The 111,566-nt window shown below is 67.4% G+C and carries 109 protein-coding genes (1 of these 109 running past the window's edge); 55 read left to right on the plus strand and 54 right to left on the minus strand.

The features are described 5' to 3' along the window. Window positions 1–383, minus strand: a 383-nt coding sequence (locus EA796_RS18125; RefSeq protein WP_305956003.1) for a serine dehydratase beta chain, incomplete at its 3' end; no start/stop codon positions are given. Window positions 384–1,188: 805 nt separating this feature from the next. Continuing rightward, window positions 1,189–1,488 (minus strand): hypothetical protein, encoded by a 300-nt coding sequence (locus EA796_RS18130; protein WP_122109618.1) that lies wholly within the window; start codon window positions 1,486–1,488, stop codon window positions 1,189–1,191. Between the two features lie 230 nt (window positions 1,489–1,718). Between EA796_RS18130 and EA796_RS18135 the strand changes: the two genes are divergently transcribed. After that, window positions 1,719–2,759: a low specificity L-threonine aldolase gene (locus EA796_RS18135; RefSeq protein WP_122109619.1), complete on the plus strand. Its 1,041-nt coding sequence runs from the start codon at window positions 1,719–1,721 to the stop codon at window positions 2,757–2,759. Between the two features lie 103 nt (window positions 2,760–2,862). On the opposite strand, the gene EA796_RS18140 is transcribed toward EA796_RS18135, so the two are convergent. Further along, on the minus strand, window positions 2,863–7,086 hold the full coding sequence (locus EA796_RS18140; protein WP_147459061.1) for an autotransporter-associated beta strand repeat-containing protein: 4,224 nt from the start codon (window positions 7,084–7,086) through the stop codon (window positions 2,863–2,865). A gap of 260 nt (window positions 7,087–7,346) precedes the next feature. Then, window positions 7,347–8,450: a glycine-betaine demethylase subunit GbcB gene (gbcB, locus tag EA796_RS18145; RefSeq protein ID WP_122109621.1), complete on the minus strand. Its 1,104-nt coding sequence runs from the start codon at window positions 8,448–8,450 to the stop codon at window positions 7,347–7,349. 324 nt (window positions 8,451–8,774) lie between these two features. Between gbcB and gbcA the strand changes: the two genes are divergently transcribed. Beyond that, a complete protein-coding gene (gbcA, locus tag EA796_RS18155) occupies window positions 8,775–10,064 on the plus strand; it encodes a glycine-betaine demethylase subunit GbcA (RefSeq protein WP_021443787.1) in 1,290 nt (429 codons plus the stop codon). Window positions 10,065–10,414: 350 nt separating this feature from the next. Here the strand turns inward: gbcA and typA are convergent, their stop codons facing one another. Both typA and thiI read right to left on the minus strand, forming a co-directional pair. Further along, window positions 10,415–12,238: a translational GTPase TypA gene (typA, locus tag EA796_RS18160; protein ID WP_021443786.1), complete on the minus strand. Its 1,824-nt coding sequence runs from the start codon at window positions 12,236–12,238 to the stop codon at window positions 10,415–10,417. Window positions 12,239–12,367: 129 nt separating this feature from the next. Further along, window positions 12,368–13,822: a tRNA uracil 4-sulfurtransferase ThiI gene (gene thiI, locus EA796_RS18165; RefSeq protein WP_122109622.1), complete on the minus strand. Its 1,455-nt coding sequence runs from the start codon at window positions 13,820–13,822 to the stop codon at window positions 12,368–12,370. 329 nt (window positions 13,823–14,151) lie between these two features. On the opposite strand from thiI, the gene glnA reads away from it, so the two are divergent. The 5 genes from glnA (at window position 14,152) to ntrC (ending at window position 19,692) form a co-directional block, all read left to right on the plus strand. Further along, window positions 14,152–15,558: a glutamate--ammonia ligase gene (glnA, locus tag EA796_RS18170; RefSeq protein WP_122109623.1), complete on the plus strand. Its 1,407-nt coding sequence runs from the start codon at window positions 14,152–14,154 to the stop codon at window positions 15,556–15,558. Between the two features lie 239 nt (window positions 15,559–15,797). Next, the gene (locus EA796_RS18175; protein ID WP_122109624.1) at window positions 15,798–16,364 is read left to right on the plus strand and encodes a DUF4124 domain-containing protein; all 567 of its coding nucleotides are present in this window, start codon (window positions 15,798–15,800) and stop codon (window positions 16,362–16,364) included. Between the two features lie 3 nt (window positions 16,365–16,367). After that, the gene (locus EA796_RS18180; RefSeq protein ID WP_122109625.1) at window positions 16,368–16,985 is read left to right on the plus strand and encodes a DUF4124 domain-containing protein; all 618 of its coding nucleotides are present in this window, start codon (window positions 16,368–16,370) and stop codon (window positions 16,983–16,985) included. A 188-nt stretch (window positions 16,986–17,173) separates the two neighbouring features. Further along, the gene (gene glnL / locus EA796_RS18185; RefSeq protein WP_021443781.1) at window positions 17,174–18,262 is read left to right on the plus strand and encodes a nitrogen regulation protein NR(II); all 1,089 of its coding nucleotides are present in this window, start codon (window positions 17,174–17,176) and stop codon (window positions 18,260–18,262) included. Continuing rightward, window positions 18,259–19,692, plus strand: coding sequence for a nitrogen regulation protein NR(I) (ntrC, locus tag EA796_RS18190; protein WP_122109626.1), 1,434 nt, complete (start codon window positions 18,259–18,261; stop codon window positions 19,690–19,692). The genes glnL and ntrC overlap by 4 nt, the downstream gene beginning before the upstream one ends. 73 nt (window positions 19,693–19,765) lie before the next feature. On the opposite strand, the gene EA796_RS18195 is transcribed toward ntrC, so the two are convergent. Then, window positions 19,766–20,164: a TM2 domain-containing protein gene (locus tag EA796_RS18195; RefSeq protein WP_122109627.1), complete on the minus strand. Its 399-nt coding sequence runs from the start codon at window positions 20,162–20,164 to the stop codon at window positions 19,766–19,768. A gap of 136 nt (window positions 20,165–20,300) precedes the next feature. Here EA796_RS18195 and EA796_RS18200 point away from each other — a divergent pair, with 136 nt between their 5' ends. Together EA796_RS18200 and EA796_RS18205 are read left to right on the plus strand one after the other, a co-directional pair. After that, complete coding sequence (locus EA796_RS18200) at window positions 20,301–21,512, plus strand: putative DNA modification/repair radical SAM protein (RefSeq protein ID WP_122109628.1); 1,212 nt, start codon at window positions 20,301–20,303, stop codon at window positions 21,510–21,512. Beyond that, on the plus strand, window positions 21,512–22,399 hold the full coding sequence (locus EA796_RS18205) for a TIGR03915 family putative DNA repair protein (RefSeq protein WP_122109629.1): 888 nt from the start codon (window positions 21,512–21,514) through the stop codon (window positions 22,397–22,399). Before EA796_RS18200 ends, EA796_RS18205 begins: the two co-directional genes overlap by 1 nt. Here the strand turns inward: EA796_RS18205 and EA796_RS18210 are convergent. Beyond that, entirely contained in the window at window positions 22,365–23,510 is a 1,146-nt protein-coding gene (locus EA796_RS18210; protein WP_021443776.1) for a PilT/PilU family type 4a pilus ATPase, read from the minus strand. The two genes, EA796_RS18205 and EA796_RS18210, sit on opposite strands and share 35 nt — an antisense overlap. 127 nt (window positions 23,511–23,637) lie before the next feature. After that, window positions 23,638–24,672: a type IV pilus twitching motility protein PilT gene (gene pilT / locus EA796_RS18215; RefSeq protein ID WP_021443775.1), complete on the minus strand. Its 1,035-nt coding sequence runs from the start codon at window positions 24,670–24,672 to the stop codon at window positions 23,638–23,640. Window positions 24,673–24,746: 74 nt separating this feature from the next. Here pilT and EA796_RS18220 point away from each other — a divergent pair, with 74 nt between their 5' ends. The 11 genes from EA796_RS18220 to EA796_RS18270 all read left to right on the plus strand — a co-directional run bounded on the left by EA796_RS18220 (window position 24,747) and on the right by EA796_RS18270 (window position 33,934). Next, entirely contained in the window at window positions 24,747–25,442 is a 696-nt protein-coding gene (locus EA796_RS18220; protein WP_122109630.1) for a YggS family pyridoxal phosphate-dependent enzyme, read from the plus strand. An 18-nt stretch (window positions 25,443–25,460) separates the two neighbouring features. Beyond that, window positions 25,461–26,279: a pyrroline-5-carboxylate reductase gene (proC, locus tag EA796_RS18225; RefSeq protein ID WP_122109631.1), complete on the plus strand. Its 819-nt coding sequence runs from the start codon at window positions 25,461–25,463 to the stop codon at window positions 26,277–26,279. A gap of 9 nt (window positions 26,280–26,288) precedes the next feature. Continuing rightward, entirely contained in the window at window positions 26,289–26,882 is a 594-nt protein-coding gene (locus EA796_RS18230; protein WP_021443772.1) for a YggT family protein, read from the plus strand. 1 nt (window position 26,883) lies between these two features. Then, a complete protein-coding gene (locus tag EA796_RS18235; RefSeq protein ID WP_122109632.1) occupies window positions 26,884–27,183 on the plus strand; it encodes a DUF167 domain-containing protein in 300 nt (99 codons plus the stop codon). 223 nt (window positions 27,184–27,406) lie between these two features. Continuing rightward, window positions 27,407–29,389 (plus strand): dynamin-like GTPase family protein, encoded by a 1,983-nt coding sequence (locus EA796_RS18240; RefSeq protein WP_021442012.1) that lies wholly within the window; start codon window positions 27,407–27,409, stop codon window positions 29,387–29,389. 96 nt (window positions 29,390–29,485) lie between these two features. Continuing rightward, on the plus strand, window positions 29,486–30,625 hold the full coding sequence (locus tag EA796_RS18245; protein ID WP_021442011.1) for a homoserine O-acetyltransferase: 1,140 nt from the start codon (window positions 29,486–29,488) through the stop codon (window positions 30,623–30,625). Between the two features lie 2 nt (window positions 30,626–30,627). Beyond that, a complete protein-coding gene (gene metW, locus EA796_RS18250; protein ID WP_122109633.1) occupies window positions 30,628–31,224 on the plus strand; it encodes a methionine biosynthesis protein MetW in 597 nt (198 codons plus the stop codon). A 27-nt stretch (window positions 31,225–31,251) separates the two neighbouring features. Further along, entirely contained in the window at window positions 31,252–31,668 is a 417-nt protein-coding gene (locus EA796_RS18255) for a DUF4426 domain-containing protein (protein ID WP_021442009.1), read from the plus strand. Continuing rightward, the gene (gene rdgB / locus EA796_RS18260; protein WP_021442008.1) at window positions 31,665–32,261 is read left to right on the plus strand and encodes an RdgB/HAM1 family non-canonical purine NTP pyrophosphatase; all 597 of its coding nucleotides are present in this window, start codon (window positions 31,665–31,667) and stop codon (window positions 32,259–32,261) included. The genes EA796_RS18255 and rdgB overlap by 4 nt, the downstream gene beginning before the upstream one ends. Continuing rightward, complete coding sequence (gene hemW / locus EA796_RS18265; RefSeq protein WP_122109634.1) at window positions 32,258–33,442, plus strand: radical SAM family heme chaperone HemW; 1,185 nt, start codon at window positions 32,258–32,260, stop codon at window positions 33,440–33,442. Before rdgB ends, hemW begins: the two co-directional genes overlap by 4 nt. Before the next feature lie 168 nt (window positions 33,443–33,610). Then, window positions 33,611–33,934, plus strand: a complete 324-nt coding sequence (locus EA796_RS18270; RefSeq protein ID WP_021442006.1) for a DUF3392 domain-containing protein — start codon at window positions 33,611–33,613, stop codon at window positions 33,932–33,934. A gap of 123 nt (window positions 33,935–34,057) precedes the next feature. On the opposite strand, the gene EA796_RS18275 is transcribed toward EA796_RS18270, so the two are convergent. The 5 genes from EA796_RS18275 to EA796_RS18295 form a co-directional block, all read right to left on the minus strand. Then, window positions 34,058–35,401 (minus strand): DUF1329 domain-containing protein, encoded by a 1,344-nt coding sequence (locus EA796_RS18275; protein WP_122109635.1) that lies wholly within the window; start codon window positions 35,399–35,401, stop codon window positions 34,058–34,060. Window positions 35,402–35,574: 173 nt separating this feature from the next. Beyond that, entirely contained in the window at window positions 35,575–36,291 is a 717-nt protein-coding gene (trmB, locus tag EA796_RS18280; protein ID WP_021442004.1) for a tRNA (guanosine(46)-N7)-methyltransferase TrmB, read from the minus strand. 10 nt (window positions 36,292–36,301) lie between these two features. Next, window positions 36,302–37,096: a thiazole synthase gene (locus tag EA796_RS18285; protein WP_122109636.1), complete on the minus strand. Its 795-nt coding sequence runs from the start codon at window positions 37,094–37,096 to the stop codon at window positions 36,302–36,304. Between the two features lie 20 nt (window positions 37,097–37,116). Further along, entirely contained in the window at window positions 37,117–37,317 is a 201-nt protein-coding gene (gene thiS, locus EA796_RS18290) for a sulfur carrier protein ThiS (protein WP_021442002.1), read from the minus strand. A 102-nt stretch (window positions 37,318–37,419) separates the two neighbouring features. Beyond that, the gene (locus EA796_RS18295; protein ID WP_122109637.1) at window positions 37,420–37,791 is read right to left on the minus strand and encodes a DUF423 domain-containing protein; all 372 of its coding nucleotides are present in this window, start codon (window positions 37,789–37,791) and stop codon (window positions 37,420–37,422) included. A gap of 232 nt (window positions 37,792–38,023) precedes the next feature. On the opposite strand from EA796_RS18295, the gene mtgA reads away from it, so the two are divergent. Continuing rightward, complete coding sequence (mtgA, locus tag EA796_RS18300; protein ID WP_122109638.1) at window positions 38,024–38,752, plus strand: monofunctional biosynthetic peptidoglycan transglycosylase; 729 nt, start codon at window positions 38,024–38,026, stop codon at window positions 38,750–38,752. 39 nt (window positions 38,753–38,791) lie between these two features. Here mtgA and EA796_RS18305 read toward each other — a convergent pair whose 3' ends face one another. The 5 genes from EA796_RS18305 to ftsY all read right to left on the minus strand — a co-directional run bounded on the left by EA796_RS18305 (window position 38,792) and on the right by ftsY (window position 43,584). Next, the gene (locus EA796_RS18305) at window positions 38,792–39,403 is read right to left on the minus strand and encodes a hypothetical protein (protein WP_122109639.1); all 612 of its coding nucleotides are present in this window, start codon (window positions 39,401–39,403) and stop codon (window positions 38,792–38,794) included. A 61-nt stretch (window positions 39,404–39,464) separates the two neighbouring features. After that, window positions 39,465–40,319, minus strand: coding sequence for an RNA polymerase sigma factor RpoH (gene rpoH, locus EA796_RS18310; protein ID WP_031303194.1), 855 nt, complete (start codon window positions 40,317–40,319; stop codon window positions 39,465–39,467). Window positions 40,320–40,430: 111 nt separating this feature from the next. Continuing rightward, window positions 40,431–41,450 (minus strand): permease-like cell division protein FtsX, encoded by a 1,020-nt coding sequence (gene ftsX, locus EA796_RS18315; RefSeq protein WP_122109640.1) that lies wholly within the window; start codon window positions 41,448–41,450, stop codon window positions 40,431–40,433. Continuing rightward, a complete protein-coding gene (gene ftsE, locus EA796_RS18320) occupies window positions 41,450–42,118 on the minus strand; it encodes a cell division ATP-binding protein FtsE (protein WP_021444353.1) in 669 nt (222 codons plus the stop codon). Before ftsE ends, ftsX begins: the two co-directional genes overlap by 1 nt. Continuing rightward, on the minus strand, window positions 42,115–43,584 hold the full coding sequence (ftsY, locus tag EA796_RS18325; protein WP_122109641.1) for a signal recognition particle-docking protein FtsY: 1,470 nt from the start codon (window positions 43,582–43,584) through the stop codon (window positions 42,115–42,117). Before ftsY ends, ftsE begins: the two co-directional genes overlap by 4 nt. Before the next feature lie 142 nt (window positions 43,585–43,726). Between ftsY and EA796_RS18330 the strand changes: the two genes are divergently transcribed. The 4 genes from EA796_RS18330 to EA796_RS18345 all read left to right on the plus strand — a co-directional run bounded on the left by EA796_RS18330 (window position 43,727) and on the right by EA796_RS18345 (window position 48,318). Next, complete coding sequence (locus EA796_RS18330; RefSeq protein WP_122109642.1) at window positions 43,727–45,100, plus strand: pitrilysin family protein; 1,374 nt, start codon at window positions 43,727–43,729, stop codon at window positions 45,098–45,100. Then, window positions 45,090–46,565 carry a pitrilysin family protein gene (locus EA796_RS18335; protein WP_122109643.1) on the plus strand — a complete coding sequence of 492 codons (1,476 nt, stop codon included), beginning with the start codon at window positions 45,090–45,092 and terminating at the stop codon, window positions 46,563–46,565. Before EA796_RS18330 ends, EA796_RS18335 begins: the two co-directional genes overlap by 11 nt. Further along, window positions 46,565–47,176 (plus strand): 16S rRNA (guanine(966)-N(2))-methyltransferase RsmD, encoded by a 612-nt coding sequence (gene rsmD / locus EA796_RS18340; protein WP_122109644.1) that lies wholly within the window; start codon window positions 46,565–46,567, stop codon window positions 47,174–47,176. Before EA796_RS18335 ends, rsmD begins: the two co-directional genes overlap by 1 nt. 155 nt (window positions 47,177–47,331) lie before the next feature. After that, window positions 47,332–48,318 carry a hydrolase gene (locus EA796_RS18345; protein ID WP_122109645.1) on the plus strand — a complete coding sequence of 329 codons (987 nt, stop codon included), beginning with the start codon at window positions 47,332–47,334 and terminating at the stop codon, window positions 48,316–48,318. 55 nt (window positions 48,319–48,373) lie between these two features. Here the strand turns inward: EA796_RS18345 and EA796_RS18350 are convergent, their stop codons facing one another. Further along, entirely contained in the window at window positions 48,374–49,033 is a 660-nt protein-coding gene (locus tag EA796_RS18350) for a TetR/AcrR family transcriptional regulator (RefSeq protein WP_122109646.1), read from the minus strand. A 224-nt stretch (window positions 49,034–49,257) separates the two neighbouring features. Here EA796_RS18350 and EA796_RS18355 point away from each other — a divergent pair, with 224 nt between their 5' ends. The 7 genes from EA796_RS18355 to ggt all read left to right on the plus strand — a co-directional run bounded on the left by EA796_RS18355 (window position 49,258) and on the right by ggt (window position 56,138). Next, window positions 49,258–50,688: a coniferyl aldehyde dehydrogenase gene (locus EA796_RS18355; protein WP_122109647.1), complete on the plus strand. Its 1,431-nt coding sequence runs from the start codon at window positions 49,258–49,260 to the stop codon at window positions 50,686–50,688. A 42-nt stretch (window positions 50,689–50,730) separates the two neighbouring features. Beyond that, a complete protein-coding gene (locus tag EA796_RS18360; protein ID WP_122109648.1) occupies window positions 50,731–51,276 on the plus strand; it encodes a twin-arginine translocation pathway signal protein in 546 nt (181 codons plus the stop codon). Between the two features lie 129 nt (window positions 51,277–51,405). After that, window positions 51,406–52,998 (plus strand): GMC family oxidoreductase, encoded by a 1,593-nt coding sequence (locus EA796_RS18365; protein ID WP_122109649.1) that lies wholly within the window; start codon window positions 51,406–51,408, stop codon window positions 52,996–52,998. Between the two features lies 1 nt (window position 52,999). Continuing rightward, the gene (locus EA796_RS18370; protein WP_122109650.1) at window positions 53,000–53,371 is read left to right on the plus strand and encodes a phosphopantetheine adenylyltransferase; all 372 of its coding nucleotides are present in this window, start codon (window positions 53,000–53,002) and stop codon (window positions 53,369–53,371) included. A gap of 75 nt (window positions 53,372–53,446) precedes the next feature. Further along, window positions 53,447–53,929 (plus strand): pantetheine-phosphate adenylyltransferase, encoded by a 483-nt coding sequence (gene coaD, locus EA796_RS18375; protein WP_122109651.1) that lies wholly within the window; start codon window positions 53,447–53,449, stop codon window positions 53,927–53,929. 189 nt (window positions 53,930–54,118) lie between these two features. Beyond that, window positions 54,119–54,370: a YfhL family 4Fe-4S dicluster ferredoxin gene (locus tag EA796_RS18380; RefSeq protein WP_004373873.1), complete on the plus strand. Its 252-nt coding sequence runs from the start codon at window positions 54,119–54,121 to the stop codon at window positions 54,368–54,370. Between the two features lie 109 nt (window positions 54,371–54,479). Continuing rightward, on the plus strand, window positions 54,480–56,138 hold the full coding sequence (ggt, locus tag EA796_RS18385; protein ID WP_122109652.1) for a gamma-glutamyltransferase: 1,659 nt from the start codon (window positions 54,480–54,482) through the stop codon (window positions 56,136–56,138). An 81-nt stretch (window positions 56,139–56,219) separates the two neighbouring features. Here the strand turns inward: ggt and EA796_RS18390 are convergent, their stop codons facing one another. The 5 genes from EA796_RS18390 to EA796_RS18410 all read right to left on the minus strand — a co-directional run bounded on the left by EA796_RS18390 (window position 56,220) and on the right by EA796_RS18410 (window position 60,863). Next, window positions 56,220–58,058, minus strand: coding sequence for a Na/Pi cotransporter family protein (locus EA796_RS18390; RefSeq protein ID WP_122109653.1), 1,839 nt, complete (start codon window positions 58,056–58,058; stop codon window positions 56,220–56,222). 75 nt (window positions 58,059–58,133) lie between these two features. Further along, window positions 58,134–58,472, minus strand: coding sequence for a hypothetical protein (locus EA796_RS18395; protein ID WP_021445665.1), 339 nt, complete (start codon window positions 58,470–58,472; stop codon window positions 58,134–58,136). Between the two features lie 76 nt (window positions 58,473–58,548). Further along, complete coding sequence (locus EA796_RS18400; protein ID WP_021445664.1) at window positions 58,549–59,127, minus strand: lysophospholipid acyltransferase family protein; 579 nt, start codon at window positions 59,125–59,127, stop codon at window positions 58,549–58,551. 44 nt (window positions 59,128–59,171) lie between these two features. Then, entirely contained in the window at window positions 59,172–59,984 is an 813-nt protein-coding gene (gene mutM, locus EA796_RS18405) for a bifunctional DNA-formamidopyrimidine glycosylase/DNA-(apurinic or apyrimidinic site) lyase (protein ID WP_122109654.1), read from the minus strand. Window positions 59,985–60,050: 66 nt separating this feature from the next. Continuing rightward, window positions 60,051–60,863: an HDOD domain-containing protein gene (locus EA796_RS18410; RefSeq protein WP_178082578.1), complete on the minus strand. Its 813-nt coding sequence runs from the start codon at window positions 60,861–60,863 to the stop codon at window positions 60,051–60,053. A 185-nt stretch (window positions 60,864–61,048) separates the two neighbouring features. On the opposite strand from EA796_RS18410, the gene EA796_RS18415 reads away from it, so the two are divergent. From EA796_RS18415 to EA796_RS18445, 7 genes are all read left to right on the plus strand, one after another. After that, entirely contained in the window at window positions 61,049–62,245 is a 1,197-nt protein-coding gene (locus tag EA796_RS18415) for a class I SAM-dependent rRNA methyltransferase (RefSeq protein WP_122109656.1), read from the plus strand. A gap of 482 nt (window positions 62,246–62,727) precedes the next feature. Next, window positions 62,728–63,846, plus strand: a complete 1,119-nt coding sequence (locus tag EA796_RS18420) for an ABC transporter ATP-binding protein (protein WP_021445660.1) — start codon at window positions 62,728–62,730, stop codon at window positions 63,844–63,846. 34 nt (window positions 63,847–63,880) lie between these two features. Continuing rightward, window positions 63,881–64,954 carry an ABC transporter substrate-binding protein gene (locus tag EA796_RS18425; RefSeq protein ID WP_122109657.1) on the plus strand — a complete coding sequence of 358 codons (1,074 nt, stop codon included), beginning with the start codon at window positions 63,881–63,883 and terminating at the stop codon, window positions 64,952–64,954. A gap of 54 nt (window positions 64,955–65,008) precedes the next feature. Next, window positions 65,009–66,244: an ABC transporter permease gene (locus EA796_RS18430; RefSeq protein WP_122109658.1), complete on the plus strand. Its 1,236-nt coding sequence runs from the start codon at window positions 65,009–65,011 to the stop codon at window positions 66,242–66,244. Window positions 66,245–66,251: 7 nt separating this feature from the next. Next, the gene (locus EA796_RS18435) at window positions 66,252–67,106 is read left to right on the plus strand and encodes an ABC transporter permease (protein WP_122109659.1); all 855 of its coding nucleotides are present in this window, start codon (window positions 66,252–66,254) and stop codon (window positions 67,104–67,106) included. A 237-nt stretch (window positions 67,107–67,343) separates the two neighbouring features. Further along, window positions 67,344–69,182, plus strand: a complete 1,839-nt coding sequence (gene ilvD / locus EA796_RS18440) for a dihydroxy-acid dehydratase (RefSeq protein WP_122109660.1) — start codon at window positions 67,344–67,346, stop codon at window positions 69,180–69,182. Between the two features lie 98 nt (window positions 69,183–69,280). After that, on the plus strand, window positions 69,281–69,739 hold the full coding sequence (locus EA796_RS18445; protein ID WP_122109661.1) for a metallophosphoesterase family protein: 459 nt from the start codon (window positions 69,281–69,283) through the stop codon (window positions 69,737–69,739). A gap of 21 nt (window positions 69,740–69,760) precedes the next feature. On the opposite strand, the gene EA796_RS18450 is transcribed toward EA796_RS18445, so the two are convergent. After that, the gene (locus tag EA796_RS18450) at window positions 69,761–70,294 is read right to left on the minus strand and encodes a dihydrofolate reductase (RefSeq protein WP_122109662.1); all 534 of its coding nucleotides are present in this window, start codon (window positions 70,292–70,294) and stop codon (window positions 69,761–69,763) included. A 144-nt stretch (window positions 70,295–70,438) separates the two neighbouring features. Here EA796_RS18450 and EA796_RS18455 point away from each other — a divergent pair, with 144 nt between their 5' ends. The 3 genes from EA796_RS18455 to EA796_RS18465 all read left to right on the plus strand — a co-directional run bounded on the left by EA796_RS18455 (window position 70,439) and on the right by EA796_RS18465 (window position 74,583). Next, window positions 70,439–71,590 (plus strand): glycerophosphodiester phosphodiesterase, encoded by a 1,152-nt coding sequence (locus EA796_RS18455; RefSeq protein ID WP_122109663.1) that lies wholly within the window; start codon window positions 70,439–70,441, stop codon window positions 71,588–71,590. A gap of 104 nt (window positions 71,591–71,694) precedes the next feature. Further along, window positions 71,695–73,089, plus strand: a complete 1,395-nt coding sequence (locus EA796_RS18460; protein ID WP_122109664.1) for a DUF2868 domain-containing protein — start codon at window positions 71,695–71,697, stop codon at window positions 73,087–73,089. A gap of 111 nt (window positions 73,090–73,200) precedes the next feature. Then, on the plus strand, window positions 73,201–74,583 hold the full coding sequence (locus EA796_RS18465; protein WP_122109665.1) for a GTPase/DUF3482 domain-containing protein: 1,383 nt from the start codon (window positions 73,201–73,203) through the stop codon (window positions 74,581–74,583). Window positions 74,584–74,627: 44 nt separating this feature from the next. Here the strand turns inward: EA796_RS18465 and EA796_RS18470 are convergent, their stop codons facing one another. The 3 genes from EA796_RS18470 to EA796_RS18480 are packed head-to-tail and all read right to left on the minus strand — an operon-like array spanning window position 74,628 to window position 77,015. Then, window positions 74,628–75,422, minus strand: coding sequence for a thymidylate synthase (locus EA796_RS18470; RefSeq protein ID WP_122109666.1), 795 nt, complete (start codon window positions 75,420–75,422; stop codon window positions 74,628–74,630). Next, on the minus strand, window positions 75,419–76,222 hold the full coding sequence (gene lgt / locus EA796_RS18475) for a prolipoprotein diacylglyceryl transferase (protein ID WP_122109667.1): 804 nt from the start codon (window positions 76,220–76,222) through the stop codon (window positions 75,419–75,421). The genes EA796_RS18470 and lgt overlap by 4 nt, the downstream gene beginning before the upstream one ends. A gap of 10 nt (window positions 76,223–76,232) precedes the next feature. Then, window positions 76,233–77,015: a sulfite exporter TauE/SafE family protein gene (locus EA796_RS18480; RefSeq protein WP_031303056.1), complete on the minus strand. Its 783-nt coding sequence runs from the start codon at window positions 77,013–77,015 to the stop codon at window positions 76,233–76,235. Between the two features lie 150 nt (window positions 77,016–77,165). Here EA796_RS18480 and EA796_RS18485 point away from each other — a divergent pair, with 150 nt between their 5' ends. Next, on the plus strand, window positions 77,166–77,912 hold the full coding sequence (locus tag EA796_RS18485; protein ID WP_122109668.1) for an NRDE family protein: 747 nt from the start codon (window positions 77,166–77,168) through the stop codon (window positions 77,910–77,912). 66 nt (window positions 77,913–77,978) lie between these two features. Here EA796_RS18485 and ptsP read toward each other — a convergent pair whose 3' ends face one another. After that, window positions 77,979–80,258 (minus strand): phosphoenolpyruvate--protein phosphotransferase, encoded by a 2,280-nt coding sequence (gene ptsP / locus EA796_RS18490; protein ID WP_122109669.1) that lies wholly within the window; start codon window positions 80,256–80,258, stop codon window positions 77,979–77,981. 19 nt (window positions 80,259–80,277) lie between these two features. Beyond that, a complete protein-coding gene (locus tag EA796_RS18495) occupies window positions 80,278–80,757 on the minus strand; it encodes an RNA pyrophosphohydrolase (protein WP_122109670.1) in 480 nt (159 codons plus the stop codon). 143 nt (window positions 80,758–80,900) lie between these two features. Between EA796_RS18495 and EA796_RS18500 the strand changes: the two genes are divergently transcribed. Continuing rightward, a complete protein-coding gene (locus EA796_RS18500; protein WP_122109671.1) occupies window positions 80,901–81,554 on the plus strand; it encodes an HAD family phosphatase in 654 nt (217 codons plus the stop codon). A gap of 147 nt (window positions 81,555–81,701) precedes the next feature. Here EA796_RS18500 and EA796_RS18505 read toward each other — a convergent pair whose 3' ends face one another. Together EA796_RS18505 and ilvA are read right to left on the minus strand one after the other, a co-directional pair. After that, entirely contained in the window at window positions 81,702–82,142 is a 441-nt protein-coding gene (locus EA796_RS18505; protein ID WP_122109672.1) for a DUF2269 family protein, read from the minus strand. A 13-nt stretch (window positions 82,143–82,155) separates the two neighbouring features. Continuing rightward, window positions 82,156–83,670 carry a threonine ammonia-lyase, biosynthetic gene (gene ilvA, locus EA796_RS18510; protein WP_021442585.1) on the minus strand — a complete coding sequence of 505 codons (1,515 nt, stop codon included), beginning with the start codon at window positions 83,668–83,670 and terminating at the stop codon, window positions 82,156–82,158. Between the two features lie 148 nt (window positions 83,671–83,818). Here ilvA and rpiA point away from each other — a divergent pair, with 148 nt between their 5' ends. Beyond that, window positions 83,819–84,490, plus strand: a complete 672-nt coding sequence (gene rpiA, locus EA796_RS18515) for a ribose-5-phosphate isomerase RpiA (RefSeq protein ID WP_122109673.1) — start codon at window positions 83,819–83,821, stop codon at window positions 84,488–84,490. A 62-nt stretch (window positions 84,491–84,552) separates the two neighbouring features. Further along, window positions 84,553–84,888: a YegP family protein gene (locus EA796_RS18520; RefSeq protein ID WP_122109674.1), complete on the plus strand. Its 336-nt coding sequence runs from the start codon at window positions 84,553–84,555 to the stop codon at window positions 84,886–84,888. Here the strand turns inward: EA796_RS18520 and EA796_RS18525 are convergent. The 5 genes from EA796_RS18525 to EA796_RS18545 all read right to left on the minus strand — a co-directional run bounded on the left by EA796_RS18525 (window position 84,885) and on the right by EA796_RS18545 (window position 89,483). Continuing rightward, the gene (locus EA796_RS18525) at window positions 84,885–85,799 is read right to left on the minus strand and encodes an SdiA-regulated domain-containing protein (RefSeq protein ID WP_122109675.1); all 915 of its coding nucleotides are present in this window, start codon (window positions 85,797–85,799) and stop codon (window positions 84,885–84,887) included. The two genes, EA796_RS18520 and EA796_RS18525, sit on opposite strands and share 4 nt — an antisense overlap. Before the next feature lie 73 nt (window positions 85,800–85,872). Next, the gene (locus EA796_RS18530; RefSeq protein WP_122109676.1) at window positions 85,873–86,220 is read right to left on the minus strand and encodes a NirD/YgiW/YdeI family stress tolerance protein; all 348 of its coding nucleotides are present in this window, start codon (window positions 86,218–86,220) and stop codon (window positions 85,873–85,875) included. A gap of 92 nt (window positions 86,221–86,312) precedes the next feature. Continuing rightward, the gene (locus EA796_RS18535) at window positions 86,313–87,230 is read right to left on the minus strand and encodes an SdiA-regulated domain-containing protein (RefSeq protein ID WP_021442580.1); all 918 of its coding nucleotides are present in this window, start codon (window positions 87,228–87,230) and stop codon (window positions 86,313–86,315) included. Between the two features lie 83 nt (window positions 87,231–87,313). After that, a complete protein-coding gene (locus EA796_RS18540) occupies window positions 87,314–87,979 on the minus strand; it encodes a fumarylacetoacetate hydrolase family protein (protein WP_122109678.1) in 666 nt (221 codons plus the stop codon). Between the two features lie 112 nt (window positions 87,980–88,091). After that, entirely contained in the window at window positions 88,092–89,483 is a 1,392-nt protein-coding gene (locus EA796_RS18545) for an FAD-binding oxidoreductase (RefSeq protein ID WP_122109679.1), read from the minus strand. 181 nt (window positions 89,484–89,664) lie between these two features. On the opposite strand from EA796_RS18545, the gene serA reads away from it, so the two are divergent. Continuing rightward, window positions 89,665–90,894: a phosphoglycerate dehydrogenase gene (gene serA, locus EA796_RS18550; protein ID WP_122109680.1), complete on the plus strand. Its 1,230-nt coding sequence runs from the start codon at window positions 89,665–89,667 to the stop codon at window positions 90,892–90,894. Window positions 90,895–90,966: 72 nt separating this feature from the next. Here serA and EA796_RS18555 read toward each other — a convergent pair whose 3' ends face one another. After that, the gene (locus EA796_RS18555; RefSeq protein WP_122109681.1) at window positions 90,967–91,461 is read right to left on the minus strand and encodes a DUF523 domain-containing protein; all 495 of its coding nucleotides are present in this window, start codon (window positions 91,459–91,461) and stop codon (window positions 90,967–90,969) included. Between the two features lie 199 nt (window positions 91,462–91,660). Here EA796_RS18555 and EA796_RS18560 point away from each other — a divergent pair, with 199 nt between their 5' ends. Next, on the plus strand, window positions 91,661–92,197 hold the full coding sequence (locus tag EA796_RS18560) for a DUF6160 family protein (protein WP_122109682.1): 537 nt from the start codon (window positions 91,661–91,663) through the stop codon (window positions 92,195–92,197). 13 nt (window positions 92,198–92,210) lie between these two features. Here the strand turns inward: EA796_RS18560 and EA796_RS18565 are convergent, their stop codons facing one another. Then, window positions 92,211–92,834: a 2OG-Fe(II) oxygenase gene (locus tag EA796_RS18565; RefSeq protein WP_122109683.1), complete on the minus strand. Its 624-nt coding sequence runs from the start codon at window positions 92,832–92,834 to the stop codon at window positions 92,211–92,213. Between the two features lie 114 nt (window positions 92,835–92,948). Here EA796_RS18565 and EA796_RS18570 point away from each other — a divergent pair, with 114 nt between their 5' ends. Continuing rightward, complete coding sequence (locus EA796_RS18570) at window positions 92,949–93,716, plus strand: hypothetical protein (protein WP_122109684.1); 768 nt, start codon at window positions 92,949–92,951, stop codon at window positions 93,714–93,716. Between the two features lie 174 nt (window positions 93,717–93,890). Here the strand turns inward: EA796_RS18570 and EA796_RS18575 are convergent, their stop codons facing one another. Continuing rightward, window positions 93,891–94,832, minus strand: coding sequence for an alpha/beta hydrolase (locus EA796_RS18575; protein ID WP_122109685.1), 942 nt, complete (start codon window positions 94,830–94,832; stop codon window positions 93,891–93,893). Window positions 94,833–94,943: 111 nt separating this feature from the next. On the opposite strand from EA796_RS18575, the gene EA796_RS18580 reads away from it, so the two are divergent. Next, complete coding sequence (locus tag EA796_RS18580; RefSeq protein WP_122109686.1) at window positions 94,944–95,540, plus strand: DUF6436 domain-containing protein; 597 nt, start codon at window positions 94,944–94,946, stop codon at window positions 95,538–95,540. Between the two features lie 169 nt (window positions 95,541–95,709). On the opposite strand, the gene EA796_RS18585 is transcribed toward EA796_RS18580, so the two are convergent. Continuing rightward, complete coding sequence (locus tag EA796_RS18585) at window positions 95,710–96,750, minus strand: AraC family transcriptional regulator ligand-binding domain-containing protein (RefSeq protein WP_122109687.1); 1,041 nt, start codon at window positions 96,748–96,750, stop codon at window positions 95,710–95,712. Window positions 96,751–96,866: 116 nt separating this feature from the next. Here EA796_RS18585 and EA796_RS18590 point away from each other — a divergent pair, with 116 nt between their 5' ends. After that, window positions 96,867–99,245, plus strand: coding sequence for a penicillin acylase family protein (locus EA796_RS18590; protein WP_122109688.1), 2,379 nt, complete (start codon window positions 96,867–96,869; stop codon window positions 99,243–99,245). 283 nt (window positions 99,246–99,528) lie between these two features. On the opposite strand, the gene EA796_RS18595 is transcribed toward EA796_RS18590, so the two are convergent. After that, window positions 99,529–99,972: a hypothetical protein gene (locus tag EA796_RS18595; protein ID WP_021442802.1), complete on the minus strand. Its 444-nt coding sequence runs from the start codon at window positions 99,970–99,972 to the stop codon at window positions 99,529–99,531. On the opposite strand from EA796_RS18595, the gene trmL reads away from it, so the two are divergent. Next, window positions 99,971–100,438, plus strand: coding sequence for a tRNA (uridine(34)/cytosine(34)/5-carboxymethylaminomethyluridine(34)-2'-O)-methyltransferase TrmL (trmL, locus tag EA796_RS18600; RefSeq protein ID WP_021442801.1), 468 nt, complete (start codon window positions 99,971–99,973; stop codon window positions 100,436–100,438). The genes EA796_RS18595 and trmL overlap by 2 nt on opposite strands. Window positions 100,439–100,537: 99 nt before the next feature. On the opposite strand, the gene secB is transcribed toward trmL, so the two are convergent. The 3 genes from secB to EA796_RS18615 are packed head-to-tail and all read right to left on the minus strand — an operon-like array spanning window position 100,538 to window position 101,730. Beyond that, window positions 100,538–101,029, minus strand: coding sequence for a protein-export chaperone SecB (gene secB, locus EA796_RS18605; protein WP_122109689.1), 492 nt, complete (start codon window positions 101,027–101,029; stop codon window positions 100,538–100,540). A 25-nt stretch (window positions 101,030–101,054) separates the two neighbouring features. After that, the gene (grxC, locus tag EA796_RS18610; protein ID WP_021442799.1) at window positions 101,055–101,315 is read right to left on the minus strand and encodes a glutaredoxin 3; all 261 of its coding nucleotides are present in this window, start codon (window positions 101,313–101,315) and stop codon (window positions 101,055–101,057) included. A 1-nt stretch (window position 101,316) separates the two neighbouring features. After that, entirely contained in the window at window positions 101,317–101,730 is a 414-nt protein-coding gene (locus tag EA796_RS18615; RefSeq protein ID WP_021442798.1) for a rhodanese-like domain-containing protein, read from the minus strand. A gap of 146 nt (window positions 101,731–101,876) precedes the next feature. On the opposite strand from EA796_RS18615, the gene gpmI reads away from it, so the two are divergent. From gpmI to EA796_RS18630, 3 genes are all read left to right on the plus strand, one after another. Then, on the plus strand, window positions 101,877–103,409 hold the full coding sequence (gpmI, locus tag EA796_RS18620; protein WP_122109690.1) for a 2,3-bisphosphoglycerate-independent phosphoglycerate mutase: 1,533 nt from the start codon (window positions 101,877–101,879) through the stop codon (window positions 103,407–103,409). A 108-nt stretch (window positions 103,410–103,517) separates the two neighbouring features. Beyond that, window positions 103,518–104,759 (plus strand): murein hydrolase activator EnvC, encoded by a 1,242-nt coding sequence (locus EA796_RS18625; RefSeq protein WP_122109691.1) that lies wholly within the window; start codon window positions 103,518–103,520, stop codon window positions 104,757–104,759. A gap of 30 nt (window positions 104,760–104,789) precedes the next feature. Next, a complete protein-coding gene (locus EA796_RS18630) occupies window positions 104,790–106,094 on the plus strand; it encodes a S41 family peptidase (RefSeq protein WP_122109692.1) in 1,305 nt (434 codons plus the stop codon). A gap of 127 nt (window positions 106,095–106,221) precedes the next feature. Here the strand turns inward: EA796_RS18630 and EA796_RS18635 are convergent, their stop codons facing one another. The 8 genes from EA796_RS18635 to hisB form a co-directional block, all read right to left on the minus strand. After that, a complete protein-coding gene (locus EA796_RS18635) occupies window positions 106,222–106,977 on the minus strand; it encodes an ABC transporter substrate-binding protein (RefSeq protein ID WP_021443395.1) in 756 nt (251 codons plus the stop codon). A 129-nt stretch (window positions 106,978–107,106) separates the two neighbouring features. Then, window positions 107,107–107,862, minus strand: a complete 756-nt coding sequence (locus EA796_RS18640; RefSeq protein ID WP_122109693.1) for an ABC transporter substrate-binding protein — start codon at window positions 107,860–107,862, stop codon at window positions 107,107–107,109. A gap of 95 nt (window positions 107,863–107,957) precedes the next feature. Next, window positions 107,958–108,692, minus strand: a complete 735-nt coding sequence (locus EA796_RS18645) for an ABC transporter substrate-binding protein (RefSeq protein ID WP_021443393.1) — start codon at window positions 108,690–108,692, stop codon at window positions 107,958–107,960. A 160-nt stretch (window positions 108,693–108,852) separates the two neighbouring features. Then, the gene (gene hisF, locus EA796_RS18650) at window positions 108,853–109,623 is read right to left on the minus strand and encodes an imidazole glycerol phosphate synthase subunit HisF (RefSeq protein ID WP_004374000.1); all 771 of its coding nucleotides are present in this window, start codon (window positions 109,621–109,623) and stop codon (window positions 108,853–108,855) included. 76 nt (window positions 109,624–109,699) lie between these two features. Beyond that, window positions 109,700–110,437 (minus strand): 1-(5-phosphoribosyl)-5-[(5-phosphoribosylamino)methylideneamino]imidazole-4-carboxamide isomerase, encoded by a 738-nt coding sequence (gene hisA, locus EA796_RS18655; protein WP_122109694.1) that lies wholly within the window; start codon window positions 110,435–110,437, stop codon window positions 109,700–109,702. A gap of 37 nt (window positions 110,438–110,474) precedes the next feature. Continuing rightward, on the minus strand, window positions 110,475–110,729 hold the full coding sequence (locus tag EA796_RS18660) for a DUF2164 domain-containing protein (RefSeq protein ID WP_021443391.1): 255 nt from the start codon (window positions 110,727–110,729) through the stop codon (window positions 110,475–110,477). Next, complete coding sequence (gene hisH / locus EA796_RS18665) at window positions 110,729–111,367, minus strand: imidazole glycerol phosphate synthase subunit HisH (RefSeq protein ID WP_122109695.1); 639 nt, start codon at window positions 111,365–111,367, stop codon at window positions 110,729–110,731. Before hisH ends, EA796_RS18660 begins: the two co-directional genes overlap by 1 nt. Beyond that, window positions 111,368–111,566, minus strand: partial view of an imidazoleglycerol-phosphate dehydratase HisB gene (gene hisB / locus EA796_RS18670; RefSeq protein WP_122109708.1) — the end only. The gene runs 395 nt beyond the window's last position; only the last 199 of its 594 coding nucleotides appear in the window; the start codon falls outside the window, past its right edge; its stop codon occupies window positions 111,368–111,370.

The raw sequence follows: 111,566 nt of genomic DNA on the forward strand, positions 1-111,566 counted from the left end.
GTCATGGCGTTGGGGTGGTAGGGCAGGTTCTCCTCCAGCAGGCGCATGTCGCGCCCCCAGTCGAAGGCGATCGGCAGGCGGCCGTCGAGCAGCAGCTCGCCGCGCTCGAGCAGCGTGGCGATGCGCGGGGCGATCTGCGCCGGGTCGATGCGATCCGGCCACTCGCCCATCAGGCCCATGATCACCGCACGGTCGCTGCCGTGGCCGACGCCGGTGGCCGACAGCGAGCCATACAGGCGCACCTCGATACGCCGCACCCGCGCCAGCAGCTGGCGCTCGCGCAACGCCTCGACGAACAGCGCGGCGGCGCGCATCGGCCCCACGGTGTGCGAGCTGGACGGCCCGATGCCGATCTTGAACAGGTCGAATACGCTGATGGCCACGAGAGGACTCCTTAGCTCGGATGCGCCACGGGGCGCAGTGCGGCAGATTGTCCGATGTCGCTAGGCAGCAAATTTGCTCAACTTCGACGCGAAAGTGTTCAGAGTCGCCCCCCCTGCCGCTATGCACAGGATGGGTGGATCAAGCTGTGGATAAGCCGTGCGCAGAAGCCGCCGGGCCAGGCCCATCAAGGCCTGCCGTGAATCGTGTATTTATTGAACGATATCAAGCAGTTAATAGATCCGACCATGCACAGATACTGTGCACCAGGCTGTGCATAAGCTGTGATCAGTCGGCGCCAGCCCCTGCCGGCACTGGACTTGCCGCGGCTGGCCGAGAAACAGCCAGGCGCGGTGGCGCGGCGACTTATCCACCCGCGACAGCCGGCGCCAGGCTGCGGCGCGGTGGACTATGCACAGATGCTGTGGAGCAAACTGTGCATAGGCTGTTCGGCCCAGGCTGCAGCCCAGGCCGCGCAAGGCCTTCCGGCAATCGAGCAAAAATCGATCAGAATCAATTAGATAGAAGATGCTTGTGCACAAATGCTGTGCGCCGTTCTGTGCACAGCCTGTGGGCAGGCGGCGCCAGGCCAGGCCCTGCGGGGCCTGGGCCCGGGCGCGCGTTATTTGCTCAATCAAGCGGCAGAACCTGGAGCAGCCGCGGGGATGCCTGGCTCCTGCCGGCAACCGCGGCACAGGCTCGCCGGCACGCCGGCTCCTCCAGGGCCAATAACGCCGCACCACCGTCAGCGCACCAGGCCACCCCGCAGGGTATCGCCAGCCGTGCGCTTTGGCTTAGGGCATTGATCTAGGGCTTGAGCTTGCCGGCGCAGCTGCCGGTGGCTTCGACCAGACGCTGCTGCAGCGCCGCATCGGGCGGCGACTGGCGACTGATCGCCTGCACTTCGGCCTCGCTGAACTCCCGACTGACCTTGTCGGCGGCGCAGTCGCAATAGGCCTGCAGCTGCGGCTGCTCGTAGCCGGCCGGCGCGCCGTTGATGCAGTGCTGGACGAATTCGGTTTTCGCCTGTGCCGTCCACTCGGCCGCGGACAACGGCAGGGCAACGGCCAGCGGCAGGGCGAAGGCGAGCAGGTGGCGATGGTTCATAAGGCACTCCTTTTCGATGACAGGCGGCAAACCGCCGCCCTGGGGTTGTGAACCCTCGGCGTCGCCATGAGTTCCGCCGAATGGTCGAACGGTGGTCCGGATAGCGACCCTGCAGTACGCATGAACACAACAAGTTGTCGCCCTGGCGGGCCCAGGCCAGGGCCCGCGCGGAGTAAAGTAGCGCCATCCGCCGGTGCTCCCTGCCGGCCCCGCTCGAGAAGGAACGCCCCATGCCCGACAACGCCCAGCAATTTGCCAGCGACAACTATTCCGGCATCTGCCCCGAGGCCTGGGCCGCCATGGCCGAGGCCAACCAGGGCCACCAGCGCGCCTATGGCGACGACGAATGGACGGCGCGCGCCGCCGACCACTTCCGCCGCCTGTTCGAGACCGACTGCGAGGTGTTCTTCGCCTTCAACGGCACCGCAGCCAACTCCCTGGCCCTGGCCTCGCTGTGCCAGAGCTACCACAGCGTGATCTGCTCGGAGACCGCCCACGTCGAGACCGACGAATGCGGCGCCCCGGAATTCTTCTCCAACGGTTCCAAGCTGCTGCTGGCGCGCACCGAGAACGGCAAGCTGACGCCCGCGGCGATCCGCGAAGTGGCGCTCAAGCGCCAGGATATTCACTACCCCAAGCCGCGCGTGGTGACCCTGACCCAGGCCACCGAGGTCGGCACCGTGTACCGACCGGAAGAAGTCCGCGCGATCAGCCAGACCTGTAAGGAGCTGGGGCTGAACCTGCACATGGACGGCGCGCGCTTCTCCAACGCCTGCGCCTCCCTCGGCTGCAGCCCGGCCGAGCTGACCTGGAAGGCCGGCGTCGACGTGCTGTGCTTCGGCGGCACCAAGAACGGCATGGCGGTGGGCGAGGCCATCCTGTTCTTCAACAAGGCCCTGGCCGAGGACTTCGACTACCGCTGCAAGCAGGCCGGCCAGCTGGCCTCGAAGATGCGTTACCTGTCGGCGCCCTGGGTCGGCATCCTGCAGGACGACGCCTGGCTGCGCTACGCCGGCCACGCCAACCGCTGCGCCCAGTTGCTGGCCGCGCAGGTCGAAGACGTGCCCGGCGTCAGCCTGATGTTCCCGGTTGAGGCCAACGGCGTGTTCCTGCAACTGTCGGAACCGGCGCTCGCCGCCCTCACCGCCCGCGGCTGGCGCTTCTACACCTTCATCGGCGCCGGCGGCGCGCGCTTCATGTGCAGCTGGGACACCGACGAGGCGCGGGTGCGCCAGCTGGCGGCCGATATCCGCGAGGTGATGAGCGCCTGAGTGCAGGCCCCCTCCACCTGGGCGCTTAAGGCTGGCGCCGCGGCGCGACGCCAGTAAGGCCGGTACGCGCGGCGCCCCTGCGGAGCGGCCGCGGCGCACCGGCCTACATCTTCCAGCGCAGGTTGAAGGCGATATTGTTGGCTTCGCTGCTGTCGCTGAACACGCCGTTGTAATCGACGTCGAGGACGATGTTCGGGGTGATCGAGTAGTCGAGGTTGAGCTCGACCAGGAAGCTGTTGCGCGGCAACTCGGTACCCAACACGCGAAACTTGTCGCCGCCCTCCAGTTGCAGGTCCAGTTCCGGGCGCAGGTCGCCGTTGATCTGCCGCCAGGTGAACGAGCCGTTGAGCAGCAGATCGCGCTCGGCCAGCTGGAACAGCTGCTGGCCGCGCACACCGAGGCTGGTGCTGAGCAGCTCGTTGCGCTGGCTGTCCGCAGACAGTGCGGCGGCCCCGCCCTGCTCGCTGAAGCTGTCGCTGCGCTGGTCGATCAGCAGCAGGCCGACGAAGGGCTCGACATAGGCCGGCTCGTCGAACTTCAGGTGCCAGGCCAGCTCGCCGAAGCCCTGCGCGGTGTTGACGTCGTACTGGCGGGTCAGGCGCTCCGGGCCGTCGATCAGGCGCACGTCGCGCTGGCTGTCGATCTGGTGCTGGCTGTAGCCGCCGCCGCCGAACAGCTTGAGCGTACCGCGCGACAGTTCGACATCGCGGCCGCCGTACAGCGCGTAGCGGTAGCTGTCGGAGTCGGCCTTGGCGTCACGCGAATCGACATCCAGCTGCTCCTGGCCGTAGCCGAAGGCGCCACCCAGGCGCCAGTCGCCGTATACCGGCCAGTCGCCACCGAACAGCATGCTCTCGTGATCCTGGATGATCTCGCCGGCGTTGCCGTCGTCGTCGATGCGCTGGCGCCCGCCGCCCACCTGCACCCAGTAGGGCAGCGCGCGCTCGGGCGAGGCGAGGTTGCGGCGCAGGTTGCCCAGCGGCGCACGCGACAGGTTGAGGTCGTCGAACATCACCGCCGAGGCGATGCTGGCATGGGCGTCGCCGGACAGCTTGTTGAAGGTGTCGGCTACCTCGTCCTCGCCCAGGTCGAGCAGGGTGCGGTAGACCTCGTTGTCTTCGTCCAGGCTCTCGGCCGCTTGAGCGAAAGCCACCTGGTTGGGGGTACGCGCCAGGCTGGAGAAGCTGGTGTCGTTGCGCGTCAGGGTCAGGGTCACGGCGTTGCCGGCGTAGCTCAGGCTGGGGTCGAGAAAGGCCAGGTTGGAGCTGACGCTGTCGAACTGGCCGCTCAACTGCCCGGCGCTGAGGATGCCGTAGCTGGTGGCCGGCGCGTAGGTGCCGTTTTCCGCCAGCACCTGCACGGTGCCGGCCAGGCTGGCCAGGCCGCTGACCATCACCTGATCGGCATTGCCGGCGGCATCGGTCTCCACCTGGTAGACCGAGCCGGGGCTGAAGATCAGGTCACCGGCGACGTTCAGCGTGCCGATGGAGTTGCCCGGCGCCAGAGTGCCACCGCTGTTGATCTGTACGTTACCGACGCTGCCGGCACCACCCAGGGTGCCACCGCTCTGCACCTGGATAGCGGAAAGCAGCGAGCCGTTAACAACCAGGGTGCCGCCGCGGACTTCGGTGATGCCCGCGATGCCGTGGCTGCCGCCGAGGTCGAGCGTACCGGGGCCATCCTTGACGAAGGCACCCGAACCGAGGATGGCGCCGGCGAAGCTGGTATCGCTCGCCTGATCGACCGTCAGCGTCGCACCACTCAGCGCCACCTGCCCGCCGGCGCCCGCCAGTGCACTCATGCTCAGGTCGAAACCGCCGAGATCCAGCACTCCGCCGCCCAGCTCATAGGCCCCACCGGACACCAGGCCGCCGGCCGAATCCTGGCGCAAGGTGCCAGCCTCCACCCGCGTAACACCGCTGTAGCTGTTGTTGCCGGACAGCGTCAACGTCCCGCCGCCCTGCTTGATCAGGCCGCCGCTGCCGCTGATGACGCCGAGGAAGCTGCCGTCGACGGCCTGCACCAGGGTCAGGTCGGCGCTGCCCAGCGCCACCTCGCCGCCGTTGCCGGACAGCGAGCCCATGCTCAGGGCGAAGTCGTTGAGGTCGAGCACGCCGCCATCGATGACGTAGTCGCCACCCGAGACGAATGCCCCGGGACTGCCCTGCAGCAGGGTGCCGCCGCGCAGTTTCGTGGCGCCGCTGTAACTGCTGTCGCCAGACAACATCAACAAGCCGTCGCCCTGCTTGATCAGGCTGCCGCTGCCGCTGATCGAACCGGAAAAGTTGCCGCTCGACTCCATGGCCAGGGTCAGGTCTGCGGAACCCAGCGCCACTTCGCCTCCGCCACCGGTCAGCGCGCTCATGCTCAGGTCGAAACCGTTGAGATCGAGGACGCCGAACTCGACCACATAGACCCCGCCATCGACGAATGCGCCGGCACTGCCCTGGCGCAGCGTGCCACCGGTGACCTGGGTTACGCCGCCATAGCTGTTGGCGCCGGCCAGCACCAGCGTCCCGTCGCCAGACTTGCGCAATCCGCCGCTGCCGCCGATCACCCCGGAGAAGGTGCCGTCCACCGTCTGATCGATGCCCAGGTTGGCGGCGCCCAGCGCCACTTCGCCGCCGCTGCCGGACAGCGAGCCCATGTCCAGGTCGAAGCCATTGAGGTCGAGTACCCCGGCGTTGATGGCGTAGTCGCCTCCGGCCAAGGCGCCGGCCGCGCCCTGGCGCAAGGTACCGCCGTCGATCCGGGTGGTGCCGCTGTAACTGTTGGCGCCGGATAGCAGCAACAGCCCATCGCCCTGCTTGATCAGGCCGCCGCTGCCGCTGATCACGCCGGAAAAACTGCTGTCCGACGTCTGCACCAGGGTCAGGTCGGCGCCGCCCAGTGCCACCTCGCCGCCGCTGCCGGACAGCGAGCCCATGCTCAGATCGAAGCCGTTGAGATCGAGCACGCCGCCACTGACCAGGTAGCTGCCGCCGGCGACGAAGGCCCCCGCACCGCCCTGACGCAGCGTGCCGTCGCTCACCTGGGTGAGGCCGCTGTAGTCGTTCTCGCCCTCGAGCAGCAACAGTCCTGCCCCCAGCTTGGATAGGCCGCCGCTGCCGCTGATAGCGCCCGCGTAGCTGGTATCGAGGGCCTGATCAACCACCAGATCGGCGCTACCCAGCAACACCTGACCGCCGCTGCCGGACAGCGACCCCATGCTCAGGCCGACACTGTTGAGGTCGAGCGCGCCGCCATCGATGACATAGGCGCCGTTCTGCACGAAGCCCCCACTGCTGCCCTGACGCAGGGTGCCGGCCTGGACGATGGTGGCGCCGCTGTAGCTGGCCGGCCCCAGCAGGTCGAGCAGGCCCGCGCCGGTTTTAGTCAGCGAGCCACTGCCAACGATGGCGCTACTCAGCAGTACATCGTTGCCATTGGTATCGAACACCCCGCCATTGGGCCCCAGTGGCGCGAGCCGATCGGAGATGTCGAAGCCGTTGTCCACCGCCCACTGCAAGCCGCCGCCGTTGAGCGTCAGCGAGCCGCTGCCCAGGCTGCTGGGGTCGCCGAAGTTGACCAGCCCCTGCTCGACGATCAGCTCGCCGGTGAAGCTGGAGTTGAAGCCACTGAGCGTCAGCACCCCGCTGCCGCGCTTGATCAGCGCCGAGTCCACGCCACCCATGATCGAGCCCGACACCTCGGTGGACAGGTTGTTGCCGCCGACGCCGAGTCGTACCGAGCCCAGATCGAAGACGCCATCGCCTTCGATGGAACCGGCCGAGAGAATGCCGTCGTCGTTCGGCCCACCGCCAGTGAAGGAGAAGAAGCCGCCGCTCTCGCTGATCAGGCGGGCATTGCCTGCGGTGCTGCGCTCGGCGAAGACCGCCACGCTGTTGGCACCGATCACTCGGATCTCGGCGTCGCCGGCGCTGCTCTGGCCGGCGAACAGGATGCTGCCGAATCCGACGCTGAGTCTGGCGTTGCCAGCCGTGCTCTGGCCGAGAAACTGCACATCGCCGTCGATGGTCGAGTTGGCGGCGCTGCTGCGCCCGTCGAAGATGGTCAGGCCGCCATCGCTGTTGCTGATGCTGGCGGAGCCGGCGTTGCTGTCGTCGAGGAAAAAGGTGGCGAAACTGTCGCTGGGGTTGCTGATGCTGGCGCTGCCGGCGCTGCTGCTGTCGCGAAAGTTGATGTCCTGCTCCAGAGCGCCGCTGTCGAGCGTGCCCGAGGCCGTGTCATTGCCGGTGAAATCCAGGGCCCAGGCTGTCGCCGAGGCCAGCGCCGCGACTACAAGCAAAGCGCGACGCGCAACGCGTCCTGGCGTAACGGAATCCATTGCCGCTCCTCCCCTTGCCAAATCGGGCAAATGGCTCACGCAGGGTGAGCCGGGTTCTCAGGAGCGAACTGCAACCAGACTCGTGCGCGGGCACGGCGGCCGGCGCACGGTTGGTAACGTCCTGACAGTTGCAGCAAGACTAGCCAAACCCTGGCCAACCGCCAGCAAACTGGGGCGCTCGGAACACGGAAATCCGAGCGCTCTGGCGGGCGCGTCTGCCTACCGGCGAGCCGATGGCCGCTGGAGACGCGGGAGGCGACTCAATAATCGATCACCACGTCACCCTTGGGCACGCTGCAGCAGGACAGGATGTAGCCTTCGGCAACGTCCTCGTCGGTGATCCCGCCGTTGTGCTCCATGTCCACCTCGCCGGCGGTCTTCATCACCTTGCAGGTGCCGCAGATGCCCATGCCGCACGCCTTGGGGATGTGCAGGCCGAGCTTGGCGGCGGCGGCGTGCACGGTTTCGCCGGGGGCGACGCGGATGCTCTTGCCGGTGCTGACGAACTCCACCTGGTTGAGGTCGGCCGCCGGTATCTCCGGCGCGTCGGCGGCCTCGGCGGCGTGCTCCAGGGCATCGGCCTTGGCCTCGGGCGGCGTCGCGCCGAAGGATTCCTCGTGGTAACGACGCATGTCGAAGCCGTTGGCCTCGAGCAGGCGCTTGACCGCACTCATATAGGGCGTCGGGCCGCAGCAGAACACCTCACGCTCCATGAAGTCAGGGGCGATCAGCTCCAGCATCTTCTGGTTGAGGTAGCCGCGGTAGCCGGACCAGGTTTCGCCGATCTCGTACTTCTCGCAGATTAGGTGCAGCTTGAAGTTGTTGATGCGCGAGGCCATGTGGCGCAATTCGCGGTGGTAGATGATGTCCTTGGGCGTGCGCGCGCTGTGCACGAAGCACATGTCCACCGCACCGTTGGTGTCGAAGAACCAGCGCGCCATCGACATCACCGGGGTGATGCCGACGCCGCCGGACAGCAGCAGCACCTTGTCGGAGGGGAAATCGATGGCGTTGAACAGCCCCACCGGGCCGTGCACCGGCAGTTGGTCGCCCTCGTTGAGGTTGTCGTGCAGCCAGTTCGACACCTTGCCGCCCGGCACCCGCTTGACGGTGATGGAGAAGCTGTAGGGCACCGACGGCGAGCTGGAGATGGTGTAGGAGCGCATGATCGGCGCACCCTCGATCTCCAGTTCGAGGGTGACGAACTGTCCCGGCTTGAAGAAGAACAGTACCGGCTGATCGGCCATGAAACAGAAGGTGCGCACGTCCCAGGTTTCCTGGATCACCTTGACGCAACGCACCAGGTGGCGGCCGTTGCTCCAGGTCTGGGTGGTAACCGGGTTGAGGAAGGCGTTGGTGGTCATGAACGGCTCTCCACGCGGCCGGACATCGGCCTATATGGCATCGATTGTGCGAAACGCCGCGGGCCCTCATTTATCTGCCAGCGACATCGGCATGCTCATCGCGACCTGCCGCTTGGCACGGGGCCTGGCGCGTCGGAAACGCATTCGGCCATGTCGCCCATGGATAAGGTTTCGCGGCGCGGCGAATCCACACTCAGCCTCAGAGCAAACCCGACAACGCGCGGCCGCCGAACCGCTCGCAGCAGCCGCCACAACGCCTTGCGTCACCACCGTATCAGCCACTTTTGCGGCTGCCGCCCCCGCGCCAGCCATGAGGAGTCACCGATGGACTGCACCCACACCCTGAGCCTGGGCGACCCGCTGGAGCCCGCACGCAAGGCCACCGCCGGCATGCTGCGCGAGCGCGAGCGCACCTTTTCGCTGCCGCAACCCTTCTACAACGACGAGCGGCTGTTCCAGATCGACATGCAGGAGATCTTCCACAAGGAGTGGTTGATCGCCGGCATGACCTGCGAAATCCCGGCCAAGGGCAACTTCCTCACCCTGCAGCTCGGCGACAACCCGATTCTCGTGGTCCGCGGCGCCGAGGGGCAGATCCATGCCTTCCACAACGTCTGCCGCCACCGCGGCTCGCGCCTGTGCGTGAGCGACAAGGGCAAGGTGGCCAAGCTGGTCTGCCCCTACCACCAGTGGACCTACGAGCTGGACGGCCGCCTGCTGTTCGCCGGCACCGAGATGGGCGCCGACTTCGACCTCAAGGACTACAGCCTCAAGCCGGTGCACTGCAAGAGCGCCGGTGGCTTCATCTTCATCAGCCTGGCGGAAAACCCGCCGGCGATCGACGAGTTCCTCGCCACCCTGGCTCACTACATGGAGCCGTACGACATGGAGAACACCAAGGTCGCGGTGCAGAGCACCATGAAGGAGAAAGCCAACTGGAAGCTGGTGATCGAGAACAACCGCGAGTGCTACCACTGCAACGGCTCGCACCCGGAGCTGCTCAACACCCTGCTGGAGTGGGACGACACCAACGACCCCCGCGCGACCCAGGAATTCAAGGATCACGTCGCCGAATGCGCCGCCGCCTGGGACGCGGAGAAGATTCCCTACGCGCATGCCGGCTTCGGCCTGCGTAACCGCATCGTACGCATGCCGCTGCTCAAGGGCACCGTGTCCATGACCATGGACGGCAAGCAGGGCTGCAAGAAGCTGATGGGGCGGATCAAGAACCCGGACCTGGGCTCCATGCGCATCCTCCACCTGCCCCATTCGTGGAACCACTGCATGGGCGACCACCTGATCAACTTCACCGTGTGGCCGATCAGCGCCCAGGAAACGGTGGTGATCACCAAGTGGCTGGTGCACAAGGACGCGGTGGAAGGCGTCGACTACGACGTCGAGCGCCTGCGCCAGGTGTGGGACGCCACCAACGACCAGGACCGTCGCCTCGGCGAGGAAAACCAGCGCGGCATCAACTCCACCGCCTACCAGCCCGGCCCCTACTCGAAGACCTACGAGTTCGGCGTGGTCAACTTCATCGACTGGTACAGCGAGCGCATGCTCAACAACCTCGGCGAAGCCCCCGCGCAGTTGCGCCAGGTGGCCGGCGAGTGATGACGCTGAGCCTGCTGCTGGTGATCGGCTTGGCGGCCTACGGGCTGCTGGCCTGTCGTCCACGGCGCGGCTGATTCAGCCTGCAGGCCCCGGCATCCTGGCGGATGCCGGGGTTTTCTATTGGCGGCGCCACACCCAACCCTAGGAGCGGCGCGCGGCGAACCGATTTAGTCGCGAGAATCCCTGCCCCCTACAAAACAGGAAGAGCGGGAGACCAAGGCCGCGCAGGAGCTTCGCGGCCGCAGCCGCTCCGACAGGGGCCCAACGACTAACGGTGCCCCCAACAAAAAGCCCCGCCAGATCGCTCTGGCGGGGCTTTTTATTTACCGCTCGAGGCTAGCCGCTATGCGTCAGGCCTTGTTGGCTTTCTTGGCAGCGCGGGTGCGCTCGCCTTCGTCGAGGATCTTCTTGCGCAGACGGATCGACTTCGGCGTCACTTCGCACAGCTCGTCGTCCTGGATGAATTCCAGGGCCTGTTCCAGGGTGAAGCGCACCGGCGGCACCAGGGCAATGGTTTCGTCCTTGCCCGAAGCGCGCATGTTGTCGAGCTTCTTGCCCTTGGTGGGGTTGACGCCCAGGTCGTTGTCGCGGCTGTTCAGACCGACGATCTGACCGTTGTAAATTTCCTGGCCGTGCTCGACGAACAGCTTGCCGCGCGCCTGCAGGGTTTCCAGGGAGTAGGTCAGCGCCTTGCCGGTATCGATCGACACCAGGACGCCGTTCTGACGGCCAGACATGCTGCCCGGCTTGACGGTGTCATAACGGTCGAAGATCGAGGTCAGGATGCCCGCGCCGTTGGTCAGGGTCAGGAACTGGTTACGGAAGCCGATCAGACCGCGCGCCGGGATGTTGTATTCCAGACGCACGCGACCTTTGCCGTCCGGCGACATGTTGGTCAGGTCGCCCTTACGCAGGCCCATTTCTTCCATGACCTTGCCCTGGGATTCTTCAGGGATGTCGATGGTGACGTTCTCGAACGGCTCCTGCTTGACGCCGTTGACTTCGCGGATGATCACTTCCGGACGGCCAACGCCCATTTCGAAGCCTTCGCGGCGCATGGTTTCGATCAGCACCGAGAGGTGCAGCTCGCCACGGCCGGAGACCTTGAACTTGTCGGCGCTGTCGCCTTCTTCGACGCGCAGGGCCACGTTGTACAGCAGCTCCTTGTCCAGACGCTCCTTGATGTTGCGGCTGGTGACGAACTTGCCTTCCTTGCCGCAGAACGGCGAGTCGTTGACCTGGAAGGTCATGGAGACGGTCGGCTCGTCGACGGTCAGCGGCTTCATCGCTTCGACGTGGTTGATGTCGCACAGGGTGTCGGAGATGAACAGCTGATCCATGCCGCTGACGCAGACGATGTCACCGGCGGTGGCTTCTTCGACGTCCACGCGGTGCAGGCCGTGGTGGCCCATCAGCTTGAGGATACGGCCGTTACGCTTCTTGCCGTCGACGTCGATGGCGGTCACCGGGGTGTTCGGCTTGATCTTGCCACGGGCAATACGGCCAACGCCGATGATGCCGAGGAAGCTGTTGTAGTCCAGCGCGGAGATCTGCATCTGGAACGGGCCGTCGAGGTCGACGTTCGGCGCCGGGACGTGGTCGACGATGGCCTGGTACAGCGGGGTCAGGTCTTCGGCCATGGCGGTGTGGTCGAGACCGGCGATGCCGTTCAGGGCGCTGGCGTAGACGACCTGGAAGTCGAGCTGCTCATCGGTGGCGCCGAGGTTGTCGAACAGGTCGAAGATCTGGTCCATGACCCAATCCGGACGCGCGCCCGGACGGTCGATCTTGTTGATCACGACGATCGGCTTGAGACCGGCCTCGAAGGCCTTCTTGGTCACGAAGCGGGTTTGCGGCATCGGGCCGTCCTGGGCGTCGACCACCAGCAGCACCGAGTCGACCATCGACATCACGCGCTCGACTTCGCCGCCGAAGTCGGCGTGGCCGGGGGTGTCGACGATGTTGATGCGGTAGTCGTTCCACTTGATGGCGGTGTTCTTGGCCAGAATGGTGATACCGCGCTCTTTTTCCTGGTCGTTGCTGTCCATCACGCGCTCGTCGTTGAGCTCGTTGCGTTCCAGGGTGCCGGACTGACGCAGCAGGGCGTCGACGAGGGTGGTTTTGCCATGGTCGACGTGGGCGATGATGGCGATGTTGCGCAGATTTTCGATCACTGTGTGTATCTCGATCAGAGGATGCGGTGTGTCGCCCAGTGTGGACGACGAATATGAAGAAAACGGGATCAGCAGACAGAGCGGTCGGGAGGGCGGTGGCGGATACTGCCGCCGTTCAGCCCGGGCGTCTTATGCCGGACGATAAACGCGCACATTGGCATGCCCCTCGCTCAGCAGGTGGTGGGCATGCAGGCGGCTCATCACGCCCTTGTCGCAATACAGCAGGTACTGGCGGTTCTCATCCAGTTCCTTGAACTTGTTGTTCAGCGCGTAGAACGGCAGCGCCTGCACCTCGATGCCGGGCAGCTCGAGCGGCTCGTCCTCGGCGACATCGGGGTGGCGGATATCGATGACGATCTGCCCGGCCAGCGCCTCGCGCACCTCCTCGACCTGCACGTCCTTGCCCAGCTCGTCGATCACCCGGTCGATGGGCAGCAGGGTAGCGCGCTCCAGGGCACGCTCGAGGATGGCCATGTCGAACTGCGCTTCTTCGCGCTCGATGCGATAACCGCGGGCCTTGGTGGTCGGGTTGACCGAAATCACCCCGCAATACTCGGGCATGTGCTTGGCGAACTCGGCAGTGCCGATGCGCGTGGCGGTGTCGATGATGTCCTGCTTGTGGCTGGCGATCAGCGGGCGCATCACCAGCATGTCGGTGGCCGCGTCGATCACCGCCAGGTTGGTCAGGGTCTGGCTGGAGACCTGGCTGATCGCCTCGCCGGTGACCAGCGCCTCGATCTCCAGGCGCTCGGCCATGCGGGTGGCGGCGCGCAGCATCATGCGCTTGAGGATCACGCCCATCTGGCTGTTGTCGACCTTGCCGAGGATCTCGCCGACCACTTCCTCGAACGGCACGCTGATAAACAGCACGCGCTGCGAACGGCCGAACTTCTGCCACAGGTAGTGGGCCACTTCCATCACGCCCAGCTCGTGGGCGCGACCGCCGAGGTTGAAGAAGCAGAAGTGGCTGACCAGGCCGCGGCGCATCATCTGGTAGGCCGCCACGGTGGAGTCGAAGCCGCCGCTCATCAGCACCAGGGTCTGCTCCAGCGAGCCCAGCGGGTAGCCGCCGAGGCCTTCGTGGCGGTGATGGACGACGAACAGACGCTGGTCGCGAATCTCCATGCGCACTTCGACTTCCGGCCTCTTCAGGTCGATGCCAGCCGCATTGCACTCCTGGCGCAGGCGCGAGCCGACGTGGCGCTCGACGTCGATGGAGCTGAAGGCGTGCTTGCCGCCGCGCTTGCAGCGCACGGCGAAGATCTTGCCCGGCAGCTGGTCGGCGTAGTGGCGCTTGCAGTGCTCGGTGATGTCGTCCAGATCGCCCAGCGGGTACTCGTTGACCTCGAGGAACAGGCCGATGCCCGGCGTGCAGCGCAGGCGCTCGGTCATCTCGGCCAGCAGGCGCGGATCGTCCAGGTCGGTCTCGACCTCCAGGTTGTCCCACACACCGGTGACCTTCAACTCGGGGTCGAGGTCGCGCAGCACGGTGCGGATGTTCTTCCCCAACTGGCGGATGAACTGCTTGCGCACCGGGCGGCTCTTGATGGTGATTTCCGGGAAAACTTTGACGATCAGCTTCATGAATTGGGCGCCTGCTGGGGCGACGGAAAAACAGGGGCGCGGATTATAGCGGAAATTGCTCAAGCTTTGACCAAAAATACTGCATACCTCACCAAGCGCACCAAAATAGAACATTGCGATATTTTGTAGCCCTCAAATGGTGCAAATATTTCTGCGCATGCCCCATGCAGGCCGCGCAGCGCCTGAGTTTTCGGGCCTCCGTCCATTCCGGGGCACTGGCATGCAATTTGCTCCCTTGTGAGGCAGGTTGCCCTGGAGGACTATCCCGCCGGGCTTCACCGCACATATCGGGGCTCCACGAAGCGAGCCTTTTCCACCTGGAGGACAACATGTCTAAGGCTGTTCAACTGATCAAAGAACACGACGTGAAGTGGGTAGACCTGCGCTTCACCGATACCAAGGGCAAGCAGCACCACGTGACCATGCCGGCTCGCGACGCCCTGGACGACGATTTCTTCGAACACGGCAAGATGTTCGACGGCTCCTCCATTCATGGCTGGAAAGGCATCGAAGCCTCCGACATGATCCTGATGCCGGTCGACGACACCGCCGTGCTCGACCCCTTCACCGAAGAGCCGACCCTGATCCTGGTCTGCGACATCATCGAGCCGAGCACCATGCAAGGCTACGATCGCGACCCGCGTTCGATCGCCAAGCGCGCCGAGGAATTCCTCAAGACCACCGGCATCGGCGACACCGTGTTCGTCGGCCCGGAGCCCGAGTTCTTCATCTTCGACGAAGTGAAGTTCAAATCCGACATCTCCGGCTCGATGTTCAAGATCTACTCCGAGCAAGGCTCCTGGATGACCGACCAGGACGTCGAAGGCGGCAACAAGGGCCACCGCCCGGCCGTCAAGGGCGGTTACTTCCCGGTTCCGCCGTGCGACCACGACCACGAAATCCGTACTGCCATGTGCAACGCCATGGAAGAAATGGGCCTGGTCGTCGAAGTGCACCACCACGAAGTGGCCACTGCCGGTCAGAACGAAATCGGCGTGAAGTTCAACACCCTGGTCGCCAAGGCTGACGAAGTTCAGACCCTGAAGTACTGCGTGCACAACGTCGCCGACGCCTACGGCAAGACCGCAACCTTCATGCCGAAGCCGCTGTACGGCGACAACGGCTCGGGCATGCACGTGCACATGTCGATCTCCAAGGACGGCAAGAACACCTTCGCTGGCGAAGGCTATGCCGGTCTGTCCGAGACCGCCCTGTACTTCATCGGCGGCATCATCAAGCACGGTAAGGCCCTGAACGGCTTCACCAACCCGTCGACCAACTCCTACAAGCGTCTGGTTCCGGGCTTCGAAGCTCCGGTCATGCTGGCCTACTCGGCCCGTAACCGCTCCGCCTCGATCCGTATTCCTTACGTATCCAGCCCGAAAGCCCGCCGCATCGAAGCGCGCTTCCCGGACCCGGCGGCCAACCCCTACCTGTGCTTCGCCGCGCTGCTGATGGCCGGCCTGGACGGCATCCAGAACAAGATCCACCCCGGCGATGCCGCCGACAAGAACCTGTACGATCTGCCGCCGGAAGAAGGCAAGCTGATCCCGCAGGTGTGCGGCAGCCTGAAGGAAGCCCTGGAAGAGCTGGACAAGGGCCGCGCGTTCCTGACCAAGGGCGGCGTGTTCTCCGACGACTTCATCGATGCCTATATCGAGCTGAAGAGCGAAGAAGAAATCAAGGTGCGCACCTTCGTGCACCCGCTGGAATACGACCTGTACTACAGCGTCTAAGCCAGACTCGCGCCGCCCTGTGCGGCGCACTCGAAAGCCCCGCCCGGCCCTGCCTGGCGGGGCTTTTTTGCGCCTGCACCGTGCACACCAAAATACCCGCCCCCGTTTTCGGATCCTCGGTGCCCCCGGCGCACCCTGCCCCGCTTTCATCTTATGCATCACAACGCCACAGCGAGGCACTTGCCAGGGCGCCTTGCCGGTGCAAGGCTTAGCCGCATCACCCAGGGAGGAAATGGCCCATGCGCCCGTTGCTCGCTTGCCTGCTGCTCGGCCTGGCCCTGCCGGCCGCCGCGCAGATCTACAAGTACACCGATGCCAACGGCAACACGGTGTTCACCAACCAGCCGCCGGACGGCACCGCCGCCGAGAGCGTCAGCCTGCCGCCGACCAACACGGTGGAAATGCAGGTGCCCAGCGCGCCGGCCGTCAGCAGCGAACCGACCGCGCAGGCCGAGGCGCCCTACTCGGTGCTGAGCCTGACCGACATCCCCGACGACGAGGCCATGCGCGCCAACAACGGCACCTTCAGCGTCGGCGTCGACATCCAGCCGCGCCTGGCCGCCGGCCACCGTCTGCGCCTGCTGCTGGACGGCCAGCCGCACGGCCAGGCGAGCAACGTGCCGCGCCTGCAACTGGTCAACGTCGACCGCGGCGAACACAGCCTGGCAGTCGAGGTGCTCAGCGGCGATCGGGCGATCCAGCAGAGCGCCAGCGTCACCTTCACCGTACAGCGGGTCAACACCAGCAGCCCAGCGCTGCGGCCGCCACCCCCACCGCCCAAACCCACTCCGAAACCGGCGAACTGACCCATGCGTCCACTGCTTCTCTGCCTGCTACTGATCGCCCAGGGCGCCCTGGCGCAGGTCTACACCTACATCGACGCCGAGGGTAACCGGGTGTTCACCGACAAGCCGCGCAGCAGCAGCGCGCAGCCGGTGATCCTCGCCCCCTCCAACAGCGTGCAGCTCAGCCAGCCCGGCAGCGCAGCGGCGCCCGCGGCCCCCGCCGCGGTGAGCACGATGGCCATCCACTACCAGCTGCTGCGCATCCTGGTGCCCGAGCCGGACGCCTCGGTGCACAACGCCTCGGGCGACCTGATCGTCACCGCCACCAGCGAACCCGGCCTGCTGCCCGGGCACAGCTACCGCCTGCTGCTCGACGGCCAGGTGCAGGGCGAACCGAGCCGCAGCCCGGTGTTTCCGCTGCAGCACGTCGACCGCGGCACCCACCTGCTGGCCGTGGAGATCATCGACGCCGCCGGCCTGACCGTGGAGCGCACCCCGCCCCAGCCCTTCCACATGCACCGCATGTCGCTGGCACAGAAGCGCAAGGTCAACCCCTGCCAGAAGGACGACTACGGCGTGCGCCCCGAGTGCCCGCTGAAGGACAAGCCCAAGGAAGAAGTCAGCATCCTGCCCTTCCTCTGAACGCCATTGCACCTCTGTGGTGCAATGGCGCGCACCACCTCCTAAGCTGTCCCCATTTTGGGTCGTAATTGCCCGCCCCGCTGCGCCGCAACCCCGCGAAAACCCGCCAGGGCGCAGAGAACATGCGTCTTTTCGGGGCTTTGGTTTGCTTCTTGCATTTTCCTGCCCATTGCCGGAACGCGCTGCCTATGACCATCAACGACGCTCTGCACCGCCTGCTACTCGACAACCTGACCACCGCCACCCTGCTGCTCGACAGCCAGCTGCGCCTCGAGTACATGAACCCGGCGGCGGAAATGCTCCTGGCCGTCAGCGGCCAGCGCAGCCATGGCCAGTTCATCAGCGAGCTGTTCACCGAATCGCCCGAGGCGCTGTCGTCGCTGCGCCAGGCGGTGGAACAGGCGCACCCGTTCAACAAGCGCGAGGCGGTGCTGACCTCGGTCACCGGCCAGACCCTGACCGTCGACTATGCCGTCACCCCGCTGTTCAACCGCGGCCAGACCCTGCTGCTGCTGGAAGTGCACCCGCGCGACCGCCTGCTGCGCATCACCAAGGAGGAGGCGCAGCTGTCCAAGCAGGAGACCACCAAGCTGCTGGTGCGCGGCCTGGCCCACGAGATCAAGAATCCGCTCGGCGGCATCCGCGGCGCGGCCCAGCTGCTGGCGCGCGAGCTGCCGGAAGAGCACCTGAAGGACTACACCAACGTCATCATCGAGGAAGCCGACCGGCTGAGAAATCTCGTGGACCGTATGCTCGGCTCGAACAAGCTGCCGTCGCTGGCGATGACCAATATCCACGAGGTGCTGGAGCGGGTCGCCAACCTGATCGAGGCGGAGAGCCAGGGCGGCATCACTTTGGTGCGCGACTACGACCCGAGCATCCCCGACCTGCTGATCGACCGCGAGCAGCTGATCCAGGCGGTGCTCAACATAGTGCGCAACGCCATGCAGGCCATCGCCGGGCAGAAACACGACATGGGCCTGGGCCGCATCAGCCTGCGCACCCGCACCCTGCGCCAGTTCACCATCGGCCACACCCGCCACCGCCTGGTGGTCAAGGTGGAGATCATCGACAACGGCCCGGGCATCCCCGCCGAGCTGCAGGAAACCATCTTCTACCCCATGGTCAGCGGGCGGGCCGACGGCACCGGCCTGGGCCTGGCCATCACCCAGAACATCATCAGTCAGCACCAGGGCCTGATCGAATGCGAGAGCCACCCCGGCCACACCGTGTTCTCGATCTTCCTGCCGCTGGAACAAGGAGCAACCTCGCCATGAGCCGCAGTGAAACCGTCTGGATTGTCGACGACGATCGTTCCATCCGCTGGGTGCTGGAAAAGGCGCTGCAGCAGGAAGGCATGACCACCCAGAGCTTCGACAGTGCCGACGGTGTACTCAGCCGCCTGACCCGCCAGCAACCGGACGTGATCATCTCCGACATTCGCATGCCCGGCGCCAGCGGCCTCGACCTGCTGGCACGGATCCGCGAGCTGTACCCGCGCCTGCCGGTGATCATCATGACCGCACATTCCGACCTGGACAGCGCGGTAGCCAGCTACCAGGGCGGCGCCTTCGAGTACCTGCCCAAGCCGTTCGACGTCGACGAGGCGGTGTCCCTGGTCAAGCGCGCCTTCCAGCACGCCCAGGAGCAGCAGAGCCTGGCCGCTCCGGCCGCCCAGGCGCGCACCCCGGAAATCATCGGCGAGGCGCCGGCGATGCAGGAGGTGTTCCGCGCCATCGGCCGCCTCAGCCACTCCAATATCACCGTGCTGATCAACGGCGAATCCGGTACCGGCAAGGAGCTGGTGGCCCACGCCCTGCACCGCCACAGCCCGCGCGCGGCATCGCCCTTCATCGCGCTGAACATGGCGGCCATCCCCAAGGACCTGATGGAATCGGAGCTGTTCGGCCACGAGAAGGGTGCCTTCACCGGCGCCGCCAACCAGCGCCGCGGCCGCTTCGAGCAGGCCGACGGCGGCACCCTGTTCCTCGACGAGATCGGCGACATGCCGGCCGATACCCAGACGCGCCTGCTGCGCGTGCTGGCCGACGGCGAGTTCTACCGGGTCGGCGGGCATACCCCGGTCAAGGTGGACGTGCGCATCATCGCCGCCACCCACCAGAACCTGGAAACCCTGGTGCAGGCTGGCAAGTTCCGCGAAGACCTATTCCACCGCCTCAACGTCATCCGCATCCATATCCCGCGCCTGGCCGACCGCCGCGAGGACATCCCCACCCTGGCCCACCACTTCCTCGCCCGCGCCGCGCAGGAACTGGCGGTCGAGCCCAAGCTGCTCAAGAGCGAGACCGAGGACTACCTCAAGCACCTGCCCTGGCCGGGCAACGTGCGCCAGCTGGAGAACACCTGCCGCTGGATCACGGTGATGGCCTCGGGCCGCGAAGTGCACGTCGACGACCTGCCGCCGGAGCTGCTCAGCCAGCCGCAGGACGCCGCGCCGGTGACCAACTGGGAACAGGCCCTGCGCCTGTGGGCCGACCAGGCCCTGGCGCGCGGCCAATCCAACCTGCTCGACAGCGCCGTGCCAGCGTTCGAGCGGATCATGATCGAGACCGCGCTCAAGCACACCGCCGGCCGCCGCCGCGACGCCGCCCTGCTGCTGGGCTGGGGCCGCAACACCCTGACACGCAAGGTCAAGGAACTGGGCATGAAGGTCGACGGCGCCGACGAGGACGACGGCGACGATTGATCCGCGAGCACAACAAAAAAGGGCATCCCGCGGGATGCCCTTTTTCGTAGGGTGCGCCGTGCGCACCACGCGATCAACCGCGCTGCGCGTTCTTGATCGAGATCTGCGTATTCAGCGTCCAGAAGTCGTAGAGCACGCCGAGCAGGAACAGGCCGCCGGTCAGCAGATAGAGGATTCCGGTGAGCCACTTGCCCTGGTACATGCGGTGCACACCGAAGATGCCGAGGAAGGTCAGCAGGATCCAGGCGACGTTGTAGTCGGTATCGCCGGCGGTAAAGCGCAGGTCGGCTTCACGGTCCATCGAAGGGATCAGGAACAGGTCGATTATCCAGCCGATGAACAGCAGGCCGAGGGTGAAGAACCAGATGGTGCCGGTCACCGGCCTGCCGTAGTAGAAACGGTGCGAACCGAGGAAGCCGAAAATCCACAGCAGGTAGCCGATCAGCTTGCTGTGGGTGTCCTGTCGTTGCATGGCAATCTCCTTGTGCGATGGACAGTGTCAGACGCCCCACTCTACGCAAGGTTTCCCCCGCCCGCCCAGCGCCAATGACTTGATAGGGCTGCGACGCCCATATACTGTATATAAAAACAGTATTCGAGCGCCCGCCATGCAACTGATCGAGAAGCTCACCATCCTCGCCGACGCCGCCAAGTACGACGCCTCCTGCGCCAGCAGCGGCGCGCCCAAGCGCAGCTCCAAGGGCCAGGACGGCATCGGTTCGACCAACGGCATGGGCATCTGCCACAGCTACACGCCGGACGGCCGCTGCGTGGCGCTGCTGAAGATACTGCTGACCAACTTCTGCCTGTACGACTGCCAGTACTGCATCAACCGCCGCTCCAGCGACGTGCCGCGCGCCCGTTTCAACCCCGAGGAAGTGGTCAGGCTGACCCTGGATTTCTACAAGCGCAACTGCATCAGCGGCCTGTTCCTCAGCTCCGGCATCATCCGCTCGGCCGACTACACCATGGAGCAGCTGATCCGCGTCGCCCGCCTGCTGCGCCAGGAGCACCAGTTCCGCGGTTACATTCATCTGAAGACCATCCCCGATGCCGCACCGGAGCTAATCGCCGAGGCCGGCCTGTATGCCGACCGCCTCAGCGTCAATATCGAGCTGCCCAGCGAAACCAGCCTGATCCGCCTGGCGCCGGAAAAGAACGTCGCCAGCATCCACCAGGCCATGCACAGCATTCATCTCGGCGAGCGCGAGGCCCAGGAGGAACGCCGCGCGCCGCGCTTCGCCCCGGCCGGGCAGAGCACGCAGATGATAGTCGGCGCCGACGCCACCGACGACAGCACCATCCTGCACAACGCCCAGAGCCTGTATCACGACTACCGCCTGCGGCGCGTCTACTACTCGGCCTTCAGCCCGATTCCGCAGAGCCCGAAGACGGTGCCCTTCGATGCGCCACCGCTGCTGCGCGAACACCGCCTGTACCAGGCGGATTTCCTTATGCGCGGCTATGGCTTCAGCGCTAGCGAACTGCTGGCCGGCCCCGGCAACCTGGCGCTGGACATCGACCCCAAGCTGGCCTGGGCGCTGGCCAATCGCGAGCAGTTTCCGGTGGATCTGAACCGCGCCGATGAATCATTGATCGCCCGCGTACCGGGCATCGGCGTGCTCAGCGCGCGGCGCCTGGGCGCGTTGCGTCGCGAACGGCGCATCCGCTACGAAGACCTCAAGCGCCTGCGCTGCGTGCTGGAAAAGGCCAAGCCCTTTATCGTCACCCAGGACTACCGCCCGCCGCGGGCCGAACACGAATCCCTGGTGCTGCGCCAGCAACTGCGCGACACCCCGGCGCAGATGGCCCTGTGGTGATGCACAGCCTGCGTTTCGACGGCAGCTTCGCCACCTGGCGCCAGGCCGCGCGGCGCGCCCTGTTGCAGGGCCTTGCACCGCATCAGCTGCAATGGCTGGACGAAGAGGCGGCGCCTGGCCTGTTCGACCAGCCCGCCGAACGCGCGCCGCAGCCCAGCGGCCGCCTGCGTGTCTCCCCCGAATTGCTCGACTTGCTGGAAAGCGCTGCGCAGTACCGTGGCGAGGAGCGCTGGAGCCTGCTCTACCGCGTGCTCTGGCGCTTCGTGCAGGGCGAGCGCAGCGCCGTGCTGGCCGGCGACCCCGACGGCAGCGAGCTGCATCGCCGGCTCAAGGCGGTGCGCCGCGAGGCGCATCACCTGCATGCCTTCGTGCGTTTCCAGCCATGCAAGGCAACAGGCGCGCCGGACTTCGTCGCCTGGTTCGAACCGGCGCACGACATCCTCGCCGCGGCCAGCGGCCACTTCGCCGAGCGCCTGGGAAAGCACAGCTGGCTGATCGCCACGCCGCGTGACGGCGTTTACTGGGATGGCCAGCGCCTGCAGCACGAGCGCCGCTGCCCGGCGCAGTGGCGAGCCTGGGCAGAGCAGCCCGAGGATGACGGCCAGGCCCTGTGGCGTGCCTATTACGGCAGCACCTTCAACCCGGCCCGGCTCAACCGCACGGTGCTGCAGCAGCACCTGCCGCTGAGATTCTGGAAGCACCTGCCTGAAGGGCCATTGATCCCGCAACTGATGAGCGAAGCGCGCGCCGGCGCGCAACGCGATGGCCAGGCATTGGTGCTGGCGGGCAGGAAGGGCAAACGCATTGGCGGGATAAACGAAGGGGACGCATCGCGTCCCCCGTCTGGCAGCGTCAGCGGAAGCGTCGGCCCGGATCTTCCTCGCTGACCTCCAGCGCCAGGCCCTGGGACATGCTGGTCAGGTGGTCGCCGTCGGTTTCCGAGCCGAGCTTGATCATCAGGCGCAGGTCGTTGGCCGAGTCGGCGTAGAGCAGCGCGTCTTCGTAGGTGATCTCGCCCTGGGTGTAGAGGTTGTACAGTGCCTGGTCGAAGGTCTGCATGCCCTGCTCGGTGGAGCGCTTCATCAGGCCCTTGAGCTCGTGCACCTCGCCCTTGCGGATCAGGTCGGCGGCCAGCGGGGTGTTGATCAGCACCTCGATCACCGCGCGGCGACCTTTGCCATCCGGGGTTGGAATCAGTTGCTGAGCGACGATGGCCTTGAGGTTGAGCGACAGGTCCATCCACACCTGGTTCTGCCGATCGGCCGGGAAGAAGTTGATGATGCGGTCCAGCGCCTGGTTGGCGTTGTTGGCATGCAGGGTGGCCAGACACAGGTGGCCGGTTTCGGCGAAAGCCACGGCGTGGTCCATGGTCTCGCGGGTCCGCACCTCGCCGATCAGGATCACGTCCGGCGCCTGGCGCAGGGTGTTCTTCAGCGCCACCTCGAAGGACTCGGTGTCGATGCCCACCTCGCGCTGGGTGACGATGCAGTTCTGGTGCTGGTGGATGTACTCGATCGGGTCTTCGATGGAGATGATGTGGCCGCTGCTGTTCTTGTTGCGGTAGCCGATCATCGCCGCCAGCGAGGTGGACTTGCCGGTACCGGTGGCGCCGACGAACAGCACCAGGCCGCGCTTGGTCAGTGCCAGTTTCTTGAGGATTTCCGGCAGCTTGAGGTCGTCGATGGTGGGGATGTTGGTCTCGATGCGGCGCAGCACCATGCCCACCAGGTTGCGCTGATAGAAGGCGCTGACGCGGAAACGGCCGATGCCGCGGGCGCTGATGGCGAAGTTGCACTCGTGGTTCTCGGCAAAATCGCGGCGCTGCGCCTCGTTCATCACGCCGAGCACGGTCTCGCGGGTCTGCTCCGGCGACATGGCGTTCTTGGTCACCGGCATGATCTTGCCGTTGACCTTCATCGACGGCGGTACGCCAGCGGTGATGAACAGGTCGGAGCCGCCTTTTTCCACCATCAGGCGCAGCAGTTTTTCGAATTCCATCGTCGTTCTCGCAGCTTGGTGAGCAATGCCGTTCGGCAGCCATCTGCCGAATCGTAGGAGCGAGCTCTGCTCGCGAACAGGGTAACGCCAAAAGCTTCGCTCGCGATGCTCGCTCCTACACCAGTTCCTAGAGGCTTTCCGGGCTCTTGGCCTTCTCGCGCGCGCTGTCGCGGCTGACCAGGCCCTTGGCCACCAGGGTCTTGAGGCAGGCGTCGAGGGTCTGCATGCCCAGCGAACCGCCGGTCTGGATCGCCGAGTACATCTGCGCCACCTTGTCCTCGCGGATAAGGTTACGGATCGCCGGGGTGCCGATCATGATCTCGTGGGCCGCCACCCGGCCGCCGCCGATCTTCTTCAGCAGCGTCTGCGAGATCACCGCCTGCAGCGATTCCGAGAGCATGGAGCGGACCATGGATTTTTCTTCGGCGGGGAACACGTCGACCACCCGGTCGATGGTCTTCGCCGCGCTGGTGGTGTGCAGGGTGCCGAACACCAGGTGACCGGTTTCCGCGGCGGTCAGCGCCAGGCGGATGGTTTCCAGGTCGCGCATCTCGCCCACCAGGATGATGTCCGGGTCTTCCCGCAGCGCCGAACGCAGGGCCTCGGAGAAGCCGTGGGTGTCGCGGTGCACCTCGCGCTGGTTGACCAGGCACTTCTTCGACTCGTGAACGAATTCGATCGGGTCTTCGATGGTGAGGATGTGGTGGTACTTGTTGCTGTTGAGGTAGTCGAGCATCGCCGCCAGGGTGGTCGACTTGCCCGAACCGGTGGGACCGGTGACCAGCACCAGGCCGCGCGGCACGTCGGTGATCTTGCGGAACACCTCGCCCATGCCGAGGTCTTCCATGGTCAGCACCTTCGACGGAATGGTCCGGAACACCGCACCGGCGCCGCGGTTCTGGTTGAAGGCGTTGACCCGGAAACGCGCCACGCCCGGCACCTCGAAGGAGAAGTCGGTCTCGAGGAACTCTTCGAAGTCCTTGCGCTGCTTGTCGTTCATGATGTCGTAGATCAGCGCGTGCACCTGCTTGTGGTCCAGCGGCGGCAGGTTGATCCGGCGAACATCGCCGTCGACGCGGATCATCGGCGGCAGACCGGCCGAGAGGTGCAAATCCGACGCGCCTTGCTTGGCGCTGAAGGCAAGCAGCTCGGTAATATCCATGGGACTCCCCAATTACAAGCAAGCAGGTAGAATGCCGCGAACCCTCAAACGGCCGGGCTGATAGAGCGCAGGTAATGTCCACGATAGCAGAGAATATTGCAAAGGTCGGAGCGCGCATCCGTGAGGCGGCGCAAGCCTCGCAGCGCAATCCGCTGGATATCGGCCTGCTCGCGGTGAGCAAGACCAAACCCGCCGCCGTCATCCGCGAAGCCTATGCCGCCGGCCTGCGCGACTTCGGCGAAAACTACCTGCAGGAAGCCCTGGACAAACAGGCCGAGCTGACCGACCTGCCCTTGATCTGGCACTTCATCGGCCCCATTCAGTCGAACAAGACCCGGCCCATCGCCGAGCATTTCGCCTGGGTACACTCCGTGGATCGCCTGAAGATCGCCCAACGCCTGTCCGACCAGCGCCCGGCGCAGCTGCCGCCGCTGAATATCTGCCTGCAGGTCAACGTCAGCGGCGAGCCCAGCAAGTCCGGCTGCAGCCCGGACGAGCTCCCGGCCCTGGCACAGGCGGTTACACAACTGGCCAACCTGCGCCTGCGCGGATTGATGACAATCCCCGAGCCGACCGACGACGTCGCCGCCCAACACCAAGCCTTCGCCCGCCTGCGCCAGTTGCGCGATGATCTGGCACTGAACCTCGACTGCCTGTCCATGGGCATGAGCCATGACCTGGAGGCCGCCATCGCCGAGGGCGCCACCTGGGTGCGCATCGGCACCGCGCTGTTCGGCGCCCGCGATTACGGCCAGTCCGCCGCCCACTGATATAAAGGAAGCCACCGCATGAGCAACCCGATCATCGCCTTCGTCGGCGCCGGCAACATGGCCGCCAGCCTGATCGGCGGCCTGCGCGCCCAGGGCACCCCGGCCAGCGCGATCCGCGCCAGCGAACCGAACGCCGAGCAGCGCCAGCGCCTGCACGCCGAGCACGGCATCGCCCTGTTCGAAAGCAATGCCGAGGCCATCGCCGGCGCCGAGCTGATCGTCCTGGCGGTCAAGCCGCAGGTGATGAAGGCGGTGTGCCTGGACCTGGCGCCGCACCTGCAACCGGGCCAGCTGATCGTCTCCATCGCCGCCGGCATCGCCTGCGCCAGCCTGGAGCGCTGGCTGGGTCAGCGCCCCGTGGTGCGCTGCATGCCCAATACCCCGGCGCTGCTGCGCCAGGGCGTTTCCGGGCTGTACGCCAACGCCCGGGTCAGCAGCGCACAAAAGGCCCAGGCCGAACAGCTGCTGAGCGCCGTGGGCCTGGCCCTGTGGCTGAACGACGAGGCGCAGCTCGACGCGGTGACCGCGGTGTCCGGCAGCGGACCGGCCTATTTCTTCCTGCTGATCGAGGCCATGACCGCCGCCGGCGAGCGGCTCGGCCTGCCGCATGAGACCGCCGCCCGCCTGAGCATCCACACCGCGCTGGGCGCCGCGCGCATGGCCAGCGAGAGCGATGTCGACGCCGCCGAGCTGCGCCGCCGGGTCACCTCGCCGAACGGCACCACCGAGGCGGCGATCGAGACGTTCCAGGCCGGCGGCTTCGAAGCGCTGGTGCAACAGGCGCTGAATGCCGCCGCCAACCGTTCGGCCGAACTGGCCGAGCAACTGGGTCAATAAGGAGTTTGCATGTCCGGATTCATCGAAGCCCTCATCTACATCATCCAGACCCTCGGCAGCCTATACCTGCTGATCGTGCTGCTGCGCTTCATCCTGCAACTGGTGCGCGCCGATTTCTACAACCCGCTCAGCCAGTTCATCGTCAAGGCCACGCAGCCGCTGCTGACCCCGCTGCGCCGGGTGATCCCCGGCATCGCCGGACTGGACCTGGCCTCGCTGGTGCTGGCCATCCTGGTGCAGCTGCTGCTGATGCTGGTGACCCTGACGCTGATGGGTTACAACGCCGGCGGCTTCCTCCTGCAACTGCTGGTGTGGTCGGTGATCGGCGTTACCTCGCTGTTCCTCAAGGTGTTCTTCTTCGCCCTGATCGTCAGCGTGATCCTCTCCTGGGTCGCCCCGGGCAGCTACAACCCCGGCGCGCAACTGGTCAACCAGATCTGCGAGCCGGTGCTGGCGCCGTTTCGCAAGCTGCTGCCGAACCTCGGCGGCCTGGACATCTCGCCGATCTTCGCCTTTATCGCGATCAACCTGGTGGACCGCTTCGTCATCGGCAACCTGGCCGCCATGACCGGCCTGCCGCCGATGCTCAGCCCCTTCCTGTGAGATGAGCTGGTACCGCTGGGACGGCGAGGACCTGATCCTCGACTGCCACCTGCAGCCCAAGGCGAGCAGCGATGGGTTCGCCGGACTGCACGGCGACCGCCTGAAGATCCGCCTCACCGCGCCGCCGGTCGAGGGCCAGGCCAACGCCCAGCTGCAGACCTTCCTGGCCAAGGCCTTCGGCGTGGCGAAAAGCCAGGTGAGCCTGGAGAGCGGCCAGCTGAACCGCCACAAGCGCCTGCGCATCCAGGCCCCGCGCTGCCTGCCGGCGCTGCCGGGACTGGCGCGTCCCGACAGCGCATGACCGTCCGGCGCCCGCAACGACCGCTCGGCGCTCGCCACCGGCCGTAAGGCGGGACTGGGCAGGCGGGCGATTGACGGCCGCCGCCGCCACCGCATAATGCGGGGTATTCAGGCGAACGCCGTGCGTTCTGGCGGCAAACCGACGCGAACCGTCGCCCAAGCGGTGCCGGTCGCCAGCGCCCCGACCACCAGCCGCCGCATGCGTTGCCCAGAGGAGAGCCAGGATGAGCATGGAACGTCTCAGCCAGCAGGTCGATGCCTACGTCGCCTGGAAGCGCGAGTTGATGCGCGAGATCACCCGCTACCGCAGCTGGCTGGAGCACAATCGGCTCAACTCCGAGGCGGTGCAGGCCAAGCTCGAACGCGCACTCAAGCTGCTGCGCACCGATCACATCACCCTGGCCTTCGTCGGCGAGTTCTCCCGCGGCAAGACCGAACTGATCAACAGCCTGTTCTTCTCCGAGTACGGCCAGCGCATGCTGCCCTCGCATGCCGGGCGCACCACCATGTGCCCCACCGAGCTGTTCTTCGACCCGCGCTCGGAGCGCTCCTACATCCGCCTGCTGCCGATCGAGACGCGCACCGCCTCGGCCAGCGTCGCCCAGTTCAAGCGCATCCCGCGGCACTGGGTGAACATCCCCCTGGACACCAGCGACCCGGCCAACATGGCCCTGGCCTTCAGCCAGGTGGCCAAGACCAAACCGATGCCGGTGGAGCAGGCGATCCAGCTCGGCTTTCACCCGGACATGCTCGAAGGCACCGGCAAGCGCGGCCAGGTGCTGGTGCCGGCCTGGCGCCACGCCATGGTCAACTTCGACCACCCGCTGCTGCGCCAGGGCCTGCGCATCCTCGACACCCCGGGCCTCAACGCGCTCGGCAGCGAGCCGGAACTGACCCTGTCGATGCTGCCCAGCGCCCAGGCGATCATCTTCCTGCTGGCCGCCGACACCGGCGTCACCGCCAGCGACATGAGCATCTGGCAGCAACACATTCGCCAGCTCGACGAAGACACCCAGACCTGCCTGTTCGCCGTGCTGAACAAGATCGACGTGCTCTGGGACGACCTGGCCGGCGAAGCCTTCGTGCAGAACGCCATCGGCCAGATCCAAGCCGCCACCGCGCGCCAGCTGGGCATCGGCAAGGACGAGGTGCTGCCGCTGTCGGCCAAGCAGGCGCTGCTGGCCAAGGTGCGCAAGGACGAGGAACTGCTGGCCCGCAGCCAGATGGCCAACCTCGAGACCCTGCTCTGCGAACGCATCGTCGCGCAGAAGGAACGCCTGATCGAAGACCGCGTGGTGCGCCAGGTGCTGGCCCTGCTCAACAACAGCCAGCACGTGCTGGGCCTGCGCCTGGAGAAGGTCGGCGAACAGCTCGCCCTGCTCGGCAACCACCAGCAGGACAACGGCCAGCTGCTGTTCGAGCTGACCGCCAAGACCAAGGAAGACCACAGCCTGCACCACAAGCGCCTGCTCGGGCTGAAGACCAACCAGCGCCTGGTTCAGCGCCAGGGCGAGCTGCTGCGCCACGCCGCGCGCGCCGAACGCCTGGAAGAACACCTGGACCAGGTCCGCCGCAACCTCACCGGCAGCTGGACCACGCTGGGCATCAACCAGGCCATCCTGCACTTCTTCCGCGCCGTGGAGCACGACCTGCACGGCCTGGAGCAGGAAGCCGAGATGGCCAACAAGATGGTCGCCGCCCTCTACCGCCGGCACAACGAGGACAACCCGCTGCACGGCGTCGACGCACCGCAGTTCCAGGCCCAGCGCTACCTGCGCGAGCTGAAGAAACTGCAGGCCAAGGGCGACCAGTTCCGCCTGCACGTCAAGACCCTGCTCACCGAGCAGCGCAGCCTGACCCGACGCTTCTTCGCCACCCTCGCCCAGGAGGTGATCGGCCTGCACCAGCGCCTGCGCCAGGACGCCGAACAGTGGGCCGGCGACGCCCTGATGCCGCTGATGCAGCACACCCTGGAACACAAGCAGATGCTGGAAACCCATATGCTGCGGCTCAAATCCCTGGCCCAGGAAACCCAGCAGACGCGCAAGCGCAGCCAGCAACTGGCGCACTACCAGCAGGAGCTGGAACAGCAACTGGCCCAGGCCGCCGACATGCTGCGCATCCTGCGCCGGCCGGCGCCGGTACAGCGCCAGGGCAAGGTGGTCAGCCTGCCCTCGGCGATAGGCGCGCAGGCCGGCGGCGAATAGCCGCGCACTGTGGCCGGAGCGGGCGCCAGCTCGCTTGCCGCTGCCGGCGGCGCTCTTTAGACTGGCGCCCTCCTCCGATTCGATAGCAGCGCCTCAATGCCCACTGCCTTTCCCGAAGACTCCGTAGGCCTGGTCAGCCCCCAGGTGCAGCGCTTCAGCGAGCCGCTGGCGCTGGCCTGCGGACGCAGCCTGGCCGAGTACGAACTGGTCGTCGAAACCTACGGCGAACTGAATGCCGCACGCAGCAACGCGGTGCTGATCTGCCACGCCCTGTCCGGCCATCATCATGCCGCCGGCTACCACAGCCCGGACGACCGCAAGCCCGGCTGGTGGGACAGCTGCATCGGTCCCGGCAAGCCGATCGACACGCGCAAGTTCTTCGTCGTCAGCCTCAACAACCTCGGCGGCTGCAACGGCTCGACCGGTCCGAGCAGCGCCAACCCGGCCACCGGCAAGCCCTACGGCGCCGACTTCCCGGTGATGACCGTGGAAGACTGGGTGCACAGCCAGGCGCGCCTGGCCGACCGCCTGGGCATCGCGCAGTGGGCCGCGGTGATCGGCGGCAGCCTCGGCGGCATGCAGGCGCTGCAGTGGACCATCAGCTACCCCGAGCGCGTGCGCCACTGCCTGGCGATCGCCTCGGCGCCCAAGCTGTCGGCGCAGAACATCGCCTTCAACGAAGTCGCGCGCCAGGCCATCCTCACCGATCCGGAGTTCCACGGCGGGCATTTCCAGGAGCGCGGCGTGATCCCCAAGCGCGGCCTGATGCTGGCGCGCATGGTCGGCCATATCACCTACCTGTCCGACGACGCCATGGGCGAGAAATTCGGCCGCGGCCTGAAGAGCGAGAAGCTCAACTACGACTTCCACAGCGTCGAGTTCCAGGTCGAGAGCTACCTGCGCTACCAGGGCGAGGAGTTTTCCGGGCGCTTCGACGCCAACACCTACCTGCTGATGACCAAGGCGCTGGACTACTTCGACCCGGCCGCCGCCCATGACGGCGACCTGGCCAAGACCCTGGCCGCGGCCCAGGCGGATTTCTGCGTGATGTCCTTCACCACCGACTGGCGTTTCTCCCCGGCCCGCTCGCGGGAGATAGTCGATGCGCTATTGGCGGCGAAGAAGAACGTCTGCTACCTGGAGATCGACGCGCCGCAGGGCCACGACGCCTTCCTCATGCCGATCCCGCGCTACCTGCAGGCGTTCGGCAGCTACATGAAGCGGATCGAGGTATGAGCATGCGAGCGGATCTGGACATCATCCAGGAATGGATCGCCCCGGGCAGCCGCGTGCTCGACCTGGGCTGCGGCGACGGCGAGCTGCTGGCCTGGCTGCGCGAGCACAAGCAGGTGGCCGGCTACGGCCTGGAGATCGACGCGGAGAAGATCGCCACCTGCATCGAGCGCGGGGTCAACGTGATCGAGCAGAACCTCGACGAGGGCCTGGGCAACTTCGCCAGCGACAGCTTCGACGTGGTGGTCATGACCCAGTCGCTGCAGGCGCTGCACTACCCGGACAAGGTGCTGGCGGAGATGCTGCGGGTCGGCAAGACCTGCATCATCACCTTCCCCAACTTCGGCCACTGGCGCTGCCGCTGGTACCTGACCACCAAGGGCCGCATGCCGGTGTCGGATTTTCTGCCCTACACCTGGTACAACACGCCGAACATCCACTTCTGCACCTTCGAGGACTTCGAACGCCTGTGCCACGCCCAGGGCGCGCGGGTCGAGGAGCGCCTGGCGGTGGATCGCGACCATCGCCACGGTTGGGCCAGCCGAGTCTGGCCTAATCTATTAGGTGAGATCGGCATCTATCGCATCAGCGGTGCGAACTGAGCCATCGCCTGCCCGAGGAGAACCATCATGCGCCGCATCATCCCCTTCCTGATCGCCCTGTGCCTGGCCCTGCCGGCCGTCGCCGAACGCAAGCAGAGCTTCGGCGATCTCGACGTGCACTACAGCGTGTTCAACTCCAGCTTCCTGCAGCCGGACATCGCCGCGGCCGCCGGCCTGACCCGCAGCAAGACCCAGGGCGTGGTCAACGTCGCCGTGCTCAAGGCTGGCAAGGCCAGCACCGCGCAGGTCGGCGGCCAGGTGAAAAACCTGCTCGGGCAGATCACGCCCCTGACCTTCAAGCAGGTCACGGAAAGCGGCGCCATCTACTACCTGGCGCAGTTCCCCTTCTCCAGCCGCGAGGTGCTGAGCTTCACCCTCGAGGTGCAGCAGGGCGGCAACCCGCACAGTTTCAGCTTCAACCAGGAAATGTTCCCCGACGAATGACAGCCTTCAACGAACTGGTGCTGGCCAGCCACAACGCCGGCAAACTCAAGGAACTGCAGGCCATGCTCGGCGACGCCGTGCGCCTGCGCTCGATCGGTGAATTCTCCAGCGTCGAGCCGGAGGAAACCGGCCTGTCGTTCGTCGAGAACGCCATCCTCAAGGCGCGCAACGCCGCGCGCATCTCCGGCCTGCCGGCGCTGGCCGACGATTCCGGTCTGGCGGTGGATCATCTCGGCGGCGCCCCCGGCATCTACTCGGCGCGCTACGCGGACGGCCGGGGCGATGCGGCGAACAACGCCAAGCTGCTCGATGCCCTGAAAGATGTGCCGGACGCCCAGCGCGGCGCCCAGTTCGTCTGCGCCCTGGCCCTGGTGCGGCACGCCGACGACCCCCTGCCGATTCTCTGCGAGGGCCTGTGGCACGGCCGCATCCTGCATCAGGCGCGCGGCGAGCAAGGTTTCGGCTACGACCCGCTGTTCTGGGTAGAAGACTGTCAGCGCTCGGCCGCCGAACTGCCGGCGGCGGAAAAGAACCGCCTAAGCCACCGCGCCCGCGCCATGGCCCTGCTCAAGCAGCGGCTGGGGCTGGCGTGAGCCAGCACCCTGCACCCCACTCCCCCGGCGCTGGGGAACGGGGCTTCGCGCTGCCGCCTCTGGCGCTCTATATCCATATCCCCTGGTGCGTGAAGAAGTGCCCCTACTGCGACTTCAACTCCCACGCGGCCGGGCCGACGCTGCCGGAAGAGGAGTACGTCGACGCCCTGCTGGCCGACCTCGACGCCGACCTGGGCCAGGTGCATGGCCGGCCGCTGAGCTCGATCTTCTTCGGCGGCGGCACCCCCAGCCTGTTCTCCGACCGCGCCCTGGGCCGCCTGCTGGAGGGCGTCGAGCGCCGCGTGGCGTTCGCCGGCGACATCGAGATCACCCTGGAAGCCAACCCCGGCACCTTCGAGCAGGCCAAGTTCAAGGGCTACCGGGCGCTGGGCATCAATCGCCTGTCGATCGGCGTGCAGAGTTTCCAGGAGGCCAAGCTCAAGGCGCTGGGGCGCATCCACGACGGCCGTGAAGCAATCCGCGCCGCCGACATGGCGCGCGCCGCCGGCTTCGACAACTTCAACCTCGACCTGATGCACGGCCTGCCCGAACAGAGCCTCGAGGACGCGCTGTTCGACCTGCGCACCGCCATCGCCCAGGCGCCGACGCACCTGTCCTGGTACCAGCTGACCATGGAGCCGAACACGCTGTTCTGGAGCCAGCCGCCGGTGCTGCCCGAGGACGACCTGCTGTGGGACATCCAGGAGGCCGGCCAGGCGCTGCTGGCGGCCGAGGGCTACGCCCAGTACGAGGTGTCCGCCTACGCCCAGCCCGGCAAGCAGGCGCGGCACAACCTCAACTACTGGACCTTCGGCGACTTCCTCGGCATCGGCGCCGGCGCCCACGCCAAGCTCAGCGACCCGCACGGGCGCATCCTGCGCACCTGGAAGACCCGCCTGCCCAAAGACTACCTGGACGCGGCCAAAGCCTTCCAAGCCGGCGAGCGCCTGCTCGGCGCCGACGAGCTGCCCTTCGAATTTCTCATGAACGTGCTGCGCCTCACCGACGGCGTGCCGGCAAGCCTGTTCACTGAGCGCACCGGTCTGCCCCTGGCCAGCCTGGACGCCGCCCGCACCGAAGCGCAGGCGCGCAAGCTGCTGCGCACCGAGCCCGAGCGGCTGTGCGCCACCGCCGAGGGCCAGCTGTTTCTCAACGATTTGCTGCAACACTTCTTGCCCTGACCGCCCGGATGGCTAACAGGCCGTTGAAAAACGTAGGCGAGGCAGCCAGTGCAAGGCAAAAACAGGCGAGGAAGCGGAGTTTACAGGCTGTAAATGAGCATTCCGAGCCTGTTTTTAACGCAGCAATGGCAACGTAGGTAGTTTTTCAACAGCCTGTAAGGACCCCGGATGGATCTCGTACTAGACCTGATCGTCACCCTCTCGCGCTGGAGCCGCAGCCACCTCGGCGACATTTCCCTGGCCATCATGGCCACCCTGCTGGTGCTGTTCGGCCCGGCCATCAACGCCTGGGTCCAGCGCACCATCGGCAACCTCAATTTCGTCCTGCGCACCCTGCTGTTCGTGGTGTTCTGCGCGGTCGGCTACGGCCTGGCCATCGTCTTCCTCACCCCCTGGCTGGCCAAGGGCCTGGCGCATTTCAACAACTTCACCCTGGCGCCGGTGCTGATCCTGATCTTCGTGGTGATCGGCATATTGGCCGACCGCAACTAAGGCCGGCAGCAGCATATACCGACTAAGGGTAACCACCAGGCCCAACACCGCCATAAAAAACGCCGCGACCCGGTAAAGGCGTCGCGGCGTTTCGCTCGAACATGCGGCCTGCGGCCGCGTGCCTCAGTTGCCCTCGCGGCGCAGCGCCTGCGGGGTGAAGTCGCGCGGGGTCAGCTTGGCGTCGAAGTCGTACATCTTCTCGTTGTTGTCCAGGCCGTCGGCGAAGTAGCGGCTGCCCTTGAAGTCGTAGATGGTCTCCAGGGTCGAGCCGAACATCGGCACCTCGTAGTAGCTGATCGGGTGGGCTTCCTGCAGGCCGATCAGTTCGCCGTGCCTGTCGTACAGGTCGACGGCGAGGATCTGCCAGCTGTCCTCGTCCAGGTAGAAGCGGCGCTTGGCGTAGGGATGGCTGAAACCGGTGCGCAGGTCCGCTTCGACCACCCAGACGCGGTGCAGCTCGTAGCGCAGCAGCTCGGGATTGACGTGCTTGGCCTGGAGGATATCGCCGTAGGCGATGCCCTTCTGGTGCACGGCGTAGCTGTTGTAGGGCACCAGCATCTCGCGCTTGCCCAGCAGCTGCCACTCGTAGCGATCCGGCGCGCCGTTGTAGGCGTCGACCTGGTCGGCGGTGGCCATGCCGTTGGTATCCGGCTGCAGGGTGTCGTAGGCCAGCATCGGCAGGCGCCGCACGCGGCGCTCGCCGCGGTTGAAGCGCCAGGCCTTGCGGATGGCGAGAATCTGGTCGAGGGTCTCCTGCACCACCAGGGCCGAACCGGCCAGCTTGGCCGGCGCCACCACCTTGTACTTGTAGTAGAACAGGGTGTTGTCCAGGTCCTGCGGCGCGACGCCGTCGCGGCCGTAGAGGAAATAGATGTCGCGCTCGAGCTTGAGCAGGTTGTAGCTGCCGTTGCTGAGCACCGCGGCCTGGTTGGTGGCCATGCTGATCTGGTCGCCACGGTAGCGCATGATATGGTTCCAGATCGCTTCCTGACCGTTCTGCGGCAACGGGAAGGGCACGCCGGAGGCGGCGCCCTGCACGCCGTTGCCGCCGGAGATCAGCTCGGCGTTGAGCGCGTTGAAGCGGGTGGCATCGTAGATGCGCTGCGGCGCCGCGGCGCTGCGCCGGGTGGGGAACACCCGCAGATAGTAGCCGGGGTTCTGTTGCAGCAGGGCCTTGAGCCCCAGCGGCAGCTGTTGTTCATGCTGCGCCAGGTTGCCGGCGTCGACCCGATACTGCATGGCGTCGGCGGCATAGGGATCGGGGTGGTGCATGCCCGGCTGGTAATTGGCCAGCGGCGTAGCCAGGCCGCCGCTCCAGGCGGGAATGGTGCCGGCGGCATTGCCGGCGCGTTCGCCGCCCAGCGGTGTCAGCTCCTGGCCCAGGCGCGCGGCCTGGCTGGCATCGACCTTGGCCTGGGCCTGCAGGGCCAGGGCGCTCAGCAGCAGAATGGAAACCGATCTCAACACAATGCTCTCCTCACGGCGCCGCGGCAGCGGCGTCGCTGTTATCCGCGCGGCCCGCGGCCGCGCTTATCGTTTTGTTGTGTCTGCGGTGAGGTGCCGTCCTGGCCGTCGGGTTATCCCGATCTGCTTAGGCGTCCTGCCATTTTTGGCGAAGCGGTGGGGATGTGCAGCAGTGATCACTCCTGGCGCTGGAACTTGAGGTCCCATACGCCATGACCGAGGCGTTCGCCGCGGCGCTCGAACTTGGTTACCGGGCGCTCCTCAGGGCGCGGCACGTAGCTGCCGTCGGTGGCCAGGTTGCGGTAGCCCGGCGCGGCGTTCATCACCTCGAGCATGTGCTCGGCGTAGTTCTCCCAGTCGGTGGCCATGTGCAGCACGCCGCCGATCTTCAGCTTGCTGCGCACCAGCTCGGCGAAGGCCGGCTGAACGATGCGCCGCTTGTGGTGCCGGGCCTTGTGCCAGGGATCGGGGAAGAACAGCAGCACGCGATCCAGGCTGGCATCGGCCACGCACTGGCGCAGCACTTCCAGGGCATCGCAGCTGTACACCCGGACGTTGCTCAGGTTCTGCGCCATCACCCCGTTGAGCAGGGCGCCGACGCCGGGCTTGTGCACCTCGACGCCGATGAAGTCCTGCTCCGGCGCGGCGGCGGCCATCTCCAGGGTGGAATGGCCCATGCCGAAGCCGATCTCGAAGGTGCGCGGCGCGCGGCGCCCGAACAGCTCGTCGAAATCGCGCAGGCCGTCTTCCAGCTCCAGGCCGAACAGCGGCCAGCCCTTGTCCAGGCCGCGCTGCTGACCCTCGGTCATGCGCCCGGCGCGCATCACGAAGCTCTTGATGGTGCGGAGCCGGCGACCGTCTTCGGTTGTTTCGGGCTGTTGCGTGTCAGTCATGCGGAACTCGTTATTTGATCAGGCCATCCAGCGGCGACGACGCGCTGGCATAGAGTTTCTTCGGCATGCGCCCGGCCAGATAGGCCAGGCGCCCGGCTTCCACCGCGTACTTCATGGCCTGGGCCATGAGCACGGGGTTGTCGGCATGGGCGATGGCGCTGTTCATCAGCACCGCCTCGCAGCCCAGCTCCATGGCGATGGTGGCGTCGGAGGCGGTGCCCACGCCGGCGTCGACCAGCACCGGCACCTTAGCCTCTTCGAGGATGATGCGCAGGTTGTAGGGGTTGCAGATGCCCAGGCCCGAGCCGATCAGGCCGGCCAGCGGCATCACCGCGACGCAGCCCATGTCCGCCAGCTGACGGGCGATGATCGGGTCGTCGCTGGTGTAGACCATCACGTCGAAACCGTCCTTAACCAGAATCTCGGCGGCCTTGAGGGTCTCGATCACGTTGGGGAACAGCGTCTTCTGGTCGGCCAGCACTTCCAGCTTGACCAGCTTGTGGCCGTCGAGCAGCTCGCGCGCCAGGCGGCAGGTGCGCACGGCGTCGGCGGCGTCGTAGCAGCCGGCGGTGTTGGGCAGGATGGTGTACTGGTCGGGGCTGATCACGTCGAGCAGATTCGGCTCGCCCGGATTCTGGCCGATATTGGTGCGGCGCACCGCCACGGTGACGATCTCGGCGCCGGAGGCGGCGATGGCATCGCGGGTCTCGTCCATATCCTTGTACTTGCCGGTGCCGACCAGCAGACGCGACTGGTAGGTGCGGCCGGCCAGGGTGAAGGGCTTGTCGCTGCGAACTTGGCTCATGGAGAAACTCCTCAAGGGGATCAACCGCCGCCGATGGCGTGCACCACTTCCACCTGGTCGCCCTCGGCGAGCCGGGTGCTGTCGTGCTGGCTGCGTGGAACTATGTCCAGATTGAGCTCGACCGCCACGCGGCGCCCGGCCAGGTCGAGACGGGCCAGCAGGTCCGCGACGCTCTGGTTGTCGGGCAGCTCGAAGGGTTCACCATTCAACTGAATGCGCATGACGGCTCGGTCACAACTAGGAAGAGGGCCGGCATTCTAGCCCGATAGCCAGCCGCGACCAAGGCTAAAAGGCGCCATTCGTCCTCAAATCTGACGCCCGAGTCAGGTCAATTTCCAGGCCGCCAGGCCCAGGCACAGCCAGCCCAGCAGAAAGGCGACACCGCCGAAGGGGGTGACGATGCCCAGCTTGCCGATGCCGCTCAGGGTCAGCAGATAGAGGCTGCCGGAGAACAGCAGGATACCCAGGGCGAAGGCGCCGCCGGCCAGGTTGACCAGGCGCCCCGGTGCCTGCAGCGCCAGCAGGCCAACACCGAACAGGGCCAAGGCATGGATCAGCTGGTAGTGGCTGCCGGTCTGGAACACCGCCAGATGCTCCGGACTCAGGCGCCCCTTGAGCCCGTGGGCGGCGAAGGCGCCGAGGGCGACGCCGGTAAAGCCGGCGAAGGCCGATAACAACAACCAGAGACGAGCCATATACCCTCCAGGGCGCAGTGGAAAATCGGCGCAGTTTAACCGTTGAACCGGCCTGCCCAGGGATTGTCAGTGTCGCACCCACGGCCGCCGAGGCCTCAACCACTAAAGACTCCGCAAAAAACGCGTCGTCCTTGTTGCCTACCATCCCAGCAGGCCGCCAAAGGCAACGTCAAAAATTGCTCCCGGCATTTTTTTGATTTAATAGCGCCTTTCTCGCTCACCCCGGACTCCGATGCTCCGCACCCTGACCCGCCGCCTGCTGAAACTCGTGCTCTGGCTGATGCTGGCCAGCGCACTGCTGGTGCTCGCCCTGCGCTGGCTGCCGCCGCCCGGCACGGCGCTGATGCTCGAGCGCAAGCTCGCGTCCTGGGGCACGCAACAGCCGCTGGAGCTCAAGCGCCAGTGGCGGCCCTGGAACCAGCTGCCGGATCACCTGAAGATGGCGGTGATCGCCGCCGAAGACCAGAAATTCGCCGAACACTGGGGCTTCGACCTCGGCGCCATCCAGGCCGCGCTGGCGCACAACCAGAGCGGTGGCTCGCTACGCGGCGCCAGCACCCTCAGCCAGCAGGTGGCCAAGAACCTGTTCCTCTGGTCCGGCCGCAGCTGGCTGCGCAAGGGCCTGGAGGCCTGGTTCACCGCGCTGATCGAGCTGCTCTGGTCGAAGGAGCGCATCCTCGAGGTCTACCTCAACAGCGTCGAATGGGGCGACGGCATCTTCGGCGCCGAGGCGGCCGCGCAGCATCACTTCGGCGTCGGCGCGCCCTATCTGGATCGCCAGCAGGCCAGCCAGCTGGCGGCGGTGCTGCCCAACCCGCTGCGCTGGAGCGCCGGCCGCCCGGATCGCTATGTCGCCCGCCGCGCCGCCTGGATTCGCCAGCAGTCGCTGCAACTGGGCGGCGGGCACTACCTCAACCAGCTCAAGCCGGTCAGGCCCAGCTGGTGGCCGAAATGGCTGTAGCATGCGCCGGGTGACGCCGCTTTCATCGGTGCGCGCGGCCTAGGGACGAGGCGCGAACGCGCGCTTGGGCACGGCATGCAGCAGTTCGACCTCATCGCCCTGCAGATGCACCGTCAGCCCCCATTGTGGATAGACCCAGGCCTGCCCCGCGGCCAGTTCCAGACTCAGCCGCGGCTGACCCAGCGTCGCCGCCACGCGCTCGGCGGCCAGAGCGGCCGGCGGTTTGAGACTCACCGCGCGTACGACAAACCCCGCCATCTGCTCGGCCAGCGCCGTACCCAGCAGTTGTTCGGCATCGCCGGCGCGCAAGCCCTGGGCGGCCAGCAGGCTGTCGCCCTGGGCCTCGCTCAGGGCCAGCTCGGCCTCCAGCGCCCAGCTGCCCTCGGCCCCCGCCAGCTCCGCCCGGTGCAGCACCCGCGCGCCATCCAGGCGCGGTTGCAACCAAAGCTCGCCAGGCGCCAGCGCCTGCACCTCGCGCAGCGCCAGGCGCTCTTCCGCCAACGGCTGCAGCAGCGCGTCGCGCCACCGCGGCAGATCGGCCACCGGCGTCACCTCGCCGCTGCGCATCAGCCAGGCGCCCCAGGCGAAGAACAGCGCGGCGACGAGGCCGAACAGCAGCCAGTGCTGCGCTTTCAACGGCGGTCTGTTCACAGGCATTTTCTCCGGACAGAAAAAAGCCGCACCCGGGTGCGGCTTGATTCGCGTGCATGACTCAAGCGGCGATGGAGCCCTTGAGCTTGTTCATGGCGTTCTTCTCGAGCTGACGGATACGCTCGGCCGAGACGTTGTACTTGGCGGCCAGGTCGTGCAGGGTCGCCTTCTCCTCGGCCAGCCAGCGCTGGTAAAGGATGTCGCGGCTGCGCTCGTCGAGGCTTTCCAGGGCCTCATGCAGGTTGCTGCTGGAGCTGTCGCTCCAGTCGGCGTCCTCCAGCTGGCGAGCCGGGTCGTAGCGGTGGTCTTCCAGATAATGCGCGGGCGACTGGAAGGCGCTGTCGTCGTCGGCGTCGGCGGCCGGGTCGAAGGCCATGTCCTGGCCGGTCAGGCGGCTTTCCATCTCGCGCACTTCGTGCGGCTCGACGCCCAAGCTCTTGGCCACGGCGGTGACTTCGTCGTTGTTCAGCCAGGCCAGACGCTTCTTCTGGCTGCGCAGGTTGAAGAACAGCTTGCGCTGCGCCTTGGTGGTGGCGACCTTGACGATGCGCCAGTTCTTCAGGATGAACTCGTGGATCTCGGCGCGGATCCAGTGCACGGCGAAGGACACCAGGCGCACGCCCATTTCCGGGTTGAAGCGCTTGACCGCCTTCATCAGGCCGACGTTGCCTTCCTGGATCAGATCGGCCTGGGCCAGGCCGTAGCCGGCGTAGCTGCGGGCGATATGTACGACGAAACGCAGGTGGGCCAGCACCATCTGCCGGGCGGCCTCGAGATCCTGCTGGTAGTAGAGACTCTCGGCCAGCTCGCGCTCCTGCTCCGGCGTCAGCAGCGGGATGCTGTTGACCGCATGCACGTAAGCCTCCAGGTTGGCGCCTGGAACCAGAGCATGAACAGGTTGCAAGGAAGTGGACATTCGAATCCTCCGATTCACGAAACTCGTGCAGTTTAGCACTGCGCCATCTGACGCGGATCCTGTGGATAAGTTCCGTTACAGATAGTCAATATCAATGAAAACAATGACTTATCACCGAGGCGCCAATTCGTTGAGATGACGCGCCACGGCCAGCCAGGCGCCAATATAGCCCAAGAGCACGGCGCCGAGCAGCAGGGACAGACCATCGGACGAGGGCACCCCGCCGAGGGCGAAATCGCTGCCGTACAAGCCGGCCAACCGTACCACCGCATCGTTCAGCCAATCCAGGCCGAAAGCCAGCAGCAGCCAGGCGAATACGCCGGCGCCGATGCCGTACAGCGCGCCCATATAAAGGAAGGGCCGGCGCACATAGCCGTCGGTGCCGCCGACCAGCTTGATCACCTCGATCTCGGCGCGGCGGTTCTCGATATGCAGGCGGATGGTGTTGCCGATCACCAACAGCAGGGCGAGGATCAGCAGCAGGCTGAGGCCGAAGACGAAACGGTCGCCGAGCTTGAGGATGGCCGTCAGGCGCTCGACCCAGACCAGGTCGAGCTGCGCCTGCTGCACCCGCGGCAACTCGGCCAGGCGCAGGCGCAGGGCTTCCAGCTTGGCCTTGTCGACCTCCACCGGGGTCACCAGGATCACTCCCGGCAGCGGGTTCTGCGGCAGCTCCTTGAGCGCCTCGCCCAGCCCGGACAGCTGCTGGAACTCCTCCAGCGCCTGCTCGCGGCTAATCCACTCGACCTCGGCGACGTCGTCCATCGCCGCGATCTGCTCGCGCAGGGCCTGGCCCTCGCGCTTGCCGGCCTCCAGTTCGAGGAACAGGGAAATCTGCGCCGCACGCTGCCAAGAGCCGCCGAGCTTCTCGACGTTGTCCAGCAGCAGTGCCAGGCCCATGGGCAGGCTCAGCGCCACGGCCATCACCAGGCAGGTGAAGAAGCTGCCGATGGGCTGGCGGGCCAGGCGGCGCAGGCTGTCGACCAGGCTGGCGCGGTGGCTTTCCAGCCAGGCATGCAGCAGGGTGCGAAAATCCGGGCCGTCTTCCGGCAGCTGGTCGCTGACCTTGTTGCGTGGTGCCGCGCCGACCCGTTCGGCCGGCTGCGGTGGCGGCATCTTCGACGCGCTCATCAGGCAGCCTCCCCGTCGCCGATCAGGCGACCGCGTTGCAGGGTGAGCATGCGGTGGCGCATGCGCGCGATCAGCGCCAGGTCGTGACTGGCGATCAATACGGTGGTGCCAAGCCGGTTGATGTCCTCGAACACCCCCATGATCTCCGCGGCCAGGCGCGGGTCGAGGTTGCCGGTGGGTTCGTCCGCCAGCAGCAGGGCCGGGCGGTGGACGATGGCGCGGGCGATGCCGACGCGCTGCTGCTGGCCGGTGGACAGATCCCCGGGCGCCTGCGCGGCCTTGTCGCTGAGGCTGACCCGCTCCAGCGCGGCGCCGACCCGTTTGGCGATCTCCGGCTTGGCCAGGCCGAGGATCTGCAGCGGCAGGGCGACGTTGTCGTACACCGTGCGGTCGAACAGCAGCTGGTGATTCTGGAACACCACGCCGATCTGCCGACGCAGGAAGGGAATCTGCGCATTGGTGATGGTGGAGAGGTCATGCCCGGCCAGCATCAGCTTGCCGCTGGTCGGCCGCTCCATCGCCAGCAGCAGCCGCAGCAAGGTGCTCTTGCCGGCGCCGGAGTGGCCGGTGACGAAGAGAAATTCGCCGGGGCGAACGCGAAAACTCAGCTCGTGCAGCCCGACATGGCCATTGGCATAACGCTTGGCGACCTGCTCGAATCGGATCATCCCTGCTCGCGCTCCTCGAAAAGTGCCTGGACGAAGGCCTGCGCCTGGAACGGCCGCAGGTCGTCGATGCCCTCACCGACGCCGATATAGCGGATCGGCAGGCCGAACTGCTTGGCCAGGGCGAAGATCACCCCGCCCTTGGCGGTGCCGTCCAGCTTGGTCAGCGCCAGGCCGGTGAGGCTCACCGTCTGGTCGAACTGCTTGGCCTGGTTGATGGCGTTCTGCCCGGTGCCGGCGTCGAGCACCAGCAGCACCTCGTGCGGCGCCGTGTCGTCCAGCTTGCCGATCACCCGACGGACCTTCTTCAGCTCTTCCATCAGGTTGTCCTTGGTGTGCAGGCGGCCGGCGGTGTCGGCGATCAGCACGTCGATGCCGCGCGACTTGGCCGCCTGCACCGCATCGAAGATCACCGAGGCCGAGTCGGCGCCGGTGTGCTGGGCGATCACCGCGATCTGGTTGCGCTCGCCCCACACCTGCAGCTGCTCCACCGCGGCAGCACGAAAGGTATCGCCGGCGGCGAGCATGACCTTCTTGCCTTCCAGTTGCAGCTTCTTGGCCAGCTTGCCGATGGTGGTGGTCTTGCCCACACCGTTCACCCCGACCACGAGGATCACGTAGGGCTGCTTGGCGACGTCGATCAGCAGCGGCTGCTCGACCGGCTTGAGCAGGCCGACCAGCTCCTCCTGTAGCGCCTTGTACAGCGCGCCGCTGTCCGCCAGCTCCTTGCGCGCCACGCGGCGGGTCAGGTTGCCGATGATCGCGGTGGTGGCCTCGACGCCGACGTCGGCGGTGAGCAGGCGGGTTTCCAGCTCGTCGAGCAGCTCGTCGTCGATGGCCTTCTTGCCGAGGAACAGGCTGGCCATGCCCTCGCCGAGGCTGGCGCTGGTCTTGCTCAGGCCCTGCTTGAGGCGGGCGAAGAAGCTGGGTTTGTCCTGGGTGGCCGGCAGCGGCGCGGCGACCGCCGTCTCGCTGGGCGGAACGACGGGCGCGGCCACGGGCTCAGGGGCGACGGGCACCTCGGCAGCCGGCGGCACGGGGGCGTTGTCGCCGCCGAGCAGGCGCGAGAAGAACCCGGGCTTGTCGTCGGCGCGCGGCGCTGGGGCTGCGCCGGCCGCCGCTTCGTCGATGGCGGCGGGCTGCGCAGGCAGGCTGGGAGCAATTTCGACAGGCACCGGTTCGGCCGGCGCTTGCGGCTGCGCTTCGGCGACCGGCAGCGGCGCGGGCTCGGGCTCGGGCTCGGGCTCGGCCGCCGGCTGGGCGGGGGCCTGTGGTTCGATGGCGAGCGACTCGATGCTCGGCGCCGGCACCGCGTCCGGCGCGCTCGAGGACGCCTCGGCGGCGGGCGCGGCGGACTCGGCCGGCTTCTTGCGCAGCCAGCCGAACAGGGATTTCTTTTCTTCGGTCACAGGCGGGGTCTGCGCGCCGGCCGCGGCCGGCGACTTCTTGTCGTCATTGGAACCAAACATGGGTCGCTTGCATCTCAAGGGGGCGGTCGCTTACAGCCTGATACGCCCGGCTGCGCCGCCCCGGAAAAGGATGGGGTATCCTAGCACCTCTTCGCCCGCCGGCGGTACGACCGCCCAGGCCATCCGACAGGTCAGACTCTCGATGAATGCCATTGCCCGCCGCTCCCTCGGCCTGCTGTTCGGCGCCCTCTGCGTGCCCCTGACGGCGCTGGCCGCCGCCCCGCAACCGACCCACGAATTCAGCCTGGACAACGGCCTCAAGGTCATAGTCCGCGAGGATCACCGCGCCCCGGTGGTGGTCAGCCAGCTCTGGTACAAGGTCGGCTCCAGCTACGAGACCGCCGGCTCCACCGGTCTGTCCCACGCCCTCGAGCACATGATGTTCAAGGGCAGCCGCAAGCTCGGCCCCGGCGAAGCCTCGCGCATCCTGCGCGAACTGGGCGCCGAGGAGAACGCCTTCACCAGCGACGACTACACCGCCTACTACCAGGTGCTGGCGCGCGACCGCCTGGGCGTCGCCCTGGAGCTGGAGGCCGACCGCCTGGCCAGCCTGCAGCTGCCGGCCGCGGAGTTCGCCAAGGAGATCGAGGTGATCAAGGAGGAGCGCCGCCTGCGCACCGACGACCGTCCCTCCTCGCTGGCTTTTGAGCGCTTCAAGGCCATGGCCTATCCGGCCAGCGGCTACAGCATCCCCACCATCGGCTGGATGGCCGACCTCGAGCGCATGCACATCGACGAGCTGCGCGCCTGGTATCGACAGTGGTACGCGCCGAACAACGCCACCCTGGTGGTGGTCGGCGACGTCAGCGCCGCCGAGGTGAAGATTCTCGCCGAACGCTATTTCGGCGCCATCGAGCGCCGCGCGGTGCCCAGCGCCAAGCTGCCGCTGGAACTGCCGGCTGCCGGCGAGCGGCGCACCACGCTGCATCTGAAGACCCAGCTGCCGAGCCTGCTGATGGGCTTCAACGTGCCCGGCCTGGCCACCGCCGAGACGCCGCGCCAGGCCTACGCCCTGCGCCTGGCCGCGGCCCTGCTCGACGGCGGCTACAGCGCGCGGCTGTCCAGCCGCCTGGAGCGTGGCGAGGAACTGGTTTCCGGCGCCAGCGCCTGGTACAACGCCTTCGCCCGCGGCGACAGCCTGTTCGTGCTGAGCGCCACGCCCAATGTGCAGAAGCAACGCAGCCTGGCCGAGGCCGAAGCCGGGCTGTGGCGCGAGCTGGAGGAGCTGAAGAACAGCCCGCCATCCGCCGAAGAGCTGGCCCGCGTGCGCGCCCAGGTGATCGCCGGGCTGGTCTACGAGCGCGACTCCATCACCAGCCAGGCCACCAGCATCGGCCAGCTGGAGACCGTCGGCCTGTCCTGGCAGCTGATCGACCAGGAGCTGGCCGAGCTGGAAGCCGTCACCCCCGAGGACATCCAGCAGGCCGCCCGCACCTTCTTCGTCCGCGACCGCCTGAGCGTCGCCCATGTATTGCCCGAGGACGCTCGTCATGAGGAGTCTCGCCATGAAGACTGAGCACCTGCGCATCGCCCTGCTCGGCCTGGCCCTGAGCACCACCCTGGCCCTGAGCGGCTGCGACCGCCAACCCGATGAGGCCAAGGCGACCGCCAGCGCCACCGAGGCGCCGGCCAAGCTGGAATCGCTCGCCGAGCTGAATGGCCAGGCGCCGACCCGACGCAGCCTGGATATCCAGACCTGGCACACCGAACAGGGCGCCAAGGTGCTGTTCGTCGAAGCGCGCGAGCTGCCGATGTTCGACCTGCGCCTGACCTTCGCCGCCGGCAGCAGCCAGGACGACGGCGTGCCCGGCCTGGCCACCCTGACCAACGCCATGCTCAACGAGGGCGTGCCGGGCAAGGACGTCGGCGCCATCGCCGCCGGCTTCGAGGGCCTCGGCGCCGAGTTCGGCAACGGCGCTTACCGCGACATGGCGGTGGCCAGCCTGCGCAGCCTGAGCGCGAAAGAGCAGCGCGAGCCGGCGCTGGCGCTGTTCGCCGAGGTGCTCGGCCAGCCGACCTTCCCCGAAGAGGCCCTGGCACGGATCAAGAACCAGCTGCTGGCCGGCTTCGAGTTCCAGAAGCAGAACCCCGGCAAGCTGGCCAGCCTGGAGCTGTTCCAGCGCCTGTACGGCGATCACCCCTACGCCCACCCGAGCGACGGCAACGCCGAGTCCATCCCGGCGATCGAGCGCGAGCAGCTCGCCGCCTTCCACGCCCGCGCCTATGCCGCCGGCAACGCGGTGATCGCCCTGGTCGGCGACCTGTCGCGCGAGCAGGCCGAGGCCATCGCCGCGCAGGTCTCCGCCGCCCTGCCGCAGGGGCCGGCGCTGCCGCGCATCGCCCAACCGCAGCCGCCGACTCCCGGCCCTAGCCATATCGAGTTCCCCTCCAACCAGACCCACCTGATGATCGCCCAGCTCGGCATCGACCGCCGCGACCCGGACTACGCCGCGCTCTACCTGGGCAACCAGATCTTCGGCGGCGGCGGTTTCGGCACCCGCCTGATGAGCGAGGTGCGCGAGAAGCGCGGGCTGACCTACGGCGTCTACTCCGGCTTCAGCGCCATGCAGGCGCGCGGCCCGTTCATGATCAACCTGCAGACCCGCGCCGAGCTGAGTGAGGGCACCCTCAAGCTGGTCAAGCAGCTGCTCGCCGACTACCTGCAGAGCGGCCCGACCCAGGAAGAACTGGACAACGCCAAGCGCGAGCTGGCCGGCAGCTTCCCGCTGTCGACCGCGAGCAACGCCGATATCGTCGGCCAGTTGGCCAGCATGGGCTTCTACGACCTGCCGCTGAGCTACCTGGACGACTTTATGCGCGACGTCCAGGCGCTGAGCGTCGAGCAGGTCAAGACCGCCATGGCCAAGCACCTCGACCCCGAGGCGCTGTTGGTGGTGACGGCCGGCCCGACCGTGACCCAGCAGGAACTGCCGCCGCCCAGCGACAAGCCGGCCGAGCTGCCCAGCGCGGTGCCGCACTGATGCGCGGCCGCACTCCGCCCAAGCCGGCCGCCAAGCCCCACGGCGGCCAGGGCCAGCTGCGCATCATCGGCGGCCAGTGGCGCTCGCGGCGCTTCGCCTTCCCCGACGGCCCGGGCCTGCGCCCGACGCCGGACCGGGTGCGCGAAACCCTGTTCAACTGGCTGGCGCCCTATGTCGAGGGCGCCCATGTGCTCGATCCCTTCGCCGGCAGCGGCGCACTGCTGCTCGAGGCGCTGTCGCGCGGCGCCGCCAGCGGCCTGGCCTGCGACCTCAACCCGGCCTCGGTGGCGGCGTTGCGCGGCCATCTGGCGACGCTGCAGTGCGCTGACGGCGAGATCCAGCAGGGCGACGCCCTGCAACTGCTGACGCGGCCGGCGCCGCGGCGTTTCGATATCGTCCTGCTCGACCCGCCGTTCCACCAGGACCTGCTGCAGAATGCCTGCAAGCTGCTGGAAACCCAGGGCTGGCTGGCCGACGACGCCTGGGTCTACACCGAAAGCGAAACGGCGCCCTCGACCCTCGGCCTGCCCGGCAACTGGCGCCTGCACCGCGAGAAGCACACCGGCCAGGTGCATTACGCGCTGTGGCAGCGCAGCACTGCGCCCGCGTAGGGTAGACATCGATGTGGTGGACAAGCCCTTGGCATGCCTACCCTACAAAGCTGGAACCTGCGTAGCCTGGATGCAGCCCTTGGTTGGCCCGCCGAGGCTTCTGTTTTACCGGCAAAGCCTCTAGCCTGAAGCCCTGCTCACCTTTCGTCCTCGCCATGACCAACAGCTTTCAACCCGCCTGGTGGCTCCCCGGCCCGCATCTGCAGACCCTGTGGAACCCGCTGTGCCGCAAGCCGCCACACCTGGAGCGCAGGCGCGAGCGGTTGTGGCTGGACGACGGCGATTTTCTCGATCTCGACTGGCACGGCCCGCACGAGGCCCGCACGCCGCTGGTGCTGGTGCTGCACGGGCTGACCGGCAGTTCCAGTTCGCTCTACGTGCTCGGCCTGCAGCAGGCGCTGGCCGCGCGCGGCTGGGCCAGCGTGGCACTGAACTGGCGCGGCTGCTCCGGCGAGCCCAACCTGCTGCCGCGCGGCTACCATTCCGGCGCCAGCGAGGACCTGGCCGCTGCCGTGGCCCATCTGCGCGCGCAGCGGCCGATGGCGCCGCTCTATGCGGTGGGCTATTCGCTGGGCGGCAACGTGCTGCTCAAGTACCTCGGCGAGAGCGGCGCGCAAAGCCAGGTGCTGGGCGCGGTGGCGGTGTCGGTGCCGTTTCGCCTGGATCAGTGCGCCGACCGCATCGGCCTGGGCTTCTCGCGGGTCTACCAGGCGCACTTCATGCGCGAGATGGTCGCCTACGTCAGCAACAAGCAGCGCCTGTTCGCCGCCCAGGGCCAGGGCGAACGCCTGTCGGTGCTGGAACGCCTCGGCCCGCTGCACGGCATGCGCACCTTCTGGGACTTCGACGGGCGCGTCACCGCCCCGCTGCACGGCTATGCCGACGCCCAGGACTACTACCGGCGCGCCTCCAGCCGTTTCTACCTCGGCGCGATCCGCACGCGGACGCTGATCATCCAGGCCGAGGACGATCCCTTCATCTTCCGCCACAGCCTGCCGGAGGCCGGCGAACTGGCGCCCGGCACCGAGTTCGAACTGCACGCCCGCGGCGGCCATGTCGGCTTCGTCGACGGCAGCCCGCGCCGGCCCGGGTATTACCTGGAACGGCGGATTCCCGAGTGGTTGGCAGCACTGGGCGCCTGACCTGCCGTAGCCCGGATGCAGTCCGGGCTAAGGGGGGCGTCACGGCGCCAGCCGATCACCCCAACACCTGCTCCAGCGGCACATGCAGGCGGCCGTACAGGGCTTCGACCGCCTCGCGCGCGGCGGGGGCGATATAGCCGCCCTCCAGCGCCAGCACCTGGTAGATACCGCGGCGCAGCATGTCCTGGCTGAGGTTGTCCGGGCTGGCGCCGGCGGTGCAGAGAAAGCGCACCCAGGAGGTCATGATGATCCAGCTGTTGAGCGTCAGCGCCTCGATCTGCGCCGGGCTCATCAGCAGGATGCCCGCCTCGACGAAACCCTGGTAGATCGCCTGGGCGCCCACCAGGCAGCGGCGAGCGAAGGCGCGGTAGCGCGCGGCCAGCTCGGCGTCGGCCTCCAGCAGGTGTTCGAGGTCGCGGTGCAGGAAGCGGTAGTGCCACATCGCCGCCAGCAGCGCCTCCAGGTAGAAGGTCTTGTCTTCCACCGTCAGCGCGCGGCCCTCGGGCCGGCGCAGGAAGCCGTCGACCTGCGCCTCGTACTGGGCGAACAGCTCGGCGATGATCGCCTGCTTGTTGCGGAAGTGGTAGTACAGGTTGCCCGGCGAAATCCCCAGGTGCGCGGCGATATGGTTGGTGGTGACGCTGCGTTCGCCCTGGCTGTTGAACAGCTCCAGGCTGGCTTGAACGATGCGCTCGCGGGTCTTGGGTGGCGCCATGGCGCGGCTCGGTCTCGTGGTGGGAAAGCGGCAAAGGTACAGGCAGAAACGCCCTGGGTGTTACCCCCAGCCCTCGATCGGCGCACCGCTGACCTTTGGTTAGGCTGCGGCAACGCCCTTGGCGCGCCATGCTATTTGACACATTAGAGCAATTGCTCTAAAAATCCAGCACGCCCACGCGCCCCGTCGCGCATCGCCCAGCTGGACCGTCGAGGAGAAACCCCATGGTCGCCGACATCGCCTACCTGCAGCACAGCCAACAGCAGATCAACCAGCTGGAACGCACCTTCGCCCTGCAACGCGCCGCCTTCGCCGCCAACTCCATGCCATCGGCCGAGCAACGCATGCAGTGGCTGAAATCCCTGCGCGAGCTGCTGACCCAGCAGCAGGACGCACTGGTGGCGGCGATCTCCGAGGACTTCAGCAACCGTTCGGCCGACGAAACCCTGCTCGCCGAGCTGATGCCCAGCCTGCACGGCATCCACTACGCGAGCAAACGCATCAAGCAGTGGATGAAGCCGTCGCGGCGCAGCGTCGGCCTGCAGTTCATGCCCGCCGCGGCCAAGGTCGTCTACCAGCCGCTGGGCGTGGTCGGCGTCATCGTGCCGTGGAACTACCCGCTGTTTCTCGCCATCGGCCCGCTGGTTGGCGCGCTGGCGGCCGGCAACCGGGTGATGATCAAGATGAGCGAATCCACCCCGGCCACCTCGCAGCTGGTCAAGGACCTGCTGGCGCGCATCTTCCCCGAGGATCTGGTCAGCGTCGCCCTGGGCGAGGCGGAAGTCGGCATGGCCTTCTCCAAGCTGCCGTTCGACCACCTGCTGTTCACCGGCGCCACCAGCATCGGCCGGCACGTGATGCGCGCCGCCGCCGAGAACCTCACCCCGGTGACCCTGGAGCTGGGCGGCAAGTCGCCGGCCATCGTTTCGGCCGACGTGCCGCTGGAGCACGCCGCCGAGCGCATCGCCTTCGGCAAGACCCTCAACGCCGGGCAGACCTGCGTGGCGCCTGACTATGTGCTGGTGCCCAGAGACCGGGTGGAGGGCTTCGTCGCCGCCTACCGTGACGTGGTGCAGCGCTTCTACCCGGCGCTCAAGGACAACCCCGACTACACCGCGATCATCAACGAGCGCCAGCTGACGCGTCTGACCGGCTACCTGCAGGACGCCGAGGCCAAGGGCGCGCGCATCGTCGCGCTGTACCCCGAGGCTCAGGGCCGGCGCCTGCCGCAGAGCCTGGTGCTCGACGTCAACGACGAGATGAAGCTGATGCAGGACGAGATCTTCGGCCCGCTGCTGCCGGTGTTGCCCTACGACCGCCTGGAAGACGCCTTCGCCTACGTCAACGCACGGCCACGGCCGCTGGCGCTGTACTACTTCGGCTACGACAGGCGCGAGCAGCAGCGCGTGCTGCACGAGACCCACTCAGGCGGCGTGTGCCTGAACGACACCCTGCTGCACGTGGCCCAGGACGACATGCCGTTCGGCGGCATCGGCCCCTCCGGCATGGGCCATTACCACGGTCACGAGGGTTTTCTGACCTTCAGCAAGGCCAAGGGCGTGTTCATCAAGCAGCGCTTCAATGCCGCGCGGCTGATCTACCCGCCCTACGGCAAGGCGATCCAGAAGCTGGTCTACAAGCTGTTCCTACGCTGATCCACGCGGGCAACGCCCGTTCCAAGCCTGGTGACAACAACAATGAACGACACCACCCTGAACGCGCCGCAGCTGTCGCGGCGCAGCCTGCTCAAGGTCGGCCTGCTGGGCACGGCGCTGCTCGGCACCGCCGGGCTGACCGCCAGCCTGAGCGGCTGTTCGGCCAGCACGCCCGCCAGCGGCTACCTGATCCTGCGCAGCAGCGATATGCCCTTTCTGCGCGCGCTGATCCCGGTGATGCTCGATGGCGCCGTCAATACCGGGCAGATGCCGCAGGCCGTCGACGGCACGCTGAAGAGCCTCGACAACAGCCTGGCGCACCTGTCGCCGGAGATGCTCAAACTCACGGTGCAGCTGTTCGACGTGCTCGCTCTGCCCGTCACCCGCGGCCCGCTGACCGGGGTCTGGGGCAGTTGGGACAACGCCAGCGCCGATGACGTGCGGCAGTTCCTCATCCGCTGGCAGAACAGCAGCCTGAGCCTGCTGCGCATGGGCCACGCCTCGCTGCTGCAGCTGGTGATGATGGCCTGGTACAGCCGGCCGGAATCCTGGGCCCATTGCGGCTACCCGGGGCCGCCTAAGGTCTAACGACCTGTCGCGGATGTCGTAGGGTGCGCCGCGCGCACCATGAAAGCGACGCGGGTACCTCGGTGCGCACAGCCTAGGCGGCCTCGCGACACACTACGGCCTGCGTGAATTACAAGAAGAGAGCCTGAAATGCCTGTACCCGATTTGTTCAAGCAAGGCCTTGCCAAGGGCTGGAAGACATACGACGGCTCGCGCCTGGAAAACGACCTGAGCCTGGAAGCCGATGTTGCCATCGTCGGCAGCGGCGCCGGTGGCGGCACCACCGCGGAGATACTCAGCGCCGCCGGCTACAAGGTGCTGCTGATCGAGGAAGGCCCGCTGAAGACCAGCGACGACTTCAGGATGCAGGAGGCCGAGGCCTACCCGTCGCTGTACCAGGAAGGCATCGGCCGCATGAGCAAGGACGGCGCCATCACCATCCTCCAGGGTCGCGCCGTCGGTGGCACCACCCTGGTCAACTGGACCAGCAGCTTCCGCACCCCACCGCAGACCCTGGCGCACTGGGCCGAGGTGCACGGCGTGCAGGGCCACGGTGCAGCATCCATGGCGCCCTGGTTCGAGCAGATGGAACGGCGCCTGGGCGTAGCCCCCTGGGCGGTACCGCCGAACGCCAACAACGAGGTGATCCGCGCCGGCTGCGACAAGCTCGGCTACCACTGGGCGGCGATCCCGCGCAACGTGCGCGGCTGCTGGAACCTCGGCTACTGCGGCATGGGCTGTCCGACCAACGCCAAACAGTCGATGCTGGTTACCACCATCCCCGCCACCCTCGAGGCCGGTGGCGAGCTGCTCTACCTGGCGCGCGCCGACAAGCTGCTGATCGAAGGCGACCAGGTGGTCGGTCTCGACTGCCTGGGCATGGACCCGCGCTGCGTGGCGCCCAACGGCAAGCGCATCCGGGTCAGGGCGCGGCACTACGTGCTGGCCGGCGGCGGCATCAACACACCGGGCATCCTGCTGCGCTCGGCGGCGCCCGACCCGCACCAGCGCGTCGGCCGGCGCACCTACCTGCACCTGGTCAATTTCTCCGCCGCGCAGTTCGAGCAGGTCATCAACCCCTTCTACGGCGCGCCGCAGTCGCTCTACTCCGACCACTTCCAGTGGGACGACGGCACCGCCGGACGCCTCTCCTACAAGCTGGAGGTGCCGCCGCTGCAGCCGGCGCTGACCGCCACATTGCTCGGCGACTTCGGCCGCGAGAACGCCCTGCGCATGGAGCAGTTGCCGCACACCAACGTGATGCTCGCCCTGCTGCGCGACGGCTTCCACGAAGACAGCGCCGAGGGCCGGGTCGAGCTGCGCGGCGACGGCAGCCCGGTGCTCGACTACCGGATGACCGACTACAGCTGGGACGGCGTGCGCCGCGCCTTCCTGAGCATGGCCGAAATCCAGTTCGCCGCCGGCGCCCGCGCGGTGATGCCGATGCACGCCGACGCCAGTTACGTGAAGACGTGGAAGCAAGCCAAGGACCTGATCGAGCACCTCGACCTGGCGCTGTACCGCACCCGCCTGGGCAGCGCCCACGTGATGGGCGGCTGCGCCATGGGCGAAGACCCGCGGCAGGCGGTGGTCGACAGCCTGGGCCGGCATCACCAGCTGGCCAACCTGTCGATTCACGACGGCTCGCTGTTCCCCACCAGCATCGGCGCCAACCCGCAGCTGTCGATCTACGGCCTCACCGCCAAGCTCGCCACCCTGCTGGGCGAACGCCTGAAGACCTGAGATGAGCAAGCTGATCGGCTTTCTGCTGCTGGTGGCGGGGGTCATCCACCTGCTGCCGCTGGTCGGCGTTCTGGGTGGCGAACGCCTCAACGCGCTGTACGGCATCGCCCTGGACGAGCCCAACCTGCAGATCCTCATGCGCCACCGCGCCGTGCTGTTCGGCCTGCTCGGCGCCCTGCTGGTCGCCGCGGCGTTCGTCCCGGCGTTACGCGGCGCGGCCCTGATCGGCGGGCTGGTCAGCGTGCTCGCCTTCCTCCTGCTGGCATGGAGCGCTCCCGTCTACAATGAGGCTTTGCGCCGAGTGGTGATCGCCGACTGGATCGCCCTGGCCTGCCTGGTGCCCGCACTCGTCCTACACCTGCGCAGCAGCTGAGCTGTCGTCACGCTTGGCCCTGAGGGAAGCGCTGCGCTACCATCCGACTCCTTTTCGACCCGCCAGGACGTCCCGATGAATCGAGTGTTATACCCCGGCACCTTCGACCCCATCACCAAGGGCCATGGCGATCTGGTCGAACGCGCCTCTCGGCTGTTCGATCACGTCATCATCGCCGTCGCCGCCAGCCCGAAGAAGAACCCGCTGTTCCCCCTGGAACAACGGGTGGAGCTGGCCCGCGAGGTCACCAAGCACCTGCCCAACGTCGAAGTGGTGGGGTTCTCCACCCTGCTCGCGCACTTCGCCAAGGAACAGGGCGCCAACGTGTTCCTGCGCGGCCTGCGCGCGGTGTCGGACTTCGAGTACGAATTCCAGCTGGCCAATATGAACCGCCAGCTGGCGCCGGACGTGGAAAGCCTGTTCCTCACCCCGTCGGAGAAATACTCCTTTATCTCCTCGACCCTGGTGCGCGAGATCGCGGCCCTCGGCGGCGACATCTCCAAGTTCGTCCATCCGGCCGTGGCCGCTGCGCTGAACGAGCGCTTTCGCCAGCGCTGACCAGCCCCTGTGGGAGCGGCTTCAGCCGCGAATGACTCGGCCGCTCGCGGCTGAAGCCGCTCCCACAAAGGCCGCGCCCACCGACTCCGCCTCTCGCTCAGCACATGGCGCGCCACCGCCCAATCCGGCACAATTCGCCTACCGTTGTCCGATAGTGTCGCGGCGTCCCGCCTCGACAGGAGTTGTTCCATGTCCCTGATCATCACCGACGACTGCATCAACTGCGACGTCTGCGAACCCGAGTGCCCCAACGGCGCGATTTCCCAGGGCGAGGAGATCTACGTGATCGACCCCAACCTGTGCACCGAATGCGTCGGCCACTACGACGAGCCGCAGTGCCAGCAGGTGTGCCCGGTGGACTGCATCCCGCTCGACGAGAACAACGTCGAGAGCAAGGACGAGCTGATGCAGAAGTACCGGATCATCACCGGCAAGGCCTGACCGCCCCCAGGGCGAACCGCCGCACGAGCGGTTCGCCGCCTGCCACACCCGCACGACAAACCAAGGCTGCTAAGCTTCGCCCTTTCCCCAGCCGCCTTCGGTAGATCGCATGTTGCGCCACCTCCTGCTCTCGACCCTGCTGCTCGCCGCCAGCCTGCTGGCCCAGGCCGCGCCGCAGCAGGCCGCCATCGCCACCGCTCACCCCGCCGCCACGGCCGCCGCGCAGCAGATGCTGGACGCCGGCGGCAACGCCTTCGATGCCGCGGTGGCGGCCAGCGCCGCCCTGGCGGTGGTCGAGCCCTATGGCTCGGGCCTCGGCGGCGGCGGCTTCTTCCTCCTGCGCACGGCCGGCGACCGGCCGAGCTACGACTTTCTCGATGCCCGCGAGCGCGCGCCGCTGCAGGCCAAGGCCGATATGTACCAGCGCCAAGGCAAGGCGCAGCGCGAGCTGTCGCTCAACGGCGCTCTGGCCGCCGCCATCCCGGGGCTGCCGGCGGCGCTGGTGGAGCTGGCTGAACGCCACGGCCGCCTGCCGCTGAAAACCAGCCTGGCCCCGGCCATTGCCCTGGCCAACGAGGGCTTCGCCGTCGACCGCGTCTACCGCGAGCGCGCCGCCTGGCGACTGGCGGCGCTGCGCGACGATAGCGAAAGCGCGCGGCTGTTCCTCGACCGCGGCGAGGTACCGGCCGAGGGCTATCGGCTGCGCCAACCGGAGCTGGCCGCCACCCTGCAGACGATCGCCGCCCAGGGCCACGCCGGGTTCTACGCCGGCCACCTGGCCGAGCGCCTGGTCGCCGGCGTGCGCAATGCCGGCGGCATCTGGAGCCTGGACGATCTGAGGGAGTACCGCAGCGTGCGCCGCGCGCCGCTGCGTTTCCCCCTGGAGGACGGTCGCGAGCTGATCAGCGCGCCGCCGCCCTCGGCCGGCGGCGTGGCCCTGGCGCAGAGCCTGGCGATGCTCGGCCAGCTGCCCTGGCGCGAGGCCGAGCCGCTGCAGCGCGTGCACTATGTGGTCGAGGCGCTGCGCCGCGCCTACCGCGACCGCGGCCTGCTCGGCGACCCGGATTTCGTCGCCAACCCGCTCGAACGACTGCTCTCGCCCGGCCACCTGGCGGTGCTGGCCGGCAGCATCGACCCCGAACGCGCCACACCCAGCGCCAGCCTGCCGCCGGCCGGCACCTGGCACGAAGGCGACCACACCACCCACTTCGCCGTGCTCGACGCCGAGGGCAACGCGGTGGCCGCCACCCTGTCGATCAACCTGCCGTTCGGCGCCGCCTTCACCGTGCCCGGCACCGGCGTGCTGCTCAACGACGAGATGGACGACTTCGCCGCCGATATCCAGGGCGCCAACGCCTACGGCCTGGCCGGCAGCCAGGCCAACGCCATCGCCGCCGGCAAGCGGCCGCTGTCGTCCATGAGCCCGAGCTTTATCGAGAGCGACGCGGCCTTCGCCGCCTTCGGCACGCCGGGCGGCAGCCGCATCCCCAGCATGGTGCTGCTGGCCATGCTCGAATACCTGGACGGCCAGCCCATCGCGCGCTGGCCGGCGGTGGCGCGCTACCACCACCAGTTCCTGCCGGATGTGATCGAGCACGAACCGGATACCTTCAGCACCGCGCAGATCGCCGAGCTGCAGGCGCGCGGCCACCAGCTCAAGGCACTGGAGCGGCAGTACGGCAACCAGCAGGTGCTGCTGTGGGACAAGGTCAGCGGCGAGGTGCAGGCGGCCAGCGACCCGCGCGGTATCGGCGAGGCCATGCCCTAGGGTGCGCCGTGCGCACCGCAAGCCCCCGTCCGCGCCAACAGCCGGTGTAGCCCGGATGCCATCCGGGCCAGGGCTTGTCGGTCAAGGCGAGAGGATCAGCGGCCCACTGCTTTCATCGCCCAGCCGCCGCAATTCGCGGAACAACGCCTGCTCGTCGCCGAGCATCAGCACGTTGCGCAGGCTCTGGAAGATGCGGCTGACATAACCCAGGTCGTTCATCAGCGAGCTGGTCTGCAGGCCGTCCAGGCGGCCGCTGCGCACCTCGGCGAACAGACGCTGGCGAAACTTCGCGTCGAACTCCGCCGCCTGTTCGTCGAGCCAGCGCAAACGCGCCTGCCAGGCCTCCTCGGGCAGCTCCGAGCGGGCCAGCTCGCGCACCTCATGCAGGGTGACGAGCAGGTGGCGGCGCAGTTCCACATAGGCCTCGCGCACCGCCGAGGGCGGCGCGTCGAGGTAGTGGCCGAGGTTCTTCTGCAGGTGCTTGGCGTCCTTGACCGCGTCCACCAGTTGCAACGCGGCCAACTGGCAGCTGACCCAGAACCGCTGGTGCGCCTCGTCCATCGGCAGCTCCATGCGCCCCATGAAGCTCAGCAGGTCGCCGTACACCCCCTTGATATGGAACTGGTAGAGGTGCTCGGCATCGAAGCCGCCGCGCACCGGCCCGGCCTGCAGCAGTTGCTCATCCGCCCGCGCACGCGCCAACTGGTCCACCGGCAGGTAGAGTGCGTGACAGATCACCTCCAGGCTCAGCCGGCCGAGGTGGCCGAGCTCCTGCACCACCGCGCCGGAGGCGGCGTCCACCGAATCCAGGGCGCGCTCGCTGAGGTAGCGGGCGCGGGTGCGCTCGGGCTCGGCGACCGGCTCGGCCGCCAGTTCGGTGATCAGCACCTGCGGCTCGGCCCGCTCCGGCAACCAGCGGATCAGCCGCTGCGCCAAGCGTCCCTGCAGCGGCCAGAACAGCGCCACGCCCATGGCGTTGAACAGGGTGTGGAACATCGCCAGCTGGATCAGGCTGTTGTCGCCGAGGCCCAAGGGCTCGGCCAGGGCCTGCACCAGCCAGGTCAGCGGGCCGAGCAGACAGAAGGCCAGCACCCCGGTGGTGATGTTGAACAGCACATGGGCCAGGGCCAGGCGCTGACCGCTGCGGTTGCCGCCCAGCGAGCCGACGAAGGCGGTGGTGACGCTGCTGCCGATATTGGAGCCGATGGCGATCGCCAGGCTCTGGCCCAGCTCCAGCTGGCCGCTAGCCAACGCCGCCAGGGTCAGCATCAGGGCGGCGTGGCTCGATTGCAGCACCACGGTGATCGCCAGGCCGATGGCGGTGAACAGCAGCGCGCCGCGCAGACCGCTCGCCTGATAGCCGCTCATGTCCAGGCCGTCGCCGAAGCTGGCGAAGCCGTCCTTGATCTGGTCGATGCCGATAAAGATGAAGGCGACGCCCAGCACTATGCGCCCGGCCGCCTTGCTCTTCGGCCCGGCGAAACCGGCCAGCACACCGAACACCAGCAGCGGCAGGGCGAAGGGACTGAGGCTGAGGTTCTGCCCGGCCAGCGCCAGCAACCAGATGCCGCTGGTGGCGCCGAGGTTGGCGCCGAACAGGATGGCGATGCCGCCGGCCAGCTGGATCAGCCCGGTGCTGATAAAGGCGATGGTCAGCAGCGAGACCAGGGTGCTGGATTGCAGCAGCAGGGTGCCGCCGACGCCGAACAGCAGGCTCTTGAAAGGCGTCGCGGTGCTGCGCCCGAGGATCTGCTCCAGCTTGCTGCCGGCCAGCTGACGCAGCCCCTCCTCCAGGCACTGCATGCCGAACAGGAACACCGCCAGCCCGGCGCACAGCTGCAGCCAGCCCTCGCTGAACCAGAACGAGGCGGCCAAGCCCAGCACCACCAGCAGCAGGATCACCCAGCGCAGATAACGCATCGCCCGCCCTCCCTAACGCAAACGGCCCCTCGCCCCGTTAGGGAGCGAGAGGCCGCGGTCATGCAACCGAACGAATCAGTCGTGCTTGTAACCGCTGCTGGTGCAGCCCAGGCAGCGCACGAAGGCTTCCTTGCCCGGTTCGACCACCAGTGCCTCGGCCGCCTCACCGACGTTGCCGCCCAGGGCGGTGAACGGCAGGCTGACGACGAAGGCCACGACGCCGATGGCGGTGGCGCCGATCAGCAGCGGACGGGCGATCACCAGGTCGCCGATCATGGCATAGCCCTTCGGCGCCTCGACGGTATACAGGGGGTCGCCACTGACGTTCTGCTGCACCACTTCCGCCTGCGCCGGCAGTGCCAGCAGGCCAGAGGTCAGCGCCAGGACAGCAGCGGTCGTGCGAAACGGTTTCATGGGGCGATCCTTCAGGTTATTCGGGAAAGTGCCAGTAACTATAACAGCGCATTGGTAATTGTCAGCGTGACGGGCGTCAATCGCCATGAAAGGCGTATTGCGGCTTTTTCGGCACGTAGGGGCGGAAAAACGCCAGCATCGCCGCCAGATCGGCCTGCTCGTCGCCGGTGGGCTGGAAGGTCGGACCGATCACCACGCGGCGGTTCTGGTAGTCCAGCGCGCCCAGCACTATGGGCACGCCCGCGCCCAGGGCGATATGGTAGAAGCCCATCTTCCAGCGCTCGACCTTCTTGCGCGTGCCCTCGGGCGACAGCACCAGGATGAATTCGCGGTTGTCGCGAAACGCCTGCACCGCTTGCTCCACGGTGTTGCGCTGCCGTTCGCGGCGGATCGGGATGCCGCCCCAGGCGCGCATCAGGCCGCCGAACGGCCAGCGGAAGATGCTGTGCTTGCCGAACCAGCGGGCGTTCAGGCGCAGGACGAACTTCAGCGCGATAAAGATCACGAAGTCCCAGTTGGAGGTGTGGTGGGCGCCGATGGCGACGAACTTGTCGAGCCGGGGCAACTGCCCCTCGATGCGCCACCCCATGAGTTTCAGCACGCTGCGCCCCAGCCATTCGGCGGCCGGATTGCGCGGCAAATAGTTACCGGACATCGATCAACCTCGGTATTTCTTGTTGTTCTCGCGATCTGTCTGTTTCAGCGCTGGCACTTGGGACAGTAGACACTGGCGCGCTGGCCCAGCTTGACCTCGCGCAGGGTGCTGCCGCACAGCTTGCAGAATTCGCCGCCGCGACCGTAGACGAACAGCTCCTGCTGGAAGTAGCCGGGCTGGCCATCGCCGCCGACGAAGTCGCGCAAGGTGGTGCCGCCGCGCTCGATGGCATGGGCGAGGATGCGCTTGATCGCCTCCGCCAGTTTCTGGTAGCGCGCCCGCGAGATCGAGCCGGCCGCGCGGCGCGGGTCGATGCCGGCGGCAAACAGCGCCTCGCTGGCGTAGATATTGCCGACCCCGACCACCACGGCGTTGTCCATGATGAACGGCTTGACCGCCATGCTGCGCCCGCGCGACAGCTGGAACAGGCGCTCGCCGTCGAAGTCCGCGCCCAGCGGTTCCGGGCCGAGCTTGCTGAGCAGCTCGTGATGCAGCGGGTCCTCGCTCCACAGCAGGGCGCCGAAACGCCGTGGATCGGTGTAGCGCAGGGCCAGGCCGGACTCCAGTTCGATATCGACGTGCTCGTGCTTGGCCGCCGGCAGGCCGCACTCCACCAGGCGCAAGCTGCCGGACATGCCCAGGTGGCCGATCAGACTGCCGCTTTCGGCCTTGATCAGCAGGTACTTGGCGCGGCGCTCGACGCATTCGATGCGCTGGCCGGACAGGCGTACGTCCAGATCCTCGGGGATAGGCCAACGCAAGCGGCGCTCGCGCACTATCACGCGGCTGACGCGCTCACCGATCAGGTAGGGGGCGATACCGCGGCAGGTGGTTTCGACTTCGGGCAGTTCGGGCATGGCAGTACGGCTGGGAAAACGGCGGAGCGCCACCTTAGCAGGAGCGGCGCGTACAACGGTAGGCCGCTACAGCACCGCCAGGTCGCGAATGCTTTCGCGCAGGTTCTCGAAGTCGTAGGCGGACAGCCCCATGTACTCCAGGATCGGCTGCTCGATATGCCGCCACTCCATGTCCTCCGGCTGGGCACCGAGCACCCGGTGGCTCTCGCAGATGTGCTCGGCCATCTTGAGGATCGCCAGCAGGGTCTTCAGCGGCGCGTCGCGGCCGGTTTCGTCGGCGAAGATCGACAGCGCGTTGTGGTGGTTGGCGATCACCTCGCACAGCGCTTCGGGCAGGCGCCAGGAGCGCGCGGTGAAGTAGCCGACCACCGCATGGTTGGTGTTGAGCAGGCGGTTCTCGGTGTCGACCACGCGGCGCTCGTCGCTGGCGCTGGCGTAGGCCTCCTCCAGCACCGTCATGTAGCTGGGGAAGCGCTTGATCATCAGCGGGATGCCGCAGTTGTGGAACAGCCCCAGGGTGTAGGCCTCGTCCGGCGAGTGGTAGCCGAGGCGCTTGGCCAGGGTCAGGCAGGTCATGGCCACGTCCTGGGCGGTGTCCCAGAAACGGTTGAGCACCAGGATCGCCTCGTCGGTCAGCTCGCCCTTGATCGACTGGGCGTTGATCAGGTTGATCACCGTGTGGCAGCCCAGCAGGTTGACCGCCTGCTGGATCGAGGCGATGCGGTTGGCCAGGCCGAAGTGCGGCGAGTTGACGATCTTCAGCAGCGCGCCGGACAGCCCGGGGTCCTGGCTGATCAGCTTGGCGATGCTCTTCAGATCCGGGTTGGGCATGACCTGCTCCATCTGCAGGTCCACCATGATCTGCGGCTGCGGCGGCACGCTGATGCCCTGGAGGACTTGCTGGATCTGTTCGGCGGTGAGTTCGTAGACCATGGGACGCAGGTGCCAGGTGAGAAATGCGCCACAGTTTAGCCAAAGCACCGGGTCCCCCGCAGCCGACTTTTGCAACTGCCGGGCGCCCGCGCGAGCCGCTATAATCCCGCTCTTTTCCCCGGAGCCCGCCCATGTCCCTGCCCAGCCTGCGCTTGAAAGCCAACGCCGATCGACGCCTGCGCGCCGGCCACCTGTGGGTCTACAGCAACGAGATCGACGTCGCCGCCACCCCGCTGCACGGCTTTGCCGCCGGCGACCAGGCCGTGCTCGAAGCCGCCGGCGGCAAGCCGCTGGGCGTGGTCGCCATGAGTCCGAACAACCTGATCTGCGCCCGCCTGCTGTCGCGCGACGTCAAGCACCTGCTGGACAAGTCCCTGCTGGTGCACCGGCTCAACGTCGCCCTGAGCCTGCGCGAGCGCCTGTTCGAGCAGCCCTGCTACCGCCTGGTGTATGGCGACTCCGACCTGCTGCCGGGGCTGGTGGTCGACCGCTTCTTCGACATCCTCGTCGTGCAGCTGGCCTCGGCCACCATGGAAGCGCACAAGGACGAGGTGCTCGCCGCGCTGATCCAGGTGTGCAAGCCCAGCGGCGTGCTATTCAAGAACGACTCCAGCGCGCGCGACGCCGAGGGTCTGCAGCGCTACGTGGAAACCGCCCATGGCCAGGTGCCGGAATGGGTCGCCCTGGAAGAGAACGAGGTGAAGTTCGAGGCACCGGTGATCGCGGGGCAGAAGACCGGCTGGTTCTACGACCACCGCATGAACCGCGCGCGCCTGGCACCCTATGTCAAGGGCAAGCGGGTGCTCGACCTGTTCAGCTATATCGGCGGCTGGGGCGTGCAGGCCGCGGCCTTCGGCGCCAGCGAGGTGTTCTGCGTCGACGCCTCGGCCTTCGCCCTCGACGGCGTCGAGCGCAACGCCGCGCTCAATGGCGTCGGTGAGAAGGTGACGTGCGTGGAGGGCGACGCCTTCGCCGCCCTGCGCGAGCTGAAGAGCGCCGAGGAGCGCTTCGACGTGGTGATCGCCGACCCGCCCGCCTTCATCAAGCGCAAGAAGGACCTGAAAAACGGCGAGGCCGCCTACCGCCGCCTCAACGAAACCGCCATGCGCCTGCTCTCCAAGGACGGCATCCTGGTCAGCGCCAGCTGCTCCATGCACCTGCCCGAGGACGACCTGCAGAACATCCTGCTGACCAGCGCCCGCCACCTGGACCGCAATATCCAGCTGCTCGAACGCGGCGCCCAGGGCCCGGATCACCCGGTGCACCCGGCGATCGCCGAGACCCGCTATATCAAGAGCCTGACCGTGCGCCTGCTGCCCAATAGCTGAGCGATACACGCGTAGGTTGGGCTGAGGAACCCGCGACTAAGCCCAACCTGGTCGCGCAGTTCGTCCAGATCGGCCTGCCCCGCTGGGCTTCGCTGTGCTCAGCGCCAACCTACCGGGCCACACAGGCGGCGCGGCGGGCCAAGCGGGTGCGCCGCATCGCCCACCACGCGATCACGCGTCGTACCGATCAGCGCCCCGCCGCCCAACGTTCGAGCGGCGTGCACCTGCCGAGTGCGTGTCGGCAGGTGCCGCCCGCCCCGCTCGCTGTTACCTCCCCCCACACCGTCCTCGCATCCCGCCCAGGCTGGACTAGGCTTTAACCTGCGGAGCAGAGCGCCGCCGGCCAACCGTTCGTCGGCTGGCGTGCTTATTGCTTTTGGTTATTTACATAACGATCGGACCACACGACAGGGACGAATCGACTCAAGCAGTACGGGCGAGGCCACAAGCCGAGCCTGTCTTGATGGGCAATGGGGAGGACTATGGCTGCGCAGGCTGGGAACGACGCGTTCCTGCGATTCACCAATGTGAAGAAGACCTACGACCACAAGACGCTGGTGGTCAAGGACTTCAACCTCAACGTGGCCAAGGGCGAGTTCATCACCCTGCTCGGCCCCTCCGGTTCGGGCAAGACCACCTGCCTGATGATGCTCGCCGGTTTCGAGGACGTGACCAGCGGCGAGATCCTGATCAACGGCCGCAACGTCACCAGCATCGCCCCCTACGACCGCAACATCGGCATGGTCTTCCAGCAGTACGCGCTGTTCCCGCACATGACCATCCGCGAGAACCTCGCCTACCCGCTGAAGATCCGCAAGCTGGCCAAGGACGAGATCCGCGCCAAGGTCGAGGACTACCTCGCCCTGGTCGAGCTGCAGGCCTTCGGCGGCCGCTACCCCGGCCAGCTCTCCGGCGGCCAGCGCCAGCGCGTGGCCCTGGCCCGCGCGCTGATCTTCGCCCCGGACATCGTGCTGATGGACGAGCCGCTCGGCGCCCTGGACAAGAAGCTGCGCGAGCAGATGCAGTTCGAGATCAAGCGCCTGCACGAGCAGCTCGGCTTCACCGTGATCTACGTCACCCACGACCAGACCGAAGCGCTGACCATGAGCGACCGCATCGCCGTGTTCAACAACGGCGTGGTGCAGCAGTGCGCGCCGCCCCACGTGCTCTACGAGCGCCCGGCCAACCTGTTCGTCGCCGACTTCATCGGCGAGAGCAACAAGCTGGCCGGGGTGATAGAAAGCGTCGGCGAGGAACGCGTCGAGGTGCGCCTGGCCGACGGCGGCCTGGTCAGCACGCTCAAGGCCAACTGCACCGAGGTCGGCCAGCCGACCACGGTGTCGGTACGCCCGGAGAAGCTCAACTTCACCGACCGCCTGGGCGGCGCCGGCAACCAGGTCAAGGCGCGCTTCGTCACCCGCCACTACGTCGGCGAATACATCCGCTATCACTTCGAGACCGCCAGCGGCAGCGAGCTGGTGGTGAAGAACCTGAACGACAGTTCAGCCCCCAGGCTCAGCGCCCAGGAAGAGGTCGACCTGGCCTGGCTGCCGGAAGACAGCCAGGCCCTGGATCGCCCCGCAGTGCCGACGACGCCCTGACCCCACAACTAGTAGAAGCAAATGGAGCACAGCAATGGCTAGATCACTGACTACCAGCTTTTCCACCTTCGCCCTGTTGGCGGCCCTGGGGCTCGCTACGGGCGGCGCCAACGCCCAGGACAGCCTCACCGTGGTCTCCTGGGGCGGCGCCTACGGCGCGGCGCAGCAGAAACACGTGATCGATCCCTACCAGAAGGACAGCGGGGTCAAGGTGCTGTTCGAGGACTATTCCGGCGGCGTGGCCGAGATCAAGGCCCAGGTCGAGTCCGGCAATATCCAGTGGGACGTGGTCGACTTCGAGGTGATCGACCTCGAGCGCGCCTGTTCCGAAGGCCTGCTGGAAAGCCTCGACCACAGCACCCTGCCGCCGGGCATCGATGGCACCGCGGCCGCCCAGGACTTCATCCCCGAGGCCCTGGCCAGCGAGTGCGCAGTGGGCAATATCGTCTGGTCGGTGGTGTTCGCCTACAACCAGAACACCATAGGCGCGACCAAGGCGGCGAGCATAGAGGACTTCTTCGACACCGCCAAGATTCCCGGCAAGCGTGCCATGCGCAAGCGCCCGCAGGTGAACATGGAGTGGGCGCTGCTGGCCGACGGCGTGGCCCCGGAAGAGGTCTACGAAGTGCTGGCCACCCCGGAAGGCCAGCAACGCGCCTTCGACAAGCTGGCCAGCATCAAGAACGACATCGTCTGGTTCGACTCCTGGTCGCAGGCGCCGCAGCTGCTCAACGACGGCGGCGCGGTGCTGGTGCAGTCGGCCAACGGACGGTTCTACGACTCCATCGTGCGCGAGAACAAGCCGTTCGAGATCGTCTGGGACGGCCACGTCTACGACCTCGACGCCTGGGCCATCGTCAAGGGCTCGCCGAAGAAGGACCTGGCGATGGAGTTCATCAAGTACGCCACCGGTTCCAAGCCGCTGGCCGGCATGCCGGACGTGGCCTACGGCCCGACCCGCAAGTCGTCCATGCCGCTGGCCGACCAGAGCGCCACGCCGCACCTGCCCACCGCCCACCTGGACAAGGGCATCCAGGCCGGCTCGGAGTTCTGGGCCGACTACGGCGAGTCGCTCGGCGAGAAGTTCAACGAGTGGCTGTTGAAGTAACCCGCACCGACCCCTCTTCCTGTGGAAGAGGGGTCCGCTTTACGGAGTAGTGCCTTGTCATCCCTGACCACCAGCGAAGCCGGCCAAGCCGCCAGCGCCCGTCGCAAGAAACGCCTCGCCGCCTTTCTCTTCGTGGTGCCGCTGCTGGCCTTTATCCTGCTGACCTTCGTCGCCCCGATCGGCAGCATGCTGTGGCGCAGCGTGCACCACCCGACCGTGGCCGAACTGATTCCGCTGACCCTGGCCGAACTCGAGCGCTGGGAAGATCAAAGGCAACTGCCGGACGAACAGACCCTGCGGGTGTTCGCCGGCGAGCTGCACAGCCTCGACGAGCAGCGCCTGTCCGGCAAGCTGGCCGAGGAGTTCAACCGCGCCTTCGCCGGCATGTCCAGCGTGGTCAAGTCCAGCGCCCGGCGCATCGGCCGACTGGATGCCGAGGCCCTGCCGGAGCGCGGCGTCGAGACCCTGCTGGCGGCCCACGGCAACTGGAGCAAGCCCGAGCTGTGGTACGCCATCGCCCGCGCCGGCCAGCGCTACACCTACGACTACTACCTCACCGCGCTGGACCTGGAACTGCACCCGGAACAGGGCATTCAGGTGCGCGAGGACACGCAGATCTACCTGCAGCTGTATTCCAAGACCCTGAACATGGCGCTGGTCATCACCCTGCTCTGCGCCCTGCTCGGCTACCCGCTGGCCTACTACCTGGCGCAGCTGCCGGAAAACCGCGCCAACCTGCTGCTGGTGCTGGTGCTGCTGCCGTTCTGGACCTCGCTCCTGGTACGCACCACGGCCTGGATCGCCCTGCTGCAGACCAACGGCGTGATCAACTCCTTCCTCATCGGCATCGGTGCCATCGGCCAGCCCTTCGAGATGCTCTACACCTCGTTCGCCACAGTCGTGGCGATGACCCACATCCTCCTGCCGTTCATGATCCTGCCGCTGTACAGCGTGATGCGCGGCATCGACCCCAGCTACCTGCGCGCCGCCCTGAGCCTGGGCGACAAGCCGATTCCGGCGTTCGCCCGCATCTACTTCCCGATGACCCTGCCGGGCCTCAGCGCCGGCGCGCTCTTGGTGTTCATCATTTCGGTGGGCTACTACATCACCCCGGCGCTGGTCGGCGGCACCGACGGCCAGATGATCAGCAACATCATCGCCTTCCACATGCAGCGCTCGAACAACTGGGAGCTGGCCGCCGCGCTCGGCTCGCTGCTGCTGGGGCTGATCCTGCTGCTGTACTGGATCTACGACCGCTTCGTCGGCGCCAGCAATATCAAGTTGGGATGAACACAGGATGAAGACCCCCGCCTACTACGGCTTCTGGCATCACCTCGGCAGCTGGCTGCTCAAGGCCAGCTCCTGGCTGGTGCTGCTGTTTCTGATTCTGCCGATCCTGGTCATAGTACCGCTGTCGTTCAACGCCGAGCCCTTCTTCAGCTTCACCGAGGGCATGCTCACCCTGCAGCCGGAGGCCTACTCGCTGCGCTGGTACGAGCAGATCCTCAACGACCCGAAATGGATACTGGCGATCCAGAACAGCTTCTTCATCGGCATTCTCGCCACCGTCATCGCCACCGCCCTGGGCACCTGCGCCGCGGTGGGCCTGGCCCGCGACGACATGCCCTATCGCCGCTTCATCACCGCGCTGCTGCTGTCGCCGATGATCGTGCCCTTGATCATCACCGCCGCCGGCATGTTCTTCTTCTACTCCAACCTCGGCCTGGCCGGCAGCTACCTGGGGGTGATCCTGGCCCACGCGGCGCTCGGCACGCCCTTCGTCATCATCACCGTCACCGCCACCCTCACCGGCTTCGACTACAGCCTGGCGCGCGCCGCGCTGAACCTCGGCGCCACGCCGCTCAAGGTGTTCTTCGACATCATCATGCCGCTGATCCGCCCCGGGGTGATCTCCGGCGCGCTGTTCGCCTTCATCACCTCCTTCGACGAGGTGGTGGTGATCCTGTTCATGGCCGGCCCCCAGCAACGCACCATCCCGCGGCAGATGTTCTCGGGCCTGCGCGAGCAGATCAACCCGAGCATCCTGGCCATCGCCACCCTGCTGATCCTGGTGTCCATCGCCCTGTTGGTGACCATCGAACTGCTGCGCCGCCGCTCCGAGCGCCTGCGCGGCATCGAAATCCCCAACTGAGCGGCAGCGCGGCTGCGCCGGCAATCGCCCGCGCCTTGGCTCGGCGGCGGCGGCGGGCGTAGAATCCATGCATTCCTCGCCACCCATCCCCTGGCGGGCCCTGAGCACGGGTCAGACGCGCGGCCACCCCGCGACGTCCGGTGACCCCCGCCGAACGCACGGCCATCTCCCGTTTGCATCCGGTCCAGTCGACGCTCACCATACGAACATCACCTGATCAGCCGCAGGAACCGTGTCATGCCCGATTACCGCTCGAAAACCTCCACCCAAGGTCGCAACATGGCCGGCGCCCGCGCCCTGTGGCGCGCCACCGGGATGAAGGACGAAGACTTCAAGAAGCCGATCATCGCCGTCGCCAACTCCTTCACCCAGTTCGTGCCCGGCCACGTGCACCTGAAGGACATGGGCCAGCTGGTCGCCCGCGAGATCGAGAAGGCCGGCGGCGTGGCCAAGGAATTCAACACCATCGCCGTCGACGACGGCATCGCCATGGGTCACGACGGCATGCTCTATTCGCTGCCGAGCCGCGAGATCATCGCCGACTCGGTGGAATACATGGTCAACGCCCACTGCGCCGATGCCATCGTCTGCATCAGCAACTGTGACAAGATCACCCCCGGCATGCTGATGGCCGCCCTGCGCCTGAACATCCCGGTGGTGTTCGTCTCCGGCGGGCCGATGGAAGCCGGCAAGACCAAGCTGGCCAACCACGGCCTCGACCTGGTCGACGCCATGGTCATCGCCGCCGACGACAGTGCCAGCGACGAGAAGGTCGCCGAGTACGAGCGTAGCGCCTGCCCGACCTGCGGCAGCTGCTCCGGCATGTTCACCGCCAACTCGATGAACTGCCTGACCGAGGCCCTGGGCCTGTCGCTGCCGGGCAACGGCTCGACCCTGGCCACCCACAGCGACCGCGAGCAGCTGTTCCTGCGCGCCGGGCGCCTGGCGGTGGAGCTGTGCCAGCGCTACTACGGCGAGAACGACGACTCCGTGCTGCCGCGCAATATCGCCAACTTCAAGGCGTTCGAGAACGCCATGATGCTGGACATCGCCATGGGCGGCTCGACCAACACCATCCTCCACCTGCTGGCCGCGGCCCAGGAGGCGGAGATCGATTTCGACCTGCGCGATATCGACCGCCTGTCACGCATCGTGCCGCAGCTGTGCAAGGTGGCACCGAACATCCAGAAGTACCACATGGAAGACGTGCACCGCGCCGGCGGCGTCTTCAGCATCCTCGGCGAGCTGGCTCGCGGCGGCCTGCTGCACACCGACGTGGCCACCGTGCACAGCCCAAGCATGGCCGACGCCATCGCCCAGTGGGACATCACCCAGACCCGCGACGAGCAGGTGCACACCTTCTTCAAGGCCGGCCCGGCCGGTATCCCGACCCAGACCGCGTTCAGCCAGAGCACCCGCTGGCCGAGCCTGGACGATGACCGCGAGAACGGCTGCATCCGCAGCGTCGAGCACGCCTACTCCCAGGAAGGCGGCCTGGCGGTGCTGTACGGCAACATCGCCCTCGACGGCTGCGTGGTGAAGACCGCCGGCGTGGATGAATCGATCCACGTGTTCGAAGGCACCGCGAAGATTTTCGAGAGCCAGGACGCCGCCGTGAAAGGCATTCTCGCCGACGAGGTCAAGGCCGGTGATGTGGTGATCATCCGCTACGAAGGCCCGAAAGGTGGCCCGGGCATGCAGGAAATGCTCTACCCGACCAGCTACCTGAAATCCAAGGGCCTGGGCAAGGCCTGTGCCCTGCTCACCGATGGCCGTTTCTCCGGCGGCACCTCGGGCCTGTCCATCGGCCACGCCTCGCCGGAAGCCGCTGCCGGCGGCGCCATCGGGCTGGTGGAAGACGGCGACAAGATCCATATCGACATCCACAATCGCACCATCCAACTGCTGGTCAGCGATGAAGAGCTGTCGCACCGCCGCCACGTGCAGGACAAGAAGGGCTGGAAGCCGGTGGAACAGCGTCCGCGCAAGGTCACCACGGCGCTCAAGGCCTACGCCCTGCTCGCCACCAGCGCCGACAAGGGCGCGGTGCGCAACAAGGCACTGCTGGACGGCTAAGCGCAAGCACCAGCGAACCCGAGAGCCCGGCCCCGTGCCGGGCTTTTGCTTTGCCCCCACTGCCGCGTGCGCGGGAGGGACGGGGGAAGAGGGAAGACATGAAAATCGGCCTGATCAGCGACACCCACGGCCTGCTGCGCCCCAAGGCGCTGGATGCCCTGCAGGGCTGCGATCACATCCTGCATGCCGGCGATATCGGCAAGCCGGAGATTCTCGACGCATTGGGCGAAATCGCACCGCTCAGCGCGGTGCGCGGCAATAACGACGAGGGCCTGGACTGGGCGACGGCGCTGCCGGAATCGCTCGAGCTGGACCTGGCCGGGGTGCGTCTGTTCATGACTCATGACGCGGCCCACCTGCCCGGCGACCTGGCCGCCCGCGGCATCCACGTCGCCGTCTGCGGCCATAGCCACAAGCCGCTGGCGGAACCGCGCGCCGGCCTGTTGCTGGTCAACCCCGGCAGCGCCGGGCCGCGGCGCTTCAAGCTGCCGATCTGCCTGGCGCTGCTGCATCTGCAGGATGGACAGATCCGCGTGGAGCACATCGATCTGATCTAGGCGGCGCCGCGCGCACCTATGTCATTGCGTCGAACGCCGTTCCCACACCTCGAAGGCATAGAAGGGACTTTCGCCGGTCGCCGGGTGCTCGACGCTGGAGGCCAGGCGCCAGTCGTCCTGATCGATGTTGGGAAAGTGGGCATCGCCCTCGGGCTCGAGGCCAACCCGGGTCAGGTACAGGCGATCCGCCTGCGCCAGGCCCAACTCGTACAGCTGCGCACCACCGATCAGCATCAGCTCCTCGGCCTCCTCCGCGCGCGCCCAGGCCTCGGCGCGTTGCAGCGCGGCGTCCAGGGTCGGGAAGACTTCGGCGCCGTCGAGCTGCAGGCCGACCTGGCGGCTGACCACCAGATTGAGCCGCCCCGGCAGCGGCCGCCCGAGCGAATCCCAGGTCTTGCGTCCCATGATGATCGGCTTGCCCAGGGTCAGGGCCTTGAAGTGCTTGAGGTCCGCCGGCAGGTGCCAGGGCAGCTGATTGTCGCGGCCGATCACGCGGTTGTCGGCGAGGGCGGCGATCAGGCAGAGGGGAAGAGTCGTTTTCATGGCCGCGAGCATAGCAGAGCGCCCGAAGCCCCCGCAGCCCACCTTTGGCTTTGCCGAGTGCCGCACAGAACCATCTAGGCTTGGACCTCTGTAGCAGAATCGTCACCCTTGCCGGTGCAGGCTCGGGTTTCCATCCCTGTGCAAGGAGGTACCACCATGTTGACCAAACCGCTTCGCAGCTGGCTGCTCTGCGCCGGTCTGTTATTACCGAGCCTCGGCCTCGCCGCGCCCGCCACGCCCGATAGCGTGCAGGCCGCCATCGACTGGGCCCAGCAGCAGCCCGGCGCCCACCAGGACAAACCCCGCGGCGAGGCCAGACCGCTGGTCATCGCCCACCGCGGCGCCAGTGGCTACGTACCCGAGCACACCCTGGCGGCCTACGCCCTGGCCGTGCTGCAGGGCGCCGACTATATCGAGCCGGATCTGGTGATGACCCGCGACGGCCAGCTGGTGGCGCGCCACGACAACGAGCTGGGGCTGACCACCGACGTCTCCCAGCGCCCCGAGTTCGCCAATCGCAAGCGCACCCAGACGGTCGACGGCGTCAGCCTGGAGGGCTGGTTCAGCGAGGACTTCAGCCTGGCCGAACTCAAGACCCTGCGCGCCATCGAGCGCATCCCGCAGCTGCGCCCGGGCAACACGCGCTTCGACGGCCAGTTCGAGATCCCCAGCCTGCAGGAGATCATCGACCTGGTGAAGAGCCTGCAGCTCAGCCAGCAACGGGTGATCGGCCTGTACCCGGAAACCAAGCACCCGACCCACTTCCAGCAGATCGGCCTGGCCATGGAGCAGCCGCTGGTCAAGGTGCTCAAGCGCAACGGCTACCACAGCGCCAAGGCGCCGGTGTACATCCAGTCCTTCGAGGTGGAGAACCTCAAGACCCTGAGCCGTCTGACCCAGGTACGCCTGGTGCAACTGCTGTGGACCGAGGGCCAGCCCTATGACCAGCAGGTGCTCGGCAGCGGCCTTACCTACGCGCAGATGAGCACCCCGGCCGGGCTCAGGGCCATCGCCCGCTACGCCGCCGGCATCGGCCCGGAGAAGAGCCAGATCATCCCGCGCGACGCCGCCGGCAAGCTCACCGCCCCCACCAATCTGGTGCGCGATGCCCATGCCGCCAAGCTCAAGGTGCACCCCTACACCTTCCGCGCCGAGAACGCCTTCCTGCCGACCGACCTGCGCAGCGGCGGCGAACCGGCCGAGCGCGGCGATATCGAAGCCGAGCTGCGCGCCTTCCTCGCCACCGGCATCGATGGCCTGTTTATCGACCAGCCGGACATCGCCGTGCGCCTGCGCCAACGCGACTGATCAATGGCTCTCTCCGCCGCGGGAGAAGGCCACGGCTGCTGCCATTCGCACCCGACCGGATCAGGGGTTATCCTCAGCCCCTGATCTGGCCGACGAGACGCCGCGTGACTGACGCCGCCCCGCAACCCGACACCCTGCACCGCCTCTGGCTCAGCGAGGCGATCCGCCTGCGCGAGGAACACGCCGGCGCGCTGGACGACGCCGAGGCCAATCGCCTGGCCCGCGCCAGCGGTGGCGACCTGAGCGCGCGTATCCAGCAACGCGCCCTGCTGCTGGCGCGCCGCGACGGCCAGTGGCCGGCCCTGCTGCACTGGCTGCAGGGCGCCCGCCTGGCCCTCTTCGCCCTCGCCGCCCTGGCCCTGCTCAGCGGTATCGGCCTGGCCCTGGCCGGCCTCGGCGACGGCAGCCGACCGGTCAACGTGTTCTGGGCCCTGGGCAGCCTGCTCGGCCTCAACCTGCTGCTGCTACTCGGCTGGCTGCTCGGCCTGCTGCTGGCCCGCGACAGCGCCGGTGCCCTCGGTCGTCTGTGGCTGTGGCTGAGCGAAAAGCTCGCCCGCGACGCCGCCGCCGTGCAGCTGGCCCCCGCCCTGCTGCTGCTCCTGCAGCGCCAGCGCCTGAGCCGCTGGGGCCTCGGGGTGCTGGTGCACGGCCTGTGGGCCCTGGCCATGCTCGCCGCACTGGCCAGCCTGCTGCTGCTGCTCGCCACCCGCCGCTACGGTTTCGTCTGGGAAACCACCATCCTCGGCGGCGACAGCTTCATCGCCCTGACCCGGGCGCTCGGCGCCCTGCCCGCCCTGCTCGGCTTCAGCCTGCCGGACGCCGAGCTGATCCGCGCCAGCGGCGAGGCCGCCCTGCTCGACGAGACCGCGCGGCAGAGCTGGGCCGGCTGGCTGATCGGCGTGGTGCTGGTCTACGGCCTGCTGCCGCGCCTGCTGCTGATGCTGCTGTGCCTGTGGCGCTGGCAATCGGGCAAGGCGGCGCTGCGCCTGGACCTCGACCTGCCCGGCTACGGCCTGCTGCGCCAGCGCCTGCAGCCGGACAGCGAGCGCCTCGGCGTCTGCGACCTGGCGCCGGCGGCCCTGTACCAGCCGGCAGGCGGCGCCCACGCGGACGGCGGTAGCGGCGCCCTGCTGCTCGGCCTGGAGCTGGACGAGCGCCGCCCCTGGCCACCGGCTCAGCTGCCCAGGGGCGTGCTCGACGCCGGGGTGATCGACAGCCGCGAGCAGCGCCGCCAGCTGCTCGACCAACTGACCCGCTACCCACCCGAGCGCCTGGCCATCGCCTGCGACCCGCGCCGCTCGCCGGACCGCGGCAGCCTGGCGCTGCTCGGCGAGCTGGCGCGCTCGGCCTCCGCCACGCGCATCTGGCTGCTGCCGCCCGCGCCCGGCGAAACCCTGGACAGCGCACGCCTGGCCGACTGGCACCAGGCGCTGGACAAATTGCAACTGGCGCACGGCGACACGGCGCCGTTGAACTGGCTGGAGAGCGGGCATGATTGAAGCCCGATATACCCGTAGGGTGGATGACGCTTCACCCATCCACCATTGGCGACGGTGGATGAAAAAAGCGTCATCCACCCCACGAAGTCTCACGACGCCGAGATCCGCACCATGAGCCAGCCGCTACGACTCGCCCTGGTCGGCCACACCAACGTCGGCAAGACCTCGCTGCTGCGCACCCTGACCCGCGACGTCGGGTTCGGCGAGGTGTCGCCACGCGCCAGCACCACCCGCCATGTCGAGGGCGCGCGCCTGTCGGTCGACGGCACCGCGCTGCTGGAGCTGTACGACACCCCCGGTCTGGAAGACGCCATCTCCCTGCTCGACCATCTGGAGCGCCTCGACCGCCCCGGCGAACGCCTGGACGGCCCGGCGCGCCTGGCCCGTTTTCTCGAGGGCAGCGAGGCGCGCCAGCGCTACGAGCAGGAGGCCAAGGTACTGCGCCAGCTGCTGGCTTCCGACGCCGGGCTATACGTGATCGACGTGCGCGAGCCGGTGCTGGCCAAGTACCGTGACGAGCTGGCAGTGCTGGCCATGTGCGGCCGGCCGCTGCTGCCGGTACTGAATTTCGTCGCCAGCGGCGAACACCGCACCGCCGACTGGCGCGAGGCCCTGGCGCGTCTCGGCCTGCACGCCCTGGTGGCCTTCGACAGCGTGGCCCCGCCCGAGGACGGCGAACGCCGCCTGTACGAGAGCCTGGCCCTGCTGCTGGAACGCTCGCGCCCACAATTGCAGCGCCTGATCGAGGATCACCAGGCGCAGCGCCGGGCGCGGCACCAGGCCGGCGCGCGACTGGTCGCCGAACTGCTGCTCGACTGCGCCGCCTGCCGGCGCAGCGTCGCCGCTCAGCCAGTGCTGGAGCAGGCCGCCATTGCCGCGCTGCGCGAGACCATCCGCCAGCGCGAGCAGCGCTGCGTCGAGGCCCTGCTGCGTCTCTACGCCTTCCGCCCGAGCGATGCCCAGGCCGGCGACCTGCCGCTGCTGGACGGCCGCTGGGGCGACGACCTGTTCAATCCGGAAACCCTCAAGCAGCTCGGCATCAAGGTCGGCGGCGGCATGGCGGCGGGCGCGGCCACCGGGGTCGGCGTCGACCTGCTGGTCGGCGGTATCACCCTGGGCGCAGCTGCCGCATTGGGCGCGGTGATCGGCGGCAGCGCGCAGACCCTGCGCAATTACGGGGAAAGGCTTAAAGGCAAATTGAAGGGCCAACGCGAGCTGACCGTGGACGATGCCGTGCTGCGCCTGCTCGCCCTGCGCCAGCAGCAACTGCTGCGCGCCCTGGACGCCCGCGGTCATGCGGCGATGGAGGCCATCACCCTCAGTGCCCCGCAGGAAACCCTGTGGCGCCAAGGCAAGTTACCCGCGCCACTGAACCTGGCCCGCGCCCATCCCGAATGGTCGTCGCTCAACCCCGGTGCTCGCCTGGAAGAGGCCGAGCGCGCCGAACAGGTGGAGCGGCTGCGCAGTGAAATCGCCGTGCAACCGGTGGGCTAAAGCCCACCCTACGCCCACCTGCGCCGCCACAAGCTCCGTCTGCGTCAGACCGCCACCGGCGCCTTGATATGCGGGTGCGCTTCGTAGCCGACCAACTCGAAGTCCTCGAACTTGAAGGCCAGCAGATCCTTCACTTCGGGGTTGAGCTTCATGGTCGGCAGCGGCAGCGGCTGGCGAGTCAGCTGCAGGTCGGTCTGCTCGATATGGTTGGCGTACAGGTGGCAGTCGCCGCCGGTCCAGATGAACTCGCCCGGCTCGAGGTCGCAGACCTGCGCCACCATCAGGGTCAGCAGGGCGTAGCTGGCGATATTGAAGGGCACGCCCAGGAAGATATCGGCCGAGCGCTGGTAGAGCTGGCAGCTGAGCTTGCCGTTCGCCACGTAGAACTGGAACAGCGCGTGGCACGGCGGCAGGGCCATCTGCTCGACCAGCGCCGGGTTCCAGGCCGAGACGATCAGCCGGCGCGAGTCCGGGTTGCTCTTGATCATCTCGATCAGCTTGGCGATCTGGTCGATCGACTCGCCATTGGGCGCCGGCCAGCTGCGCCACTGGTAGCCGTACACCGGGCCGAGGTCGCCGTTCTCGTCGGCCCATTCGTCCCAGATGGACACGCCGTTTTCCTTGAGGTAACGGATGTTGGTGTCGCCCTGCAGGAACCACAGCAGCTCGTGGATGATCGAGCGCAGGTGGCACTTCTTGGTGGTGACCAGGGGGAAGCCTTCGGCCAGGTCGAAGCGCATCTGGTAGCCGAACACGCTGTAGGTGCCGGTGCCGGTGCGGTCTTCCTTGAAGGTGCCGTGCTCACGCACGTGGCGCATCAGGTCGAGGTACTGTTTCATCGGGCGGCTCCTTGAACAGGCTGGCGCTTGTAGGCGTAAAGAATCAGGCCGATACCGCCGAGGATCATCGGCAGGCACAGCACCTGGCCCATGGTCAGCCAGTTCCAGGCCAGGTAGCCGAGCTGGGCGTCCGGCACACGGACGAACTCGACGATAAAGCGGAACAGCCCGTAGCAGGCGGCGAACAGGCCGGACACCGCCATGGTCGGGCGCGGCTTGCGCGAGTAGAACCAGAGGATGGCGAACAGCGCCACGCCCTCTAGGGCGAACTGGTACAGCTGCGAGGGATGCCGCGCCAGTTGCTGCGGGTCGGTGGGAAACACCATGGCCCAGGGCAGGTCGGTGGCCTTGCCCCACAGCTCGGCGTTGATGAAGTTGCCGATGCGCCCGGCGCCCAGGCCGATCGGCACCAGCGGGGCGATAAAGTCCATCAGTTCGAAGAAGCTCTTGCCGTTGCGCTTGCCGAACCACCAGGTGGCCAGCATCACCCCGAGCAGCCCGCCGTGGAACGACATGCCGCCCTCCCACACCCGCAGGATCTTCGCCGGTTCGGCGATATAGGCCGCGAAGTCGTAGAAGAACACGTAGCCCAGACGGCCGCCGAGTATCACCCCCATGGCCACCCAGAACACCAGGTCGGAGAGCTTCTCCTTGTTCCAGCCGGCGTCGAAGCGGGCCAGCCGGCGCGAGGCCAGCCACCAGGCGCCACCGATGCCAACCAGGTACATCAGACCGTACCAGTGGATTTTCAGCGGGCCCAGGGCGATGGCCACCGGGTCGATCTGCGGATAAGGCAGCATCAATCACTCCTTAGATCAAAAAACTCAGGCCCACGCTGAACAGCAGCAGGGCGAACAGACGCTTGAGCAGACGCGGCGACAGGCGATGGGCCAGGCGCGCGCCGAAGCGGGCGAAAAACATGCTGGTGACGGCGATCCCGACCAGCGCCGGCAGGTAAACGAAACCGACGCTCCACGGCGGCAACTGCGGGTTGCCCCAGCCGGTGGCGACGAAACTCAGCGCGCCGGCGAGGGCGATCGGCAGACCGCAGGCCGCCGAGGTGGCCACCGCCTGCTGCATCGGCACGCTGCGCCAGACTAGGAAGGGCACGGTCAGCGAGCCGCCGCCGATACCGAAGATCGCCGAGGCCCAGCCGATCACCCCGCCGGCCGCCGCCAACCCCGGCTTGCCTGGGACAGCGCGGCTGGCCCTGGGTTTCAGGTCCAGGGCCATCTGCGCGGCGATGACCAGGGCGAACACGCCGATGATCTTCTGCAACCAGCCGCCCTCGATAGCCGCCGCGGTCAGCGCGCCGAGCGCCGCGCCGAACAGGATGCCCAGGCTCAGCCAGCGAAACAGCGGCCAGCGCACCGCGCCCTGACGCTGATGCTCGAGCGCGGAATTGATCGAGGTGAAGACGATGGTGGCCAGCGAGGTGCCCACCGCCAGGTGGGTGAGAATCTCCGCCGGCATGCCCTGCGCGGCGAAGCTGAAGACCAGCACCGGCACTATGATCAACCCGCCGCCCACGCCGAACAGGCCGGCCAGCACGCCGGCGGCCGCGCCCAGCAGCAGGTAGAGCAGCAGTTCCATCGACACCCCCGAAAACAAAGCGGCATGGTAGCGGAATTGCCCCGGCAGCGGCAGGCTCCGGGCGTCGGCCACAGGGCGCCGGGGCGGATCCACTCCGCCGTTTCGGCTTCGTGCTAGCCTGCTAGGCACACTCCGTACAAGGATCGTCCCATGTGCCTGATCGTTTTCGCCTGGCGTCCAGATCACCCGCAGCCGCTGCTGTTGGCGGCCAACCGCGACGAGTTCTACGCCCGCCCCAGCTGGCCGCTGCGCGAGTGGGAAGACGCGCCGGGGCTGTTCGCCGGACGCGACCTGCAGGCCGGCGGCACCTGGCTGGGGATGAGCGCGGACGGCCGCTTCGCCGCGCTGACCAATATCCGCGACCCCAGCCAGGAGCCCGGCCAGCGCTCGCGCGGCGAGCTGCCGGTGGCCTTCCTGCGCGGCACGCTGACGCCGCAGGCCTACCTCGCGCAGATCGCGGCCAGGGCCAGCGACTACGCCGGCTTCAACCTGTTGCTCGGCGATGCGCGCCAGCTCTGGTACTACAACAGCCGCGAGGACGACCCGCGCCCCCTGGCGGAGGGGCTCTACGGCCTGTCCAACGCCAGCCTCGACAGCCCCTGGCCCAAGCTGCAGCGGGCCAAGGCGACGCTGGAGAACTGTCTCGACGCGCCCGACAGCCAGCGTCTGCTGGCCCTGCTGGCCGACACCACGCAACCACCCGAGCACCTGCTGCCCGACACCGGCGTCGGCCCGGCGGTCGAGCGCCTGCTGGCCACCGCCTTTATCGCCAGCGCCAACTACGGCACCCGCGCCAGCACCGCGCTGCTGCTCAACGCCGACGACAGCTGGGAGCTGGTCGAACGCAGCTTCGGTCCGCAGGGCAGGCCGCTGGGCGAGGTGGCTGTACGCAGGTAAGGGGCGCCACGCGCGACCTAACGGGTAGCCCGGATGTCATCCGGGCTACGAGGCAGGCACGCCGGTTCAGGCCTGGATATTCGACGCGGGGTTGATCACCCGGCCCAGGCCGAGGTTGCGCAGGGCCAGGTGCAGGGTGCTGTAGATCAGGTGCGGGTTGTCCATGGTCATCACCTGGCCGAGCAGCTCCCTGGCCTTGCTCAGGGTGATCTGGCGCAGCAGCCACTTGACCTTGGGCAGGTTGGTGGCGTTCATCGACAGCGAGTCGAAACCCATCGCCAGCAGCAGCACGGCAGCGGCCGGGTCGCCGGCCATCTCGCCGCAGATGCTCACCGGCTTGCCTTCGGCATGGGCATCGTGGATCACCTTCTGCAGCGCCTGCAGCACCGCCGGGTGAAGGAAGTCGTAGAGGTCGGCGACCCGCGGGTTGTTGCGGTCCACCGCCAGCAGGTACTGGGTCAGGTCGTTGGAGCCGACCGAGAGGAAGTCCACCTGGCGCGCCAGCTCGCGGGTCTGGTAGACCGCGGCGGGAATCTCGATCATCACGCCGATGGGCGGCAGCGGTACGTCGGTGCCTTCGTCGCGCACCTCGCCCCAGGCGCGGTGGATCAGGTGCAGCGCTTCCTCCAGCTCCTGGGTGCCGGAGATCATCGGCAGCAGGATGCGCAGGTTGTTCAGCCCTTCGCTGGCCTTGAGCATGGCGCGGGTCTGCACCAGGAAGATTTCCGGGTGGTCGAGGGTGACGCGGATGCCGCGCCAGCCGAGGAAGGGATTCTCTTCCTTGATCGGGAAGTAGGACAGCGCCTTGTCGCCGCCGATATCCAGGGTGCGCATGGTCACCGGCAGCGGGTGGAAGGCCTGCAGCTGCTCGCGGTAGGTGGCCAGCTGCTCCTTCTCGCTGGGGAAGCGCTCATTGACCATGAACGGCACTTCGGTGCGGTACAGGCCGACGCCCTCGGCGCCGCGCTGCTGGGCGCGGGCGACGTCGGCGAGCAAGCCGGTGTTGACCCACAGCGGCATGCGCTGACCGTCGAGGGTCTCGCAGGGCAGCGCGCGCAGGGCGTCGAGGCCCTCGGTGAGCTGGCGCTCCTCCTCGACCACCTCGGCGTACTGCTTGCTCAGCAGTTCGCTGGGGTTGGTGAACACCTCGCCGTGGTAGCCGTCGACGATCAGCTTGATGCCGTCGATCTTCGAATAGGGCAGGTCGACCACCCCCATCACCGTGGGGATGCCCATGGCGCGGGCGAAGATCGCCACGTGCGAGTTGCCCGAGCCGGTCACCGAGATCAAGCCGGCCAGCTTGCCCTCCGGCACCTCGCCGAGCATCGCCGGCGACAGCTCCTCGCTGACCAGGATGGTGTTGTCCGGGTAGACCAGGGCGCTCTTGCGCTCCTCCTGCAGGTAGGCGAGCAGGCGCCGGCCGAGGTCGCGCACGTCGCTGGCGCGCTCGCGCAGGTAGGCGTCGTCCATCAGCTCGAAGCGCTGCACGTGGTCGAGCACCACCTGGCGCAGGGCGCCCTGCGCCCACTGGCCGGTCTTGATGACCTTGCGCACCTCGTTACCCAGGGCGGCGTCGTCGAGCATCATCAGGTAGACGTCGAACAGCGCGCGTTCTTCCTTGCGCAGCTGGGTGGCGAGCTTGGCGGACAGCTCGTGCATGTCCTCGCGTACCCAGCCCAGGGCCTTGTCGAACAGCTCCAGCTCGGCGGCAATGTCGTCCACCGCACGATCCGGCACCACGTTGAGGTCGGCCGGCGGCAGCACCACCACCGCGGTGCCGACGCCGGCGCCGGGGGCGCCGGGCACGCCGACGAACTTGGCCTCCTGCACGCCCTTGCCCTGGCGGCCGAGGCCGCGGATCGAGCCGGTGGCCTCGGCATGGGCGATGACCCCGGCGAGCTGGGCGCTCATGGTGACCAGGAAGGCTTCCTCGCCCTCGTCGAACTGGCGACGCTCCTTCTGCTGCACCACCAGCACGCCCATCACCCGCCGGTGGTGGATGATCGGCGCGCCGAGAAAGGAGGCGTAGCGCTCCTCGCCGGTCTCGGCGAAGTAGCGGTAACGCGGGTGGTCGGCGGCGTTTTCCAGGTTCAGCGGCTCCTCGCGGGTGCCGACCAGGCCGACCAGACCTTCGTTGGGGGCCATGCTGACCTTGCCGATGGAGCGCTTGTTGAGGCCCTCGGTGGCCATCAGCACGAAGCGGTTGGTTTCCGGGTCGAGCAGGTAGACCGAGCAGACCTGGCTGCCCATGGCCTCCTTGACCCGCTGCACGATGATCGATAACGCCGCCTTGAGATCCTTGGCGGCGTTAACTTCCTGGACGATCTTGCGCAGCGTATTGAGCATGGCTCGGTTCTAGTCCGTATCAGTCGCGCACCAGCAGGCGCGGGGCGAGTTCCTTGAGGGCGCGGCGGTACACCTCGCGCTTGAATGTGACCACCTGACCCAGCGGATACCAGTAACTGACCCAGCGCCAGCCGTCGAACTCGGGCTTGCCGGTCAGGTCCATGCGCACCCGCTCTTCGGCGCCGGTCAGGCGCAGCAGGAACCACTTCTGCTTCTGGCCGATGCACAGCGGCTGGCTGTGGGTGCGCACCAGACGCTGCGGCAGACGATAACGCAACCAGCCGCGGGTGCAGGCGAGGATCTTCACATCCTGCTCCTCGAGGCCGACTTCTTCGTTGAGTTCGCGGTACAGCGCCTCTTCCGGCGATTCGCGGTCGTTGATCCCGCCCTGGGGAAACTGCCAGGCATCCTGGTTGATGCGCCGCGCCCAGAGCACCTGGCCGACATCATTGGTCAGGATGATGCCGACATTCGGGCGGAAACCATCAGAATCGATCACGGCAAGCAACCTCGTACGCGCAAGTTCCGGCATTGTTCCACAAAGCCGGCGACAGCGGCAACGCGGCCTGCGGCGCGGTAGGAAAGGTCGTCTAAAGCGGCTATTCTGGCGCGCCCAACCGGTTTCCCACGAAGGTACTCAAGGTGCGCCTGGCCCTATTCGATCTCGACAACACCCTGCTCGCCGGCGACAGCGATCACAGCTGGGGCGACTTCATCTGCCAGCGCGGCCTGGTCGACGCCGACGAATACCAGGCGCGCAACGATGCCTTCTATGCCGACTACTGCGCCGGCAAGCTGGACGTGGTGGCCTACCAGAACTTCAGCCAGGCGATTCTCGGTCGCACCGGCATGGAGCAGCTGGCGCAGTGGCACCGCGAGTTCATGGCCGAAGTGATCGAGCCGATCATCCTGGCCAAGGGCGAGGCGCTGCTGGAAGAACACCGCAAAGCCGGCGACAAGCTGGTGATCATCACCGCCACCAACCGCTTCGTCACCGCGCCCATCGCCGCGCGCCTCGGCGTCGAGACGCTGATCGCCACCGAATGCGGCATGGAAGGCGGCCGTTACACCGGGCAGATCGCCGGCGTGCCCTGCTACCAGCAGGGCAAGGTGACGCGGCTGCACGAGTGGCTGGCGCAGACCGGCCACAGCCTGGACGGCAGCTACTTCTACAGCGACTCGCGCAACGACCTGCCGCTGCTGGAAGTCGCCAGCCAGCCGGTGGCGGTGGACCCGGACGAGGTGCTGCGCGCCACCGCCGTCGAGCGCGGCTGGCCGGTGATTTCGCTGCGTTGAATCCAGCGCTTCGCGGCTGCAGCCGCTCCTACGCGCCGCGCGTAAGGTCCTTCAGCCGGGTGCAATCCGGGAAACCGATGCCCCGGATTGCCCCGGGCTACGCCCATGCGCACCGGGCGCATGCAGAGGCGGCGCCCGCGACGCCGCCTACGCCGGTTTGGCGCCCATCAAGGCCATGATGGCGATCAACAGCACCAGGATCAGCACCGCGTAGATCAGGCACAGGCGCCCCAGCGCGGTCGGCGCCGGGGCGTCGCCCAGCGCGCGCCAGGCGGCCAGACGCCCGGCCAGCAGCAGGCCGAGCAGCATCAGCACGGCGTAGAGGATGCTGCCCAGCAGCAGCCAGGTCTGTCCCAGCGGCCAGCCGACGTTGTCCACCAGCCACCAGCCGGTCAGCGGCAGGCTCAGCGCCAGCACGGCGAAGGCCGGCAGGCTGTACAGCAGGGTCACGCGCAGCTTGCGCGCCAGCACCGCGGCATCGCCTGCGCGCTGCGCCTTGAACAGCATCACGGCGTGAGCGATCAGGCCGAGCAGCAGCAGGATGCCCGGGGCGCCGTGGAGAATGCGGACCAGCAGGTAGTGTTCCATCAGACTTTCCTTATCAACCCAGAAACAGGGAATAGGCGGGGTTGTCGCTCTCGTCCCAATAGGGGTAGCCGATGGCGTCCAGCGCCTCGGCCACCAGGTGGCGCTCGCTGTCCGGCACCTGCAGGCCGGCCACCACGCGGCCGTCGGCGGCGCCGTGGTTGCGGTAGTGGAACATCGAGATGTTCCAGCGCCCGCCGAGTTTCTGCAGGAAGTTGAACAGCGCGCCCGGCCGCTCGGGGAACTCGAAGCGGAACACCATCTCGTCGCTGACCCGCGCCGCGTGGCCGCCGACCATATGGCGGATATGCAGCTTGGCCAGCTCGTTGTCGGTCAGGTCCAGCACCGGGAAGCCCTGGGCGCGCAAGCCTTCGACCAGCGCCGCGCGCGGGTCGCTGTCGGGGTGGGTCTGCACGCCGACGAAGATGTGCGCCTCGCGATCGGTGTGGTAGCGGTAGTTGAACTCGGTGATCTGCCGCTTGCCGATGGCTTCGCAGAAGGCCTTGAAGCTGCCCGGCTGCTCGGGGATGGTCACGGCGATGATCGCCTCGCGCTTCTCGCCCAGCTCGGCGCGCTCGGCGACGTGGCGCAGGCGGTCGAAGTTGACGTTGGCGCCCGAATCGATGCCCACCAGCACCTTGCCCTGGGCGCGCTCGCGCTCGACGTACTTCTTGATCCCGGCCACGGCCAGGGCGCCGGCCGGCTCGGTGATCGAGCGGGTGTCGTCGTAGATGTCCTTGATCGCCGCGCAGATCTCGTCGCTGCTGACGGTGATCACCTCGTCGACGTATTGCTTGCAGATATCGAAGGTGTGCGCGCCGATCTGCGCCACCGCCACGCCGTCGGCGAACAGCCCGACGCTCGGCAGCACCACCCGTTCGCCGGCCGCCATGGCGGCCTGCAGGCAGTTGGAGTCGTCCGGCTCGACGCCGATCACCTTGATCTCCGGGCGCAGGTACTTGACGTAGGCGGCGATGCCGGCGATCAGGCCGCCGCCGCCCACCGGCACGAAGATGGCGTCCAGCTGGCCCGGGTGCTGGCGCAGCACCTCCATGGCCACGGTGCCCTGGCCGGCGATCACCAGCGGGTCGTCGTAGGGGTGGATATAGGTGTAGCCCTTCTCCTCCACCAGCTTCAGCGAATGCGCCAGCGCCTCGGGGAAGGCGTCGCCGTGCAGCACCACCTTGCCGCCGCGCGAGCGCACACCCTGCACCTTCAATTCCGGCGTGGTGCGCGGCATGACGATGGTCGCCTTCACCCCCAGGTGCTTGGCCGCCAGGGCCAGGCCCTGGGCGTGGTTGCCGGCCGAGGCGGTGACCACGCCGCGCTCCAGCTCTTCGGCCGACAGCTGGGCCAGCTTGTTGTAGGCGCCGCGAATCTTGAACGAGTACACCGGCTGCAGATCCTCGCGCTTGAGCAGAATCTGGTTACCGAGCCGCTCAGACAGCTGGCGGGCCGGTTGCAGCGGGGTTTCCACCGCGACGTCGTAGACGCGCGAGGTGAGGATCTTCTTCACGTACTGTTCGAGCATGGCGAGTTCGCAGGCGGTCGGGCTTGGAGGGGACTGCCGAGTCTACCCCAGCGCTTCGCCGTGCGACCACAGAGAGTGCGGGGTTTTTGCCCGCCATGCGGCTATAATTCGCGCCTCTTTTCCCTCCCTTGCCAGGCGCACCCCCGCGATGAACCAGGATCAGCTGAAACAGGCCGTGGCCCAGGCCGCCGTCGACCACATTCTTCCCCGCCTCGACAGCAAGAGCGTCATCGGCGTGGGCACCGGCTCCACCGCCAACTTCTTCATCGACGCCCTGGCCAAGCACCGGATGGAATTCGACGGCGCGGTGGCCAGCTCCGAAGCCACCGCCGCGCGGCTCAAGGGCCACGGCATCCCGGTGTACGACCTGAACACGGTGAGCGAACTGGAGTTCTACGTCGACGGCGCCGACGAGAGCGACGAGCACCTCCACCTGATCAAGGGCGGCGGCGCCGCGCTGACCCGCGAGAAGATAGTCGCCGCGGTAGCGCGCACCTTCATCTGCATCGCCGACGCCAGCAAGCTGGTGCCGGTGCTCGGCACCTTCCCGCTGCCGGTCGAGGTGATCCCCATGGCGCGCAGCCACGTGGCGCGCGAGCTGGTCAAGCTGGGCGGCGACCCGGTGTACCGCGAGGGCGTGCTGACCGACAACGGCAACATCATCCTCGACGTGCACAACATGAGCATCGTCGACCCGGTGAAGCTGGAAGCGGACATCAACGCCATAGTCGGGGTGGTCACCAACGGCCTGTTCGCCGCCCGCCCGGCCGACCTGCTGTTGCTGGGGACTGCCGAGGGCGTCAAGCGCATCAGCCGCTGAAACTGGCCGGATAGGCAGGAGGGGCTAGGCTAAAGCCGAATCCCCCTCACCAGGAGTGCCTCATGTCCGGCAAGTTCGAGCTGAAGAAGGCCAAAGACGGCCAGTTCCATTTCAACCTGCTGGCCGGCAACGGCCAGGTCATCCTCACCAGCGAGCTGTACAAGGCCAGGGATTCGGCGCTGAACGGCATCGACTCGGTACGCAAGAACGCGCAGCGCGCCGGCGCCTTCGAGACCAAGGCCGCGAGCAACGACAAGCACTACTTCGTGCTCAAGGCCACCAACGGCCAGGTGGTCGGCCAGAGCCAGATGTACGCCAGCGCCGCCAGCTGCCAGAACGGTATCGAATCGGTGCAGAAGAATGCACCGGACGCCGCCCTGGACGATCAGACGGCCTAATCGGCCGCCTTCCTGAACAGATAGAACAGGTTCGGCTCGCTGATCAGGTAGAGGTTGCCGGCGTCGTCGGTGGCCACCCCCTCGGCCTGCGGCACACCGCGCCGCAGGCCGTGCTGGCCGGCCAGCAGCGACAGGGTGCTGACCGGCTTGCCCGCCGCGTTCAGTTCGATCACCAGGCGCGACTCGTCCGACAGCGCCAGCAGGTGGCCGGTGGCGCTGTCGAAATCCAGGCTCGACAGGTCGCGCACGAACAGCCGTGCATCGCGCTTGGGGTCGGTGTTGACCTGCAGCGCTAGCGGCTTGCCCGCATCGACATGGGGGAAGCCGAGCACCTCGAAGATGCGCACCGGGTCGCGCTCCTTGGCCACCAGCAGGCGCTGGTTCTTGGCGTCGTAGGCCAGCCCCTCGAAGCCCTTGTTGCCGCCCGCGCCAATGCCCAGCGACAGCTGCTGAAAATCGGCGGCGTCGAGCACCCGGGTGGCGTCGTCGATGCGCACCTTGACCAGACGCTGCTCGCGCTCGTCGGCGATCACGTAGGTGCCCGGCGCCACGTATTCGATGGCCTCGGGGTCGCCGAAGCCTTGCAGGTCGATGCTGCGCTTGAGCTGCCCGTCCAGGCTCAGCTCGATCACCCGCGCCGGTTTGTTGGTGACGCTGAACAGGCTGGCGCGATCCGGGTCGTAGGTCAGCGCCGAGACGTCGCTGATGTCGCCGATCGGCTTGGCGTCGATCACCACCCGGTAGTCGCCCAGCCACAGCGAGCGCTCGCGCCACTCTCCGCCGTGCCGCCACTCCTGCACCACGAACCAGGCGCGCTCGAACAGACGGTATTGCTGGCCCAGCACGGCGCCGACCAGCAGCAGGAACAACAGGATGTAGAGCCAGGGGTTGAAACTCAGCAGACGGCGCATGACGACTCTCTCTGACGACAACGAAAAAGCCCGCCACGGAACGGGCCGTGGCGGGTTAGCAGAAAACCTTCGATCAGTTGATCAGCTCGACGCGGTCGACATCGATCTCGCGGCTGTTGAAATCCTTGTCCACTTCGCCGGTCAGGCGCACCTTGGCGGTTTCCGAGACGGTCTGGTTCGGCCAGTCTTCGTCGTCGATCTCCACCTGGATGGTGCCGCTGGCGTCCTTGAATTCGTAGAGTTCGTCCTGCAGACGCTTGACGATCTGACCTTCGAGCACCACCTGGGTGTCGTCGGCCGCCTGCAGCGCGGCGGAAACGCTGGTGACCTGCGGCGTGGCGCCCGGGCCGGTGTAGCCGGTGGCGAAGGCGGCGGAGCTGAGCAGCGGCAGAACCAGCAGAGCGAGAGCGTTACGTTTCATGGTGTTGACCTCGTTGTTCGTAAGTGACGGGGTCAGATTAGGGCGGCAAGCTGAAGCCAGACTGAATCGGCGCTTAAGCCAAGCTGAACGGCTCAGCCGGCGTCCGGCGCCGACTTGCTGAACACGTAGAACAGATTGGGCTCGGCGACGATATAGATGTTGCCCTGCTCGTCCATGGTCACCCCTTCGGCCTGCTCGATGGCCCGCTCCAGGCCGTTGCGGCCGCCGCTGAGGCTGAGGAAGCTGACCGGCTGGCCGGCGCGGTCGAGCTCCAGCAGCATGCGCGATTCGTCGGACAGCACCAGGGTATGGCCGGTGCGCGCATCGATGCTCAGCGAGGAGATATCGCGCATGCCCAGGTGCTTGTAGCTCAGCGGCTGCAGCACACCGGCGGCGCCGTCCTCGCCGGGGAACGGCAGGCTGAACAGGCCCAGCGGGCTGCGCTCCTTGCCCAGCAGCAGGCTGCGGCTGCGCGCATCCCAGGCAATGCCCTCGAAGCCCTTGTTGCCGGCATCGACGAAGCCCAGGTCGAAACCGGGGAAGTCGGCGGCGTCCAGACTCAGTTCGTCCTCGCCGAGGGTGAAGGCGGTGAGCTGGCGGCGGCGCTCGTCGATGATCGCCATGCGCCCGCCGTCGAGCATCTCCACCCCTTCCGGGTCGGCGAAGCCGGTCAGCTCGATGCGCCGCAGCACCTCGCCCTCGCGCGACAGTTCGACCAGCAGCGGATGCTTGCCGGTGACGGTGAACAGGGTGCCAGTGGCGGGGTTGTAGGTCAGCCCGGAGGTTTCGTCCTCTTCCAGGCCGGCCAGCGTCTTGGCCTGGATCACCGCGCGGTAGCCGGGCAGCCAGACGCTGGCCAGGCGATCCACCAGGGGCGTGCGGCCCTCCTGCCACCAGAGCAGCGCGCGGTCGTCCCAGTGCAGGGCATGCACCGCCAGCGCCAGCGTTGCCGCGGCAGCGCCGGCGAGCCAGTAGCGAGGACGGAACACGGGGGAACGGCGAGAGGACATGGGCGACGGCTCGGCTGCTTGATGGCAATCCGACATCCGCTGTCGAATGGAGTTCCGCCGCCCGTCGGGCGGCGGAGCGCGTCTTATAGCACGCGGCTGGTGAAACTACTGTGACCGACCAACTCCAGCACCAGCTCGTCGCCCTTGTGCAGCGCGCCGACGCCCACCGGGGTGCCGGTGAGGATGACGTCGCCCGGCTGCAGGGCGAAGTGCCCGGCCATGTGCTGGATCATCGCGACTATGGGGTTGAGCATGTCGCGGCTGTTGCCGTCCTGGCGGGTTTCGCCGTTGATCGACAGGCGAATGCCAATATCGGCCAGGTCCTCGATGGCATCGCCGGGCACGAAGCGCGCCAGCACGCAGGCGCCGTCGAAACTCTTGGCGATTTCCCAGGGGTAGCCCTTCTCCTTGAGCTTGGCCTGCACGTCGCGCAGGGTCAGGTCCAGGGCCGGAGCGAAGCCACTGATGGCGTCACGCACTTCCTCGGCATCCGGCCTCGATGACAGCGGCTTGCCGATCAGCACGGCGATTTCCGCCTCGTAATGCACCGCGCCGCGATCCTCGGGGATGCTGAAACCGCCGTCCAGCGGCACCACACAGGAGCCCGGCTTGATGAACAGCAAGGGTTCGCTGGGCACCGGGTTGTTCAGCTCGGCGGCATGCTCGGCATAGTTGCGGCCGATGCACACGACCTTGCCAAGGGGAAAGTGGACGGTGGTTCCGTCGACGTACTGGTGCTGATAGCTCATCACCGACTCCTGTGTTGTTCGTATTGTGGTCATCCCGGCTTGTGGCCGGTCAGGTACCTTAACCGACGCAAGGTCGGATACGAAAACGCCCGCGGTCAGCGGGCGTCTACGGTTATGCGAAGATCTTGCCGGGGTTCATGATGCCGTTGGGGTCGAACACCGCCTTGACCGCCTTCATGCAGGCGATCTCCGCCTCGCTGCGGCTGTAGTGCAGGTAATCGCGCTTGGTCATGCCCACGCCGTGCTCGGCGCTGATCGAGCCGTTGTACTTCTGCACGGTCTCGAACACCCATTTGTTGACCACCGCGCACCTGGCGAAGAACTCGTCCTTGCTCAGGTTCTCGGGCTTCAAGATATTCAGGTGCAGGTTGCCGTCGCCGATATGGCCGAACCACACCACCTCGAAGTCCGGGTAGTTGGCTTCGACTATGGCGTCGATGTCCTTGAGGAAGGCCGGCACCTGACTGACGGTGACCGAGATGTCGTTCTTGTACGGCGTCCAGTGGCTGATGGTCTCGGAGATGTACTCGCGCAGCTTCCACAGGTTGTGCAACTGCTGCTCGCTCTGGCTCATCACGCCGTCGACCACCCAACCCTGCTCGACGCAGTGCTCGAAGGTTTCCAGCGCCTGGTTGGCCACCTCCTCGGTGGTCGCCTCGAATTCCAGCAGGGCGTAGAAGGGGCACTCGCTCTCGAAGGGGGCCGGCACGTCGCCACGGCCGAGCACCTTGGCCAGGGCCTTGTCGGAGAAGAACTCGAAGGCGGTCAGGTCCAGCTTGCCCTGGAAGGCATGCAGCACCGGCATGATCGAGTCGAAGTCGGGCGTGCCGAGGACCATCGCGGTGAGGTTCTTCGGCGCGCGATCCAGGCGCATGGTGGCCTCGACCACGAAGCCCAACGTCCCTTCGGCGCCGATAAACAGCTGGCGCAGGTCGTAGCCGGTGGCGTTCTTGATCAGGTCGCGGTTCAGCTCCAGCAGCTCGCCGGTGCCGGTGACCACCTTCAGGCCGGCCACCCAGTTGCGGGTCATTCCGTAGCGAATCACCTTGATCCCGCCGGCATTGGTGCCGATATTGCCGCCAATCTGGCTGGAACCCGAGGAGGCGAAGTCCACCGGGTAGTACAGGCCCTTGTCCTCGGCGAACAGCTGCAGCTGCTTGGTCACCACGCCCGGCTGGCACACCGCGGTGCGGTCGTACTCGTTGAAGGCGAGAATCTGGTTCATGTAGTCGAACGCCACCACCACCTCGCCGTTGGCCGCCACCGCCGCCGCCGACAGCCCGGTGCGACCACCCGAGGGCACCAGGGCGATCTTGTGCGCATTGGCCCAACGCACAATGGCCTGCACCTGCTCGATGCTCTTGGGAAAGACGATGGCCGAAGGCGCCGGGGCGAAATGCTTGGTCCAGTCCTTGCCGTAGGCCTCGAGGGAATCGGCGTCGGTCAGCACCTTGCCGGGTTCAACCAGGGTCTTCAGCTCTTCGATCTGGGCAGAGGTGGTCATCTACAGAACTCTCAAAGGATTCATGGTCGCCCTGAGAACCATTCAGGTCGCGACCGAGCATTGAAAAAGGCGAACATGCTAGCATACGCACCCCGTGAATCGAGCCATGCAGCGATCTACGGGCGCTGGCTGAGTTTCTCGGCCCTTCCCTGAAAACATCCCTGGGACAACAGGTACTCCGATGAGCAAGACCTCTCTCGACAAGAGCAAGATCAAGTTCCTTCTTCTCGAAGGCGTCCACCAGAATGCCGTGGACACCCTGAAGGCCGCCGGCTACACCAACATCGAGTACCTCAAGGGCGCGCTGTCGGGCGAAGAGCTCAAGGAAAAGATCGCCGAAGCCCATTTCATCGGTATCCGCTCGCGCACCCAGCTGACCGCCGAGGTCTTCGACTGCGCCAAGAAGCTGGTCGCTGTCGGCTGCTTCTGCATCGGCACCAACCAGGTCGACCTGGACGCTGCCCGCGAGCGCGGCATCGCCGTGTTCAACGCGCCCTACTCCAACACCCGTTCGGTGGCCGAGCTGGTGCTGGCCGAGGCCATCCTGCTGCTGCGCGGCATCCCCGAGAAGAACGCCTCCTGCCATCGCGGCGGCTGGATCAAGTCGGCGGCCAACTCCTTCGAGATCCGCGGCAAGAAGCTGGGCATCATCGGCTACGGCTCCATCGGCACCCAGCTCTCGGTACTGGCCGAGGCCCTGGGCATGCAGGTGTACTTCTACGACACCGTGACCAAGCTGCCGCTGGGCAACGCCACGCAGATCGGCGACCTGTACGAGCTGCTGGGCCTGTGCGACATCGTGTCCCTGCACGTGCCGGAGCTGCCGTCCACCCAGTGGATGATCGGCGAGAAGGAAATCCGCGCGATGAAGAAGGGCGGCATCCTGATCAATGCCGCGCGCGGCACCGTGGTCGAGCTGGATCACCTGGCCCAGGCGATCAAGGACGAGCACCTGATCGGCGCGGCCATCGACGTGTTCCCGGTCGAGCCCAAGTCCAACGACGAGGAGTTCGAAAGCCCGCTGCGCGGCCTGGATCGGGTGATCCTGACCCCGCATATCGGTGGCTCCACCGCCGAGGCGCAGGCCAACATCGGCCTGGAAGTGGCCGAGAAGCTGGTCAAGTACAGCGACAACGGTACCTCGGTGTCCTCGGTCAACTTCCCCGAAGTGGCCCTGCCGGCGCACCCGGGCAAGCACCGCCTGCTGCACATCCACGCCAACGTGCCGGGCGTGATGAGCGAGATCAACAAGGTGTTCGCCGACAACGGCATCAACATCTCCGGCCAGTTCCTGCAGACCAACGACAAGGTCGGCTACGTGGTGATCGACGTCGACGCCGAGTACTCCGACCTGGCGCTGGAAAAACTCCAGCACGTCAACGGCACCATCCGCAGCCGCGTCCTGTTCTAAGCCCGCGGCAGCAAGCGAAAAGGGGAGGCTTCGGCCTCCCCTTTTTCGTTCGTCGCCCGGATGCCATCCGGGCTACTGGCCGGCCTCCAGCCGTGCCAGCTCGGCGGCGGCCTCATCCAGTTGCGCCTCGTTGAACACCTTGACCCCGGCGCGGCGCAACAAGGCGGCGGTCACGCCTTCGCCCGCCACGCGCACGCCGCTGAAGCTGCCGTCGTAGTTCTCCAGATTGCCGCAGGACGGGCTGCGCGCCTTGAGCAGGGCCAGGCGGATGCCGTGCTCGCGCACCAGCGCCAGCGCCTGCTCGGCACCACTGACGAAAGCGGCGGTGACGTCCGCGCCCTCCACCGTCAACACCGGCAGTTGTCCGTCCAGCACCAGGGCGCCCTGACCGCCGCGGATTTCCGCCGGCGGCCGCGGCGTCGGCAGGCCGCCGGCCACCTCCGGGCACAGCGCCACCACCCGCCCCTCGTCCAGCCAACGTTGCAGCTGATCGAAGGGACCATGGGCGCCGCCGTCGTAACGCACCCGATGGCCGAGCAGGCAGCGACTGACCAATATCTTCTGCATCGACTCTCTCCATTGCCGCCACCAGAGTAACCGCCGGTAACAGCGCCGTCAGCCCTCGCTCCGGCACGCGGAAATGCGCCCGCACGCCGCGATTTTCCGGGCCTGGCGGCCTATCCTTCGGCGGGAAGCGGCATTGCCCCATGGCCAAGCGGGCAGCGCCCCAGCAGACTGGCGCGGCCAACCAGGGAGGTTACCGCTCATGTCCCAGCCGCTTCGTCCGCTCGCCCTGCCACTGCTGTGCAGCCTGGCGCTGCTCGCCCCGTCCGCGCAGGCCGCCCTGCTCGCCCTCGAAGACGCCAGCCTGAGCCAGATCAGCGGCCAGGCCGGCATCAGCATCCGCCTCGACCTGATGGCACGCATCGACGAGCTCCGCTGGCAGGACGACGGCGGCAGCCTGTCGCTGCGCAACGTCAAGATCGACAACGGCTGCCTCAAGCCCAGCGATTGCGACGGCTATGCCCTGGGCCCGGCCCAGCTGGGCGCCAGCGTGCCGATCCTCGGCATCGAGGTGCCGACCCTGGAGGTGGACGTGGTCAAGGGCGGCAACGGCCAGAGCCAGCTGCAACTCAAGCTGCCCAACCTCACCGCGATCAACCAGCAGCTCGGCCCGCTGGGTAAGCTGGTGATCCGCGCCCGCGTGGCCAGCGACCTGTATATCGGCGACACCAGCATCGGCAACGTCGCCCTGCGCGATATCCGCGACATCAATGGCACCATCAAGGTCTGGGGCCACTGAGCGGAGCAAATCCTCAGCTCAGGTCACTACCGCGGCGCCTGAACCAGCCGGTCAGCGACAGTCGCTCGCGAGTGGCCGGCAGCACCTCGTGGGGCATCTCGGCGGAGAGGAACAGCGCCAGGGTGCCGGCCTGCGGCAGCACGTCATGCTCGCGGCCGTCGGCCAGGTACAGGCGCAACGCGCCGCCCTGCTCGGCCTGCCAATCCTCGTTGAGGTAGAACACCGCCGACACGCTGCGGCGGTCGTCGTCGCGAAAGCGGTCCAGGTGCTTCTGGTAGTAGGCGCCCGGTGCATAGAACGCGAAGTGGCTCTCGTAGTCCTCGAGGCCCAGATACAGCGCCTGATTCAGCGCCCGGCGCAAGCCGTCCATCAGCTGCAGATACTGGTCGCAGGCATGGCTCTGGCCAGGCTCCAGCCATTGGATGCGATCACCACGAATCCCCTCCTGCACCTGCTGGGCGCTGCCGCGGCCGACGCCGGCGGCACTGAGTTCGCCGCTTTGTGCACGTCTGCGGCACTCGGCGGCCAGTTCGCGGGTCAGAAGCTCGGGGGCGAAAAGCGCCCGTTGCGACCAGCCCTGGCTGGCGAGGTCGTCGATAAGGCTGGCGAAGAGGTGGTGCTGGCTGGATTCGGTCATGGCGGCGATTGTATCAGCGCCAGTCAGTCCGCTCGACAAGCCCCGGCCGGCCGCCGAAAATAGCCGCCCGCTGCCCCCAGCGGACGGCCAGGCCCGTTTGCCAAGGAGTTCTCGATGCGCCTTCTGTTTGCCCTGTTGCTGTTCGGCCTGGCCCTGCCGAGCCTGGCCGACGACCACCTGCGCCTGTACCAGGCGGCCGGCTGGCCACAACAACGCGAGCACTTCAACCAGGCCCTCGACGCCGCCCAGCAGCGCTACCGCAGCACCCTGCCGCCGGCGGTGTATCAGGCGCTGGTGGACAACAGCAACCGCCGCTTCGCCGCCGCCGCCATCGACAGCCGCGCCCAGCACAGCCTGCGCATGCAGCTGGCCGATCCGCAGCCGGCGCTGGCCTTCTTCCAGTCCGAACTGGGGCGCAAGATAGTCGCCGCCGAGCAGCTGGCCACCCGCAGCGACCAGCTGGCGCGCTACGCCGACGGCCTGCCGCGCAGCGAGGCCGATGCCACCCGGCGCCTGCTGATCCGGCACCTGGCCCAGGCCCTGCCGGCCAAGGAAGCCGGCGCCGAAGTCAGCCTGGCGCTGGCCGGCGTCGCCGCCGACAGCCTCAGCCAGATGCTCCCCGGCCTGCTCGGCGGCGCCCAGGCGCAGAGCCTGCTCAACGGCCAGCGCCAGCGCCTGATGGCGCAGATCGAGCAGGATCTGGACAACACCCTGTTGCACGTCTACCGCGAGCTGAGCGACCCGGAGCTGGAGCAGTTCGTCGAGTTCGCCCAGTCGGCGGACGGCCAGGCCTACTACCAGGCCGCCCTGCAAGCGCTGCGCGCCGGGCTGGCGGTGGGCATGAGCACGGCCGAGCTGGAGCCGGCGCCGCAGGGAATCTAAAGCGGCGAGGCAGACGGCAGCCCGGCTGGGTTAGGCGCCTGCTGCTGCCGTCCATGCACCGAAGCCATTCGTTGCGCCGTAACCCAGCGAGGTGCATGCAGGTATCGCCGGGCGGAACGCTGCGCACTCCCCGTTGGGCTTCGCTGCGCTCAGCGGATCGCCGCCCGGCCCAACCTAGGCCAAATGCTCGCGCAGGAAATCGAAATAGCGCTGGCGCAGCGCCTCGCTTTCGTTGGCCAGGTGATGACGCGCTTCGGGCAGGCGCAGGATGCTCGGCCGGCCGAACTTGTCCTGCAGCACCTCGAGGTTGTGCCGCCAGTCCACCGTCATGTCCGCCTCGCCCTGCACGATCAGCGGGCTGTGCGCGCTGCGCGGCGCCGCCTCGATGCGCGGCACCCACTGCGCCAGGGCGCCGACCCAGGCGGTGGGCAGGTTGCGCGGCTGCAGCGGGTCGAGGTTATGGACGAAGTCGATGAACGCGGCGTCGCTGGAATTCTCGCTGAAGCGCCGCGGAATCTCGCGCACAAAGGGGCGCAGCAGGCGATAGCTGAGCTTCGACCAGGCCCAGGCGCGCGGCCGCACCAGCGGCGCCAGCAGGATGCTCTGGCCCAGCTCGGAGCGTTTGCCGTCGGTCAGCAGGTAGTCCAGCAGGATCGCCCCGCCGGTGCTCTGTCCACATAGATGCCAGGGCTGCGGCAGCTGCAGTTCGGCGGCCTGCTCGAACAGCCCGGCGAGCACCAGCTGGTACTCGGCGAAGTCGCCGATGCTGGCGCGCGCGCCGCTGGACAGGCCGTGGCCGGGCAGGTCGCAGGCCAGCACGGCCAGATTCAGCGCCAACGCCCAGTCGATCACGTGGCGGTACAGACCCATATGGTCGTAGTAGCCGTGCAGCAGCAGCAGGGTGCCGCGCGGCTCGGCCGGCGCCCACAGCTGCACGGCGATCTGGTAACCGGCGGCGGCGAAGCTGCCGAGGCGATGATCCAGCCCGGCGTGGCGGCCGCCCAGGTCGAGACCGTAGAAGCTGCGGTAGGCCTGCACCGCCGGCAGCTCCAGGCGCGCTGCGGCCAAGGGTCGCAGCAGGGGGCGCAGTTGTTCGGGGTGAAACGGCTCTGGCATGGGGCCTTCCCTAGAGTGCGGCGCGAACCGCGGGGCATTCCTCGAAACCTCGATCTTCAGCTGCCGCACGCGGCGTGGCAAGCTACACGCCCTTTTCGCCCGCCGCCGTCCATGCCTCGTCCCTCGCCCAAAACCCTGCTCGCCACCCTGCTCGCCCTCGTCTGGCTGGGCGCCATGCTGCTGGCCTTCTGGTGGTTCGAGGCGCGCTACCTGCGCCCCTTCGACGAGCGCGCCGCGCTGTTTTCCGGCGCCGAGCTGCGCCTGCCGGCCGAACTGGCCGGCCCCGGGGCGATCCGCCTGGTGCACTTCTGGGACCCGGCCTGCCCGTGCAACGTCGGCAACCAGCAGCACCTGGCCGAGCTGGTCGCGCGCTACGCGCCGCGCGGCGTCGAGTTCCATGCCGTGCAGAAGCCCGGCAGCCAGGGCCGCCTGCCGGCCGAACTGGCCGCGCTCAAGCCGATCGCGGCCCTGCCCGGCAGCACCGCACTGCCCGCCAGCCCGGCGGTGGCGATCTGGGACGCCCAGGGCCAGCTGGCCTACTTCGGCCCCTACAGCGAAGGCCTGACCTGCAACTCGAGCAACAGCTTTATCGAGCCGATTCTCGAAGCCCTGGCCACAGGACGCACAGTCGACGCCAGCAATACCCTGGCGGTGGGCTGCTTCTGCGACTGGGCCGACCAGCGACTGACGAGGCCCGAGCAACCGTAGGGTGGGTTAGTCGCCGGTCGCGCTTACCGGTCGATTAGCCCTGTTTGACGCGGCGTAACCCACCATCGGCGCAATACGATCTACCGCCTGGTGGGTTACGCGACGCACCACCTCCGCGGCGTTTGTCGATCCACCTCCAGCGTCGCTAACCCACCCTACGAGCTACGAGCTACGAGCGCTCTTCACTCGCCAGTTGCTCCGTGGCGCGATACAGGCCGCGCGGCGTGCCGCCCTGCCAGCGGCGAAAGGCACGGTAGAAGGGCGACAGCTCGGCGAACCCGCAGGCCCGCGCCACCTCGCGCACACCCAGGCCCTGCTCCAGCAGACGCAGGGCGCGCAGCCGGCGCACCTCGTCGTGCAGCGCGCGGAAGCTGCTGCCCTGCTCGCTCAACGCCCGCTGCAAGGCGCCGCGGCTGCTGTCCAGGGCGCTGGCGCAGGCCGCCAGGCTGCAGGCGGCGCCGCCCAGGTTGAGCTCCAGCCAGTAGCGCACGCGGGCCAGCAAGCGGTTTTCCACCAGCTCGGCCAGCTGCCGCTCGGCTTCCGCGCCGAGCACCTCGAACAGCCGCGGGCTGGCGCTGCGCGACGGCCGCGCGAGCAGCGCGCGCGGCAGGATCAGCACGTCGTGAGGCTGGGCGAAGCGCGGCTCGACGCCGAGCAGGCGGCGGTGCTCGTGCAGACGCCGGGGCGCGGCATGGCGGAAGTCGACGCCGAGCAGCGGCAACTCGCCGCCGGCCGCCGCCAGCATCTTCGGCAGCAACACCGCCAGGCACTCCATCTGCTGACGCAGCGAGCCGACGCCGCGGTAGTTGAGGTCGATCACCAGGCGCGCCTCGTCGCCCTCCTCCTCCAGGCGCGCGGCGAAGCCGCCGGAGAGGATGTGCTGGAAGCGCACGAAGGCCTGCAGCCCCTGGCGCAGGTCGCGCGCCGCCAGCAGCAGGTAGCCGACCACGTCCATCGGCCGCGGGCGCATCACGTCGCCCAGGTGCAGGCCGATATCGGCGTCGCCGCTGATGCCGGCCAGCGCCTGCCAGAAGCGCGGCGCGCTGTCGTGGTCCTCGCGCGCCTCCAGCAGCGGCACCGTCAGCGGCATGCCGGCGTAGGCGCGGCGATAGGTGTCGGTAGGGTCCAGGCCCAGCTCGGCCAGCGCCTCGTAGAGCAGGCGGCGCAGGGTCGAGGAATGGGTCAGGGCGACCTGGGGGGCTTCGCTCATGGCGTCTCCACGCGGTGATTGACCATAGACTTTCAGCGCCGCGGCATTTGGTCAATGCCGCGACGGCCGCGCCTGCGCAGAATGCGGGCCGACCATAACAACAAGGATCGCCCGCGATGAAACGCACCCTGACTGCCCTCGCCCTGCTGGTCGCCGCCGCGGCCGGCGGCCTGACCTGGTACCTGCACGGCAAGCAGCCGCTGCGCGACGGCGAACTGCGCCTGAGTGCGCTGCAGGCGCCGGTCACGGTGCGCTTTGATGAGCGCGGCGTGCCGCATATCCGCGCCGAGCACGAGGCCGATATGTACCGCGCGCTGGGCTACGTGCACGCCCAGGACCGCCTGTTCCAGATGGAAATGCTGCGCCGCCTGGCCCGCGGCGAACTGGCCGAGGTGCTCGGCGCGCAGCTGGTGGACACCGATCGCCTGTTCCGCACCCTGGGCATTCGCGCCCATGCCGACGAATACGCCAGCCGCTTCGACGGCGACAGCCCGGCCGGCCGCGCCCTGCTGGCCTACCTCGACGGCATCAACCAGTACCAGGCCAGCCGCCCGCGGCCGCTGGAATTCGACCTGCTGGGCATCGCGCCGCGCCCCTTCACGGTCGCCGACACCCTGAGCGTCGCCGGCTACATGGCCTACAGCTTCGCCGCCGCCTTCCGCACCGAGCCGGTGCTGAGCCATGTGCGCGAGCGCCTCGGCGCCGACTACCTCAAGGTCTTCGACCTCGACTGGCGCCCGCAAGGCGTGGTCGGCACGTCGCTGGCCGCCGGCGACTGGCAGGACCTGGCCGCCATCGCCCGGCTCAGCCACGCGGCGCTGGAGGGCAGCGGCCTGCCGCAGTTCGAGGGCAGCAACGCCTGGGCCGTGGCCGGCAGCCGCACCGCCAGCGGCAAGCCGCTGCTGGCCGGCGACCCGCATATCCGCTTCGCCGTGCCGGCGGTGTGGTACGAGGCGCACCTGCAGGCCCCCGGCTTCGAGCTGTACGGCTACCACCAGGCGCTCAACCCGGTCGCCTCGCTGGGCCACAACCGCGACTTCGCCTGGAGCCTGACCATGTTCCAGAACGACGACGTCGACCTGATCGCCGAGCGGGTCAACCCGGACAACCCCGAACAGGTCTGGTACCAGGGGCGCTGGGTGGAGCTCGAACGGCGAACGGAAAGCATCGCGGTCAAGGGTGCCGCGCCGGTCGAACTGAGCCTGCGCCGCTCGCCGCACGGGCCGATCGTCAACGACGCCCTCGGCCAGGCCGCCGGCAGCACGCCGATCGCCCTGTGGTGGGCCTTTCTCGAGACCGCCAACCCGATTCTCGACGCCTTCTACCAGCTCAATCGCGCCGACAGCCTGGACAAGGCCCGCGCCGCCGCCGAACTGATCGAGGCGCCCGGGCTCAACGTGGTCTGGGCCAACGCCGCCGGCGACATCGGCTGGTGGGCGGCGGCCAAGCTGCCGCTGCGTCCGGCTGGGGTCAACCCGAGCTTTATCCTCGACGGCGCCGGCGGCGAGGCGGACAAGCCCGGCTGGCAGCCCTTCGCCGCCAACCCGCAGGAAGAGAACCCGGCGCGCGGCTATATCCTCTCGGCCAACTACCAGCCGCTGGCGACCAGCGGCATCGAGGTGCCCGGCTACTACAACCTGGCCGACCGCGGCCAGCGCCTGGACCGGCATTTGAGCGACGCCACGGTGAAATGGGATAGCGCCAACAGCCAGGCGCTGCAGCTCGATACCGGCAGCGGCTACGGCCCGCGCCTGCTGGCACCAATCCTTGACGAGCTGCGCGCCGCCGCGGCCGACGAGCGGGAACGGGCGCTGGTGGAACAACTGGCCGCCTGGGACGGCGATCACCGGCTCGACTCGCTGGCCGCCACCCTGTTCAATCAGTTGACCTACCAGCTGGCCCGCGAGGCCATGGCCGACGAGCTGGGCGAGACCTTCTTCGACAGCCTGCTGTATACCCGCGTGCTGGACAGTGCCCTGCCGCGCCTGACCGCCGACGCCGACTCGCCCTGGTGGAACCGCCAGGGCAGCGAAACGCGCGAGAGCCGTGCGCAGATAGTCGCCGACGCCTGGCGCGCCAGCCTCGAGCATCTGCGCGACCAGTTCGGCGATGACCCCGGCGACTGGGCCTGGGGCCGCGCCCATACCCTGACCCACGGCCACCCGCTGGGCCAGCAGCCGCTGCTGGCCAGGCTGCTCAACGTCGGCCCGTTCGCCGCGCCGGGCGGTCACGAGATGCCGAACAACCTGTCGCACAAGGTCGGTCCGGCACCCTGGCCGGTGGTCTACGGGCCTTCGACCCGGCGCCTGGTCGATCTGGCCGATGCCGAGCGCGCCCTGGGCGGCATCCCGGTGGGGCAGAGCGGCGTGCCCTTCGACGCCCACTACGACGACCAGGCCGCCGCCCACTTGGCCGACCAGTACCAGCCGCAGCACCTGAGCGAGACCGACGTGGCGGCGCACAGCCGCGGCACGCTGCGCCTGCTGCCGCGCTGAGGGCGACCGATAGCGGCTAGCGGAGCCAGGGCGGACAGCGTGACGCTTGTCCGCCCTGCCCGGCGGCATACGCGCACGATGCGACGCCGCGTGCACCATTCGGGGCGCAGGGCGCACCCTACTGAGGCAGGCCGGGCACCGGGCCGAACGTCGCAAAAGCCTGGCCGACCCAGCAAAGCCGCGGCTTTCGGCCTTGGTAATAAAATTGGCACACAGCCTGCATAAGCTAAGGCAAGCCCAGTTTCGGGGACCTTGGTACAGGCAGGCCGGGGAATCCCCTCTTTTATTCGCGGCGCAGGGTCAGACGCACCCGCCAGCGCCCATCCACCTCCGCACCGCGCCACTCCCCGCCCAACGGGCGGGCCGCCACCAGCATCAGGCGCAGATCCCGTCCTTCCCGCTGAATCCGCCAGTTTACCGGGGTGCCATCCAGGTCGAGGCGACCCTGGCGTTCGCGGCCGTAGGCATCGACGAAGCGATAGCTCAGCGCGCCCTGGACGTGCTCGGCGAGCGCCTCCGGTTCACGGTTGAACCAGACCTGCAGGCCCGCGGCCCAGGGCTCGGCGTCCTCGATGCGCAGCGGCGCCGGCTCGAACAGGCGGCCGAGCATGCTGCCGAGGAGGAAGGCCAGCAGCGCCAGCGACGCCATGAAGCGCCAGCGAATTCGCGGCCTGGGGTCCTCGACCGGCGTAGAATGGCCGTCGTCCCTGCGCTCGGAGCCCTGCATGTTCCACGTCATCCTCTTTCAACCGGAAATCCCGCCCAATACCGGCAACATTATCAGGCTGTGTGCCAACAGCGGCTGCCAGCTGCACCTGATCGAACCCTTGGGCTTCGAGCTGGACGACAAGCGCCTGCGTCGCGCCGGCCTGGACTACCACGAGTACGCCACCCTCAAGCGCCATCCCGACCTCGCCAGCTGCCTGGCAAGCCTCGGCCAGCCGCGCCTGTTCGCCTTCACCACCAAGGGCTCGCACGCCTTTCACGAGGTCGCCTACCAGCCCGGCGACGCCTTCCTGTTCGGCCCGGAGAGCCGCGGTCTGCCGGAGGAGGTGCGCAACGCCCTGCCGCCCGAGCAACGCCTGCGCCTGCCGATGCGCGCCGGCTGCCGCAGCCTGAACCTGTCCAATACCGTGGCGGTGACCGTCTACGAGGCCTGGCGGCAGAACGGCTTCGCCGAGGCTGGGATGTAGCCCGGATGCAATCCAGGTTTAGTGCAAGCCGTGGCCCGCACAAACAAAAACGCCGCGCCCCTAACGGGAGTCGCGGCGCTGTTGCGAACCGGGCGTCGCTTAGTGCGCGGTGGCTTCGCCCTGCGCCGCCTGCTGCTGACGCTGCAGCTCCTGGGCGTACAGCGCGTCGAAGTTCACCGGAGCGAGCATCAGCGCCGGGAAGGAGCCGCGGATGACCAGGCTGTCCAGCGCCTCGCGGGCGTAGGGGAAGAGGATGTTCGGGCAGAAGGCGCCGAGGGTGTGGCTCATCGAGGCGGCGTCCAGGCCCTTGATCAGGAAGATGCCGGCCTGCTGCACTTCGGCGATGAAGGCCACTTCTTCGCCGTTCTTCACCGTGACCGAGAGGGTCAGCACCACTTCGTGGAAGTCGCCGTCCAGGGTCTTCTGCCGGGTGTTGAGGTCCAGGCCGACGCTCGGCGTCCACTCCTGACGGAAGATTTCCGGGCTCTTCGGCGCCTCGAAGGACAGGTCCTTGACGTAGATGCGCTGCAGGGAGAATTGCGGATTCTGCTGTTCGCCGGCGGCGGCGCCGTTGTTTGCTGGTTCGGTCATGGCCTTTGCCTTCTGGTCTTGAGGTTTATGCGGGGCTCTGCAGCAGCGCATCGAGCTTGCCGGCGCGCTCCAGGGCGTAGAGGTCGTCGCAGCCACCGACATGGGTGCTGCCGATCCAGATCTGCGGTACCGAGGTGCGGCCGGCCTTGCGGGTCATCTCGGCGCGCAGCGCGGGCTGGCCGTCGACGCGCACTTCGTCGAAGTCCACGCCCTTGCGCGTCAGCAGCTGCTTGGCGCGGATGCAGTAGGGGCACCAGTCGCTGGAATAGATGAGCACCTCGCTCATGTCACTTCACCAGCGGCAGGTTGTCGCCACGCCAGCTGGCGATGCCGCCGGACAGCTTGGCCGCGGTGTAGCCGGCCTTCTTCAGCTCGCGGGCGATGCTGCCGGCGTGCTGGCCCATGGCGTCGACCACCACTATGGTCTTGGCCTTGTGCTTCTCCAGTTCGGCGATACGCGCGGCAACCTTGTCGTAGGGGATGTGCAGGGAATCGACGATATGCCCGGCGGAGAAGTCCTTCTGCGCACGCACGTCGAGCACCACGCCCTGCTCGCTGTTGACCAGCGCGGTGAGTTCGCGGCTGGACAGGTTCTGTCCGCCCTTGCGCATCTCGGTGACGATCAGCGCCACCAGCAGGACGACGAACAATCCGCTCAGTACATAGTGGTTAATGACGAATTCAATCAGGTTGGCGAGCATCTATATGACCCAGGACGGTAAAATACCGGCCAGTATACACAGCCCCACAGGTCGGCCAAACCCCGTCCGGCAGTGACGCGCCAGGCGCTTGACCGTAAAATGCCCGGCCTTGTTTCCCGCCCATCGACCCAGAGCGAGTCTGCTGCATGAGCGCCACGCCCAAACCCTTGGTTCTGATCATCCTCGACGGCTTCGGTCACAGCGACAACCCCGAGCACAACGCCATCCACGCCGCCAACACGCCGGTCTACGACCGCCTGCGCGCCAGCTATCCGCACGGCCTGATCTCCGGCAGCGGCATGGACGTCGGCCTGCCGGACGGACAGATGGGCAACTCCGAGGTCGGCCATATGAACCTCGGCGCCGGCCGCGTGGTGTACCAGGACTTCACCCGGGTGACCAAGGCCATCCGCGACGGCGAGTTCTTCGACAACGCCGCGATCAACCAGGCGGTGGACAAGGCCGTGGGCGCCGGCAAGGCCGTGCATATCCTCGGCCTGCTCTCCGACGGCGGCGTGCACAGCCACCAGGACCACCTGGTGGCCATGGCCGAACTGGCCGTGCGCCGCGGCGCCGAGAAGATCTACCTGCACGCCTTTCTCGACGGCCGCGACACCCCGCCGAAGAGCGCGCAGGGCTCCATCGAGCTGCTCGACGCCGCCTTCGCCCGCCTCGGCAAGGGCCGCATCGCCAGCCTGATCGGCCGCTACTTCGCCATGGACCGCGACAACCGCTGGGACCGCGTCGAGCAGGCCTACCAGCTGATCGTCGAGGGCAGTGCCCAGTTCAGTGCCGCCAGCGCCGTGGAGGGGCTGAACGCCGCCTACGCGCGCGGCGAGAGCGACGAGTTCGTCAAGGCCACCGGCATCGGCGCGCCGGTCCGGGTGGAAGACGGCGATGCCGTGGTGTTTATGAACTTCCGCGCGGACAGGGCGAGAGAATTGACCCGCACCTTCGTCGAGCCCGGCTTCAAGGAATTCGAGCGCCAGCGCGTGCCGCAGGTCGGCTTCGTCATGCTCACCCAGTACGCCGCGAGCATCCCGGCGCCGGCCGCCTTCGCCCCCGAGGCGCTGACCAACGTGCTCGGCGAATACCTGGCGAAACACGGCAAGACCCAGCTGCGCATCGCCGAGACCGAGAAGTACGCCCACGTCACCTTCTTCTTCTCCGGCGGCCGCGAGGAGCCGTTCGAGGGCGAAGAGCGCATCCTCATCCCCTCGCCGAACGTCGCCACCTACGACCTCAAGCCGGAAATGAGCGCGCCGGAAGTCACCGACAAGATCGTCGATGCCATCGACAACCAGCGCTATGACGTGATCATCGTCAACTACGCCAACGGCGACATGGTCGGTCACACCGGCGTGTTCGAGGCCGCGGTCAAGGCCGTGGAATGCCTGGACGCCTGCGTCGGCCGCATCGTCGATGCATTGGACAAGGTCGGCGGCGAAGCGCTGATCACCGCCGACCACGGCAACGTCGAGCAGATGGAGGACGAGTGCACCGGCCAGGCGCACACCGCGCACACCTGCGAGCCGGTGCCGTTCATCTACGTCGGCAAGCGCCCGGCGCGCATCCGCGCCGGCGGCGTGCTGGCCGACGTGGCGCCGACCCTGCTGAGCCTGATGGGCCTGGAAAAACCGGCGGAAATGACCGGTACGTCCATCGTCCTGCTCGACTGAACGTCGATAATCCGCCAAACGCCCCGCGCCTTGAGGCCCGGGGCGTTTTTTTTGCCCGGCGGCGCGGGCATACTAGGGCCCATTCCACCGCCAGGTGTCGCCCCGCCCATGCTCCGCATCCTCGCCCTGATCCTGCTCAGCAGCCTGATCGCCCCCGTCCTTGCCGACCAGCGCGCCGACACCCAGCGCCAGCTGGAAGCCGCACGTCAGGACGTGGCCGAGCTGAAGAAGCTGCTGGAGAAACTGCAGCAGGAGAAATCCGGCGTGCAGCAACAGCTGAAGAAGACCGAAACCGAGATGGGCGCGCTGGAAGGCCAGGTCAAGGAGCTGCAGCGCGAACTCAAGGGCAGCGAACAGGAGATCCAGCGCCTGGATCAGGAGAAAAAAAAACTCCAGAGCGCACGCACTGAACAGCAGCGGCTGATCGCCATCCAGGCCCGCGCCGCCTACCAGAGCGGCCGCCAGGAGTACGTCAAGCTGCTGCTCAACCAGCAGAACCCGGAAAAGTTCTCGCGCACCCTGACCTACTACGACTATCTCAGCCAGGCGCGCCTGGAACAGCTCGCGGCGTTCAACGAGACCCTGCGCCAGCTGGCCAACGTCGAGCAGGAAATCGCCAACCACCAGGCCCAGCTGCAGGCGCAGAAGGCCGGCCTCGACGAGCGCCACGCCAAGCTCGCGGAGGCGCGCAAGGAGCGCCAGCAGGCGCTGGCCAAGCTCAACAGCGAATTCGCCAGCCGCGACCAGCGGCTCAAGGCGCGCCAGCAGGAACAGGCCGAGCTGGGCCGCGTGCTGAAGACCATCGAAGAGACCCTGGCGCGTCAGGCGCGCGAGGCCGAGGAGGCGCGCAAACGCGCTCTGCTGGCGCAGCAGGCAGAGCAGGCACGGCCGGGCAACCCGCCGCCGAGCGGCCCGCCGGTCAGCTCCGGCGCCACCTATGGCGGGCCTTTCGCCAGTGCCCGCGGCAAGTTGCCCTGGCCGGTCGATGGCCGTTTGGTGGCACGCTACGGAACCCCGCGCGGCGGCGACGCTCGTACTAAATGGGACGGCGTGCTGATCGGCGCGCCGGCCGGCAGCCAGGTGCGCGCCGTACACGGCGGCCGCGTGGTATTCGCCGACTGGTTGCGCGGCGCCGGTCTACTGGTCATTCTCGACCATGGCAACGGCTATCTGAGCCTCTACGGTCACAACCAGAACCTGCTGAAGAACGCCGGCGACCTGGTCAAGGCCGGCGAAGCCATCGCCACCGTGGGTACCAGCGGCGGCCAGGATACGCCGGCACTGTATTTCGCCATTCGCCAGCAGGGTCGCCCCAGCGACCCGGCGCAATGGTGTCGCGCGCAGGGATAGGCGCCGTTTTTCGCTAATTAGGAGTTCGACATGTCGCATCGCTTCCGTCCCACCTGCCTGGCGCTGGCCCTCGGCCTGCTGCTCGGCGCGCCCGCCCTGCAGGCGGCCGAGCCCGCCCCCGCGGCGGCGAGCAGCAAGGCGCCGCTGCCGCTGGACGACCTGCGCACCTTCGCCGAGGTGATGGACCGGATCAAGGCCGCCTATGTCGAACCGGTCAGCGACAAGACCCTGCTGGAGAACGCCATCAAGGGCATGCTCAGCAACCTCGACCCGCACTCGGCCTACCTCGAGCCGGAGGCCTTCCTCGAGCTGCAGGAGAGCACCAGCGGCGAGTTCGGCGGCCTGGGCATCGAGGTCGGCATGGAAGACGGCTTCGTCAAGGTGGTCTCGCCCATCGACGACACCCCGGCGTCCCAAGCCGGCATCCAGCCGGGCGATCTGATCGTCAAGATCGACGGCCAGCCGACCAAGGGCCTGTCGATGATGGAAGCGGTGGACAAGATGCGCGGCAAGGCCGGCAGCAAGATCGAGCTGACCCTGGTGCGCGACGGCGGCCGCCCCTTCGACCTGACCCTGACCCGCGCGGTGATCAAGGTGCGCAGCGTCAAGAGCCAGATGCTCGAGGACGGCTACGGCTACCTGCGTATCTCGCAGTTCCAGGTCAACACCGGCGAGGAAGTCGGCAAGGCGCTGACCAGACTGCGCAAGGACAACGGCGACAAGAAGCTGCGCGGCCTGGTCATGGACCTGCGCAACAACCCCGGCGGTGTGCTGCAGGCGGCGGTGGAGGTCACCGACCATTTCCTCAAGAAGGGCCTGATCGTCTACACCGAGGGCCGCCTGGCCAACTCCGAACTGCGTTTCAACGCCGACCCGGCCGACGCCAGCGAAGGCGTGCCGCTGGTGGTGCTGATCAACGGCGGCAGTGCCTCGGCCTCGGAGATCGTCGCCGGCGCCCTGCAGGACCACAAGCGCGCGGTGCTGATGGGCACCGACAGCTTCGGCAAGGGCTCGGTGCAGACCGTGCTGCCGCTGAACAACGACCGCGCGCTGAAACTGACCACGGCGCTGTACTTCACCCCCAACGGTCGCTCGATCCAGGCCCAGGGCATCGTTCCCGACATCGAGGTGGCGCGCGCCAAGCTGACCCGCGAACAGGACAACGAGGGCATCAAGGAAGCCGACCTGCAGGGCCACCTGGGCAACGGCAACGGCGGCGCCGACCGCCCGAGCAAGGCCAAAGCGGCCCAACCGCAGCGCCCGCAGGACGACGACTACCAGCTGAGCCAGGCGCTCAACCTGCTCAAGGGCCTGAGCGTGACCCGCGGCGGCTGAGGCGAAGCGGCGATACGAAAAAAGCCCGGACATGATGTCCGGGCTTTTTCTTGGCTTCGTCCCAGGGGGCGCCGTGCGCACCGAATAAACGGCTGGTGCGCGCGGCGCCCCTAGGCTGCGGGCCCGGTTACAGGTAATTGGCGGTGATATCGTCGATATAACCCTCGGCGCGCAGCTCGTCCAGGGCCTTCTGCAGGCGCTCGACCACCTCGTCCGGGGTGTCCTTGTTCAGCGCCAGATAGAGCTCGGCATCGTTGAAGCGCAGCACGGTGGTCAGGCCGCTGACGTCCTCCTGCTTGGCCAGGTAGCGGCCCACCGGGTCGGTGGTGGCCCACAGGTCGATCTGCCCGCGCACCAGCTTCTTCACGTTCTCCTGATCGCGCAGGGCGTTGACCGGCTGCAGGCCCTGGCTCTCCAGATGCTGGCTGACCGCGTCGTTCTTGTAGGCGCCGATGCGGTACTGCGCGGCGTCCTTGAGGCTGGCCACGCTGAGGTTGTTGCCGGGCGCGGCGAGCAGCACCCAGCCGGTCTTGGCGATCGGCCCGACCCACTTGAACAGCGGCTGGCGCTCGGGCGTGAAGGTGGTGGAGAACAGGCCGTAGTTGGGCTTGTCCAGGGTCAGGCGGTAGAGGCGATCCCAGGGGAAGCGCAGGGTCAGGGTGTAGTCGATGCCGGCACGCTTGAACATCTCGCGCACGATATCGGCGCTGATGCCGTCGATGCCGTCGTCGCGGGCGAAGTTCTTGTCGTCCACCGCCATGTTGAAGGGCGGGAAGTTCTCGGTCAGCAGCACCACCTTGTAGTCCGGCGGCAGCTGCGCATGGGCGAAACCGCTGCCAAGCAGCAGGGCGACAAACAGGCTTTTCTTCAGAGTGTTCAGCATAAGACGTACCGCTCGCATGATTTGTGGTTATGGCTAGCGACATCCTTGCGTGGACCCGAGTCCGGTGATTGGCACTCGAAGGTTCTGCCGTCCATGGCAAGCGACCGGCTTTTGGCCGGTCGCAGGGTCTTACAGGTAGCTATTGAGGATATCGTCGACGAAGCCCTCGGCGCGCATCTGCTCCAGCGCGGCCTGCAGCTTGGCGACTAGCTCGTCGGGCATTTCCTTGTTCAGCGCCAGGTACAGCTCGGCGCTGTCGAAGCGCAGCACCGTCTTCAGCCCGGAGATGCCTTCCTGCTTGGCCAGGTAGCGCCCGGCCGGATCGCCGGTGGCCCACAGGTCGATCTGCCCGGCCATCAGCTTCTTGGCGTTCTCCTGATCACGCAGCGCGGTCAGCGGCTGCAGGCCCTTCTCCACCAGGTGCTCGGCGATGGCGTCGCCCTTGTAGGCGCCGACCTTGTATTGCTTGGCTTCGTCCAGGTTGTTCAGGCTGATCGGGCTGTCGCCCTTGGCCAGCATCACCCAGTCGTCCGGGCCAATCGGGCCGACCCACTTGAACAGCTGCTCGCGCTCGGGCAAACGAGCAGTGACGAACACGCCGTAGCCGGGTTTCTCCAGCGCCAGCTTGTAGATGCGATCCCAGGGGAAGCGCAGGGTCAGGCTGTACTTGACCCCGGCACGCTTGAACATCTCCCTGACGATATCCACGGCGATGCCGTCGATATTGTCTTCCTGGGCGAAGTTCTTGCCGTTGATGGCCATGTTGTAGGGCGGGAAATTCTCGGTCAGCAGCACCACGCTGTAGTCCGGGTCCACTTCGGCGCGCGCGGCAGCGGTCAGCACCACAAGGGTGCCGCCAAGCGCGAGGAGCAGGCGTTTGAACATAGATCTTCTCGTTCTTCTGAAAAGGCAGACCCCGCCAGAATAACCAGCACTTATGCTGCAGCACAGTGCCGGCGTGACAATCCTGGCAAATTGCCTCAATACCGGGCCTCGATGGCCTGCAGCACACCCTCGGCGCGCAGGGCGTCCAGAGCCGTCTGCAACTTCTGCACCAGCTCGTCGGGGGTCTGCCTGTTCAGTGCCAGGTAGAGCTCGGCGGTATGCAGGCGCTGCACCACCCTGAGGTTGTCGATGCCCTCCTGGCGGGCCATGTAGCGGCCCGCCTGGTCGGAGGTGACCCACAGGTCGATCTGCCCCTTGTCCAGTTTCCGGGCGTTCTCGTTGTCGCGCAGCGTGGTCTGCACGCTCAGGCCGCGGTCGAGGAGGAACTGGGTCTTGGCGTCGCCCTTGTAGCCGCCGATGCGGTAACGCGCGGCGTCCTGCAGGTTGGCCAGTTGGATCGGGCTGTCGCCCCTGGCCAGCAGAACCCAGTGATTGGTGGCGATGGGGCCGACCCACTTGAACAGCGCCTCGCGCTCCTGGGTGCGCGCGGTGGAGAACAGGCCGTAGCCGCCGTCCTCGAGGGTCTGCTGGTAGACCCGCTGCCAGGGGAAGCGCAGGATCTGCTGGCACTCGACCTCGGCGCGCTGGCACACCGCGCGCAGGATATCGGCACTGATGCCGCTGACCCCCTCGCCCTTGGCGAAGTTGCTGCCGTTGACCGACATGTTGAAGGGCGCCAGGTTCTCGGTGAGCAGCACCAGTGCCTCGGCGCGCGCCAGACTGGCGCCGCAGAACAGGAAAACAACGGCAAATAGCCGGAAAGCGGACATAGGGACTCCGTGTCGGGAAAGTTCGGGATGCAGGGCGCGCAGCCGCACCGGGCGGCGGCCGGAGGGCCTGGGCGCAGGGGCGCCATGCTAGCGCCATCGATGGCATTGTGCCGTCGACTCGCCCGCAGCTTTGGCCGGCAGAACGCCGGCCAGCAGAGGGTCAGCGCACGACGATGCCACGACTGGCCAGATAGGCCTTGGCTTCCGGCACTGTGTATTCGCCGAAGTGGAAGATGCTCGCCGCCAGCACGGCGTCGGCCTTGCCTTCGAGGATGCCGTCGGCCAGGTGCTGCAGGTTGCCGACGCCGCCGGAGGCGATCACCGGCACCCGCACCGCCTCGCTGATGGCGCGGGTCACGCCGAGGTCGTAGCCGCTCTTGACGCCGTCCTGGTCCATGCTGGTGAGCAGGATCTCGCCGGCGCCCAAGCCTTCCATCTTGCGCGCCCACTCCACCGCATCCAGGCCGGTCGGCTTGCGCCCGCCGTGGGTGAAGATCTCCCAGCGGCCCGGCTCGCCCGGCGCGGACACGCGCTTGGCGTCGATGGCGACGACTATGCACTGCGAGCCGAAACGCGCCGCGGCCTCGCCGACGAACTCGGGGTTGAACACCGCGGCGGTGTTGATCGACACCTTGTCGGCGCCGGCATTGAGCAGGTTGCGGATGTCCTGCACGGTGCGCACGCCGCCACCGACGGTGAGCGGGATAAACACCTGGCTGGCCATGCGCTCGACCGTGTGCAGGGTGGTGTCGCGACCGTCGACGCTGGCGGTGATGTCGAGGAAGGTGATCTCGTCGGCGCCCTGCTCGTCGTAGCGACGGGCGATTTCGACGGGGTCCCCCGCGTCGCGGATATTCTCGAACTTGACGCCCTTGACCACGCGGCCGTTGTCCACGTCCAGGCAAGGGATGATGCGTTTGGCCAGTGCCATGGCGACTTCTCTCGTAGGGTGCGCGGTGCGCACCGGTAACCCGTCAGGGGTGCGCACGGCGCACCCTGCCCAACTCTCAGCCCTTGAAGCTGTCGCAGAAGGCCTGCGCTTCGGCCACGTCCAGGGTGCCCTCGTAGATGGCACGGCCGGTGATGGCGCCGATGATGCCGGGCGAGCGCGCCAGCAGCAGCTTCTCGATATCGCCGAGGTTGTGGATGCCGCCGGAGGCGATCACCGGAATCTTGCTGGCGGCGGCCAGCGCGGCGGTGGCTTCGACGTTGCAGCCCTGCATCATGCCGTCCTTGGCGATGTCGGTATAAACGATTGCCGAGACGCCGTCGGCCTCGAAGCGCTTGGCCAGGTCGGTGGCCTGCACGCTGGACACTTCGGCCCAGCCGTCGGTGGCGACGAAACCGTCCTTGGCATCCAGACCGACGATCACCTTGCCGGGGAAGGCCTTGCACGCCTCGGCGACGAACTCGGGCTCTTTCACCGCCTTGGTGCCGATGATCACGTAGCTGACCCCGGCGCGCACGTAGTGCTCGATGGTCTCCAGGGTGCGGATGCCGCCGCCGATCTGGATCGGCAGGTTCGGGTAACGCTTGGCGATGGCGGTGACCACCTCGCCGTTGACCGGCTGCCCCTCGAAGGCGCCGTTAAGATCGACCAGGTGCAGCCGACGGCAGCCGCCCTCGACCCACTTGGCGGCCATGCTCACCGGGTCATCGGAGAACACCGTGGAGTCTTCCATACGGCCCTGACGCAGACGCACGCAGGCGCCGTCCTTCAGATCGATAGCGGGGATAATCAGCATCGGTTGAACCTGCTCAAGTTTGAATACGGTAAGGCGCTCAGCTTTTCTCGAGCGCCCAGAGGTCGCTCTCGATGCTGTCGAACCTGTCCTTCAGGTGCGCCTGCACGTCGAGAATCGCCTTGTTGTAGTAGTGCGGTGCCAGCTCGCGCGTGATCAGGTCGAGCACTTCCTGCACCTCGAAGGTGCCCAGCTGCAGCTCGAAACGCTGGTCGAGAAAGCGCTGCAACAGCAGCAGCGCGGCCTGCTCCTGGGCAGGCTCCAGCGCCAGGCTCGGCACCTTGGCGCGCGCCATTACCAGCGGCCATCCCAGGCGGCGAAGTTCTGCAGCAGCTGCAGGCCGTGGGTATGGCTCTTCTCCGGGTGGAACTGCACGGCGAAGCGCGAACCCTCGGCCAGCGCGGCGGCGAAGTCCTTGCCGTAGTGACCGCGACCGACCACCTGCTGCGGCTTGCCGGCCTCGATGTAATAGCTGTGCACGAAGTAGAAGCGCGCGTGATCCGGAATGTCGTGCCACAGCGGGTGCTTGACCGTCTGCGCCACCTCGTTCCAGCCCATGTGCGGCACCTTCAGGCGCTCGCCGTCTTCGCTCAGGTCCTTGCCGAAGAAGCGCACCTGGCCGGGGAACAGGCCGATGCAGTCGACGCCGTCGTTCTCCTCGCTACGCTCGAGCAGCGCCTGCATGCCGACGCAGATGCCGAGGAAGGGACGGTCGGTGCTGACCTCGCGCACCAGCTCGTCGAAGCCCAGGCGCCTGATCTCGGCCATGCAGTCGCGGATCGCGCCGACCCCGGGGAACACCACGCGGTCGGCCTCGCGGATCACCTTGGCGTCCGAGGTCACCAGCACGCGGCCGGCGCCGACGTGCTCCAGCGCCTTGGCCACCGAGTGCAGGTTGCCCATGCCATAGTCGATTACGGCTACCGTCTGCATTTACAGGCAGCCCTTGGTCGACGGCATCTGCCCGGCCATGCGCGGATCCAGCTCCACGGCCATGCGCAACGCGCGGCCGAAGGCCTTGAACACGGTCTCGATCTGGTGGTGGGTGTTGTGCCCGCGCAGGTTGTCGATGTGCAGGCTGACCAGGGCGTGGTTGACGAAGCCCTGGAAGAACTCCTGGAACAGGTCGACG

Origin of the sequence: Pseudomonas sp. AOB-7 (genome assembly GCF_003696305.1) — a bacterium.
Taxonomy (GTDB): Bacteria; Pseudomonadota; Gammaproteobacteria; order Pseudomonadales; family Pseudomonadaceae; genus Aquipseudomonas.

Bases quoted from the DNA above. Each gene is read 5' to 3' on its own strand.
- EA796_RS18245 (WP_021442011.1), top strand. From the start codon at position 29,486: ATGCCCACTGCCTTTCCCGAAGACTCCGTAGGCCTGGTCAGCCCCCAG.
- EA796_RS18540 (WP_122109678.1), bottom strand. From the start codon at position 87,979: ATGAGCTATCAGCACCAGTACGTCGACGGAACCACCGTCCACTTTCCC.
- trmL (WP_021442801.1), top strand. From the start codon at position 99,971: ATGTTCCACGTCATCCTCTTTCAACCGGAAATCCCGCCCAATACCGGC.
- ftsX (WP_122109640.1), bottom strand. From the start codon at position 41,450: ATGAGCGCGTCGAAGATGCCGCCACCGCAGCCGGCCGAACGGGTCGGC.
- proC (WP_122109631.1), top strand. From the start codon at position 25,461: ATGAGCAACCCGATCATCGCCTTCGTCGGCGCCGGCAACATGGCCGCC.
- EA796_RS18585 (WP_122109687.1), bottom strand. From the start codon at position 96,750: ATGAGCGAAGCCCCCCAGGTCGCCCTGACCCATTCCTCGACCCTGCGC.
- EA796_RS18210 (WP_021443776.1), bottom strand. From the start codon at position 23,510: ATGGAATTCGAAAAACTGCTGCGCCTGATGGTGGAAAAAGGCGGCTCC.
- metW (WP_122109633.1), top strand. From the start codon at position 30,628: ATGCGAGCGGATCTGGACATCATCCAGGAATGGATCGCCCCGGGCAGC.
- EA796_RS18625 (WP_122109691.1), top strand. From the start codon at position 103,518: ATGCTCCGCATCCTCGCCCTGATCCTGCTCAGCAGCCTGATCGCCCCC.
- EA796_RS18485 (WP_122109668.1), top strand. From the start codon at position 77,166: ATGTGCCTGATCGTTTTCGCCTGGCGTCCAGATCACCCGCAGCCGCTG.
- EA796_RS18520 (WP_122109674.1), top strand. From the start codon at position 84,553: ATGTCCGGCAAGTTCGAGCTGAAGAAGGCCAAAGACGGCCAGTTCCAT.
- EA796_RS18335 (WP_122109643.1), top strand. From the start codon at position 45,090: ATGAAGACTGAGCACCTGCGCATCGCCCTGCTCGGCCTGGCCCTGAGC.
- lgt (WP_122109667.1), bottom strand. From the start codon at position 76,222: ATGCTGCCTTATCCGCAGATCGACCCGGTGGCCATCGCCCTGGGCCCG.
- EA796_RS18235 (WP_122109632.1), top strand. From the start codon at position 26,884: ATGAGCTGGTACCGCTGGGACGGCGAGGACCTGATCCTCGACTGCCAC.
- EA796_RS18525 (WP_122109675.1), bottom strand. From the start codon at position 85,799: ATGCGCCGTCTGCTGAGTTTCAACCCCTGGCTCTACATCCTGTTGTTC.
- rdgB (WP_021442008.1), top strand. From the start codon at position 31,665: ATGACAGCCTTCAACGAACTGGTGCTGGCCAGCCACAACGCCGGCAAA.
- EA796_RS18220 (WP_122109630.1), top strand. From the start codon at position 24,747: ATGTCCACGATAGCAGAGAATATTGCAAAGGTCGGAGCGCGCATCCGT.
- hisA (WP_122109694.1), bottom strand. From the start codon at position 110,437: ATGCTGATTATCCCCGCTATCGATCTGAAGGACGGCGCCTGCGTGCGT.
- EA796_RS18595 (WP_021442802.1), bottom strand. From the start codon at position 99,972: ATGCAGGGCTCCGAGCGCAGGGACGACGGCCATTCTACGCCGGTCGAG.
- serA (WP_122109680.1), top strand. From the start codon at position 89,665: ATGAGCAAGACCTCTCTCGACAAGAGCAAGATCAAGTTCCTTCTTCTC.
- EA796_RS18285 (WP_122109636.1), bottom strand. From the start codon at position 37,096: ATGAGCCAAGTTCGCAGCGACAAGCCCTTCACCCTGGCCGGCCGCACC.
- rpoH (WP_031303194.1), bottom strand. From the start codon at position 40,319: ATGTCCACTTCCTTGCAACCTGTTCATGCTCTGGTTCCAGGCGCCAAC.
- ptsP (WP_122109669.1), bottom strand. From the start codon at position 80,258: ATGCTCAATACGCTGCGCAAGATCGTCCAGGAAGTTAACGCCGCCAAG.
- EA796_RS18135 (WP_122109619.1), top strand. From the start codon at position 1,719: ATGCCCGACAACGCCCAGCAATTTGCCAGCGACAACTATTCCGGCATC.
- ilvD (WP_122109660.1), top strand. From the start codon at position 67,344: ATGCCCGATTACCGCTCGAAAACCTCCACCCAAGGTCGCAACATGGCC.
- EA796_RS18465 (WP_122109665.1), top strand. From the start codon at position 73,201: ATGAGCCAGCCGCTACGACTCGCCCTGGTCGGCCACACCAACGTCGGC.
- secB (WP_122109689.1), bottom strand. From the start codon at position 101,029: ATGACCGAACCAGCAAACAACGGCGCCGCCGCCGGCGAACAGCAGAAT.
- EA796_RS18350 (WP_122109646.1), bottom strand. From the start codon at position 49,033: ATGGCGCCACCCAAGACCCGCGAGCGCATCGTTCAAGCCAGCCTGGAG.
- EA796_RS18200 (WP_122109628.1), top strand. From the start codon at position 20,301: ATGCAACTGATCGAGAAGCTCACCATCCTCGCCGACGCCGCCAAGTAC.
- gbcB (WP_122109621.1), bottom strand. From the start codon at position 8,450: ATGACCACCAACGCCTTCCTCAACCCGGTTACCACCCAGACCTGGAGC.
- coaD (WP_122109651.1), top strand. From the start codon at position 53,447: ATGAATCGAGTGTTATACCCCGGCACCTTCGACCCCATCACCAAGGGC.
- EA796_RS18590 (WP_122109688.1), top strand. From the start codon at position 96,867: ATGAAACGCACCCTGACTGCCCTCGCCCTGCTGGTCGCCGCCGCGGCC.
- EA796_RS18530 (WP_122109676.1), bottom strand. From the start codon at position 86,220: ATGAAACGTAACGCTCTCGCTCTGCTGGTTCTGCCGCTGCTCAGCTCC.
- EA796_RS18130 (WP_122109618.1), bottom strand. From the start codon at position 1,488: ATGAACCATCGCCACCTGCTCGCCTTCGCCCTGCCGCTGGCCGTTGCC.
- thiI (WP_122109622.1), bottom strand. From the start codon at position 13,822: ATGAAGCTGATCGTCAAAGTTTTCCCGGAAATCACCATCAAGAGCCGC.
- EA796_RS18480 (WP_031303056.1), bottom strand. From the start codon at position 77,015: ATGGAACTGCTGCTCTACCTGCTGCTGGGCGCGGCCGCCGGCGTGCTG.
- EA796_RS18140 (WP_147459061.1), bottom strand. From the start codon at position 7,086: ATGGATTCCGTTACGCCAGGACGCGTTGCGCGTCGCGCTTTGCTTGTA.
- mutM (WP_122109654.1), bottom strand. From the start codon at position 59,984: ATGCCCGAACTGCCCGAAGTCGAAACCACCTGCCGCGGTATCGCCCCC.
- rsmD (WP_122109644.1), top strand. From the start codon at position 46,565: ATGCGCGGCCGCACTCCGCCCAAGCCGGCCGCCAAGCCCCACGGCGGC.
- EA796_RS18415 (WP_122109656.1), top strand. From the start codon at position 61,049: ATGTCCCTGCCCAGCCTGCGCTTGAAAGCCAACGCCGATCGACGCCTG.
- EA796_RS18270 (WP_021442006.1), top strand. From the start codon at position 33,611: ATGGATCTCGTACTAGACCTGATCGTCACCCTCTCGCGCTGGAGCCGC.
- ilvA (WP_021442585.1), bottom strand. From the start codon at position 83,670: ATGCTCGAACAGTACGTGAAGAAGATCCTCACCTCGCGCGTCTACGAC.
- EA796_RS18370 (WP_122109650.1), top strand. From the start codon at position 53,000: ATGAGCAAGCTGATCGGCTTTCTGCTGCTGGTGGCGGGGGTCATCCAC.
- rpiA (WP_122109673.1), top strand. From the start codon at position 83,819: ATGAACCAGGATCAGCTGAAACAGGCCGTGGCCCAGGCCGCCGTCGAC.
- ggt (WP_122109652.1), top strand. From the start codon at position 54,480: ATGTTGCGCCACCTCCTGCTCTCGACCCTGCTGCTCGCCGCCAGCCTG.
- glnA (WP_122109623.1), top strand. From the start codon at position 14,152: ATGTCTAAGGCTGTTCAACTGATCAAAGAACACGACGTGAAGTGGGTA.
- EA796_RS18575 (WP_122109685.1), bottom strand. From the start codon at position 94,832: ATGCCAGAGCCGTTTCACCCCGAACAACTGCGCCCCCTGCTGCGACCC.
- grxC (WP_021442799.1), bottom strand. From the start codon at position 101,315: ATGAGCGAGGTGCTCATCTATTCCAGCGACTGGTGCCCCTACTGCATC.
- EA796_RS18560 (WP_122109682.1), top strand. From the start codon at position 91,661: ATGTCCCAGCCGCTTCGTCCGCTCGCCCTGCCACTGCTGTGCAGCCTG.
- EA796_RS18420 (WP_021445660.1), top strand. From the start codon at position 62,728: ATGGCTGCGCAGGCTGGGAACGACGCGTTCCTGCGATTCACCAATGTG.
- ntrC (WP_122109626.1), top strand. From the start codon at position 18,259: ATGAGCCGCAGTGAAACCGTCTGGATTGTCGACGACGATCGTTCCATC.
- EA796_RS18435 (WP_122109659.1), top strand. From the start codon at position 66,252: ATGAAGACCCCCGCCTACTACGGCTTCTGGCATCACCTCGGCAGCTGG.
- hisH (WP_122109695.1), bottom strand. From the start codon at position 111,367: ATGCAGACGGTAGCCGTAATCGACTATGGCATGGGCAACCTGCACTCG.
- EA796_RS18255 (WP_021442009.1), top strand. From the start codon at position 31,252: ATGCGCCGCATCATCCCCTTCCTGATCGCCCTGTGCCTGGCCCTGCCG.
- EA796_RS18555 (WP_122109681.1), bottom strand. From the start codon at position 91,461: ATGCAGAAGATATTGGTCAGTCGCTGCCTGCTCGGCCATCGGGTGCGT.
- EA796_RS18455 (WP_122109663.1), top strand. From the start codon at position 70,439: ATGTTGACCAAACCGCTTCGCAGCTGGCTGCTCTGCGCCGGTCTGTTA.
- EA796_RS18230 (WP_021443772.1), top strand. From the start codon at position 26,289: ATGTCCGGATTCATCGAAGCCCTCATCTACATCATCCAGACCCTCGGC.
- gbcA (WP_021443787.1), top strand. From the start codon at position 8,775: ATGGACTGCACCCACACCCTGAGCCTGGGCGACCCGCTGGAGCCCGCA.
- EA796_RS18180 (WP_122109625.1), top strand. From the start codon at position 16,368: ATGCGTCCACTGCTTCTCTGCCTGCTACTGATCGCCCAGGGCGCCCTG.
- EA796_RS18295 (WP_122109637.1), bottom strand. From the start codon at position 37,791: ATGGCTCGTCTCTGGTTGTTGTTATCGGCCTTCGCCGGCTTTACCGGC.
- EA796_RS18630 (WP_122109692.1), top strand. From the start codon at position 104,790: ATGTCGCATCGCTTCCGTCCCACCTGCCTGGCGCTGGCCCTCGGCCTG.
- EA796_RS18400 (WP_021445664.1), bottom strand. From the start codon at position 59,127: ATGTCCGGTAACTATTTGCCGCGCAATCCGGCCGCCGAATGGCTGGGG.
- EA796_RS18360 (WP_122109648.1), top strand. From the start codon at position 50,731: ATGAACGACACCACCCTGAACGCGCCGCAGCTGTCGCGGCGCAGCCTG.
- EA796_RS18645 (WP_021443393.1), bottom strand. From the start codon at position 108,692: ATGTCCGCTTTCCGGCTATTTGCCGTTGTTTTCCTGTTCTGCGGCGCC.
- EA796_RS18570 (WP_122109684.1), top strand. From the start codon at position 92,949: ATGCGCCTTCTGTTTGCCCTGTTGCTGTTCGGCCTGGCCCTGCCGAGC.
- gpmI (WP_122109690.1), top strand. From the start codon at position 101,877: ATGAGCGCCACGCCCAAACCCTTGGTTCTGATCATCCTCGACGGCTTC.
- pilT (WP_021443775.1), bottom strand. From the start codon at position 24,672: ATGGATATTACCGAGCTGCTTGCCTTCAGCGCCAAGCAAGGCGCGTCG.
- EA796_RS18425 (WP_122109657.1), top strand. From the start codon at position 63,881: ATGGCTAGATCACTGACTACCAGCTTTTCCACCTTCGCCCTGTTGGCG.
- hisF (WP_004374000.1), bottom strand. From the start codon at position 109,623: ATGGCACTGGCCAAACGCATCATCCCTTGCCTGGACGTGGACAACGGC.
- EA796_RS18450 (WP_122109662.1), bottom strand. From the start codon at position 70,294: ATGCTCGCGGCCATGAAAACGACTCTTCCCCTCTGCCTGATCGCCGCC.
- EA796_RS18380 (WP_004373873.1), top strand. From the start codon at position 54,119: ATGTCCCTGATCATCACCGACGACTGCATCAACTGCGACGTCTGCGAA.
- EA796_RS18565 (WP_122109683.1), bottom strand. From the start codon at position 92,834: ATGACCGAATCCAGCCAGCACCACCTCTTCGCCAGCCTTATCGACGAC.
- EA796_RS18505 (WP_122109672.1), bottom strand. From the start codon at position 82,142: ATGGAACACTACCTGCTGGTCCGCATTCTCCACGGCGCCCCGGGCATC.
- EA796_RS18615 (WP_021442798.1), bottom strand. From the start codon at position 101,730: ATGCTCGCCAACCTGATTGAATTCGTCATTAACCACTATGTACTGAGC.
- mtgA (WP_122109638.1), top strand. From the start codon at position 38,024: ATGCTCCGCACCCTGACCCGCCGCCTGCTGAAACTCGTGCTCTGGCTG.
- trmB (WP_021442004.1), bottom strand. From the start codon at position 36,291: ATGACTGACACGCAACAGCCCGAAACAACCGAAGACGGTCGCCGGCTC.
- EA796_RS18580 (WP_122109686.1), top strand. From the start codon at position 94,944: ATGCCTCGTCCCTCGCCCAAAACCCTGCTCGCCACCCTGCTCGCCCTC.
- EA796_RS18545 (WP_122109679.1), bottom strand. From the start codon at position 89,483: ATGACCACCTCTGCCCAGATCGAAGAGCTGAAGACCCTGGTTGAACCC.
- EA796_RS18395 (WP_021445665.1), bottom strand. From the start codon at position 58,472: ATGAAACCGTTTCGCACGACCGCTGCTGTCCTGGCGCTGACCTCTGGC.
- EA796_RS18635 (WP_021443395.1), bottom strand. From the start codon at position 106,977: ATGCTGAACACTCTGAAGAAAAGCCTGTTTGTCGCCCTGCTGCTTGGC.
- thiS (WP_021442002.1), bottom strand. From the start codon at position 37,317: ATGCGCATTCAGTTGAATGGTGAACCCTTCGAGCTGCCCGACAACCAG.
- EA796_RS18205 (WP_122109629.1), top strand. From the start codon at position 21,512: ATGCACAGCCTGCGTTTCGACGGCAGCTTCGCCACCTGGCGCCAGGCC.
- EA796_RS18445 (WP_122109661.1), top strand. From the start codon at position 69,281: ATGAAAATCGGCCTGATCAGCGACACCCACGGCCTGCTGCGCCCCAAG.
- EA796_RS18195 (WP_122109627.1), bottom strand. From the start codon at position 20,164: ATGCAACGACAGGACACCCACAGCAAGCTGATCGGCTACCTGCTGTGG.
- EA796_RS18660 (WP_021443391.1), bottom strand. From the start codon at position 110,729: ATGGCGCGCGCCAAGGTGCCGAGCCTGGCGCTGGAGCCTGCCCAGGAG.
- EA796_RS18390 (WP_122109653.1), bottom strand. From the start codon at position 58,058: ATGCGTTATCTGCGCTGGGTGATCCTGCTGCTGGTGGTGCTGGGCTTG.
- glnL (WP_021443781.1), top strand. From the start codon at position 17,174: ATGACCATCAACGACGCTCTGCACCGCCTGCTACTCGACAACCTGACC.
- ftsE (WP_021444353.1), bottom strand. From the start codon at position 42,118: ATGATCCGATTCGAGCAGGTCGCCAAGCGTTATGCCAATGGCCATGTC.
- EA796_RS18470 (WP_122109666.1), bottom strand. From the start codon at position 75,422: ATGAAACAGTACCTCGACCTGATGCGCCACGTGCGTGAGCACGGCACC.
- EA796_RS18330 (WP_122109642.1), top strand. From the start codon at position 43,727: ATGAATGCCATTGCCCGCCGCTCCCTCGGCCTGCTGTTCGGCGCCCTC.
- EA796_RS18175 (WP_122109624.1), top strand. From the start codon at position 15,798: ATGCGCCCGTTGCTCGCTTGCCTGCTGCTCGGCCTGGCCCTGCCGGCC.
- EA796_RS18535 (WP_021442580.1), bottom strand. From the start codon at position 87,230: ATGTCCTCTCGCCGTTCCCCCGTGTTCCGTCCTCGCTACTGGCTCGCC.
- EA796_RS18345 (WP_122109645.1), top strand. From the start codon at position 47,332: ATGACCAACAGCTTTCAACCCGCCTGGTGGCTCCCCGGCCCGCATCTG.
- EA796_RS18640 (WP_122109693.1), bottom strand. From the start codon at position 107,862: ATGTTCAAACGCCTGCTCCTCGCGCTTGGCGGCACCCTTGTGGTGCTG.
- EA796_RS18240 (WP_021442012.1), top strand. From the start codon at position 27,407: ATGAGCATGGAACGTCTCAGCCAGCAGGTCGATGCCTACGTCGCCTGG.
- EA796_RS18355 (WP_122109647.1), top strand. From the start codon at position 49,258: ATGGTCGCCGACATCGCCTACCTGCAGCACAGCCAACAGCAGATCAAC.
- ftsY (WP_122109641.1), bottom strand. From the start codon at position 43,584: ATGTTTGGTTCCAATGACGACAAGAAGTCGCCGGCCGCGGCCGGCGCG.
- EA796_RS18365 (WP_122109649.1), top strand. From the start codon at position 51,406: ATGCCTGTACCCGATTTGTTCAAGCAAGGCCTTGCCAAGGGCTGGAAG.